Consider the following 94,213-nt stretch of genomic DNA (forward strand, 5'->3'; position numbering starts at 1 on the left):
ATGAAAATCGCGATGAGCGGCACTCCAGTCGAAAACCGCCTCATGGAATTCTGGACCATCATGGACTTCGCGAACCGCGGGTTCTTCCCGAGCGCCGCCGAATTCCGCGAAAAGTTCGAGACGCCCATCCAGAAAATGGGCAACGAGAAGGTGGCGGAAACCTTCCGCAAGATTACGGCACCCTTCATGCTGCGCCGCCTCAAGACCGACAAGAGCATCATCAGCGACTTGCCCGACAAGATTATCCAGGACGAATACGCCGAACTCACCAAGCCGCAGGCCGCACTGTACCAGAAGACGCTCGAGCACTTTATGCAGGAACTCGAGATGGAACAGGCGATGAGCGAGAAGGCGAACGACGCGCACGCGCTATTCAAGCGCAAGGGAATCATCTTGCAGATGATTCTCGCCTTGAAGCAGATTTGCAACCACCCCGCGACATTTCTGAAGGGATTAGACGAAAGACGAAAGACGAAAGACGAAAGGGACAATGCCGAAAATCGTCATCCTGACGACCATCGGGAGGAAAGATCCAGGGACACAACTCCCCCGCCAATGAGTTCCGGCAAGTTGCAGATGCTCCTCGACCTGCTCACCTCCATCCAGGAACAGGGCGAAAAGACGCTCATATTCACGCAGTTCGCCGAAATGGGATTCCTGCTCGAAAAGACCATCACCGAGGAACTCGGGCTCCGCACGCACTTCTACCACGGCGGATGCTCGCAGACGCAGCGCACCTCCATGATCGAGGACTTCCAGAAGAATCCCAAATGCAAGGTGCTCATCCTCTCGCTCAAGGCGGGCGGAACGGGCCTCAACCTCACCGCCGCATCGCAGGTCATCCATTACGACTTGTGGTGGAACCCCGCCATCGAAGCGCAGGCCACCGACCGCGCCTTCCGTATCGGGCAGACGCGCAACGTGCAGGTCCACAGGTTCATTACCAAGGGAACGTTCGAAGAAAAAATCAACGCACTTCTAGAAACCAAGAAGTCCATCGCCAACATGACCGTGAGCGCGGGCGAAACCTGGCTCGCCGACATGGACGACAAGCAACTCGGCGAAGTCTTCGGACTCGACAATACGATTGTGTAGAAAATCGGGAAGCGCCTCGCGGGCCTTATTCGGCCCAGTGGTTCCCGTTGTAATTCTTGGCGGTGTCGGCATCCATGCCGATTTGGCGCACAAGGTCTTCCATGCTGGCGAACTTCTGCTCCGGGCGCAAGTAAGCAAGCAAGTCCAGCGCCAGGTGCTCGCCGTAAATGTCTTCGTTAAAATCCAGCAGGTAGGCTTCGATAGCGAGATGATGCGCTCCCGGAGCCGATGGTTGCGTGCCGATATTCACCACGGCGCGGAAAATGCGTTCTTCGCCGGGATTTCCATGGGCAGCACCGCCGAGACGCGCCGAAGCCACGTAAACGCCGACCTTGGGCAGGAACTTGTACTGTTCCACCTGCAAGTTCGCCGTCGGGAACCCGATGGTATGCCCCAAGCGCTTACCGACAACCACCTTCCCCGAAAGGCGATAAGGCCGTCCCAAATAGGTCTGGGCACGGGCCACGTCGCCGTTCAGGAGCGCGTTGCGCACGGCAGAAGAACTTACGCGTTCCCCCTTGTGCAACACTATGGAAAGCATCTGCGTAGAAAGTTCCGGGAATGCCTTCGTAATCGTCTCGTAGTTGCCCTTGCCGCCGGCACCGAAACAATGGTCATGTCCAAAGAACATGGAGCATACGCCACGCTTTTCGATAAGCTCCTGACGCACAAAAACATCGAAGGGCAGCTTAGCCATCTCTTTCGTAAACGGCAACACCAGAAATTCGAGGCCCAGGCTTTCGATAAATTCCCGCTTTTCTTCGGTAGTCGTCAGCAACAGCGGATCGCCCACTTCGCGCAACACGTAATTGGAATGCGGTTCAAAGCTGATTACGGTCGGAACGAGGCCGTTCACCTCGGCGACAGCCTTTAGCGTACGGAAAAGTGCCTGATGGCCCAGATGGCAACCGTCGAAGTTGCCCATTGTCACCGCACGTTTCACTTGCATAGATTCTCCCGCCATCAGTCATCCTCGCCCAAGAAAAATTTCGGCAAAAGACGGCCCGGTTCGTAACGGCATACGCTCAAGACATTTCCAGAAGCGTCGGCAGCAAAAACCAGTTTCTCGCCATCGGCACTGCGGCCTTGCTGTTCGGTGGCGCCCTCTACCGGCGTATGCCAGGGAATCCAGTTTCCCTTGCGGATAACGGCAATCTGGGATTCGTCGAGTTTCACCACAGGAAAGTCGAGCACCTTGTCTACAGGCACCAGGTTGTCTTTCGTCAGGGACTCTCCCCGCACCGCATTCTCGACGCTGACACCGCCGATACGGAGACGGCGAATCTGCGAAACACATCCACAAGTACCGAGAGCGCGGCCAATATCGCGGCCCAAGGCGCGCACGTACGTCCCCTTAGAACAGACACACTCCAGGTCGAACGTCGCAAAGCTCTTGCCGGTAGCACCGTCGGTCACGCCGCCCTCGCCCACAATCCGGAGCGAAGCGATATGGATGCGGCGGGGTTTCAGTTCTATTTCCTTGCCCCTTTCGGCCCAGTCCGAAGCACGGCGGCCATCGATCTTTACGGCACAATACCTGGGCGGAATCTGGTCGACATCGCCCGTGAACTGCGGGAGGACTGTTTCTAGGGCGGCGCGGTTTATTGGATGACAGCAGGCATCTTGCTCCACCACATCCCCGTCCCATTCGAGCGTATCGGTCTCGTAGCCAAGATGCAGGCGGAACGCATAGCACTTTTCCTTGGATTCCACGTACGGCAAAAGGCGCGTTGCACGGCCCAAGGCGGCAATAATGAGTCCGGAAGCACGCAAGTCCAGCGTTCCCGCGTGCCCGACACGTTTAGTGCAAAAGACCCTTTTCAAAGGGAAAAGGGCCTTGAAGGAAGTATCTCCTGCAACTTTGTCCAGAAGGATGAAGCCCGAAAGAGCCAACTAGAGATCCCCTTTCTGCTTCAATTCTGCAAGAATGCTCTCGATGTGCATGGCGTGCTCCAGGTTTTCGTCCAGAGTAAACTTCAATTCCGGAACCTTGAAAATCTTGAGCGATTTTCCCAGGACGCCACGGATAAAGCCGGCCGAATTGTTCAAACCGATAATGGTATCGCGCTTTTCCTTGTCGGAACCCATCACGGAAACCAGCGCCTTTGCATAGCTCAGGTCGTCCGTGATGTCCACACGCGTAATGCTCGCGAGCGTGCTCACGCGAGGATCCTTCAAGCCCTTCTGAATAAGCTTTCCAATTTCCTCGCGGAACTGTTCGCCCAATCTGTCGGTCCTACGGCTCATTAGGCATCCTTCTTTTCGGCAGCCTTCTTAGCCTTTTCTTCGGCTTCTTCGCGGGCAACGTCTTCCAAGGTACGAGCCACCTTCACTTCCTTGAAGAAGATCAGGCTGTCGCCTTCCTTGATATCGTCGTAACCCTTGAGGCCGATACCGCACTCGAAACCGCGGGCGACGGACTTGACGTCGTCCTTCATGCGCTTCAAGGACTGCACCGCAGTCGCACCGAGTTCGACGCCGTTGCGGTAAACACGCACGAGGCTCGTGCGGTCCACTTCGCCATCGGTAACCATACAGCCGGCGATGAGGCCAACCTTCGGCACCTTGAACACCTGGCGGATTTCGGCTTCGCCCTTGATTTCTTCGCGCAACACCGGCTTGAGCAAGCCTTCCACCGCATTCTTGATATCTTCGATACAGTCATAGATAACGCGGTAGTTGCGGATTTCGATACCTTCTTTCTGGGCCATTTCGCGGACAGAAAGCGACGGCATCAAATGGAACGAAATGATAATTGCCTGGGCAGTAGTGGCAAACAGGATATCGGAATCGGTAATGGCGCCCACACCCTTGCGGATGATGTTCACCTTCACTTCCCTGTTGGTCAACTTTTCGAGAGAGGCGGCAAGAGCTTCTGCAGAACCACCCACGTCGGCCTTGACGATAAGGTTGAGTTCCGAAAGCTTTCCGTCCTTCTTCTCGTTGAACTTGTTTTCGAGCGTAATGGTGCTACGGGCGCGGAGGTCGCGTTCGCGGGCAGCCATGCGGCGCTTGCTCGCGATTTCACGGGCCGTCTTTTCGTCGGCAACAACGACGAGGTCGTCACCGGCCTGCGGCGTACCGTCGAAGCCCAGAACCTGGCAAGGCGTAGAAGGCGGAGCGGCCTTCATCTGTTCGCCGCGTTCATTGAACATGGCACGAACCTTACCGGCATAGATACCGCAAACGAACGGGTCACCCACATGGAGCGTACCATTCTGCACAAGAATCGTCGCCATGGAACCCTTACCGATATCCAGCTTGGATTCAACAACGGCACCGTGGGCGCGAGCATCGGGGTTCGCCTTGAGTTCCTGCACTTCGGCTTCGAGGGCGAGAATTTCCAGGAGCTGGTCCATGCCCTGGCCCGAACGGGCGGACACTTCCACGCAGCTCGTCTGGCCGCCCCACTGTTCCACTTCGACACCGCGTTCAGCGAGCTGGGCACGGATCTTGTCGGGGTTGGCCGTGGGCAAGTCAATCTTGGTAATGGCGACAACCATCGGAACGTTCTCGCGCTTGGCGAGTTCGATGGATTCCACCGTCTGGGGCATCACCATGGAGTCGGCGGCCACGACCAGCACGATAACGTCTGTCACCTGGGAACCGCGAGCACGCATGGCGCTGAACGCCTCGTGACCCGGAGTATCCAGGAACGTCACCTTGCCCTGCGGCGTCGTGACTTCGTAAGCACCGATGTGCTGGGTAATGCCACCCGATTCACCAGAAACCACGTGGGTCTTGCGAATCCAGTCAAGGAGAGAAGTCTTACCGTGGTCCACGTGGCCCATGACGGTAACCACCGGATGACGCGGCTGGAGGTTTTCCTTGGATTCTTCTTCGACGCCAAGCGCGACTTCTTCGTATTCTTCCATCAACTGCGCTTCGTAACCGAACTCGTCGGCAAGAATCTGGATCGTTTCGAAATCCAGGCGCGCGTTGATCGTGACCATCATGCCCATTTCCATGCACTTCGCGATAACACGGGCAGGCATCTGGTCCATAAGGCCGGCAAGTTCACCCACCGTGATGAAGTCAGAAGTCTTCAAAACCTTCTTTTCTTCGCCGGAAGCGTTTTCGCTGTGGTCCTTATGATAAGTTTTCTTGACCGGTTTCTTGGAAAGGTCTGCCATCACGCGGGAAACGTTCTGGCGAATCATTTCCTGCTGCTGTTCCTTCTGGTTTTCCATGCGGTCGCGGCCATTGTTGCCATGGCGGTTCTTGTCGTTACCGTGACGGCTATTCTGGCCCTTGTTGTTGCCATGATTGCCTTGGCCGCCCATCGAGGCCGCGCCCTGGCTGGCATTGAAAGCTTCTTGCATGGAACCGCTGGAGAATCCACCTCCGCGTCCGGTGTAGCCACCGTGGCTGCTGCTTGCGCCACCCTGGCCCGGCCTGCGGTTACCATTGCGGTTGTCCGGGCCGTTGTTGCCGCGGGGGCCAAACGAACCGGTATAGCCCTGGGCATTGCCCGGGCCACGAGTCCCCGGACGGCGATTGGTGTTGCGGCCGCCCTGCTGTTGCTGCTGGGACTTGGCGATACGCGCCAAGATAGCGGCATCGGGCTTGAACACCTGAGCCTTCATGGGAGGCTGCTTCAATTCCGTATCGGCCGTCATCATCGTCGGATGCGGTGCCGGAGCCGCAGGCTTCGGGACCGGCTTCGGATCCGTCTTGGGAGCCGGAGCGGGAGCGGGCGCAGGAGTCTCGGCAGGAGCTGCCGGGGCCGCCGGTACAGGCTTGGCGACGGTTTCTGCGGGCACTTCCGGAGTCTTTTCGACCGGAGCCTCGACCGGCTTCACGGAAGCCGGTTCTGCGGCCTTGGCGACGGTAGCCTCGGGGGCTGCCGGAGCGGCCTCAACTGGAGCGGCGGCCGCGGCAGACTTTGCAGACGCCTTGGCAGACGTCTTCACGGTAGCCTTCGTAGCGGGCTTCGCCTCGTCGGTCTTCTTCGCAGAAGACCTCTTCAGGCTCACCTTCACGCCGTTCTTCGTTGTCGTCAGGGAAGCCGTCTTCTTCTTTTCCGAAGGAGCTTCACCCGATTCAGACGCAGTCGTTTTCTTGAGGTTCTTGGAGCGGGCTTCCATCTTGGCTTTTTCCGCAGCGACAGCTTCTTCAATCTTTTCGAATTCCGCCGCGTTCACCTTGGAAACCTGAGTCAACACCTTCACGCCGTTATCGCGAAGGAGTTTCATCACGAAGTCACTCTTGACCCCATGTTCCTTGGCCCAGTCTATCGGTTTAATCTGTTCTAAATTACTCATTAACTAGCCTGTTTTAGTTTCCTTGAAATTTTTAAGCCTCGCTAGATTCGCCCTCTTCTGCTGCGGGAGTATTGAAGAGGCTTTCGACCTTGCGCACGGCGCTGCGGTGCAGTTCCTGCGGACGGGGAGCGAGGACCTGAGCCTTGGCTTCGTCATCCTTTTCGGACCATTCCTTTTCACCGAAGACATCGAGGTTGCGGCCCACCAACTGGGCAGCGAGCTTCACGTTCTGGCCATTCTTGCCAATAGCCTGGGCAAGATTTTCGTCGTTGATCACGACAACCGTGCGGTCGGTACCCGGAACTTCGGCCAGCTTGACAACATTGGCCGGAGAAAGGGCACGGGTGATGAACACGTCGAGGTCCGGATTCCAGTGGACGATGTCGATACGTTCGTTGCCGAGTTCGCGCACAATCGTCTGCACGCGGGCACCCTTCATGCCAACGCAAGCGCCAACCGGGTCGATCTTTTCGTCGCGGGAGTACACGGCAATCTTGGCGCGGTATCCCGGTTCGCGGGCAACGCCCTTGATTTCGACGGTGTTCTCGTAAATTTCCGGAACTTCCTGGCGGAAGAGTTCCTTGAGGAAGTCGCCGCTGGCGCGAGACAGGATCACCTGGGCACCGCTCTTCACGGATTCTTCGACGCGGGCGATAACAGCCTTCACGGACTGTCCCTGCACCAAGCGTTCGTGGCCAATCTGTTCACGCGGCGGAATCACGGCTTCGGTCTGCTTGCCGAGCGAGACAATCACGTTGCGGCCTTCGAGACGGAGCACTTCGCCGCTAATCATGGTGCCGATACGGCCACGGTAGGTGTCCATCACCTTCTGACGTTCGGCATCGCGAATCTGCTGGGTCAAAAGCTGCTTGGCAGTCTGGATGGCCTGGCGACCAAAGGCTTCGGTCGGCACTTCCATTTCGAGAACGTCACCGGCCTGGGCATCTTCGTTGAACTCGCGAGCCTCGTCGACCAGCATGTAGCCTTCGTCGAGCTGTTCCACTTCGTCGGCAGTCATGGACGGGTCGTAGTCCGGGAAATCATCGACAACTTCTACGCGAAGGAATACGTGCACCTTGTCGTCTTCATCAATTTCCACTTCGATCTTCTTGTCGATGTGCAAATACTTGCGGGCAGCAGAAATCAGCGCCTGCTTCAGGGCTCCGAGGATTACGGAATCATCCATATTCTTGGCCTCGACCACAGCCTTGAGTGCATCGAGCAATTTAATCTTAGGTTCGTTCTGTTTAGCCATTTTTGACCTTCCTATTATATTTGTACATCCACCTTGGCAACCAGCACCTCGGCACGGGGAACCACCACGTTCCCGGCGTTGCCCTTCAGCGCAAGCGTCAAACTTTCTTCATCCGCATCTACAAGTTTACCGGTAAGCGGTTTTCCCGTGCACCTTGTGACACGGACGAAGCGCCCCTTGTTGCGAATAAAATCTGCGACCGACTTCAAGGGGCGGTCAAGCCCGGGAGAAGAAACCTCCAACGTGTAAGCCCCGTCTATCACCTCCGGATCCAGGTCCAGTGCATCGGAAAGATGGCGGCTCACATTCGTGCAATCATCGATAGTCACGCCTTCGGGCTTGTCGATAAACAGCCTCAAGGTCTTGCGCTTGCCAGCACGGAACATATCCGATTCCACCAGGGAAACACCATTGGCTTCGCAAGCATCGGCAATGAGCTTTTCCAGTTTTGCGTTGGTTACCAAATAAACCTCTATAATAAAATAGCCATCCGCTAACGGAAGCATTCTAGCCTAAAGACTTAGCTCATAGCGAGAACTCTTCCACGGACAGTCTAAAACCGCGTACAAATAGAGAAATTTTACGGGAAAAATTCAACCCCCCGAAAGGGCGTCTCAGCGCTTTTGAGCCCTATTTCCCGAGAGAATCCAGTCATTCAGGCCGAGAAGCGTATCGGCCAGGGACTTGAGCGAGTCCCGGACAGCGGCATAGCCGGATTTTTCGCCTTCCTGCGCCCCCGAAACGAGGTCGTGATCCTCCCCGATATCGTCAAGGAACCGGTAGAGATGCGTCGCAGAATTGTCCGACGCGTTTCCGAGAATCCGGTAGTCACCCACGGCAAGCGCCACGCGCCCCGAATGCGCTCCGACAGCAAACGAAACCGGCTCCCGGCGCAAGAGGTCGTGTCCCAAGAAAGAGTTCGGCGCACGGATTCCTGCCAGAGCAAGAACCGTCGGAGCAATATCGCTCTGGCTAGCCGCCTCGAAACGGTCATGTACCAGGGTAGTATCCTCCGCCATGCCGGGGCCGTCTATCACAAAGGGAATCCAGGTCACGTTGGAATACGCCTCGCTGCCGATAGCAGAAACGCCGTGTTCCCCTTGCGGGAACCCGTGATCGCCCAGGACAATCACGTAGGTATCCTTGAACCAATCCTCCCCCGACAGGGACCTCAGGAACCGCCCCATCTGGGCATCGGCCCAATGCATGGTATAGCGCATGCGGTCCGCCTGGGGGAGCGCCTTGGCGGAATCCGGCATTCCCGGAACCAGGTTGAACGGATAATGGTTGCTGCGCGTAATCATCGCCGCGAGGAACGGCTTGCCGTCACGGGATGCAGACGGAGCCAGCGTATCGCGGATAAACTCCGCCGTCACGTCGAAGAACGTGGAATCGTCTTCATAAGCACGGTCGTAGTGCGTGCGGTCGTACCACTTCTGGAACCATACAGACAAATTATCCCACGCCGGGTCGGCCGCCGCAAAGAAATGCGCCGCGTAACCGCTATCCCTCAAGATAGACGCGAAACTCGGAATATCGGCATAGGCCAGTTCCGACGCAGTAGACTTGTGTCGATGCGGCGGAAAACCGAAATGGCTAGAAAGCACCCCGCCGACCGTAGGTACGCCGCTCACATAAAAACGGTGCCAGGCGATACCCGAACGGGCAAGAGAATCCAACACGGGAGTCGCCGTCGGGCGCTTGTCCCCGGGATTCAGGAATCCCACATCCATGCCCCGCTGCGATTCCAGGAATATCACGATGAAGTTCGGGCGCGCTTCCATAACAGCACCCGCGGTCGAATCTTCCACATCCCTGGGAACGCGGTACATCGGGAATTCGTCATCCGGATAATCGTACAGTTCCGCACCAGGGCCCTCGATTTGCGCCCACACGCGACGCGAAGCCTTTGTCGCCGCCGAGACGAACGCCGGGTCGACCTTGGCGCCGCCGGTCATAATCCCGTTCAGATCCTTCATGACAATTTCCACCACCGGCTGCAATTTGCGCATGCGGTTCGTCCCTTTCCAGATAACGTTCAGGAACAGTTCCGAAAATCCGAAAAAGGCGACACAGCCAATAAGCCAGGCCCTCAACAGCGAAACGCGGACGCCACGACGCTCAAACGCCCTGTAGATTACGCGATAGAGGAACAGCGCCAGCGGCACGATCCCGAGCAGGAGGACCCACTGCAAATAAGGAATGGACAAATCCGAAGCCACGTAATCGGGCAGAATGGAAAGCGAAGACGCGTCCTTGTAAGTATCGAGCAGGGAAATGGAAAAATGCGTTCCCAAAAAACGCTGAAATTCATGGTCAAGCAGCGTAAACGGGAGAATAACGGACTGCAGAACGCAGAAAACCGGCACTACCGCACGGCGCCACCTCGACGATGCCGGCAAGAAAATGGCGAGCAGCAAGAACGGGAGCGCCATTTCGGCAATCCAGATAAAATCGATGCAAAGCGCATGGAAAATGTACCAGTCGGGTTTCGCCACGAACGGGATTCCATAGGGATTGTTCCTGAAAAGCAGCACAAAACGGAGTAGCCCCTGCACAGCCCAAAAGGCCAGTACAGCCGCAATGACGCGGAAAGCGGCCTGCAAACGTATTTGACGTGATTCATTCACTTCCATGCCATAAAAAATAGTTATCTTGTGGTTCACTATGGCATACGTACTCCTTATTTTGGCAAGCATTATCGGAATCGCGGTTTCAGTATTTTACCTGCGCAAGAACATCATACGCATCAAGGAGAAAAACAAGAACGAGCCCAAGGCCTACAAGCGCGGGCTCAACTATGCCTTGACTTTTGTCTGGTACGGTTACCTGCTGGTATTCTTCGTAGGGCTTACCGTCAACAACATTATTTTTTAGAAGCCAGCCAGCGTTCGTACAGGAACAGCGCAATCAGGTTCTTGCCGTCGATAAACTTGTGGGCGGCTTCCTCGTAGGGTAGCACCTGCGTACGGATCCATTCGTTCTCGTCGACATACGTCTGGTTCTTGCCGTCCATGGCCTCCAGTTGTTCCCTCGTCACGTCGCGTTCAATCGCATAAAGACGGATGCGTTCGTCCAGGATTCCACAGCTGCCGGCAAAACCGGGAGTCGATCCCTTCCACCAGAAATCGGTCAGGTCGATCAATTCCGAATCGTCGGCATGGATTTGCGCTTCTTCTTCGAGTTCCGAAAGCGCGACCTTGCGGTAATCCCCGCTCCAGTCCAGGATTCCCGCAGGAATCTCGAGCGAAGCCTGTTCCGAAATAGCCAAGCGCGGCTGGCGCACCAGCAGCAGGTACTTCTGGCCTTCGCAGCGGAGCACCACCAAGACGCCAACGGCATTCCCGCGCACCAGGACTATTCCATGAACCGGGCGGCCATCCGGGAGGGTCGCAGTCGCCTTCAACTTGATAAAGAGCGGCACGTGTTTCTTGTCAAAGAAGTTTACCGATTCAAAATGGACTTTCGTGACAACGAACTTTTCCCTGGACGCTTCCAGCCAGTCCTTGAAAATCTTGCATTCGACGATAAGCGAATAATCTTCCTCAGCAATCTCTGCGGCAAAGGAATATTCAATTTTTTCTTCCATAGGTCAACCTGACTACTTTTTCTTGACGACCGTGGCGGACTTCCAGATATCGTACAAACTATCCACGTCTACCGTATCTGCCACATAGCGGTTGCGGCCTATATCGTAGAAATAGAGATCCTTCGTTGTCGAAGGGCCGCAGAATGTCTCGGATTTCTCCGGAATGTAAAGTTCACGGATAACGGAGAAATCGTTCCCTATCAAGAAGTTGCCCTTATTGAAGTAATTGACAGCACCGCATTCCGGGATTTCTTCAACATAGTAGGTACTTGTGTACCAGATGGTATCGGGACGTTGCCGCACATCGCCCAGGCTGTTGGAGTCGTTTTCCCAGCGGCCGCTGTGGCAATATATCTGATCGGAATCCGCACAGGCCAAATGGACCGGGACCAGGTTCGTATCGTTGAGCCTCCACGACGAAGGGTATAACGTATCGGCAACGACGGAATCGCACAAGTCGATACGCAGCGCACAGTTGGATTTCATGGTGCGCCACATAAACACCTGCGGGTGAATGGAATCGAGAATGCGGAGTATCGACGGGGAATTCTTGGTACGGAGCGGGAACGAATGCACGGAATCGAAAAGCGAGTCGATATAGAACGAAAGCGTATCGAGTTCCATCTCCCCCCTACGCACGATAATCGTATCCAGCACCTTGTCGCTATCGTTCTTTACGCGGATGGTAGAAATTCCGTTCAGTTCATCCTTGTCCGGCAGGAATCTCAAGACAGTATCGGGGCGGTACAGCGGTGCGGCACAATCTTCGCCCGTGACATGGAGATTAAAATACGGTTTCAATATGAGGACCGAATCTTCCCTGTATTCGACCACGCCGATTTTCTTCAAGGCGCAATTGGAAAAGGACCAGATGCTGTCCATATGCACGAACAGCGTATCGCCGACCAGGTGGATCAAGTCCCCGCTATCCAGCGTCGAAGCCTTGAAAAAGCCCTTGCCATCGAATTCGTCTCCGGACAATGTCAAGTCAAGAGGACCGTCGTCATCTTGAGTGCAAGCCCAAAAGGCCAACGTCATCGCAAAAATCAAAAGGGCGTTTTTCAACAGGCGCATGGTTAAATTCCTACTCGCTGCCTAAATCTAGCAATTTCGGCACTGTCGGCCAGATGGGCAGACCTGTAGAAATCGGCCCAACGCACAAACAGGCCATTGCGGCGAACCGTCAAGAAAAACTCGGCACTGTCCTTGGGCGGAAGCCGCCCCACCACGGAATTCAAGTCGACCGTATCGCCGACCGAAGGCCCCGACGAAAGTCCGGATATTTTGGACACGATGTTGTTGCCATGATCGATCAGCACGTAGGTTCCCAGGGAATCCTTGCCGACAGTAAAGACGACACCCGGCAAAACGGGATGCACGGGAGCTTCGCCCGGGCCGATAAAGGCGTCTTCGGCGATGAGGCGGTCCTGCCCTTCGAAGTCAAAGTCCTCCGAAATGGGAATGTTCATCCAGTCCAGAGGCAGGCTCGGGCACAGTCCCGGGAACTTGCAGCCCGTCTCGGCATCTATCCATGCGAATGTCGAATCTTCGAGCATGATATTGAAGTATGTATAAACTAACAAATCTTCGCGAAGCACCAGCAGGGCGTTGTCATAGTCGTTTTTCTTTGCCACCCAATGGAGCTTTTCTACCGGGGATTTCTTTATGGACGCCAGATAGCGCAAGAACGCGTTCGGCAACAGCGGCATGGAATCGCTTACAATCCAGGAACACTGCACCATGTCGTCCTTGAGAGCAAAAGCCTTGCCGCCGGAATTCCGGCAGCGGTCTTCCCAGGAAAGCACTACCATGGCCTGGTCGTTGTCGAGCAGCGGGAGCATGTCGACCAGCTTGTTTATCAAGCCGAACCTAAATGCCAGGAACACCGCCAACAGCAAAAGCAAAAGCCGGAACACGGGAATGTTCCGGCGTCTTGACTTATACTTTTTTTTGCACCGATATTCCGAGAACTCGACAGCCATTCTACAACTATCGCATCAGGAAATAGGCGATCAACCCGCCGATTACCACCAGGATGACGATGATGGCAAGCACGGTCGTCCCCGAAGACTTTTCTTCGTCGAACGGCATGGCCATGCCCTGTTTCGCCAGTTTCTTTTCGTCCTTGGTAATCGCGTTGAAACTCTTCGTGAAACGGCGCTGGTGTCCCGTCTTGCGTTCGTTACGGGGAGCTTCGTCGAGCGAGAAGCTAGACGAAGAACGAACATTCTGCGAAGCCACCGGAGCCGACGAAGAATCGTCACCGGAAGAAGCCCCTTCCTGTTCAGCAGGAGCCTGGCTATGCAAGGAGAACGACATCAATTCCGCTTCGAAAGCGAATACCTTGAGCTTACGATCGAGCCCGGCCTTTTTCAAGCCGTCGGCGATAGTCGGGCTGTTGCTGAGAAGAGCAAGCATGCCGCCCTTGGCGGACAATTCGTGCTGGAACTGCAAGAAGGCGTTATACGCGTCGCTATACACGAAATCCAGGCCCATCAAGTCCACGGCGACAAACTTGTCGTCGGGGTGAGCGTCAATCAGGGCGCGCGCATCCAACTTGAACTGTTCCGCATCGAAAGCCCCTATCGGGTTCAGGGGCGCGGACAACAAGTCAAAGACACCAACTTCGCGATAATTCTTCAGATCTGACATACGTTAAAAATATAGCCTAAAATTCTAAAAAAATGACGGAAATCACATAAAAAAGCAACTTTTAATGAAAAAGTAGCTATTCCTCCCAGTACAAACCGCCCGCAGAAGGCGTTTCAAGCACCTCGCTGTCTTCGGTTGCGGCCGGCTTCTGCTGTTCCGATTCCGGGCGCGACGCCTCTGGAGCAGGGGCCTTTTCCTCGGGAGCGGACTCCACGACCTCATCGGGTTCCTCGGCAAGCAGGGCCTTCGAAGCGTCCGCAGGAGTCAGGTGGCCCTCGGACGGCTTGTCGTGGCCAAACAGGTACGGGCTCACGCTGACGCTCACCCTGTGTACTGGCGAGAATACCGGATGCGATTCAAACGCGTAGTCGACCTCGAGGAAGTTCGCAATGACGATTCCGGCACCCGCAGTCACACTCTGGAATGTCGTAAAACTGCTCAGACCTGCACGCAGGGACAGACCGAAATCGAACTCGAACTCGATTCCACCGCGACCGCCGGACAGCCAGTCAAACGGATCTTCCCAGATTCTTTCGCCGCCGTTTTCGTCGGTATCGTAATCGAGATCGCGGGCCTCGCGGTGGAACACGCCGGCACTCTGCCAGTAGGCATTGAACATGCCGTACAGGTACTTCACGGGGATGCCGTAACTTGCTGCCAAGTAGAATTCCGGTGACGAATATTCAAACTCCCCGGACTCCCATGTCGTGGCCGAAGAAGTCCAGCCCTTGAGGAGACCGGACACATAGAACTGGTCCACTACGCGGTAGCGCGCACCCAGGTCGCTGCGAAAACCAACGCCCGTCTGGTCCATGTCGCGGTAGAGCCCATGGAAAGACACGCCGAAGTCCAGCCTGTTAAAGAACTTTCTACCCCACGACACCGAAAGCACGTAGTCGGCAATGGCCAGGGTGTTGTAGCTCGAACCCAGCGGGACATCCTCGCCTTCGCGTATATAGGGAATATCTTCGGCACCGAAACGGGAAAGCGCCACGCCCAGGCCGCCACCCATGCTCAAGGGAATCGCGACGGAAGCGAAATCATACTGGGTATCTTCGTAATAGGCGGTATGGGAAAAATTCACCCACGTATAGTCCACGTTTGCCAACTGCTGCGGATTGGAAATGAGCCCCAGGTAGTCCCCGTCCACGGCGATAGACGTGGAACCGAGAGCGGCGGAACGGGCTCCCGGCTCTATATCGAGCGTCGCATTCGCATAGGCGACACGGTCGGCGGCAAGCGAAAGGCCCGAGGCCAGCGCAATAGCCACAGCAATTTTTTTACGCATTGACATTTTCTTGCACCCAAGATAGATTATTTTTTAAACTACAAAATTCGCACGCTACACAAATGTCACTTTCCGATTATATCCAGCAGTTCCTGACATACCTCGCCACCCAGCGCAGGTACTCCCCCAGGACTGTCGACACCTACAGCAAGTCCCTGGACAAGTTCCTCGCCAGCACCGGCGAAGGGGTAGAGCTTTCCGCCTTTTCGGAGATGTCCATCAAGGCGTTCGTCTGGGACCTCAAGATGGAGCAGAAACTCGCGCCCACGAGCATCTGCGAGCACCTTGCCGCATTAAAAAGCTTCGGAAAGTTCATGGTGCGGAGCAAGATTCTCGAAAAGAACCCGGCCGAGAACGTCCCCATGCCCAAGCGCCCCAAGCGCCTGGTGAACGTACTCGGGCAAAAAGACCTGGCCGAAGAAAAATTCCCCGAACTGCCCCCCGACGCCAAACTCCCGCAGGTACGCGCCCGCATATTGCTCGAGCTCATCTACGGGTCGGGGCTGCGCATCTCGGAATGCCAGACGCTCACGTGGGACCGCATCGACACGGGCGCAAGGCTCGTGCGCGTGCTCGGCAAGGGCAACAAGGAGAGAATCGTGCCCATTACCGAAGCGTTCATCGAACGCATCGCGAACTTCAAGCAGATGGAGGCGGAAGCGGGCCACCTCCCCACCGCGGCAGGCTACGTATTCCTGAGCGACGACGGCAAGCCGTTCGGACTGCGCACGCTCCGCAACGACATCCACGACCTATTGCGCGAAATCGGATGGGAAGGTAAAGCGAGCCCGCACGTGCTGCGCCACAGCTTCGCCACGCACCTGTTGGAAAACGGCGCCGAAATCATGAGCGTAAAAGAGATGCTCGGACACTCGAACATCTCCACCACCCAGGTCTATACCCATGTAAATGCGGAACGTTTAAGGGCGGCCTTCAAGAAGACTCACCCGCGGGCTTAGGCACAACTAATTATTCAAGCCATGGCAGCATTGTCCAACAGGACATTCATATAAGTCTGGTACGGGATGCCAGCTGCAGCGGCCTTACGCTTCAGCGCATCCACGGTCTTCACCTTCAGCCTTATAGAATACATCTTCTTTTCTTCTTTTGATTCCGCAATAGCCCGTTTAATACGGGCAATGGATTCTTCCAAAGTCTCCGTTTCATGGCCACCGGAGATTATCTCCGGATCCCTTGTACTCGTATCCTTTTCGAGTTTCTCAATAACCGCCTTGGGGTAGATATCATCTACCAGCTTGAAACCTTTGGGCAACCTAGATTTCCTTTGCATCTTGCACCTCGTCTTCATGAGCCCTCCTTACGGTTATCAATGTCGTCAAATCGTCCGTAACAATTATTGTCCAATACTGATTGTCGACTTCAGCAGTAATTTTTGACACACCATCTTTCCCTGAGGGGTCGCGTCTCAGATTCTTTTCCCGAAGAAACCTTCCGAGCATCTCTACGGTAAAGCCTCTTTCACGCATCCTCTCAAAAGCGTGTTTTGTAATATTCATCTATTACCCTCTTCAATATAAAAAATGTATATACATATGTCAATACACATTACAATACAAGGATTTTCAAAGACGAATTACAAACTGCAAATAGCATGCCAAAAAGAAAAAAAGCGAATTCAAAGAGAATTCGCTACAATTTGAATGAAAAATGTCTAGACAGTCCATTTAATTGGACACTTATTGGACAGGTTGAAATTGAAGGGAATTCTATTTTTACATTCAATCCAACGAGGGCAAAAACATTAGTTCTGTCTCTAGATGGCGGTGGGGCAACAGTTTCTTTTTCCGAAGACGCACCCGCGGGCTTAGAGTTCCATAATGCAGCGGACCGGGATAAGGGGCGATTCATTCACGCCATCTATGTTGAAGGTCAATGCTCCCATTACGTTGTAAGAAGAATTCGACCAATCCAATATCGTTACCATATACATGCCGTTCATGGAGCCCAACCACATATCGAACGACTCAGAACTGAAGCCCAACTGCGGTTCTACACGACCGAAATTATCTGTAGTTTTTCCCCAATGGAAAGAGCCTGTCGGTTTTGCTGAAAAGCCGTAAGCATTTATGCCCGGCAAGTCTCCCTTCCATTCCGTCGAGCGCAGGTAAACGGCGGCATTTGCCGACCCCCCAACGTTCTCTATAAGTTCAGAAAAATCGTTCTCGGTAGGCAATCTCCAGCCGTCGGGGCAAGCAGTCCGGGATTCTTCATAAGTATAGTACCGGCCATTCTCCGAGCAGTTTTCATCGTCATCCCAGGAGCACTTACCCAGGCTGTCGTTTCCGTAATTCAGGTTCTCCGCCATCCACCTTGTATTTCCGATATAGGCGTACTTGTAATATTTTCCGTCACGCGAATCCTTGAACTTTCCGGTAACCACGTCCTTATCTTTCACGCAGCGGACATAGGCTTTCCAATCGGCAAGTCCTCCGTTAAAGAGGGTGTGATTCGCATTCGTTTCCAAAACAATCCTCGTCGTCGAATTTGTCCTAGCATAATCCACATCGGCAAGCCAGACATAGCCCAAGAATCCATTCTGTACAGCCTCTCCAGGAACAAACGAAAGACCGAATATATCGTTCCCCGCACTCAAGGAATCATCCCAGCCAGCCTTCGACTTCAACGCAATTCCTTGCTTGCTTAAGCCAAGCTTTTCTTCAATCCTGTTATACAGCGACAGGAACTCGCTCATCGCCGGCACGTGCCAGCCAGCGGGGCAGACTCCCCGATGATTCCTGATTGGAACCACCTTGTGGGCACTCGGAATAGAATCCTTGTACCCTTCGCTGATGTTCATCGCAGCCGTCCAGGTATAGAGTCGGCCTAAAACATCGCAGCTTTCAGCCTTCTCGAATGGACACGACGTTTGGGATTTCAAATTTATAGCCAGCGCACTGTCTGTAGTGTTTCCCGAGAAGTTCAGGTTCTCTGCCATCCAGGTCATCGCACTGTCGCCCGCACCGATAGTCACAATCCTGTAGACATGGCCGTCGCGCTCGTCCGTCATGGTCTGGTACTCGATGTCCGGATTCTTGAAACTGTCCTTCGTGTAAGATTCTAGAGAGAATTCCTTCACGGACACCGAACTGCTGGATTTTGAATCACTGGATTCGGCTGAAGAGCTATTAGGTTTGCCAGAGGAACTGCTGCTTTCGGCATCGCCCTTGGAAGAACTGCTCGCCTGCACCGAAGAAGACAAATTGGCGGAACTACTCGACTTGTCGTCGCTTGAACTTGAAGAGTTCCGAATATTATCACTGGAAGAACTGTCCGGATTTTCGGACGAAGACGAAATTTCCGAATCCGGGTCATCGGCAGTCGGCTTTACGGAAGAGGAATCACCCCCGCACGCCGCAAAAAGCGCGACCATCCCCATTAGGGTAAAATACTTACAAACACGCAGCGCATTCTCATACGCAAACATCTTCATTATCCTCCTTAATATATTTCAAGCGCGGCACAGCCGCGGCCTTGCCCAAACTAGAAGAAGCTTCCCTTGATGCCGACGGCGATAGTCCACTGCTGGCCAAAGTCGTCCCAGTCGGGAGCGTTCCATTCCTTCATCGGCTTTTCGCTGTATTCGTCGTCCGGGTCCGCTCCGCCCGACTTGTCGTGAATCGGCAGCGAGAACGCGACAAACACAGGGATGTCCGTATTCGAGAATTCAAGGCCGTACACGAGGGACGCCGACCATGCCTGATGATCGGGATCCGGTTTCGGGTCATACTCGTTCACCTTTTCCGAAGCAATCCAGGCGACACCCAGCGGCGCCGAGAACGTAAGCCCGAAGGAGTGGACGAATCCGGGAATGCCGCGATAGCCGTAAGCGACGGATGCACCGACAGACGGAGGCGTAAACGCGCCCAAATCGTTTTCGCCATAGGGCTTGAAACGGTATTCGAAACGATCGCCCTTGTGCTCGATATTTTTCCAATAGGAATCGTTGAACTCATTCTCGCCCGAAATCAGGTGCATCGCGAACGGGTGCGTATACGTCAGCCCGTAGAGCCAGATTCCCTTGTCCGTATCGCGGCTGTAGTCCCAGCCGAGTGTAAGCGAGTAGAGGCCCGAACCCTTCTGGAAACTGCTCGGCAAGAATTCCTGGTTCGCATCGGTTCCGCGCTTGATATCGTACTGGCCCGTAGGAATAGTGAGGCTTGCCGAAAGCGAAGCCGCACCGCCGCTACCAATAGTCTTGCTGAAGTCGAAGCTGACATCGCCGAGGCCACCCGTACTGCGGTCCGTCGGACTCTGGTTGGTACGGTACTGCACTTCGCCCTGGTGCGAAACGAACGGCACAGAGACCCCGAACTTGGTCGACCAGGTCGGCTTGATAGAGAAATGCGGAGTCATCGTAAGTGCAGAGAAGTTCTGCCCCACATTGTACTTCGTGAAAACTTCGGCTTCCAGATAACCGCCCGAAACGCCCTGGCCAATCCACTTGATACCATCGCCGGAGCCACCGCCGGAACCGCCGGCACCGCAACCACCAATGGACTGCCACGGAGTCGCCGGTTCCACGGGAGATTCAAAGCCCATAAAGAACGAGATAGCCGCCACGGCAGCAAGGGCACAACATTCTGTAAAGAGTCTTCTTTTCATGTCATGCCTCACGGGAGTTTAAGCAGATATGCAGGGTTAGTGCCAGTCGCGAGGAACTTGCCGTCCGGAGACCTGCCGCCAGTCATGGGAACCGGTGCGATTTCACGCATGTCGTCGACCCATTCAAAAGCGAGGTCGCTCGGGGCGTCAGCCGCCAAGCGGATTTCGCGCATCACAGTACGGCCCACGGAACCATCCTGGGCGCTCTCTTCCATTAGGTCGGCCTTGTTGAGCATCTGCGAGCCAGTGAATTCCGCCCACAGAACAAACAGGCGTCCATTAAATTCGAACCAGTGCGGCTGAGCCGGATCAGATACCATGCCCGCCACGCGTTCAATCTTGACCGGGGTCGAATTGTCCGAGAGTTCCTGGATATAGGCCTCCCAAACCGACTCGCCGTCTTTCATGTTGTACACGACAAAGTTCCCGTCCGGCGAAATGAGCGGACTGTCGATACTCCACTTGCTACGTCCCGACGGCTTCTTCAGCTTTTTCGCATTTTTAACACCGCCGTCCGCATAATCGACAAAAACGATTTCATCCTTGTCCGAAACATAGGTCAGGCGGACCTTGTCCGTACCGAAGAATCCCTTCACCGTCGTGTCCGAAGCGGCGGAGTCCGGCCTGGCGGAAGGATCCACCCACAGGTGCGGGGTCGCCGTCTCGGTAATGCCCTTATCGTAGAACCAGAACTTTTTCTTGTCGGCCATTCGCACCGCGAAAATCCCGTAATCCAGGATATCGTTCTCCCCTTCGGCCCTCTTGCCGCGCAGAGAAACGATAAATCCGCCGTGCGTACTCCATTCCGGATCCTGGAACTGGACTTCCCCCTTGTCCTTGTCGATCATCAGGTACCACTTCACATCGCCCGCCGTATCGCTTACAGTAAGGCGGTCGTGCTGGATTCTCGTTGTCGTCGTGTAGATGGAATCCGGGGCGTTCACCGCCATCGTTCCCTTGAAGTTCAGCCAGAGCATCGATGCCGGATAATTTTCCACGTCGTTGCTCACCGACGGGTTGCACGTCTGGTTGGTGGAGTTGACATGGAACATCTTTCCAATCTTGGAAGTCTGGCCGGACACAGCCGATTCGCCAGATTCCTCGGCCTCGAATGGCTCCGGGGAATAGCAGGCCGACAACAGAGCGACTAGGCCTAGGTACAGAAAGGTCTTTTTCATATATCGTTACAATTCCACTTTGACTTTTTCGCGCATGGCCATGACCTGCGCCTTGGCTTCTTCCACAGAATTGCGGCGGGCAAGCAGCACGCCCAGACGGCGGTGGCCCTTGAGTTCGGGCTTGCCGAACAGGCGGAGCGCCGTATCCGGTTCGGCCAAGACTTCTTCGAGGCCGCCAAACTTCATGTGGTCGGAGTTGCCGTCCACCACGATAGCCTTCGAGGCGCTCGGGCCGTGGAACGCGATGTTCGGGATGGGCAGGCCGAGAATCGCGCGGGCATGCAATGCGAATTCAGAGAGATCCTGCGAAATCAAAGTCACCATGCCGGTATCGTGCGGGCGCGGAGAGACTTCGCTGAACAGCACCTGGTCCTTGCACACGAACAGTTCCACGCCGAAGATGCCGCGGCCACCGAGGGCGTCGGTAATCTTTTTTGCGATGTCCTTCGCCTGTTCCAGGAGTTCGGGTTTCATCGGCTGGGGCTGCCAAGATTCCTGGTAGTCGCCGCCCACCTGATGGTGACCCACCGGTTCAAGGAAGCTGGTACCGCCCACATGGCGCACCGTGAGGAGTGTAATCTCGTAATCGAACGGCACAAAGCCTTCCACAATCACGCGGCTGGCATGACCGGTACGGCCCTCGTGCTGGGAAATGTCCCACGACTTCTGGATGTCGGCTTCCGTCTTGATGACGCTCTGGCCGTGGCCCGAAGAACTCATCACCGGCTTCACCACGCAGGGGATGCCGATTTCCTTGACTGCCTTCTGGAAATCCTCGAAGTTGTCGGCAAAGCGGTACGGGCTCGTCTTGAGGCCCAGCTCTTCGGCGGCGAGGCGGCGGATGCCCTCGCGGTTCATCGTGAGCTTGGTGGCCTTCGCGGTCGGGATGACGTTGAAACCTTCCTTCTCGAGTTCCACGAGCGTGTCGGTCGCAATCGCCTCGACTTCCGGCACGATGTAGTCGGGCTTCTCCAGTTCAATCACGCGGCGCAGTTCGGCCCCGTCGAGCATGTTGATCACGTGACTCCTGTGGGCCACCTGCATGCCGGGCGCATTGGCATAACGGTCCACAGCAATCACTTCGACTCCGAGACGCATCATCTCGATGATGACTTCCTTGCCGAGTTCGCCAGCTCCGCAAAACAGCACCTTGGTGGCGCTAGAACTTAGAGGGGTACCGATTTCTGCCATATTAAACTCCTTGGTTTTACAGGAATAATATAGTTATAATCCTATCAATTATAGCTACCGATGCTCATGATATTGAATTTACCGGTGGTACCGCCAGCCTTCTGAATCATGATGATTACCGTAGCAAGCGTCTTCGCGGCTTCATCGCCAGTTTCCTTGCCCTTGGTTCCCCACTCGCCCCAGCCGGCCCGTCTAAACCGGGACCAGGCAAAGCAGACTTCGTCGCCAGTCTCTGACCTCGGGAGAGTAACATACGGAAGATCATAACCGTAAAGAGGTTCACCCGTACTGAGTTCCAACGTGGCTTCGACATCGTTAGTATAAGAAATGCAGAGGCCACCCCAAGCAGAAGCGTCCGCCACATCGGGATCTGCAAAGGGATCCCCAGACAAGTTCTTCACACCGGCGACATTGAAAGCAACGCCGACAAACGGATGATAGTCCAACGTACCGACATCAAGTTCAAATTTACCACAGACTCCATCGCACGCATCGATTACCGGATCGAGTTCATCCAGGAAACCAACGTCAATCTTAGCAGGCCATGTAATGGTAGACAAACCTCCTTCAACATGATCGTCAAAGAAATACCAATAACCGGAAGTTTCCGTACCGTTATCAAGGCCCGTGTCCACCCAATAATCACTAGCACCCCCTTTCCAATAGAAAAGAGTGCCACTGCGATGTGTCGGCAGAGTGTCTATGGATGACGAAGAACTCTTGTCTTCAGAAGAAGAACTCCTTACCTTGAATGAGGAACTCATTTCCCGATTCGGATTTGCGGGCGTCCACGAATCATCGTCACTGCAAGCAAGGAACAGCGTACATGCGCATGCCACAGAAGCGGTCAAACCCAGTTTCAGAAGATTCATTTGGATACTCAGGGTTTTCTATCAATAGTAACTGCTGACACTTATGATATTGAAAGACCCGGTGGTGCTGTCAGCCGCCTGAATCTTGAAACGAATCGTAGCAAGGGTCGTCGCAATCGAGTCACCAGAAATCTTGCCCGTGCCCCAACCGGCCTGTTTAAATTGAGCCCAAGAATTGCAGACCTCGTTGGCAGTAGTCGATTTCGGAAGCGATGCAAACGGAATATCGTAAGCGACAAGGGCACTATCCTTTTTCTCGCCCATGCTGAGTTCCAATACGGGAGGCACATCAGAAGTGTAGGTAATACAGATGCCTCTCCAAGCAGAAACGTCCGCCACGTCGGCATCTTTAAGAGGATCGCCCAAAGCACTCTTCATGCCGGCCACATTGAAAGCAACTCCGACAAACGGTTTGTATACCAGCGAACCGATATCAAGTTTAAATGTACCACAGACACCTCCGCACGCATCGATTACCGGGTCTAAAGCATCTTCGGAATATTCATTGCCGAGTGCAACAGGCCATATTATGGTAGACAAGCCTCCATCAACATGGTCGTCAAAGGGAAACCAATACCCGGAAGTTTCCGTACCGTTATCGAGGCCCGTATCCACCCAATATTCACCAGCAGGTCCATCCCAACGGAAATAAGATTTACCATAGTATGTCGGCGGAGTGATATAGGACGACGAACTGGACACAGTCGGCGGCATTACGAAAGAAGAACTGGACAAAATCGGCAGGAATACGGATGACGAACTGGACGAAGCCGGTTCAACCTGTCCACCATCAGCCTTCCACGCATTGTCTTCGCAAGTATAGACAGCCTTTTCCTTTTTCACGAAGGCCACCACGCCTTCACGCTTGGCAGAACAGACAACAAGATCTTCAAACACATCGACTACAATGACATCCCCATCTTCCGAAGACGAAGATACTGACGATGAAGATTTTTCTGCGAGCGAAGATTTTTCCGAAGACAAAAAGTCTTCTGACGACGAAGATTTCTTGGAATCCTCGTCTATTTTCGATATCGTCTTATCCGTATCGCCAGACAGCGTAGGGTTGAATTCCGTTTCGCCACCGCAACCAGCAAGTATAGCGGTCAAGGCCAAGGGAAAACAAATTTTCTTCATGATCATTCGGAACCCCCATTTTTGAATATCATCTAAAGTAATATATACAAATTTTAGACAAAAACGGTCCTGATTTTACTCAGGGCCGTTTATTATAACCTTTAAAACCGCGATTGCAGATTCTTATGATTAATATATGCTGCTGATGCTGATGATATTGAAGAGACCAGCAGTTCCATCTGCTGCCTGGATCTTGAACTTCACAGAAGCAAGGGATGCCCCAGCTTCGAAGCCCGAAACCTTACCCTTGCCCCAGCCAGCCTGTTTGAATCCAGACCATGCAGTGCAGACCTGGTTCGGAGAAGCGGACTTCGGGAGAGCGACGAACGGGTTATCGTAACCGATAGAAGCGTCCGCTGCGTCACCAAGACCGAGTTCGAGGCTAGCAGCAACATCGACCGTATAGGTGATGCAGAGGCCACCCCAAGCAGAAGCGTCAGCAGGAGTTGCGGCGCCACCAGTAGCGGTAGCAGTACCAGCAACATTGAAGAAGACTCCAACGAACGGCTTATAGGTCAAAGTACCGGCATTGAGGGAGAACGAACCGCAAACTCCACCGCAGTATTCGATAACAGGGTCCATGGCGTCCTCGGAATACTCATTTCCAAGCGGAACAGGCCATTCTATGGCAGACAAGCCTCCATCGAGATCATCACCAAAAGTAACCCAGTAACCGGACGTTTCTGTACCATTGTCAAGCCCCGTATATACAAAGTACTCACCCGAGTTCCCTTCCCAGCACATGAGTTTCCCTTCACAAGACTCCCCCGGAACTATGTACGGTGCAGCGGAGGAACTGGAGAACCGCACGGTGGAAGAACTGGAGAACCGCACGGTGTAGGAACTAGACCAGCCCGACACGACAGAAGAGCTAGAGAAACCCGGCATAACCACAGAAGAAGAACTGTACAGGATAGGTATAGTCATAGACGATGACGATTTAAACATGGCTGCCAAGATGGAGTCCGCCACATGCTGCGCCATCGTATCCACCGGATTGATTACTTCGGAAATCGAGCCTGCAACCCGCCAGGCATCGCCATCGCACGTATACATGGCCTTATCTTCTTTCACGAAGGCGACCATGCCTTCGCGCTTGGCAGAACAGACAAGAAGATCTGCAAATTCATCAACAATAACGACATCCTCGTCGTCCAAAAACGAAGACTTCGCTGAAGACGAAGACTCTTCTGACGATGAAGAATTCCTGGATCTCGAGGAACTGGAGTCATCTTCACCACCAAAATCGTCATCGGATTTCGATATCGTATTTTTCGAGTCCGAATCACCCGATTTCGTAGGATTGAATTCAGTTTCAGAACTGCAAGCCGCAAGGAGGGCGGCCACAGCAAGGGATAAAGCAGATTTCTTCAAAGTCATCCTACACCTCTTTTGAAATGTTATTTTCTTAATATATATTTATTTCAAGTTCATACAAAGTGACGGCCGTCACAAGGCAACGGCTAGAACTTCATGTCGACCGGGTTGAAATTGAACTTGACGCCAGATCGAATCCAGCCGTCAATCCCGTCGTCGCCGCGGACGTGGCCGAGATTTTCGTAAATGCGGGCACCACCGCCCAGGTAGAAACCGAACCAATAGGTCATCTGCATCTTGTAGAGCACGTCCAGCAGGTACTGCGCCTCTTCAACACCCGAAGGGGACTTGTCTCCACCCTCGAGCGCGACGTTATAATCCGTGTACATTTCCTTGTCGCCCTGACGCAGCCAGGCAAGCGTTACAGAAAGCGAATGCACCCTGTTGCTCCAGCCGAAATCGAACCACATATCGAGGGCGTCGGCTCCACGGCGATACCCGATAGGATAATCCACGAAATAGGCGTCGGCGTAATTCGGGTCATCCTGCTCGCGGTAGTTGCTGCGATAATTTCGGCGGCTCGTGTACTTGAGCAGAGGCAACTTGCTATTGTTTGCCACGGGGTCGGTGCGCACCACATCCAGACGCCACGAGAACTTTCCGAACCTGGCCGTCTGCAATTCGTGATAATAGCCCACAAGGTAATTGATGACGGAACGGCTCGTCCCCTTGTCGTCATCTTCGCCCACCGGGCTATTGATGTCTTCCATGTTCACCTGAGTATAGAAGCGGGCCCCGTTAGAGGTCTTGTAGCCAAATTCGGCAGACGTCGCCGCCGACGTGTAGCCGGTCGCGTAGTTGTCGTGCCAATAAATAAAGGGACTCATCGAGCGGAACTCGGGAGCCTTGCCGCCAATCATACTCTGTTCGGCCACATAAACCCAGAACTTGTCCGTTTCGACACCGAGGCGGTGGAACATGAACGTCTTGATATTGTCGGTATAGGTACGGTTGCGCTGATTCGCCACCTGTTTCGAAGGTTCCGTACATTTCTGGGCATAGGCTTCCGTGCCTTCGGGCGGGCATCCCGTATCGGGATCCACGTCATCACCGTACAGCCAGGCGTTCAGGGAGCTGAACAAGAAATCGTAGCGGAAGATTCCGGGAGTAAACTTCCAGTGCACGCCGTCATGGTACGGGGCTCCCCCTACCAAGATGTCGTTTTTCGAAACCATCAGGTCGTCTACCGCGAAGCGGCCGAACTGGACAAAGCCAACCGGGTTTATCCATTTGGCATAGGCATTGTTCGGGACATTGATGTCGAGCTCGCTCGGGTCGTACGTAAAGTTGCTATGCAAGTCGTCCTGGTACCAGGCCTCGATATCGCGGCGAAGCGGGGCTTCCAGGAGCACGTGAAAACTCTTGTAACCGGCGCGGAAGCTGAGCGTAAAGAACGGATCCAAATAATCTTCGTAGCTGCGGGCGTTTTCGAGCGGAATCTGCAAGCCACGCCAGTTTCTTCCATACCAGTCCGCGGTATCGGCGGCAAAAGTCGCCGCGGTAGGCCCGCCATTCAGGCCGACATTGAAATCCGTACCTATCTGGAAATAGCCATTCCTACCCGATGCCGGAAATTCCGAATCGGTCGCCCAGCCTACCGAAAAAGCCAGAAGGCCGCAAAGGCCTAAAAGCATGCCGCGAACGTTCATATACCAGACAATATAAAAAAGAAAAGGGGATTCTTTCGCCTTCATATAGACGACAGCGCAAAAACCGCGGATAAAAGGAATATCCCCGCTTGTGCGGGGATATTTTTGGGAAAAAAACAGAGAAGAGTCGCCCAGGCAGGGAGACCCGGGCGACTCCCTTGTGTTGTGGTGAGCACGCATTCGCGCGCTCGTTGTGTGTGTTATTGTTTGACTTTCAAATTAGAACAGGTCGTTGTCGCCCATGCGGAGGTAAGCCGGCACGTCGTAGTCGACCCCGTTCGTCTTGAGAGAGTTCTCGGGGTACTTCAGATTACGCGGTTCCTGCTGGACAGCGGCCATGGACGGGTCCGTCATGGGCAAGTGCTGAAGAGTCGGAATTTCGTTGGTGCCAGTAGAAAGGATGTCCATGTCCGCGATAGAAGAGACTTCTTCCGTTTCACGCAAGGAAGCGGAGGTAGTGATAATCTCTTCTTCAACCGCAGCCTGTGCATTGAACTTGCTGGAAGCATAGCCCTGTTCTTCGGGCATCACGTTCATCGGCACCGTACGGGCTTCCGGGGCAACCGAAGGCATCGCAATAGTGCGGTGAGCCAGAGCCGCAAAGTTGAATTCCGTCGGACGCGGCGTTGCAGCTACGGGCTGGGGTGCCGGAGCTGCAGGAGCAGCGGGAGCGGCGGGAGCGGCAGCAGCCGTTGCAGGAGCGCCCAGGGTATTCACGAGGTCACTGGCCTTTGCAGGCTGAGCCGGAGCCGTAAAAGAGCCGGCAGAGAACATCGGGGCAACTTCGGGCTTCACGGAGCCTCCGCAACCGGTAGCGATAATAGTAATGCAGACCTTGTCGCCGAGTTCCGGGAGCAAGATATCGCCCATGATGATGTTCGGGTCGTTCTTGTCGCTGACGGCTTCGTGGATGTGTTCCATGGCCTCGTTGTATTCGAGCATGGAGAAATTTTCGCCATGAGAGACGTTCACGAGCACGCCGGTCGCACCGTCGACATTGATGTCTTCGAGAAGCGGAGAAGAAAGGGCCATGTCGGTAGCACGAATTCCACGGTTTTCGCCTTCGGCGATACCGGTTCCCATAAGGGCACTACCGCCGTTCGTCATGACGGTACGGATATCGGCAAAGTCAACATGGATAAGGCCATGGCGGAACATGATGTCGCAGATGCTGCGTACGGCATTGCCGAGGATTTCATCCGTCAGCCTGAAAGCGCCATCGAGCGTAAGGTTCTTGTCCGTCGACTGGACGACGTTCATCAACTTCTCGTTGTCCACCACGATCATGGTATCGACAGAAGAACGGAGGGACAGGATGCCGTCGGCAGCAAGAGTGCTACGGCGCTTGCCTTCGAACTTGAACGGCTTGGTCACGACGGCCACGGTCAAGATTCCCATTTCGCGGGCAATCGTACCGACAACCGGAGCGGCACCCGTTCCAGTTCCACCGCCCATACCGGCGGTAATGAAAATCATGTCGGCGCCCTTCATGGCGTCCTTGATTTCCTCGATGTTTTCTTCGGCGGCCCTCTTACCCACATCCGGCTTCATGCCGGCGCCAAGGCTCTTGGTCGTCTTTTGACCAATAGCGATCTTGTGATCGGCCTTGCTCAATTCAAGAGCCTTCGCATCGGTATTCACGGCGTAGTATTCCACGCCTTCGATGTTCATGCCGACCATGCGGTTCACGGTATTGCCGCCGGCACCGCCGACGCCGAACACCTTGACCTTAGCGTTGTTGATAGAAGAGTCATCCATCATGATATGGGATGTCCCGTTGGTTTCGAATTCACTCATAGTTTTTCTCCCTGATGATTGTGAGTGGTTGTTGTTAGAAATAAGTCTTGATGAAATCCATGAACCGCTGAAAACCTTTTTTCACCGATACAGAGATTTGTTTTCCTGTTTCACGCTTCCTGTTTTCGCGTTGCTTGCGCGCCGCGTAGTGCAAGAGGCCTATTCCGGTCGCATACGACGGATTGCGGAAAGCTTCCTGGATGCCGCTCGTGCCCTTGGGGCGCCCGATACGTACCGGCTTGCCGAACACCTTGTCGGCAAGTTCGTCGATACCTTCGAGAGCGCAACATCCTCCCGTAAGCACGATACCGCCATTGAGAAGCGAATCCATCTTGTGCTTTTCGAGGTCGGCCTTGAGAATCTTGAAAATTTCTACCATGCGGGCGCTGATGACCTTGGCCAGCAGCTTGCGGGAGCACTGGATCATGCCGCGATCGCCGACACCCGGCACCGGGAACGTTTCGTCTTCGATCAGGTTGCTGATCTTGCACGTGCCGTACTTCTTCTTGATTTCTTCGGCCTTCGAAAGCGATATGGGGACCTGCAGACACTTGGTGATATCGCTGGTAATCGTATTTCCAGCCAAATCCACCGAAGCCGTATAACGGACCGATTCGCCCACGAACACAGCCACATCGGCCGAGCCGGCACCGATATCGATAAGGGCGACACCCAGTTCGCGTTCGTCGTCGGTCAACACGGCATAGGCGGCTGCAAGAGGTTCCAGCACAAAATCCATCACGTGGAGCCCGGCGCTTTTCACGCACTTATCCAGATTCTGAATGGCGTTCGGTCGAGAGGTGACAACCTGAACATCCACACCGAGGCGACGGCCGTTGAGACCTTTCGGGTTACGTATTCCCGACTGGTCGTCCAAGGTATATTCGCCCGGGAACACATGGATAATCTGTCCGGCAGATTCCGGAATCGTACTTGCCTGGTTCTTGACGCTCTCGATATCCTGGCTGCGAACTTCGCCTGTCGGGAGCGTGATGAGACCCTTGTAATTGAGCGAGTTCACATGCTTGCCGGCAATGCCCACGTACACGTCGTGGACATCGACGGAAGCGAGCGATTCCAGCTGGCGGGCAGCCTTCTGGAGGTTTTCCACCACGGAATCCATCTCGTCTGCATTGGTCAGCGGCAGGTCACCGCATTCCAGCACACGGACAGAGTCTTCGGCGACCGCGCCCATGAACAGATTGATTTTCGAGGCCCCGATGTCGAGACCGAAAATCAGGTCTTCTTTTCTTATCTCATTTTGTCTGTTTTCATCCATTGACACACCTCTTGTCAAAATTCCTTACATAGGCAAAGCCTGCGTAACGCAAATCCACTTCTCCGGCGCACCGCATGTCTTGCGGGAATCCGGCTTTTACAGATTCATAAAGAACGAACATGGAATTCCCCCATCCGTTTTCCGGGAAAAGCACCCTGTGCCCCACATCCCTGAAATACACTTCGAAAGCCCTGTCTTCTTCGCTCCACGACACCTGCGAAACCTTGTCGTAAAGTTTCTTGTCGCCGGTACGCATCGCATACAGGAACAGGGAAATCGGCTTGACCTTCTCTATGGAGCCCATATCGATTACCGGCAAATGGAAGGCCGTAGTCATGGAAAGCGGAAGCACCATCCCGCGTTCCGAATAGACCGTCGCCTTGCCCCCGTCAAATGCAGAGACTATCGGCGAAGCTTCTTTCAGCTTGATATCCAGCGAAGACGGGAAATATTTCTTGACCGACACGGAATGAATCAGGGGCATCTGGAGAAGGGCCGCCTCCACGGAATCGACGTTGAGTTCCGACATGAGCATGCCCGGCTCCACCTGGGCGTTCTGCACCACGTCTTCCCAAGAAAGCATGCGGTTTCCTTCGATGTCGATATACTGCAAGTGACGCAATTCCATGGGATTGAATCGCTGCAGATAGAAGCGGTAATTCCATGCGGAAAACGCGATGGCAATCAAGACAGCGCAAAGAATCCAGCCGCGACGGCGGAACCAGCGGAACGTGCCGCCGATACCGCGCTTCACCTTCTGTGCGCGCGCCTGTTTACGCTTTTCCTCGTTATAGCCGATTCTACGGCCGAGGAATGTCGTCTTGGTCCCGGTCAAATGCATTCCTCCAATATGCGGGTTCCGAGTTTATACACATTGCCAGCCCCCATCAGCACGACCACATCGCCCTGGCGGAGTTCCTCTTTCAGGATAGGCAGCAAATTCATCTGGTCACCCACGAAACGGGCGTTCCTGTGGCCGCGATCGCTCGCGCTATTGGCCACGAGAGCACCGGTAACACCTTCTATCGGGCGTTCACGGGCCGGATACACGTCGGTCACCAAAAGCACGTCGCAGTTCGCAAAGGCCATGCCGAAAGCTTCGTGCTGGTCACGCGTACGCGAGAAAAGGTGCGGCTGGAAGGCAACCACGATTCTCTTGTCCGGGAATGCTTCGCGGAAGCCGAGAAGAGTCGCCGTCGCTTCGGTCGGATGGTGGGCATAGTCATCGAACACCATCACGCCGTTCTTTTCGCCGATGAATTCAAAGCGGCGGGTAACGCCCTCGAATTCGGCACATGCCTTGCGGGCCACATCCGGAGAAATGCCCTCTTCCATGGCAAGCGCCACGGCGGCGGTGGCATTCAGTACGTTATGGCGGCCGGGAATCTTGAGACGGAATTCGCCAAGAGATTCGCCGTCGTTCAAAATTTCGAATACGGGATAGCCCTTTTCGAAGCGCAGGTTCTCGACGCGGTACTTGGCCTGACGGCTAAAGCCGTAGGTAATTACCGGCTTACGGACGCGGGAAAGAATCGACTGCACGTTCGCATCGTCAAGGCAGAGAATCGCCTGGCCGTAAAACGGAATCTTGTTTACGAACTGCACGAACGCGTCCTTGATTTCTTCGATGTTCTCGTAAGTATCCAGGTGGTCGGCATCGATATTGGTCACGATAGCCGAAGACGGCATCATCGAAAGGAAACTGCGGTCGAACTCGTCGCTTTCGGCAATCAGGTAATCGCCGCGGCCCACCTTGGCGCCGCTGCCCTTGCCCTTCACCACACCGCCCACGATAATGGTCGGGTCAAGGCCGGCTTCTTCCCAAATCTGCCCGACAATGGAAGTGGTGGTCGTCTTGCCATGAGTACCGCAAATGGCGAGCGTGTACTTAAGACGCATCAGTTCGCCAAGCATTTCGGCACGGCGGATTACGGGAATGCGGCGATTTCGCGCTTCTACAAGTTCCGGGTTGTCGTACGGAATAGCAGAAGAATATACAACGAGGTCGGCATTCTCTACGTTCTTTGCCTCGTGTTTCGAATCTACACGGATACCCAAGTTCTTGAGATAATCGATAACCTGACCCTCGCCCATGTCGGAGCCGGTCACCTCGAAACCGTTTTCGTGCAGCACTTCGGCAATACCGGACATACCGGCACCACCGATGCCCACAAAGTGAAGACGACGAACACGCTTGCAATCGTTAATCTGCATTATACGCTTTCCTTTTCCATGATGGCTTTCGCAATCTGGTCGGCAGCATCGGGCATACCGATACCCTTTGCCGCAGCAGCCATCTTTTTCAACTTCGCTTCATCGAACAGCAGGGATTCCACCTTGTTCCACAGGTCGTTCGGGTCGCTGTCCAGTTCTACCAGGCATGCACCCGCCCTTTCGACCACGCGGGCATTATGTTCCTGGTGGTTGGCCGTGGCATGCGGATACGGTAGCAAAATCGAGGGCTTGCCGAATGCGAGAATTTCAGCGAGCGCCGAGGCGCCGGCACGGCTGATAATCAGGTCGGCATAGTTCATATAGGCATAGATGTCGTCCAGAAAGCCACGCACGGAGACGTTGGGCATATTTCCCAAACGGCCCTGGATAGAATCGACATTCTTGACGCCCACCTGCCATACAACAGACACGTCGGAACGGGAAGTGATTTCCTTGATACTCTCTTCAATCTTCACGTTGATGCCATTCGCACCCTGGGAACCGCCGACAATGAACACGGCCTTTTTGCCTTCGGCAAATTCGGCCGGGCGCTTGAGGCTATCGGCCTTCGGGAGTTCGCGCACCGGGTTTCCAAAGACGCTTGTCTTGTCCTTCGGGAAGAACGAAGCGGCTTCGTCGCTCGTCACGAAAATCTTTTTCGCGTAGCGGGAGCCGAACTTGTTCGCTACACCGGCCACCGCATTCTGTTCCTGGAGGTAAACGGGTATGCCGAGCCTTCCTGCCGCCATGACAATCGGGAGCGACACATAACCGCCCGTAGCGACAACCACGTCCGGGTTCACCTTCTTCACGACGCTCTTGGCGCGGACAAGCGACTTGGACAGTTTGAAGGGAAGCGCCAAATTCTTGAGGAACGGACCGCGATGCAGGGGTTCTGCCGTAATGTATTCGTACGGCCAGTTCTTGGCCACCAGGCGTTCTTCCATGGAATCCTTACGGCCGGCGAACGTAATGTCCGTCACGCCCATCTTCTTGAGGCTTTCGGCAATGGCTACTGCCGGGAAAATGTGGCCACCGGTGCCACCGCATACAAAAAGGAACTTTTTCATTCTTCGGTCCTCACAAAATCAAATCCACTAAACGTACGGGCTGCGGAACTTTCGCACCCGCTCATATATGGTTCGACAATCTTCTTCCCGGTACCCGACTTGGAAATATTCAGGAGTATTCCAACGAAGAGTCCGGAGAAAATCAGGTTCGTCCCGCCAAAGCTCAAGAAGGGCAACGGCTGGCCCGTTGTCGGGAAAAGGCCGGTGCAGACGCAGACATGCACCAAGAAATTCAAGAACAGCGACGTCGTCAACGCAACCGCCATGTACTTCCCGAAACGCGTAGAAGAATGGCGAGCAATTTCGAACCCTTGGTAGAAAAGGCATCCAAAAAGGGCCAGGATGAGGAACGTACCGACAAAGCCCATCTCTTCGCCGATGACCGCATACACGACATCCTTGTGGGCCTCGGGCAAATACCCCAGCTTCTGCATGCCCATGCCGATTCCAGTGCCGAAAACACCGCCATTGCCGAGAGCTTCCAGGGCCCTTTCGCCCTGCATGGCCGAAATCTGGTTCGCATTCGGGTCAAAGAAGGCCGCGATGCGCTTTGACGTATGGGACTTTATCAAAAGCACAATTACACCCAGCAGGGCTCCGCCACCGAGAACAGGCATCAGGTACTTGAGTCTCGCCCCGGCGACCAGGAGGACAACGAAAGTTATTCCGGCAAACAGGATCAACATGGAGAAGTTCGGCTGCAGCGCCAGCAAGAGCGCCGAGATGGCGAACGGGACCCCGGGCTGCACGACGCTGCACTTCAAGGTCCTTATTTCTGTTCCGGCTTCGGACAGCTTTGTCGCCACCATAGTGATGAGGCCAAGTTTCAGGATTTCGGAAGGCTGGATGCCCCAAATCCAGCGGCTCGCGCCCTTCACGTCGCCACCGGCGACAATGGCAGCAAGCGTCAGCACGCAACCGATAATGAAAATCACGCGGGCGCCCTTTTTCCAAACGGCGTAATCCACCTTCGACGCGACAAACATGGCAGCCAAGGCCACCACCACCTTCCAGCAATGAGCCTTCAGGTAGTGTTCCGGAGTGAGTCCAAGCTTAAGCGCATGCGTTGTCGAGGCGGTGTAGACAACTACACAACCCAGGCACATCAACACGAGTGTCGACAGCATAAGCAGCTTGTTCACGCCATATGTCTTGACAGAATCGTTCATCTACCTCTATGCCCTAAAAACAGGGGTCAACTTAACCAAAGCATCTACGATGCGTTCCATTTTCATCCCGCGGCTACCCTTGACCAACAGGACATCGCCTTCGGCCACGGTTCCCTGCAAGAATTCGATAATTTCGTCTACAGAATCAAAGTGGAACACAGCCTTCATCCCATGCGAACGGGCGCCCTTGACATAGTTGCGGGCATCCTTGCCCACCGTCAGGAGCAGGTCAAAACCGTTTTCGGGAACGGCGGCGCCAATCTGCGAATGAAGATTCGCGCTGTCCTTACCGAGTTCCAGCATATCGCCCAGAATGGCGATGCGCTTGCCCGTGGCCTTCATGTTCCCGATAGTCTGCAGAGCCATCTTCGTAGAAGACGGGTTCGCATTGTAGCAGTCAGAAACAATCTTGAAGCCGTTGGCCTTCTTGAATTCCATGCGCATGTTCGTCGCACGGTAGTTCATGAGGGCCTTCGCAATGTTCGTCATCGAAATTCCGAAAGTCTTGCCCACGGCAATGGCGGCCAGGGCGTCGTAAAGGTTGTGCGTTCCCGGGACATTCAAGACGATATGCGTACGGCCGATATAGAAATCGGCGCAGGAATCATCGTTCCACACGAGCTTTTCGGGGCGGACAACGCCACGGCCGATACCGAACGTGAGCACCTTGACATTGCGGGTCGACTTCACCTTGCAAAGACGGGAATCGTCGGCATTCAAAATCAGCACGCCGCCCTTCTTGAGCCCATCGCGGATAGTAATCTTTTCGCGGAACACTCCGTCCAGATCGCCAAGGCGTTCCAGGTGGCTGGCGCCGATATTGGTAATCACGGCGACATCCGGCTCCGTCGCCAAGGAAAGCGGGCGGATTTCGTCGGGACCGCTCGTACCCATTTCCACGACAGCGGCTTCGTGCGAATGCTTCAGCTGGAACAGCGTCATCGGGACGCCGATATGGTTGTTGAAGTTACCCTGCGTAGCATGGGTGCTGAACTTCATGGAAAGGACAGCCTTCGTCATTTCCTTCGTGGTGGTCTTGCCGTTGCTTCCGGTAATCGCGACCTTCTTCAGCTTGAAGCGGCGCTGATATGCCTTGGCGAGCTTGAGCAGCGCTTTCGTAGTATCGTCTACGGGCGCATACATGGTAAAAGTGTTCTGTTCAACGGCTTCCTGATTTACAACGCTCATCAGCGCACCATCCTTTTCCATTTGGTTGACAAACTGGTGGGCGTCAAACTTCACGCCCTTTATAGGCCAGAACACCACGCCCTTGGCCTTTTCTCTTGAATCCATGCAAATAACAGCCTTGCGCTTGAGCGTACGTGCCGGGACGCCCACGGCGGACGTCTCCAGGCTCTCGAGCATTTCGGCGATTGTCATGTCTAATTTCAGCATTTCTCCATTGCCTTCACCGCTTCTTCGCGGTCGTCAAAATGATGTTTCGTCTTGCCGACGATCTGGTAATCTTCGTGGCCCTTGCCGGCAATCACCAGCCAGTCCCCATCCTCGAGTGCAGCGCAAGCCTTCGCGATGGCTTCGGCACGGTCTTCGATTACCTCGAACTTTTTCGAAGTCATCCCGGCACGGACATCGTTGATGATATCCGTCGGATTTTCGGTACGCGGATTATCGGACGTGAGCCAGGCCTTGTCGGCAATCTGCTCCACGGCATGGCCCATGATGGGGCGCTTCGTCTTGTCGCGGTCGCCACCGCAGCCGAACACGCACGAAAGCGTACCGCGGCAAAGGCTGCGGGCCGTATGCAAAACGCGTTCCAGGGCATCGGGCGTATGGGCGTAATCGACAATCACATGCTTGCCGTTCTTGCTCCAGACCTTTTCGAAGCGGCCCGGCACGCGGACGCTAGCCAAGGCGGCGCGCATGGAAAGTTCCGGAATGCCGACAGCGTTTGCCCAGGCAAGCACCAGCAACACGTTATCCACGTTAAAATCGCCACAGAGGGGCGTTTCGAATTTTTCCGTCGCAATCATCGGGAGCAAGATTTCGAGGCCGTCCTCGGAGCTAACGATGTCGCCTTCCGGCTTCACGAAAGCCTTCGCCTTGCCCAGGCGAGACACGGCCACCTTCTTGCAAGAAATCCCGTCGTACAGCTTTTCGCCATAGGCGTCGTCGATATTGATTACGGCGACACCGTCTTCGGCGAGGTATTTCGTAAACAGGAGCTTTTTCGCCTCGAAATAGTTTTCCATCGTCTTGTGGTAATCGAGGTGGTCCTGCGTCAAGTTGCTGAACAGGCCGCTCCTGAAACGGATGCCCGCCACGCGGCCCTGATGCAACGAATGGCTAGAAGCTTCCATCACCAGGTCGGTGCAGCCCGCGGCTACGGCCTTCGCGGCAAAGGCGAACAAATCCAGAAGACCCGGAGTCGTGAGGGTCGCCTGCACGGAGCTCTCGCCAATCTTGTTCTTGATGGTACCGAGAAGCGCCGTCTTCTTGCCGGCGGATTCGAGCATCGCATTCATCAGGAACGCACTCGTCGTCTTGCCGTTCGTCCCGGTAACCGCATGGCAACGGATTTTTGCAAACGGATCCTTGTAGAAAATCTTTGCCGCTTCGAGGCGCGCCACCTTCACGTCGGCCACCTGAATCCACTTGGAAGCCAGGCCTTCCGGGGCAGGGACCTCTCCCACCACGGCGACAGCGCCCGCCGCGATTGCGTTCTTGGCAAAGTCCTCGTAGCCGTCGGACGGTATCGAGAAGAAAAGATTCCCCGGCTTTACCCTGCGAGAATCATCGCAAAGTCCCGTCACAGCGAGTTTCTGCATCAGTCCTTCCGAAATCATCAACCTCTCTCCTTAAGCGTCAGCTTGCAAGTCATTCCCTTGCGGATAGCCTCATCGGCTCTCGGGGTCTGCGACGCTACACGGCCCTTGCCTTCATACTCCACGTTCATGCGGATGCTTCCCATAACTTCGAGAGCATCCTTCAGCGAAAGTCCCTTCAAGTTCGGCATTTTCGTCGCCACCGTCACGCCGAGCGTCAACACGGTACCGACAGAATCCATCATGTCCGACCGCTGCGAAATCACGCGGTCCCCTTCGCCGTCGAACGAAATCGCACAACCCTTGTCGGCAGCAATCTTTTCTGCAGCCGCCATCGTCATGCCCATAAAGTCGATATCGCACGGGGAGTTCGGGCTGACCTGCGCCAGGTTGTGGCTCACCGGAGAAAGCGACGGATGGTAATAGATGCCTTCCATGATACGGCGGAATATCGGGCCCGCCGTAAGGCCACCCACGTGCTTGCTCTGCGGATCATCCACCAGCACGAGGCACACGTAGCGGGAATCTTCGACCGGGGCAAGGCCGATAAACGAAGCCACCTGGTGGTCGCGATCGTATTTGCCCGTTTCCTGGTTGTACTTCTCGGCCGTTCCGGTCTTGCCGCCGAACACGACATCCGTAAGCTTCTTGGAGGCCACCCTCTTCGCCGTACCGCTGTTCACCACGCGGTTCAGCATCGAACGGATCTTGGCCGCAGTCTGTTCGCTTACCACACGGCGCACTTCCACCGGCTCCCGCTTCTCGACCAGGTTGCCGTTCGCGTCGCGCCATTCCTTCACGATCAGCGGTTCCATCAGCTTGCCGCCATTGGCGATAGCCGCATACGCCATCACCATCTGGATAGGCGTCACCATCACCGCATGGCCAAAGCCCATCGTCTTGAGGTCACTTCCGCTGTTTTCGGCAAGGGAATGCGGATCTTTCAGCGCACCGGATTCTTCACCGTAGAACGAGTCAGACGTTTTCATGCCGAATCCGAAATGGCTGGCCGTCTGGTAAAGTTTCTGCGCACCCACTTCCGAAGCAATCTTCGCAAACACGATATTGGACGACTGCACCATCGCCTCGCTCATGTTCATGTCGCCGTATTCGTGCGTATCGCAAATCGGATTCGTCCTCGAGTTCCATTTCCAGCACTTGCCTTCGTTCGGGAACACGCGATTCGTATCGACCGCGCCGCTTTCGAGGGCCGCAGCGGCGGTAATCACCTTGAACGTGGAACCCGGTTCGTAAGCCATAGCCACAATTTCGTTCTTGGACATGCGTCCGATTCCCTGCGTCTTGGAATTCGGATCGAACGTCGGGTAGCTCGCCATAGCCAGGATTTCGCCCGTATACGGATCGACGACAACCGCACTCGCGCTCTTCGCGCTAAATTCGATGACGCCGTCCTTCAGGGACTTTTCCACGATTTCCTGCATGTTCTTGTCAATCGTGAGCACCAGGTTCTTGCCCGGTTCCGCCTCGGCCACATTTTCGCTGCGGCTGTAAATTTCACGATGGCGCACGTCTTGCACGCTCACGCGGAACCCCTCCACGCCCGTGAGGCGGGAATCGAACACGCGTTCGATACCCATGTTGCCGTGACCATTGAAATCGAGCTTTCCGACAATCTGGCTCGCCAGCTTGCCCTGCAAGAAAATGCGGCTGTAATCGAGTACCTTGTTTGCCGTATCGCGCAGGTTGTCGGCAAGGACGACCCCGTTGCGGTCCATAATCTGGCCACGTTCGGCATAGACGTTCCTGGAACGGACGACCATGTCCTTGGTCTTGGACTGGTACGTCTTCTGGTTCAATACCTGGATGCTGAATGTCTGGAGCATGAGAACGCCGACGATACTCATGACAATCCACTTGATAAAGGCAAGAGGCTCCAGCCTGAACTTATTCATTCCGCCCCCCTTGCAACATCACCTTGACGGGGACCGTATTCAAATCCAGTTCGGCCTGTTCGGCAAATTCACTCAAGTTTTCCAGAGAAGAAAGTTGGTTAATCTTGAGTTCGAGCAGAAGGGCGTCGCGCTGCAAGAAGGTAACCTCTTGCGCAAGCTTGTGCTGCGTTTCGAACAAGCTATTCAGGCGGTTCTGCAGATAAAGCGGCAGCATAAAGAACATGACCATGAGCAGGAGCACGACAAAGACAATCTTGATGATTGACCGGTTGCTGGTGGGTACACGTAATTTCTCGGTAGCGCTCATACTCTCTCGTATACCCTCAGTTTCGCAGAGCGCGCCCTGCTGTTCTTCGCAATTTCTTCGTCCGAAGGCAGAATCGGCTTGCGGTTCACCTTCTTAAGGCGCTGGTGATTGCCGCCGCACGTGCATACCGGCATATGGTCCGGGCAAATGCATGCCTTCTCGAATTCGGCAGCCGTCTGCTTGACGCAGCGGTCTTCCACCGAATGGTAGCTCATGACAACCAGGCGGCCACCCACCTTGAGGCAGTCTACAGCGGCACGCATGCTGTCTTCAATTTCTTTCAGTTCGCCGTTCACTTCCATGCGGACCGCCTGGAACACGCGAGCGAGGAGCCCGTTTATTTCGCGGCGTTTGTCGGGGAACACCGCTTCTACAGCGGCCTGCACGTCAGACGGCAAAATTTCGCGGCCTTCTTCTTTTATAGCGGCAGCCATTTCGACCAAGCGGGTCGCCAACTTGAAGGCGCGATCCATGTCCGCGTTCTTGCGGAGCGCTTCGGCCAGGTCATCGGCACTAACCGACATGAGCCACTGCTGTGCAGAAACGCCTTCGCGACGGTCCATGCGCAAGTCCAGCGGGTTGTTGCCGACAAAGGTAAAGCCGCGGGAACGGTCATCTACCTGGTGGCTGCTGATGCCAAGATCGTAAAGGATTCCGTCCAAAGTAGCGGGGGCGATTTCATTTTTCAGTTCACCGAAACGCACCGGATGGACAATGAACTTTGGCTTGGTTCCGGCCAGGCGTCTCGTTGCGTAGGCGACAGCTTCTTCGTCGCGGTCAAACGCATGGAGCGTTCCCGATTCACTTAATTTGTTTGCAATCGCACAGGAATGTCCGCCACCGCCCAGGGTGCAATCGGCGTAGGTCCCGTCCGCCTTGATATTCAAGCCATCAAGGCATTCGGCAAGCATTACCGGATCGTGATAGAAGGCTAGGGCATCAACGGTCGACATCAAGACCCTCCGTCGAGCCAATCTTGTAGAACATATCGTCGAACGACTTCAGATCCTCTTCGGACTTCTTGCTGTACTTAGCATTGTAGCGTTCGGGGTTCCACAATTCCAGAGACCTCCCACGGCCGGCGGCATATATCACCTCGGTCGTAAGGCCCGCATGCTCCAATAATTCCCTGGGGAGCAAGATACGGTTCTGGCCATCCATTTCAACAGGAGTGGCATCAAGTTGGTTCCGGAATATTTCGGCTTTCTGGCGGTCTTTAAACGCGTCGATTTCGGCCATGAATTTTTCGAATTCCGATAGGACATACAACCGGAGGGTGTGGTTCGGGCCACAGGTGACCACAAACTCGCCCCCTTCGGTAGGCCCGAGCTGGCGGCGGAATTCCCTGGGGAAGGAAGACCTTCCCTTTCCGTCGATAGCCGTCTGGGCTTTACCTATGAAAAACGATAGACTCATTTTTTCCTTTTTGACACAACTTGCCACAACACTTATAACACGTGGTAAATCTACCTACTTTTACCCACTTTTGCAATAGAAGACATCGAAAAAACTTACAAAATCATACCAGAGGTGCCGGTCCAACCTCACTTTACTGCACAAAAGTGCATTTGTCGCAACGAGAGTCGACTTGTATTTTTTCTTTCTTGCCTATGCGGCAAAGAATTTTTTGACTATCTTGACCTTGTTTTTTACGAAGGCCAACCCTATAATGAGAATTTTCCGCCAGCTCACCATCATCTTTGCCATCTGCGTCGCGGGAGAAATCCTCCACCGCATCGTAGGCATCCCCCTTCCCGGGAACATCATCGGCATGGTATTGCTCCTGATCCTTCTCTGCACGAAGCTCGTCAAGCCGCAGCAGATCGCCGAGGTATCGAACTTTTTCCTTTCGCACCTGGCATTTTTCTTTCTCCCGCCGAGCATCGCCATCATGGCTGTCGGCGACGATATCCTGGGCCGCTGGCCGCTACTGCTTTTCTTGTGCATCTCGTTCACGCTCGTAACGATCGCCTTCACCGGATGGGCGACGCAATTCCTTATCCGGAGACAGGAACGCAGGGAATCCCGGGGGAGCGAACCATGAACGCCATTATAAACTCCCCGCTGTTCGGGATACTCCTTTCGCTCGCCGCATTCGAAATCGGCACCGTCATCAGCAAGAAATGGAGGCATACCCTGCTGAACCCGCTGCTAATCGCCAACGTGCTTATCGTCGGGTTCCTGCTCACCACCGGAATCAGCCTCGAAAGCTACAACGTGGGCGGCAACTATATCGCCGTAATGCTCTCACCCGCGACCGTCGTACTCGCCATCCCGCTGTACAGGCAGATTTCCAGCCTGAAAAAATACTGGAAGCCCATTCTCGCCGGCATCCTTACCGGGAGCCTCACCTCCATCGCATGTGTTCTCTTTTTCGGCAAGCTCCTGAACCTCGGCGACACGCTCACGCGTTCGCTATTGCCAAAATCCATCACCATCCCCATGGGCAGCGTCGTTTCTGAACAGATTGGCGGGATCCCCTCCGTCACCATCATCGCCATCACGATTACGGGAATTACGGGAGCCGTCGCGGCCCCCGCCATCTGCAAGCTTTGCCGCATCAAGCACAGCGTGGCCCAGGGCGTCGCCATCGGCACGGCAAGCCACGCGCTCGGCACTTCCAGGGCCATGGAAATCGGCGAAGTCCAGGGCGCCATGAGCAGCCTTTCCATAGGTCTCGCCGGACTTTTCACCGCCATCGTGGCACCGATTATCCTTTCGGCACTATAACAGAAAAGGCGGACCGCAAGGGCCCGCCTTCAACATCAACAAAAACCAGTCCTAGCTTTCGCTGTCCTTCACGCAACGCAGCGCACAGGAATACACCTTGGAGTAGCTCTTTACCGTCCATGAATCCGATCCCCTCGTGAAGACGATCGCATAGGCCGCGGAAGAGCTGTACTGGCTAGCCGAACAGAAATACGTCGCCAAGTTCCTATCGTAATACGACGAGGACTGCTTTTCGCCAATCGGAAGAGCATCGAATCCGAGGCTGTTCGTCGGGGCGCCAAAGTTATAACTGCCATAGAAGCTGAACGGCCAGATATCGACAGCCTTCAACGGGAGCGTCGATTTTCCTGCCGCAGTATAGAGGTCAGCCCATTCCGTAGAATCCGGCACATGCCATCCGGAGGGGCAAGCGCCCTGGCGCGGCTTGGCAAGCGTGTCCGCAGGAACAGAACTGCTGTTATAAGAAGACACCAGGTTCATGGCCGCGGCCCACTTGTACTGGCGTCCGCCAACGGCGCAAGTAGAATCAGAACCGACGCCACAAGACGTGCCGAACTGCAAATTGGGCATGCTTACGGAATCCGCGTAATTCAGGTTCTGCGCCATCCAGGTCTTGCCGCCGATGGTCACGGTCCTATAGCTATTGTTATCACGGGTATCCTTGAGGGTTCCGTACGTCACGGCCGGATTGCTCCAATCCGTCTTCTTTGTCACGCTGATAGAATCCTGGGTCCACTTACCGTCAGCGCAAATGAACGTGTAGCCCTTGAACTTGTAGGATTTCCCTTCGCGAGCCTTGGTACAGGCATAGAGCATGCAGACTTCCTGTTCCTGGGCACTGCGCCAGCCGTCATCGTACACATAGAGTTTCAGTGCAGATTCCCTATACAGGCACATGGGTCCCAGGTCATCGTAGTAGTCGCTCCAGCTATCGTAAGAGAAGCGGCCTTCCTTAAAATCGCCGTCAGCAGCAGTACCGAGATCCATCGTATCGATCATGGCCGTAGTCGGTTCATACCATCTTTCGTAATCGCCGTCGCAGTAGTAGTAACCATAATCAGAGGCGTTGTAGTAATCCACCACTCCGTTCGTATCGAAGACAATCTCGTTATCGCGCTTTTCCGTGCACTTTCCAAAGACGGCATCGAGAATGCTCATCGAAGAAGAGCTGTACGAAGAAGACGAGTAACCGCTAGACGAAGAGCCGGTCGAAGAAGAAGACTTAAGCCAGAGCTTGTACTCCGTCCAGTTTCCGTCGGAACAGATAACCCTCTCGTCCATCGAGGACAAGTATACGATAGCGCCGACAACGGAAGGCAAGCAGGCGGGCAGGGCACTCATGGAGCGCACCGTATCCGGAAGTGTCTGCAAGGCGTATTCAACCCACTTTCCTCTGCGGCCATCGCAGATGAGGTCCATCTTCATGGCCCTCACGTGCACCATGTATTCGTCACGGGTGCTGGAGCAGGTCGTCAAGTCCGCATATTTGGACACCGTATCCTTGGCATTACGAGCCTTCTTTGTGCGCTCGACCTCGGTTTTCCAGGTGAAGTAGCTGATCCATTTTTCTCCGTAGCAGACCATGCGCTTGTTGTCTTCAGAAAGGTAGACAATCAAGCCTTCCTTTTCGGGAGTGCAATTGATGGAATCCAGGTCGGCAGACGTCCTTGCGTATTCGTCGATTTCATCTTCTTCTGCAGAAGAGGCGTCATCGCTGCCGCAGGCCACCAGGGAGAGTACCGCAAAGAGAGGTACGAACAACAAAGCAAAGAAATTCTTTTTCATCATGACCTCCTATTACTCGCCGTCTTCTTCAGCACTGCTGAGGTTTACTTCTTCGCTGCTAGACAGGACTACGCTGCTGGAGCTAGGCACAATGCTCTCGGAACTCGGAGGCGGCACGTTGCTGGAACTTTCGACAACCGAGGAGCTCGAAGCGGGAACCACGGCGGTACCGCGGTTCTTTACGCAGCGAACCGAGCAGTAGTCGCTCTTGTAATGGTAATCCCTAGACAAGCCCGAAGAGCTGTATGTCATCTCGTAAACATAGTTCCTGGACGCATTGTACTGGGAAGACGTGCAGAACACAGAATGGTAGCCGCCATCTTCCATATCTTCGTCACCGGCAGGCAGCGCCGTAAATCCAGAAAGGTTTGTCGCCGAGGCCGCATGCCAGGCACCTTCCGCCATAAGGTCGACAGCCTTCGGGACAGTCGTCACGAGGGAACGCCATTCCGCCGTATCCGGGACATGCCAGCCAGAGGGGCATATGCCCGCGCTGTCAAGATCACTCTTAAGATTCGACTGGAAGTTCGACACGATGTTCATCGCCGAAGTCCACGTATAGAAGCGGCCGCCCTTCTCGCAGTTCTCGGGCTTTCCGGCATAGCAGAAATTGCCAAACTGCAGGTTGGGGAAATTCGTGGAATCCGCAAAGTTCAAATTCTCAGCCATCCAGACACGGTCGCCGATAGTCACCGTCTTGTAGGTCTTTCCATCGCGGGTATCCGTCAAGGATCCGTAGGCGACATCGTGACTGAAGTAATCCGTCGTTTCCTGAGCATAGAAAAGAATCTCGCTCCAAGAAGAGCCGTTGCACTTGTATACCACGCCCTTCAACTTGTTCGTTGCACCGTTGTTTATAGGAATGCAAGCCTTATTGAAGCAGATATCCATGGCAGACGCTTTTTTCCAGTTGCCCTGCGTAAACACATAAGTGTAGGTGTTGCCCTTGTTGAAAGGAGCTTCGCAGGCTTCATCAATCGACGTAGAACGGTCTTCGACCCAGATACCGCGCTTGAAGGCACCTTCGGTTGTATCCGTCGGGAATCCCCTGGTATCCAGGTAAGTTTCCGTCGTAGACAGCCACAGGCCGGAACGGCATTCGTAAATATCGGTAGATGCCACCCTGATAACGCGGGCAGAATCCTTAGCAAGGGTTCCCTCCTTGGATGCATCGCAAACGCCAAGGACCGTATCACGGAGAACGTTACCCGAGTCATAGACCCTGGCCGAAGAACTCGAAGAACGCTTGCTGGAACTAGACCAGGTATTGTTCTCGATCCAGGTTTCGTCTTCGCAAACCAGGACAACGGCGTCTTCCTTGACAAAGACGGAATCGCCTTCGCGCGACGAATTGCACGGCAGCGAAGACAGCTTGGAGTACGTGGCTACCGTATCCATCGAAGAAGCCTTGGAACTGCTGGAGGTCTTCTTGGGAGTGAACTCGACCCAGTCGTAGTCGTAGCACTTCATGTAAGAGTTGAGCGACGCGACAAAGACAATCTGTCCCTCGTAACTGTAGGAACAGGTGCCGAGCATCGAGAGCGAGGGAATCGTATCGTCCGCTTCGGCATAGATATTCAACTTCCCGTGATTCGACAAGCCGCTGCCGTCGTCCGGTGCGATAAATTCGGACCAGAAACCATTCGTGCAGGTCAGGTACATCTGTTCGCTGGCCAAGTAAACGGAATCACCGTCTTTCGACTTAATGCACTGCGGAAGGTCGTTGACCGTTTCGAACATCAAATACTTGCCGGTCGGGTCCATATCTTCGTCGCTAGAGGTACTATCCCCACAGCCGATGAACCAACCCGTCAACAAAGACACTGTAGCTATTGCGAATAAGCGCATTCCTTTCATCGCGCCCTCCTTTTAGGTACAAATTATAGAAAAAAACAGCCTTTTGCAAAAAAAAGAAAACAAAAAAAGTTGTCAAGGTCTACAACATCGCGCTTTTCGCGGGCTTATAGCAAAATTATAAGCTTTTGTCCTGCAAGGATTTCCCCACCAGGACCGTAGAAATGACACTTTCGCCGTCGGGAATAGCGCAAAGCTTCTTTATATCATCATGATACACATAATGTTCCGCACGCGCATTCTTGTTCAGGAGTCTAGCCGCGATATCCAGGGACTCCCCGAGGAACCCTGCGTTCAGGTTCAGATAGCGGTAAGCGCGTTCGCCCAGCAGGTTGCACGCCTCGTTCAGGTCCGCCGTAAAGATTACCGCAAATGCGGTATTCTGCGCCTGTTCAGGTACGGCAAAGCACTTCACGAACTTCTTGATGCTCAGCTCCCCCGCCTGCATGTAAAGCGACTTGCGCACAGGCACGTAACGGTAGGCTCCCGGATATACAAACATGGCGTCGAACACGACCACCCAGACTTTGAGTAGGCCCGCCCCGAAAGCGTTGAACTGGGCCATTTCCATCCAGCGGAGGATCGACGAGAAAACGTCCAGGTCCATCGTGACCGGGAGGAACAGGGGGAGCGAGTCCGGACGCGGTCTCAGGAACCACATCTCGCGGTAAAAATAATCGTTCGGGAACTTGGCCGGCGCCAGCGGAAATTCCTCGCCGGGCAAGGCCTTTGTCGCTACGCGCCGGACCTTGATGCACTTGGTGGCGTCGTTGATGCATTCTCCGCGATTCTGTAGCATGAACCTCGCGGCATAGCGTGAACCGGGGTCCATGGTCTCGTTCCTGTTGGAATACGCGAACTCGCCCAGGCCTTCGTCTACCGAATAGAACGCGACTGAGCTGTTTTCAGGGAACACCGCCACCGCGGCGAGCGGGACCTCCGTACCGCCAAGCCCAAGCGCTACCGCCACGACATCGTCTACAAAAGCGCCAAGAGGGAACACCTTCTTCCCCTTCGACTTTGCATACAACATAGTATTCGCGCAGGCGGCACCGACATCCATTTCTACCTGCCGGTAAGCCGCTTCCCTAAAGCGCCAGACGGCGCGGTCCATCAGGCCCGCATATAGATAAAGTTCTTCGGCCTTGGAAACAAAATCCTTCTCGGGGAAGGCATCTACGATAGCGGCCATTTTCTGCCTGGTCCCGATACACACGAGTTCCTGCGATTCCTGGTCCAGGTAGTACACGCCATCGGGAACGTTCCCGTTACGGATAAGCGCATAGACCGCGACCGAACGCAAGCCGTCGGCAAAAGACGGCGCATGGATAGGGCTCTTGGAATCGCTCAGGGGGTAACGCTTGGCCCCGTCGTACCTCTTGTCGGCAAGGGGCATGGCCTCCCAATGCAGCGCTATCGGATCACCGACACCCCGGGGAGCGTAGCGAGTCGATTCGTGGTATGTCTCGGAATAGAACTGCACCCGGAAAAAATAATAAGTTTCTTACGGATGCTTGGAAAATTGTGCAAATACGGCGCATTTTTGGCTTTTTTCCAATACACTGGATACACTTTCGTCTATTTTTCGCTTTGCAAAAGGATCTCCAGCACACAATTCTTCCTATTATTATATAGATTAAACGCGAACATGTAAAACGAGGTAGTTATGCGCTCCATCCAAAAATTTTCACTCGTCGCCACGTCGGCGCTCACCGCATTCCTTATCGCTTGCGGCGGTTCCTCTACGGACTCCACCGAAGAAGTGCAGCCCCAGCAGGTAGCCGAGCCTGACACCGGCACGGTCGAACCGCCTGCATTGCCCGACACAGGCGCGGCTCCGGCATTCACGATTCCCGAAGAAGCCGCAGAAATCACTCCGGCAACAACGATTCCCGCCGAAGAAGGCAAGGGCATCCTCCTCGACGACATGGAAGACGGCAACAACGAAATCTTGCTGGGCGGCACCTTCTGGTACACCTATGACGACAAAGACAATGACGGTGCATCCATCATCCTGACACCGATCAACGACGAAGGCTACCCCAAGGCAAGGCGTTCCGACAACGGCACCAACTACACCTGGGCCGTTTACTACAAGTTGGACAAGGGCGACTACCAGTACGATCCCTATGTAGGCTGGGGTTTCGAGCTCCCGGACTCCATCGACTACAGCCGTTTTGGCGGAATCACCTACTGGTACAAGGGTGGCGCCCATGAAGTCCATGTCGAAGTCAGCGACGTCACGGACTACGACGTCCACCTCGCAAAGTTCCCTGTAGCTCGCGCCTGGACCAAGGCGACCGTACGCTTCAAGGATCTTGAGCAGGGCGGCTGGGGCAAGGAAGTCGAGTTCAACGCCAAGAACATCATCAAGATCAGCTTCCAGGCGAAGGGCGACGGCAAGCAGGACTCCGTGCTTATCGACAACGTTTACCTACAGGATTCCAGCGAAGTAGCAAAAGATTCCGCCGACATGAAAATCAACGACCCCGTGATTCCCGTCGACACTATTGGTGACATCACCATCACCAATCCGCTCCAGGAAAAGGCGATGAAGTACCTGAACAAGGGCATCAATATCACCAACTGGCTCGAAGAGAACGGCACCGTGTTCAAGGGCGAATTCAAGTTCGACGAAGCCGACGTGAAGCTCATGGCCGAAAACGGAATCAAGTCGTTGCGCCTGCCCATCGACCTCGACCAGTATACCACGAACCGCAACAAGTTTGTCGACGACACCACCGGTACGATCGAGCTCGAATTTGACGACGAGAACCTCTTTACCGTACTCGACTCCTTCGTAGAATGGACCGGACGCTACGGCATGTCCATCGTGATCGACTACCACGAATACGACAATAGCTACAACACGATCAGCGCAAAGAAGCCCGGTTACACAAAGATGATGGCGACCGTCTGGAAACATGTCGCAGCCCATTTCGCGGCAAACGAACGCGAGGACATCTTCTACGAACTCCTGAACGAACCTGACATGACCAATGGCAAGGTCACCACCGCCAACTGGCGCAAAGCCGCAAAGGAAGACATCGACTCCATCCGTACCGTCGACAAGAAGCACACCGTCATCTTCGGTGACGCCAAGTGGTACGACATCAAGCTCCTCGCCAACGGAAGCCCGCTCGACGATGACAACGTCATCTACGCCGTGCACACCTACGACCCGTTCGTATTCACGCACCAGGGTGCCGACTGGGCCGACACGAAGACAATCAAGAACCTGATGTTCCCCTACGACAAGGAAAAGTGGTCCGAATACAGCGCCGACTTCGGCGTAAAAAAGAACACCGTAGCCTGGGTCGCCACGGGAGTCAAGGACTACTACAAGAACGGTAACAAGGAAGCCATCTTAAGCGTGGTGCTACCCGCAAAAAAATGGGCAGTAAAGAACAACGTCCCGGTAATCATCAACGAATTCGGTGCCTACAGGAACAAGTCCGACGCCCAGTCCGTACTCAACTACCTCACGGCACTCCGCGAAATCAGCGATACGCTCCAGATTCCGCTCCAGCACTGGGGCTACACCGGCGGCTTCGCCCTGTTCGAATCCGAAGGCGCGAGCCCGAAGGGCACCAAGCTCATCGAAGGCGTAAAAGAAGCCTACGGCCTGGAATAACCGATATTTTTATCACTCCTACTGAAACAGCCCCAGTTGAACGACTGGGGCTGTTTCCATTGATTTGCACCCCCTGTTTTGTGGGCGCGAAGTATCAAATTTCCTAAATTAACGTTATAATGTTCTTTAACGCGACACGAATACTGACCTGCGCCGCGGCGTTCCTTGCAGGAACCGCCGCCGCTGCCGGCTTTTACGGTAACCAGAGCGACATCAAGTGGAAAACCGCAGGTACCGAACATTTCCAGTTTATCTACCCGCAGGAATATTCCGGACACGCGGCCACCGTCTCGGCCTACGCCGAAGCCGTCTACGATTCCGTAGTGAGCCGCTACCGCATCGACCTGCCCGGACGCGTGAACGCGACCCTAAACAACGCCCTGTACAGCAACGGCAGCGCCGTCCCCAGCGAAAACGCAGTGAACCTCTGGCTCACCAACTGGGATTTCAAGGTGAGAAGCAGCCATGGCTGGCTTTCTGACGTGGTGACGCACGAATTCAGCCACCTGGTAAGCATCGAGAACGGCAGCAAGTTCATGCCGAACCTTTACGGCCTCCAGCTCAGCTATACCGACTACTACAACGAGCGCACCACCAGCGACTTCATGAGTTTCCTCCCGTTCACGTTGCAGCCCCTGTGGATTGCCGAAGGTACCGCGCAGTACGAGTCGAGCCGCATGGGATTCGACGCCTGGGACAGCCACCGCGACATGCTCCTGCGCGTCGCCGCCGTCAACGATACGCTGCTCCCCCTCGAGTACATGCACGACTTTGCCGACAACTCCCTGTTTGCGGAACTCGGTCCCTACACGCAGGGATTCTCGCTCGTGCGCTACATCGCCAAACATTACGGCGACGACGCCGTACCGAAGATCTGGTCCGAACTTTCGCGCCTGCACCGGGCGACACTCGATGCGGCTCTCAAGAAAGTCCTCGGCATAGGCGAAAAGGAACTCTACGAAGCCTGGAAAAAAGAAATTACCGACGCCTACAAGGCCCAGGTCGATTCGCTCGGAACTCTCGTCGAAGGCACGAAGATGACCAAGGACGCCTTCTGGCAGGACTTCCCCGTCGTCGCGGGCAAGAACCTCTACGGCGTATCGAATTTCGGCGGGCCGTGGTTTGACGGTTCCGTCTTCAAGATGCCGCTTGGCGAGACAAAAGATAGCGCCGGCGTCAAGGATTCCACAGAAGTCATCGACGGCGTAGAAATCGGCGAGATTTCCATCGAGACAGACGATACCGATTCGACCATCGACATCGGGGACTATGCCAAGTCCGGCTTCCGCGTCAAGAAGCCCTGGTTCGACAAGGGTATCGACGTGTACGACGCCCCGGAAAAAGGCCCGATCCTCGCCTACGTGAGTTTCCAGAACCGCGACAAGGACGGGCACGCCCACTTCGACATCGCGGTGAGCGACACGAACAAGAACAAGCTTTCGCTGACATACCTCGCCGACGCCGTTTACCCCGCATTCAGCCCCAAGGGGAACGAAGTCGCCTTCGCCCGTCGTGAGCCGTTCAGCACGCGGTTCGTACTGAGCAAGGTGCCGTTCAATGCCGACTTCAGCGAATACACTGCCGAAGACCCGATAGACATCTTTGTGCCCGACCCACAATACAAGTACTATAACATCTACAGCCCCAAGTTCAGCCCCAACGGCAACCGCATCGCATTCGGATTCTTCGATGACGTCCACCGCGGCATCGCCGTGATTGACGCCGACGGCAAGAACATGAAAGTCGTGAGCACCGAAGGTTTCGACGAACGCGACGTGAACTGGATTGACGACAGCAAGATCGTATTCGCCAGCAACAGGAACGGCATCTTCAACCTGTTCGAGAAAGACCTGACGACCGGCACCGAACGCCCCCTCACGAATGTCGTGGGCGGCGCCTTCACGCCGGCACTCGCTGGCGACACGCTCTACTTTACGCAGTACGACAAGGACGGGTTCTCGCTCTACAAGATGCCCTACGGGGAACTCCCGATGGTAAGCGACACCGCCATCACCGTGACCGAGCGCGACAGCACGATTCAGGTCGCGGATACGGTATGGAATTGCCTGGACGGGAACGATTCTCCAGATTCCGGCTCCCTTCGACTTCGCTCAGGGCAGGCTCTGGCCGGAGTGACGCAGGACTCGACAGCCGGTATGACGCAGGATTCCTGCACAAAAACTCCGACCGTCACCATGCGCGATTCAGTCATCAAAATTGCCGACACCGTCCGCACAGTATCGCAAAAGCCCGCCCCTGGCGAAATCGTGCTGAAGGGCACGCTCCCGCCCAAAATCAAAAAGCATATCGAACTGGCTGACCGCGAATTCGCCGGTGCCGAAAAAGACTACAAGCCCATTCCCAACGTCGCCATGTTCATCCCGATGCTCAGTTTCAACGAAAACGCCCCGGACTTGACCGTTTTCGGCGAAGGCGAAGTGAAGGCAAAAGCCGGGCTAGCGGTAATTCTCAGCGACCCGCTCAAAAAGAACGTCGTGCAGCTCGGGCTCCTGTTGGAACTCGGCAAGGGCATCGACTACATCAATTCCGACGGCCTGAATCCCGAACTGGAAAAGGAATTCTTCGCCGCCTGGCAAAACACGAGCACGCCTATCGACCTGGCGCTCATGTACAGCTACGCCAACTACACTAGCAAGGACACCGTCCGCTACGAAGACGTCCGTGCCCACAACGGCGACAGCCTCGGCATCAGCCACTACTCCACGGCGCTGCAGTCTATCGTCGGCATGGCCGGCTACAGCATCTTCAAGTCTATCGACACGTTGCAGGTGGCGCTCGGATACGACTGGGCGAACTTCAACCTCTACGAAGACAACTTCGACTGGACCTACCACAAGAGAATCAGCGCGCTCGCGCTGTTCGGCCTATACGGCGACCACGAAGGCGAAGAAGGTTCCGGAATCAGCGGCCAGGGCAACGGAGCGGTCGTTTCTTACCAGTACTCGAACAGCGACCTCTACCGTCCGGGAACCTTCTCCGAAAGCTTCTACGTGACCGAAAGCGGTTCGATCAAGCCCAAGTACAGGAACTTCAATATCAACGAAATCGGTCTGAATCTCTACGGGAGCATTCAGAGCCCGCTTACCGGGGCAAGGCTTGCCGCCGGCGCAAAACTCAGCGGCGTAATCGCCTGGAATACCGACGCCGCCGAAGACACGCTGGACTCCTACTACTACAACCCCGTATTCCTGGAAGGCTACCCCTACCTGCGCAGCTCCGAAAGCTACACGTTGGCCGGGACAAAGACCGCCGTCGCGGAACTTCACTACCTGTTCCCCATTTTCGAGGACTGGCGCAAGAGCGTCTGGATTTTCTCCACGCGCGACCTGTATATCGACATCTTCGCGCAGGCGGGCGCCGCCTGGAACGACAAGTGGTTCGACATGGACAAGTTCAAGGACCACGATTTCTGGGACCGCTCCGTGGGCATGAGCCTCCGCATGGCCAACAAGGTATTCTACGGCACGCCGTTTGACATCTCGTTCACGCTCGCCCGCGGGCTAAGCCGCATCGGCGAAGACAGCAACCTGCATGGCGGAAGAAAGCTCAACCCGATAGACCTGCCCCTCGTGCCGAAGGACTTCGCCCCGACCAAGATCAAGTTCGCGATCGGGATGGGGTTCACGAATTCGTGGCAATAAACGGATTATTTTCTTTTCGGGCGGTCGGCTTCGCCGGGCAGCAACTGGCCCGGGCTAGAGCGCTCCCCGTCCTTGCCCGTAAAGTTCGGATTGAACTGCTTGATCTTGTTCTTCTTGACTTCGCCCTGGACTTCGATCAGGTGGGTTTCCCATTCCTGCAGGGCATTGTCCAGGTCGGCACGGGCATTCAACATGAGTTCGCGCAGTTGCAGCAGTTCCTGCATCTGTTCGCGCTTCATCATCCACAGCTCTTCTTCTTCGGGCATGCGTTCGATGTTGAAAAGCAAGTTGAGGTACTTGTCCTCGGCTTCCTTGTACGCCTTGTACATCTCGGTATAAATCATGTGACGGTCGTCCACCATCGTCTGCTGCGGAGACGGGTGCGACGTGCAACCCGCAAAAAGCGCGGACGCCACGGCAAACGGCAATATTCTGGACAATGCTACCATGAAACTATTCCGCCGGTTCCTCGTACTTGACTTTCAGGTTGTACAGGCGCTCGTTGGTCACGTGGCTCGTGAACTTCACGGTATCCTTCGTCACCGGATGCACCATGGTATGCGTCCCGACCTTCACTTCGCGTTCCTGGCAGGGGACGCCCGTGGCGTAGTCGATCATCACCTCGAACTGCGTTTCGTATTCCGCCTTGTGCCCGGCGGTATAGGCCTTGTACTTTTCGGGGATGATATTGCTATTCACGTGCTGTTCCCAGATATAGTAGGGGAAGCTTTCCGTCTCGTGCAGGTATACGATGTAGTCTAGGCAGCGGCGATGGTCGCGGTTCTCGAAACCCTTCGTGACCACGGAATCGATCTTGATAAGTGCAAAGTTCAGGCGTCCCTGCTCTTCAAGCATCTTCGTGATGTTCGCCTTCACGGGAACCGTGCCCGTAAGCAGGTGGTCCATTTCCCAGCGGTGCTTTTCCAGGCGCTTGAGATGCGGCTTGTAGTCCGGATTCTGGAGCTGCTTGCGCCATTTTTCGGGCATAGGAATATGGACTAGCAAGGAATCGTACCCGTCATCGATGCCTTCCAGACTTACCACGTTGCGGTCCAGCGCCTTCGTGGTGACATCCTTGATGCGCCAGGCCAGTTCCGACGGCATGAAGTTCTTGAGGTAGCCGCGGGACTTGTCGATCTTGTATTCGCGTTTCACGACAACCGTGTCGCCCGACGAAGAATAGTGCAAGTCGGCATACGTGCCCGTGATGGTTCCCATCTGTTCTTCGCCCTTCATGTCGATGGTCGCAAAGTAACTTTCGGCATAGAGTTCTATGTCGACAGGCTCTGTCAGAGCGTAATTCATCGTGACTTCGGATTCACCACATGCGGAAAGGACAAACGCGGCAGCGCAGGCCACTCCCAAAAATCTCTTTACCATTATCGATATTCCTATAATGCAGGATCAAAACGTTATTTCTTCACAAGGGTAATCTGCTTTGCGGCAAGCACCTTCCCTGCGGCAGAAATCTCGATGACCACCGTGCCGGGCTCCTTGTGCCTCGTAAGTTCGCGGGCCGTCATGAACTCGCTGTGCTTGGTACGGCCCTGGAGCGTGTAGGAGCTCATCTTGTCGGAAACCCGGGCTTCGTGGTTCCAGATTTCCCCGCCCTTCTTCTCGAGAGTGCCTTCGTAGAAGGTAATCCTCAGCGAGTTGAAGTCGAATCCGGTTCCATAGCGGAACTGGATATAGAGCGGGTCCCCCATGTTGAACTCGGTGGAGGTGTCCGCCACGATTTGCAAAGCGGGATTCCACTCCCTTCCGCAAACCACGACGGGGTCTTCGGTTCGGCAGCCGACCAGCATGGAGCCGACCACCAACAGAATTGCCAGAATAGCATGTCTAGAAGTTTTTTTCATTTTTCCCATCCTTATTATTAAAACCAGAAGCGCAAGCCAACTCTGAAATAGAAATCGGGGAGTTCCCATTCCGTATCGTTGTCATCGTGATGGTCGTCGGCATCCCACCATAGATAGTGGAATTCGCCCACCGGATTCAATTCCAGGAAAAGCTGCAACGGCACCACGGGGAATTCCCACTGGTAGCCGCCAGTCACGCCTAAGCGTAAAGCGAAGCCACCGGCATCCCAGTCGTTGCCGATATCTTCGTCCCACCAGCCGATACCGCCTACGGGGCCGCCATAGAACCCCATACGTCCGATATTGTCCGGGACCATGCCCAGATAGTAATTCCAATAGTAGCCGAAATAGGCTCCGAGCGAATTATCGCCGCTGCTGAAATAAAGGTGTCCGTAAATATCTATAACGACATCGGCACCCATACGCATCTGGAAATCCAGGCCGGCATGCTCACCGGGGTTGCCCGCCTGCAACCAGCCACCGATGCCCATGTTCTTTTCGGCAGCCGCGCTTCCCGCGAAAGCCGACGCGACAAGACAGAATGTCGCAATCACCAAAACTTTAATTCTCATTCCCATATGCATCAAATTAGCAAAAACGCCTGTAAAATGCCGTAAACATCGCAAAAAAATCAGCGGCTTAGCACGAGAAGCATCTCCAAATGGGGCGTTTGAGGATAAAACGCAAATCCTTCGGCCTTGCCTATCGTAAATCCCGACGCGGCAAGCTTCGCATAGTCGCGGGCGAGCGTCACCGGGTCGCACGAGACGTAAATCAGGCGGTTCACGGAACTGGCCGCGATAGCGTCCAGGACTTCTTTCGGGAGGCCGGTGCGCGGGGGGTCGACGATGAGCGTCGCAGGCACATCCACCACGTTCTGGGCAAGCCACTGCTCGGCAGGGGCGGAGACGTTCTGTACGGAGGTCCCGCGCGCGTCGGCCGGGCGGTTCGCGGAGAGGTTGACCTCTGCGTGCCTGAGGCATCCTTCGTCGCGTTCCACGGTCGTGACGCGCTTGAATTTTTCTCGCAGCAGGGCGGCAAAAAAGCCTACACCGCTAAAGAGGTCTATGAGCCATTCGTCGCTAGCCTTTCCAGAAGCGATGCCCTCGTCAACCGCATTGCACACGGACTGTACGAGTTCGGGGAGCAGCGAAAGGTTGCTCTGGAAAAACACGGAGGCGTCGGTCTCGATCTTTTTGCCGCCAATATCCACCGCACCCTGCGCGTACTTTTCAAAATCCTCCGCAGGCATTCCCGCATAATAGAAAGACACCTTGCCCGTCCCGTCGTCAAAAACGTTCACATCGATTTCGCGCGGAAAACGTTTCCGCTTGTCCGTAAAGATTTCTCGCGCGGGGCCCTGCAAAAAAGCGTTCAACGCCGGCGTCAACACCGGACATTCCTTGAAAAACGCGATGCGATTGCTCTCCTGCTCGCGGAAACCGAACCGCACGATTTCCCTGTCGCCTGCACGGTCCCTCGAGACCACGACACGGGCACGGTTACGGTAGCCCCAGGGATTTCCGGTACGAATGCAAAAACTGTCCGGCAGGTCCGTATGGGCCAAACGCCTGAAATTCTCGCGTTCCACGTGCTCGATAAACTCAGCCTGCTTCTCGGAAGCGAGATGTTGCAGGCTGCATCCGCCACACCTGCCGTACAGGGGGCAACGGGGCTGTGCGCGGTATTCACTGGCGTCAAGGATTTCCATGGCAACGCCTCGCGCAAAATCTTTTTTTGACAACGTAATCTCGACGCGGCAACGTTCTCCCGGAAGAGCCCCCTTCACAAAGCACACGCGGCCATCGGGCAGGCGCGCCATGCCCTCGCCGCCCTGCACCATCTTCTCGATGAGCACCTCGGACTCCTCGCGGGGTTTCCTTGATTTTGCGTAATTGCGAGCCATGAGCAACAAGATAGAATTTTCTCGCCATGCATTCCATCGTCAAAAACACGCCTGTCATCCCGCTCACAGGCCCTGACAGGCATTTTTAAATGTATTTTTCTATATTTCGGGCTCCTAAATGTCGACTATCCTTTTGCCAGAAACCCTTTCGGCAGCCAACAGCAAGGTGCTGCTGCAGAACTGCAAGAAGCAGCTCTGCACGGGAGCGCTTACCCTGGACGGATCGCAACTCAAGACCATGGACTACAGCGCCGACGCCTTTTTCGCGCTGCTCGCCGAGCTCGCCGAGAAAACGGGAAACAGGCTCACGCTTTCGCACTTCAACGAAGACATCAAGGCGCACCTGAAGTCTCTCCGCAAAATGGACCCGCCCGACCGCCCCGTAAAGGGCACGAACAACGTTCTCGAAATGCTCGGCGGCCTCGGTTTCTCGTTCATCAAGGAATTCGTCGAAGTCCTCATCCTGCTATTCATGTCCATCTACTGGACCGTATTCGGGCCGTTCGACAAGGGCAAAATCCATTTTGGCGGAGTCACCAAGCAGATGTTCAAATCGGGCAGCGAAGCCATGGGAATCTGCTTCTTGTTCGTGGGACTCATTTGCCTTACGATGGCTTTGCAGAGTTCGGTGATGCTCAACGCCGTCGGTGGCGGTTCGTACCTCGCGTCCGGTCTCGGATTCCTCATCTTCGCCGAAATCGGCCCGCTTCTCACGACCATCATCCTCGCCGGCCGTTCCGGCAGCGCCATGGCGGCCGAAATCGCGAACATGAGCGTCTGCGAAGAAGTCAAGGCCATCAAGTCCATGGCCATCCCGCCCGTGCAGTACCTGGTCGTCCCGCGCTTCATCGCACTGAGCATCACGACTCCCATCCTCTCGTTCTGCTCGTCCATCGTCGGAAGCCTTGCCGGATTCCTCATCGCGTATTTCTTCTGCGACATTTCCTTTTCCAACTACATGATGGGCATCCGCGACGGCATCGCCCCCATCACGTTCCTCAAGAGCAGCGTCAAGGCGCTCGTGTTCGGCTGGATTGTAACGCTCATCGCCTGCAACAAGGGCCTCAACGCCCACGGCGGCGCCGAAGCCGTCGGCAAGGCGACTACCGCGAGCGTCGTTTCGGCCATCTGTTCCATCGTCATCGCGGACACGCTGTTCGCCTTCATATTCTACTAGGGGTAGCCATGGAAGAAATCCTGAAAGTAGATCACCTGAAGGCCAGTTACGGCAACGAGACCATCCTCAAGGACATCTCGTTCGGCGTAAAGAAGGGCGAAATCCGCATGGTGCTCGGAAGTTCCGGCTGCGGCAAGTCCACGCTCTTGAACAATATCCTCAAGTTCATCAAGTCGGACTCGGGAACCATCACCTACTTCAGCAAGCAGTTCGGCCCCAAGGACGGGCTCGACAGCGAGACCCGCATGCGCACGGGCGTACTCTTCCAGAGCGGGGCGCTTATCGCCGACTTGACAGTCGCCGAGAACGCGATGTTGCCCTTGAAGCGCAGCATGCCCTACATGCCCAAGAGCCAGATGGAAGCGATTGTTGCAGACCGCCTGGAGAAAGTGCACCTGCTGCACGCCTTCCACAAGTACCCCGGCGAGATTTCCGGCGGCATGAAAAAGCGCGCCGCCCTCGCCCGCGCCATCGCGCTCAAGCCCGAACTGCTCTTTTGCGACGAGCCTTCTACAGGTCTCGACCCGGTGACGGCACGCTCGCTCGACGAGCTGCTCCTGGAACTGCGCGACACGCTCGGAGTCTCGATGGTCATCGTGAGCCACGAACTCGAAAGCATCAAGATTATCTGCGACCGCTTCGTGTACCTGAAAGAAGGCTATGTCCTGATGGACGGGACGCTCCAGGAAGGCATGGAGTCCGACGACCCGACGCTCAAGCACTTTTTCAGCCGGCAATGCCCCAAGGAAACGTATTCCACCGGCTTCTACAATTTTGAATTTATTGATTGAGTTGGAGATACAATGGAAACCACCCGATCCGAAAGAATTAAACTTGGCGCCTTCATGCTGTTCTGCGGCATCATGGTTTGCGTGTTCCTCGGTTACGTGCTCAAGCGTTACCTGAGCGAACAGTACGACAACTACTACACCATCTTCGATACCTCGGTCAACGGGCTCTTTGTCGATGCCAAGGTCAAGCTGAACGGCATTGACGTGGGTAGCGTAACGCAGATTACCATCCACGAAGAAAACCTGAACGAGGTCGTGGTCGCCTTCAAAGTCCACCACGGCACCCCCATCAAGCAGGGCACGCGCGCCGGCATGACGGCGGGTATGAACCTCACCGGCGAAAAACAGGTAATCCTTTCGGGCGGCACCTTCTCGGAACCCAACGTTCCCGAAGGCGGTTTCGTGCCGGCAGAAAAATCCAGCTTTGACCAGATTGCGAACCAGGCGAGCAACATTGCGGGCCACGTAGATTCAGTCCTCGTCAACCTGAACATGATCCTTTCGACCGAAAACGCCGAGAACCTGAGCAAGGCCATCAAGAATTTCGAAGCCATGACGGCCAACCTGAAGCGCGTCACTCAGGACATGTCGAAACCCATCGAGAACATTTCCAAGTCGGCGGAGTCCATGCACAAGGTGATGACGGAAATCGAAGACGCGAAGATTGCCGCCAAGGCCAGCGAAGACCTGGATATCGTCAAGGAAAAGCTCGAAGCCATCGACACGAAGAGCCTGAACGACAACCTCACCGAAGCCATGGCGTCGATCAACCAGCTTTCCAAGCGGCTCGACCAGATGGTCTACAAGAACCAGGACCAGGTGGGCGAAGCCGTCATAGAACTCAACAACGTACTCGAGAATCTCGAAGAGTTCAGCCAGAAAATCAAGAACAATCCGTCCGCGATTATTCGCGAGCCCGCCAAGAAGCGCCGCTAACAGGAGGAACCATGCTCAACAAGATTTTTTCCAGGATTGCCACCGTATCGCTGTTACTCGCCGCGCTAACCCTGACGGCCTGCTTCGGCGGCTCCACGTCTGAGCCGACCCGCTACTACACCGTTGCCGTCGAAAACATCGTCATGCCGAGCGCCGAACCCGCAGGCAAGGTTCAGATACGCAAATTCACCATCGACCCCGCCTACCAGCGCACCAATATCGTATACCGCGAATCCGCATACGATTTCATGTTCTACGACCTAGACCTCTGGGCAAGCCGCCCCGAGCACATGATTATGCAGGTCGTGGGCGAATACGTGGCCAAGAGCAACATCTTCGAATCGGTCGAAATCAAGGGGAACTCTATTCCCAGCCTCGAAATTTCCGGGAACATCTCGGCCATCGAAGAAGTCGACGAAGGCTCCTCGCAATACGCGCATCTCGCCATGGAAATTACACTGCGCAAGCCGGACAGCGAATCCGCCCTGTTCGAAAAACGCTACGACGGCAAGGAGCCCATGGACAAGCGCGAGCCCCGCTTCATGGCAGAGGCCACATCCAAGCTTTTGGGCAAGTTCATGGAAGACGCCCTGGATAATTTCGCGAAAGTAAATACAAAATAACAGAACGCCTGTTAAAAAAAAGATAAATTAGGATCAAGGAATGAGGTATATTCATGGATTACACGCATAGAGAAGATCTTCCCGAGTTGGCAAAGGCCTACTTATTCAATGTCCAGTTCGTCTTTGACAATATCCCAGCCAGCAAAGAAGAAAAGTTCAAGGAACTGGCATCGACTCTTTCCTTGCGCGTCCGCAAAATCAAGTTCCTGAAAGAAGATACCAGCGATGTATTTACCGTGGTCGAGATTTCCTTCGACGAATTCGAGGACTATCTCATCACGACCTGCATCAAGAACGAATACTTGAGCAATTTCCGCATGAATATCGTCCACTACTCGACAAAGATGCAGCCCGTATACGAAGAGAAATTCTTCGACTGCAAGGCCGCCTATGTCGAGGAATTCTGCTACGACAAGTTCGACTCCAGCCAGGAGCGCCTGGTAAAGACAATCGGCTTCAAGTGCAAGCGTTCCAAGTAAGGCCGAAATCGGCCCTGTACATCAAGCAGAGCGCTTGACGACGGGAACGCTAGCCAACAATTTTTTCGTGTAATCGTGTTGCGGACGGATAAGGATCTCGTCCGCATTTCCGCATTCGACAACCTTCCCAAAATACATCACCAGGACATCGTCGCTGATGGCGCGCACGACCTGCATGTCGTGGCTGATAAAGATGATGCTCAATCCAAGATCGTTGCGCAAGTCGTCCAGCAGGTGCAGAATCTGCGCCTGCACCGAGACATCGAGAGCGCTCGTCACTTCGTCGCAAAGCAGGACCTTCGGACTGACCATCAGGCTCCGGGCAATGCAAAGGCGTTGCCGCTGGCCCCCCGAGAACTCGTGGGGAAACTTTTGGAGCGCCCCCGCCGGAATGGACACGCGCTCCAAAAGTTCGCGCGCGCGTTTTTCGGCATCTGCAAACGAGACGCCGCGCGCCACCAGCGGCGCCGTAAGAATTTCCGTGACAGTCTGTCGCGGGTTAAGACTGCTGAACGGGTCCTGGAACACCATCTGCACCAAGTCGCATACCCTGGAAGTTCCCGCCATGCGGTCTTTCACCTTGTTCCCAAACAGCTTAAATTCGCCCGAGGCCATGGGAACAAGCCCGACCAGGGACTTCACCAGAGTGGACTTGCCGCATCCGGACTCGCCCACAATACTCAAAATCTTCCCTTGCGACAGCGTGAACGACACGTTGTCGACCGCGGTAAAGTAGTCCTTCACCTTGCCGAAGACACCTCCCCGGACAGGGAACTTTACCGATAGACCCTTTACCTCGATAGCCGGTACGGAACTAGGCATCAGCCTCGCCTTCCAGGCTCGCCAGGGCTTCCTGGACGTTCTTTTCGGTATCGACAAGAATCTGTCTGCATTTTTTCAACAAATTCGTCGCTTCCTGAACCTGGCCGGACAATTCGTCTATGCCCAGTTCGGAATTGTCAATCCGTTCCAAAATGGCTTCCAGACGGTCCATTGCGTTTTTATATTCAAAATTTTCGCTACTCATGTTACAGAATATAGTTACATTTTATTTTGATGGATTTGCGAAACCAACATAGTGGTTCCTGTTTCCGCAAAGCCAGGGTTTTCGCCCTGGCGCTATTTGCCGTACTGTCCGCAGGCTGCCTGGACATTCCCGATTCGCCGAACCAGTCGCGCGAAATCGAGAGCATATCCGTCTATATCCTGCAAAAAGATATCAAGGATTCCACCGTACTCCGCGTCCACCCGAACGATTCCGCCACGCTCAAGGTCAACGTGTTCCCGAGGCAGTACAAGGACGAGCTCACCTTTGAATGGCTATATGACTCGCGCGTAATCGGCCATGAGAGCGAATACGACATCGCGCCCTCCTCGCCCGCCAACAAGATTCCCAACAGCCTGCGCATCTCGGACCCGCTGGGCAGCCAGCAGACCATTCCCCTAGACATCGTCGTCAATACGGTTCCGCGCATGGATTCCATTGTAGAACCCCTCGACGGCGACACGCTATACGGCAACAAGAATTCGTCATTCCTTTTTAAATGGCAGGCAACGGACATCGACGTCATCAACGGCTCCGACAAACTGGCCTTCACGCTGGTCATCGACAGCACCCGTTACAGTCTCGGCCCGATAAACAGCGTCCGCCAATCCGGATTCCAGCCCGGCAAGCATACCATCTACGTCGTCGTCAGGGATTCGTACGGAGACAAGGACTCCCTAGCCCCCCAGAGTTTCTACGTGCAGGACACCCTCGGAGGCAAACTATGAAAATATGGCTCGCCATCTTCTCCGTTTCTGTCCTGGCGTTCATCATCGCCTGTTCCAACGGCGACGACGCCCTTTTCGATACGGACGACAGCAAGGACATTTCCATTTCGGCCAAGATGACCGTCAACCTGGATTCCATCCATCTGCAGACCAAGTCCGACACGATCCGCACTACGGATACGATGACTTTCATTGCCGAAATCATGCCGTCCAGGTCCATCCGCATGCAAAGGTATTACTGGACATTGGATGGCGAGACCTGGGCTTACGAATTCAGTTTCCGCAACAGCATTCCCGAACCGGGCCACCATGTGGTCGCGCTGGTCCTTATCGACTTTTTCGGGGACACCCTGACAGATACGCTAAACGTTTGGGTCGGCAATCCGCCTTTCCTGAACGAGAAATCCATCATCCCGCAGCCGGAAACACAGGGAATTCCTCCGGAAGAAGGCGTATCGTTCTCATGGAGCGCATACGACCCCGACTCCCTCTACGGCCTACATTACCGTTTCAGGCTGACCAGCCGCAGTCGCGAAACCCTGCTCGACACCGTCCTGGACAACCCCTACCTCACTTACAGGTTGCCGCTGTCTCCCCTGGAAACCTATTACTGGGAAGTTGAAGCCTACAACGAAATCGGGATGGCTTCGCCGACAAGCATCACCGGGAAATTCTACACCAAGGGTGTCGAAGAAGAATCCGGCATCAACGGGAACATCGAAATTTCCGGCAACAGGAATTCGTCCGAACAAGTCAATGTCGTAATCCAGTTCCAGGATTCCACAGGAAAAATCGCCGCCACGGATACCGTGATCGGATACACGGCCAACAAGCTGAGCTATACGGCCAAGCCACTCAAGGCCGGCTCATACAAGGTCATAGCGAGCATCCCGGACTACCCGGACTACAAGCCCGACACGATCACCGTCCAATTGCGGCCCTCCGAGATCTACACTATCGAGGAGCAGTACCTCATCGACATGACCGCACCCATAGTCAAGTCTGCCGGAGCCGGCTCCGACACGCTTGATTTTGCCGATACACTGAAGTTCTGCATCAAGGATTACGGCAGCCAATTTGAAAGCATCAGCCTGCGCGCCTTCCTGGAAGATTCCCCGCTTGACACCGACGTCATCAAGATCACAGAGGACTCGATGGCCATTTTCTTGCCCAGTTCGGCAAAATCCATCGGCATGCGGTTGCTCGTTATTTCGGCAACCGATCCCAGCGGCAACAAGGTAGACAAGACATTCTATATCAAGCCCACTTTATACTGGTTCGAATGCAACAACGACACGACCCTTTATACGAACGACATTCTCGAGCTGTATATCCGCGACACGAACCCGTACGGGTTTGAACCGGATTCATTCTATTTCGACATCATCAAGAACAACCCGGTCATTGCCATCAGCGCCGAGAAGTCTATCTCGCTTAAGGTGATGTACACCACCTTCCCCGATTCCGTCAATCATGTCCGCACAGGACTCCGCTACAAAAACGGGCTAGTCCAGTGGAGGAATTGGACGGTCAACCGCATTTTTGCGACAAGGAGTAAAAATGAATAAGCTCCTTGCCATATTCGTTCCCGCCATCGCCCTTTTCTTTGCCAGCTGTGGAGACGACGCGCTGTTCAACGAGAACCTGCAACCTACCGTCAGCCAGCAGATCTACGTCGTACCCGACCGTTTTGTCGGCGAACCGTACACTTTCGGGTTCCAGACGGCGCCCATCTACCTCGAAGTGGACCAGGTCGTAAAATTTTGGGCCACCTATATCGTGAACGACAGCTACCTGAATACCGACTACTACGACGACTACATCTCCGAAAAAATCTGGGACATAAACGGCGAATACTTCAACCTCAATTTCTTCCGCTACTCTTTCTCGGAACCGGGACACAAGGTTGTCACGCTCAGGTCGGTAGATTACTTAAAAGACACAATTACCGAGCACCTCGACGTGTACGTGAACACGCCCATCTCGGCAAAGCTCGTCTACCCCGAAGACGGGTTCAACCTTGTCGACCCCGATTCAAAGGACGGCATCGACCTCGTGTGGAACATTTCCGGAGTCGACGACTGGGAAACATCTTCTTGCGACCTCTACGCCTCGTACAGCAAGGAAAACTTCTGGGAACGCGGAGCCTTCGCCAAAGGATCCTGCGACGACGAAATCCATATCAACGGCCCGCTATTCGACGACCTCCCCGAAGATTCCTCGGCGACCGTCTACTGGGCCGTCATCGCCAGCAACAGGGCGCAGGGCACGTTCTTCGAGAAGGACACCTCCCCCATCTACCATTTCTCCACCAAGTTCAGGAATTCCGATTCCGCAAAACTGATCTTGCCCATAACGCACGAAAACCTCTGGAGCAGCGATTCTCTCGAAACAGAAATCTTCCTGGTCTCCGCGGGCGGCGACACCATCGCCACATACTACAGCTACACGATAGACTCCACCATCGTCATGAAGGTCCTGCCGCAATCCGGCTTGCGCATTTACGCCAACGAAAAATCCAAGCCGGAATACTCGGCCAAGCCCATCAGCGTGGACATCATGGCGGCAACGCGGTACTATATCGACACGCTCACCTTCATGGATACCGTTCCCCCGTTCGTCACGCCCGCAGCGACCGAATTCGATTCTACGGAACAGATTACCTTCTTTGCCCTCGACCAAGGATCGGGAGTCAACGGGCGCCATGTCACCGTGACCGTTTCCGATGACACGCTTTCATCCAGCTACCTGGAACAGAAAATCACTTTCAGCTGCCCAAAATTTTTCAACGTCATCTACGTGAGCGTTTCCGCCCAGGATAACGCGAGAAATACTTCGGCCAAGGTGTACTGGAAATTGCAAAAGAACGGGGCGACCGTTCGCATAGACGGCCCCTACAGCAAGTCAGGAGGGAACTAGCCATGCGTATTTCCGCCATTGCGCTCTTCCTGACCGTTTTGTTCTGCAGCCCACTATTCGCGCAGGATTCCACCAGCGTGGCAGAACCCGTCACGAAATACCTGCATATTTCGACCAACCCTTCGTATGCCGACGCCTACGTAAACAACACTGCACCGAACCATGCGAAGGAACCCGACTACAAGCTTCCCGGTTTCATCCCGGTTCCCGCCGGCGAGCCGAACATCATCGTATCCTTATTCCGTCCGGAATATGCGGACACCACCATCAACGTCACGTTGTCGAAAAAGGACACGTCTTTCCTGATTGTATCCTTACGCCCGACGCACGACGAGAAAATTACCGACAGGCAATATGGCGAACTGGCGCACCGCAGCCGCAAGAAAGTCGGACACAACCTGTTACTCGCCTCCATCGCACCCTTTGTCGTCAGCGGCGTTGCCGCGGCCGTATCGTACTACAACATCGAGCGCGCCAACGACAAGAAAGACGATATCGACAAGGCGCTCATCCGCGACAGCGAATATTACCAGAAGACCTACGACAAGTTCAGTGACTACAGGGACAACGCCCGAAAGGCCAAAAAGCTGATGAACATGAGTCTGATTCTGGGCGGCATCGTTTTTTCCACCGGCATAATACTTTCTTTCTAGGTACGTTATGAAAAAGTTCATTGCCATACTAGTTATCTCGCTCGCGGCGCTAGCCTTCTCCCAGGAGAAGCAAGGCATCACGGCCAACGTCGAGCTCGTTTCGGGAACCAAGCAGCGGGCCCAGTTCCTGGGAATCGACAAGGACACCGTGCAGCTTGGCGGGTACATCAAGAACCAGTTTACCGTCGTCCGCATTCCCAGGGAAAAGTTCAAGAGCATCCTGGACGAGCAGGGCAACGACCTCCTCGCCGGTGCAGCAAAAGATTCCGCGGCCGTCGCGCCGGATTCTTCCGTCGCCGCAACCGATTCCGCGACTACCGTAGCCGATTCCGCCAACACGGCATCTACCGACAGTTCCGCAACCGAAGAAAACATCCCGAACATCCAGCTTGCCTCCACGAACGTACTCGTGGCATTCGAAAGCAATTCCGGCGACCCGTCCCTGCCCACGCAGATGACGGCTCTCGTCGCACGCCTCCTGTTTGAATCCGGCGAGCAGGTCCATGTTTTCCGCAGGGACGAATTCCCCAATTGCAATGACGACATCTGCATTCAGAAAACTCTCGCCAAGGTCGGCGCCAAGACTATCTACTCCGGCAAGATTTCCAACGGAACAAACGCCGACAGCATTTCGCTGGAGCTTTCACGAATCATCTTCGAAGAGAACCTTCCCGAAATACGCACGGCCAAGATGAACATGTCGAGGAGCACTGTACTGGGCGACGCCATCAAGGACAACCGCATGCAAAAGCTGCTCCTTGAAACGAAAGGCGTTGTCGCCGAAAAAACCGCTTCCACCATCGGTTACATCCTCGTCGATACCGACCCCGAAGGAGCCATGGTATCCCGTTCGGAGAAAGACGCTATCTGCAAGTCCCCGTGTACATTCGCAGTCACCGACACCGGCCGCATCGAAGTCAACGCTTACTGGGACGTGGACGCCCAGCTGTGGGGAGCCCATACCGCGGTCCGCCCGATTCCCGGCGACACGGCGAAGATCGCGCTGCGCCTCAAACCAATTTCGCCAGAGATCCAGGTCATCAGCACTCCGGCAGACGCAGAGATTTTCCCCGGGAAAGACCCGATTACCAAGCATAGCAAGTCCATCGGCACGACTCCGAACAAGTTCTTCTTGAACGAGCCCGGCCTCGCGAACATCACGCTCCGCCGTATCGGCTACAAGGATACCGTCGTATCGTTCTACGTCGCCCCCGTGAGTGAAATCCACTTGAACGTAGAGATGGAAAAACTCACCGACTACGACGAGATTGCCAAGCAGCAGGACTGGCTGCACGAAAGAAAGATGACCCGTATCGGGCATGCGCTCATGGCAAGCGCCATCGCGCCCATCATCGTCAGTACCATTTTCATCTACCTGGGCAACAGGGATTACGACGACGCCAAGGACATCAAGAACGACCTCGAAAAGCCCGGTTCCGTAAACGGAGCCAACTACAAAAACAAGGTCAGCGAAAACAAGGACCTCGTAGACAAGGGCGACAAAAAAATGGCCATAGCGGCCTCGCTGGCCGGAGCCGGCGTCGTGTTGTTTGGCGTAGGCCTGTTTTTCACCTTCTAGCCCCGGTAGAACCCCCGAAAACGCCCTAAAATCACGTTATTTTACTTCTTTCCCGCCCTTTCTTTGTAAAGAAAAACTAAATTTTGACCGATGCGTAGACTTATAATCTCTTTTTTGCTTCTCTCAGTCGTCGCCATGGCCGCCGACTTTGAGCGTTCCAATTGGCGAATGCAGCTGTATTTGCAGGCTGAACCTGCAGTTCTCGTTTTTGAAGACTCTGACCCCCAGTTCCTGGTTAAGAAGGATATTGAAGAGGAAATATTCACCGTTCCCCTCTCTTTTGGTTTCTTGTGGAGCCCGCTGATTACGCCCGCATGGAAGGCCGACATCCCGTTCACCCTTTGGCTCGGTCTTGAAGTCAATACGTTCCTCATGAATTTCAACGCCGCCGGTTTCGGCGAGGTTCTCGCAGACGACTACTACACGTTCGAAGGCATGAACGGCGAAAAGAAAGAAGCCTCTTCCCAGAGCCTGAGTTTCCGTTCCTACGCTCCGTCCGTGCTCGGCGGTTTCACCTTCAATATCGGTGGCGATTTCGACCTGCGCGTCCTGGGTGGCTACGGCTTCCAGTTCTTCACCTTCACGAACGACAACAACGGGTCCCAGCGCGACGTCACGACTTACAGCCCCACGGCTTTTGTTTCTGGAGCCCTGGAATACCGCATCACGGAAGTCTTCCAGGACGTGGACCTCAAGGTCGGCATCAACGTCCGCAAGGAATTCCTGCCCTACGAAGACATCAAGGCCTCCAAGGAATCCAAGGTTACGAACGACGAGTTCCCGCCGGCCTACTCCGGTATCAAGTTCGACAAGATTTCTTACAAGTATCCCGTACGCGTCGGTATTGAATTCAGTCTGGACTTCGGCCGCGAAAGCCGCCGCGACCGCCGCATGCGCTTCAAGCTGCATGACCGCGACGACGTGCTCCGCAAGAACAGCGAAGTCAAGGACACCCTTTCTGACTGGGACTGCATGGCCATCGAGCGCGACTACCGTTTCTTCCTCGACGAAGACGGAGAACTCCCCGACATGACTGGCGCCTACACCCGTTCCCAGTTCAACGACGTTCTTGAAAGCTTCCTCGCCTTCTGCCATCCGGCAGACCTCGCTACAAAGGAACAGCTCTACTCGACATTGGATAGCGGCAAGGTCCAGTTGAAGGAATACCAGGTTCGCCAGGAAGATTCCCGCTTCGACCAGGTCATGGCGTCCAACGATCCGGAAATGCTGGAAATGTACCTCGAGTACTATCCTGATTCCCCGCGCCGCGGCGAAGTCGAAGCCAAACTCAAGAACCTGAGCGAATACCACAAGTTCCGCGAGATTCAGGCACAGAACACCTTCAAGGCCTACCTGACCTATTTGAACGACAACCCGGACGGTGCGTTCCGTGACGAAGCGGAAGCAGGCATCTTCGAACTCGTGAAGGCCGGCAACCGCATGAAGGACTACGAAATTTACCTGAAGCGCTTCCCCAACGGCAAGTACGTCGCAGAAGCCCAGGCCGCCATCAAGGCCGCCAACAACGATGCTCCTTCCGCTATCGAATACCAGGCTCCCGAATACACCGAACCGGAACAGGCGGAAGAGGGAGAACCGGAAGAGGAAGTCAGCCCGAAGAAGAAGGGCAAGTCGGCCAAGGCAAAGAAGTCGGCGAAGAAAGCCGCCAAGAAGAAAGGCAAAAAGAAATAACAACCGTTAAACGCCGCCATCCATGACGGCGTTATTCTTATACCCATGAAATCTTTCAGAGTCATCTTTCCCTTATTGTTCCTAGCCAGCTTTGCGTTCGCCGGAGATTCCGAAAGTTCCGGAAGCATCTACACCCAAATTATCGACTGGTACAACAGCAACCTCAACTACTGGACCATCGCACTGCTGATGGCGGTCGAGAGCTCGTTCATCCCGTTCCCGTCCGAGCTCGTCATCCCGCCGGCGGCATACCAGGCCATGCAGCCCGGTTCGGACCTGAACATCGTCCTGATCGTATGCGCAGGCAGCGCCGGCGCGCTTGCCGGTGCGTTCATCAACTACTACCTCGCACGTTTCCTCGGCAGGCCGATCATCTACAAGTTTGCAGACAGCCGCCTGGGCCACTTCTTGCTGCTCGACATTTCGAAAGTCCAGAAGGCCGAAGACTACTTCCGTGAACATGGCGCGGTATCGACCTTCGTAGGCAGGCTCATCACGGTCATCCGCCAGCTGATTTCCATTCCGGCGGGCCTATCCAAGATGAAGATTCTTCCGTTTACTTTGTACACATTCCTCGGTGCGACAATCTGGAACTGCGTCCTCGCCTTCTTGGGCTATCTCGCCCACGGGCAGAAGGACCTCATCGAGAAGTACAATTCAGAACTCGCCATAGCCTTGCTTGCTGCAGGCGCGCTGTTCATCGGCTACATGGTGTGGAACGCGGTAAAGCCGCGAAAAAAGCAGAACTAAAATTCGCAGTTCTTGACACAGCGGTTGTTTTCAAAAGTCGCTTCCATAACTTTTACGCCCTTGTTGAAGCGGCGGTAAATCCCGTGCCGTACACCGCGTACGAACGTCATTTCTTCTTTTAATGCGCCCAGGTCATCGTACACTTGGGCCTTGCCGTGAATCTGGCCGTTCTCGTAAGGGAGCTTGCGGCGAACCAGCCCGCGTTCATCCCATTCCTCGCTCATGCCGTCCAGGACGCCGTTCTTGTAGACTTCCTGTGACTGCTTCTTGCCATTATCGAAATAGGTTGTACTGGCGCCATTCTCTATTCCGTCCTTGTAACCGACGGTCTGCCAGAGTTTGCCGTTCTCGTAATAGCTTTTGAACAGTCCATCCAGCTTGCCAGCCTTGTAGGGAGCCTCGATAGCGACCTTCCCGTTCGGGTGGTACGTCGTGGACATACCTTCGCGGACATCCGTACCTTTCTGGACCGTGTAGACGCGGGAAAGCGTCCCGTCATCGAATTCGGTACGGATTGTATCCAGCAGCGCCGCCTGCGGGGCCGCGGTTGCGACCGTTACAACGGAACAGCACGCAAATAGCACTGAAAAAAACTTTTTCATCGCTTACAAATGTAGCTTTATCACCAAAGATTATGTATTTTGTGGTGCGTCATGCGTATTACTTTTTTAAATCCGCCGTTTCACCCGATGTTCAGCCGTGAGTCGCGTAGTCCTTGCGTGACCAAGTCTTCTACTCTCTATTGGCCCATGTTCCTGAGCTATGCCGCCGGCACTGTCGAAGCCGACGGGAACGAGATTCAGCTCATCGACAGCCCCGCCATGGAGCTGAACCTCGAGCAGACGCTCGAAGGCATCAAGAAGTTTGACCCGGCACTCGTCGTCTGCAGCACGAGCACGCCGAGCATCTTGAACGACCTCAAGGTAGTGCATGCCATCAAGGAGACGCTCCCGAACACGAAGATCGCCATCATGGGTACGCACGCGACAGCCGAACCGCTCGAGTCCATGGAGATGGAACCGAGCCTCGACTTCGTGATTATCGGCGAGGCGGACTACACCGCGAGGAATCTCGCGCGCTACCTGCGCGGCGACATCAAGGACATTGCAAGCATCGCCGGTCTTGCCTTCCGCAAGGCGGACGGCAAGGTCGACTTCCAGCCCGAAGGCCCGAAGATCGAGAACCTCGACGAGCTCCCGTGGGTGTCGAAAGTTTACCGCAAGCACCTGTACAGCTGCTACAAGAAGTATTTCTACGGTGCGAACCTCAACCCGCTGATCGTGATCCTCTCGGGTCGTGGTTGCCCGAACCGCTGCAGCTACTGCGTGATTCCGCAGACGCTCAACGGTCACAAGTTCCGCCGCCGCAGCCCCAAGGACGTGGTCGACGAACTGCAGTACATCAAGGAAAACTTTGAAGACCTCGGCGAAGTGTTCTTCGAAGACGACACGTTTACCGCAAGCCACGAGCACGTGAAGGAAATCTGCAACCTGATTCTCGAACGCGGCCTCAAGATTACGTGGAGCTGCAACGCCCGCGCCGATGTCCCGCTCGATCTCTTGAAGCTCATGAAGAAGGCTGGCGGCCGCGAGATGTGTGTCGGGTTTGAAAGCGCCTCCCCCGTGGTTCTTGAGAACATCCACAAGGGCGTGAAGAACACCGACAAGGCAATCGAGTTCACGAAGAACGCCCGCAAGGCAGGCCTCCTGGTGCACGGCTGCTTCATGGTCGGCAACCCGGGCGACACTCCGGAAACGCTCCGCATGACGCTTGACTACGCCAAGAAGTTGAACCCGAACACCGCGCAGTTCTACCCCATCATGGCGTACCCCGGCACCGAAGCCTACAAGGAAGCCCTCGAGAGCGGCGCATTACAGACAAAGGATTACAACCAGTGGCTCGACAAGGACGGGTTCCACCGCACCACCATCCAGCGCGGCGAACTCACCAGCCAGGCACTCGTGGACTTCTGCGACAAGGCCCGCCGTGAATTCTACCTGCGCCCGAGCTACATCCTGCGTCAGGGAATCATGGCCATCAAGAATCCGCGCGAACGCTACCGCGTATTCCGTGGATTCGGCACGCTCGTGAAGCATCTGTTCCGCAAGCACGGGCAATTGGCCCCTGTAGCGCGCCAGGCCCCAACTAATAAGACGTAGAGGGAAACCCGAGGTTTCCCTCTAGACTCCCTTCCTCAGCAGCCGTATCAGGGAAACCCAAGGTTTCCCTCCAGCCCAAGGTTTTCCTCTATTTTAAAATGTGACCAGCAGGTTCATGCCGGGGCCAAGTGTCGCCACGTTGAACGTGGGCGTCAAGAAGAAATTGGTCGCCAGTCCCGAGTCCTTGCGTCTGTTCTTGTACAGTTCATAGGCTCGTTCGAATTCCTTTCTTTTGCGCTTGTGACCAAGATCCCTGCCAACGGCATAGATGTTATAGATTAGAACAGAACCCCCGCTAGCAATCAGCGGCACGCCAATGATAGTCGCCAGGGCCTTTTCAATATCGTCCGACGTCTCTACAGAAAGTCCAATTACACCCAGCGTGACTATTCCTCCACCGACAAGGATTCCAAAGAGATTTTCAGCAACGCTTTCTTGAGAAAATTCGGTCTTGATCCTGTCAATAAAATGGGCATTGTAGGCATAGGACGGATCCAGGGCGAGTTGTTCTGCCACAAGGGAATCGATGGCAAACGACGACATGGAGGTATCGTTTGCCGAAGAGGCTTGAGGAGCTTTCCGGTACTCCCTATAAAGCCCGTAAATATCCTCGTAATATTTTCGCCTCTGGGCATGCATCCTGCTTTTCCCTATTCCGCTGATATTGGAAAAAAGAAAATACGATCCTACGACAGCGCAAGGTATTCCCGGAATCCAGAACCCTTCGTCGCCCGTCGCCACCAGCAAGCCACCCACTGCAGTAAGCGCCGTTCCCAAGACGATTCCAAAAACATTCGACGCAATACCTTCCTGGCTACGTTCCGATTCGACAAGGTCCTCGTAATAGAGATTGTATGCATGCACTGTATCCATGGCAAGGCGTTGCGCTACTAGAGTATCCATGTGCGTCTGGGCAAGGCCAGACGCAACGAGTACAAGCATAATTGCAAAAAACTTCTTTAACATGTTCATCCCATATCAGGTTCTGCTAAAATATACCTTAATTACCGCAGTAAAAGGGATGCTTTTTTTTTCGCTTTATTATACAGTTTGTATAATAAAATCTAGTGGCGACCCATGTAGATGGCCAGGTAATCGATAACACCGGAATCAGTGCCCTTTACGGGAATGTAGCGCAAGTTGTTCTGTGCGTCTACAATAATGGCAAGCCCTGCGATATAGTTGATCCAGTGATAATCCTCGTAGTACTTGAGCGCCACCTTGCCTTCGGAACCGAACACGGCCAAGGGCATCACGAAAATATCGTGCGACACCATGATACTCACGCGCTTCCACCTGGGCAAGTTCTTGAGAATCACGGACTGCATGAACTCCTCCGCGCGCGGCTCGAGTTCGTAGAGGGCGTCCGGGTACGGCTCGCCGTAGGCCCAATGACTCATGAGTTCCACGGAGCCTCCCTTCATACCGAGATTTGTTCCGTACTGAGCGAGTTCGTCGGCCGATATTTTCAGGAACCAGTTGCCCGTGATGTCGTAGTTCGTGATGAGCTTCGGGAGGGTAGCTTCGCCGCGGCCCTTCGATATATTGTTCGCGGTCTCGTTCGTGCGCACGAATCCCGAGGTGATGTAGCTGAACTCCTCGTCGCTCTTGAGCGTCTTGCCCAAATCTTGCGCCATCTTCACTCCGTTCGCGGTAAGTTCCGTCTCCATAGCCACATCGTCTTCGCGTTCGGAATGACGGATGATGAATACCGCCTTTTCGGTAGGCGAAAGGCTCTTGTAGACATCAGCGACAGTAGCGAACCCATCCTGATCGAGAGAGACGCTTTGCACGCTCGTCTCCGAAGAAGACGAAAAAGACAGCTCCGCCGAAGAGGACTGCTCCGCCGCAAAAGATTCCGGCAAGTCATGTGCCGAAACCAAGGAACTCGATTCGGGCGTGACGGACGATTGCCCGTGCGATTGATGGGCAATTGAAGAAACCGGAAGGGCCGAAGACGACGATGCCGCCACCGACCCTTCCGGAGAATCCTGCTCAGACGCCCCCCCAAATGAACCCCAGGAGTCGGGAGCATTCGGAGCAGATGAGCTCGATTCAATATTCGAGGATTCCGACGAAGAAACGGCCACCTCGGAATCACCGCCCGAGACGGAATTCGAATCACCGCACGAGACTAACACAGCGGACATCGCAATGCACACTACAACGGAAAAGGAGATAAACCGTGTGTGCACTACGACCCCCACTGGTAATCGCCAGCTTCGTACACCGGGTTTTCGCCGTTGAAGCCGCGCGGGCGCTTAATCTTGTCGTCGAATACGGTCTTGTTGAAGATGCGGAAGTCACCGCGTTCGTAGCTCTGGAACGAGATATGGCAGAAAATGGGCCCTGCCGGCATGTACTCGCTGTAGCTCATGGTGCGTTCGCCCGCAGTGTAGAGGTAATTGAAATACTTGCCATTCAGAACAATGTGCAAACCTATATTGCCAACAGTGAACCAGCGCCCCTTCGCGAGGATATTCTCGTGATGCGTGTCGTCGTAGTCCATCACCACGAATTCCGCGTCGCCGCTCTTGTCGAGGTGGAAACGGTACTTGTGGTTACCTCCACAGCAGCGTCCGTCAAAGAACCAGGTGTAGCCGCTCGCCGCCGCAATGCGCGGGTCGCGCACGCTCGTATCGGGATGCGCCAGCTGCTCGTCGGTCACGAGGCGCTCGGGTTCCACTGCGGCAATCAGCTGTTCAAGCGTTTTCGGATTGCTTACGGAGGTGAGCGTCACCTTGTTTTTCGCCTCGCTCATGGAGCGGCGATATAGGCGGTACGGAATGCCGTCGTCGCTGATCATGGTCATTTCGTCTTGGCTGAATATGTAGTAGGCGTATGTCTTGGTGCTTGTTTTGGTAACGACATTGAAGCTGCGGTTGTTGAGCGTGTACCACTGTCCCGATACGTTCGGGAATCCCGAAACGGCCGCATTGCCATCGTCGGCAATCACTACGGTGTAGTCGTCACTGATCCAGGCTTCGTCCGCGGCGGTAATCAGGCGGCAGTCGCGGTTCTTGTCGCCCTCGCAGGCGGCTGCAGAAGGATTCGCCGCTTCGCAGGGGCTCACCATGCCTGGCGGGAGCTTAGTGGACATTCCGATACGGAATCCCATGTCTGCCGCACCATCACGGCTACGGATAGCCCTACGGCTCACACGCGCAAATTCTGCCGGTTCCCCATAACTGCCACCACGGCGGGTCTTGTTGCCACTACCGGTAAGCTGTACCGGGTTCACTTTATCGCCCGAAGTATAGCCCACAAGCCAGTCGTAAACCCATTCCCAGGAATTGCCGCTCATGTCGTAGAGCCCGAGCTTGTTGGGCTTCTTGGTCGCAACGTCGTGCGCCTTGCCCCCGCTATTCTCGGAATACCAGGCCACGTCATCGACCGTATTGCTACCGGAAAACTTGAAATTGTCCGCAACGCCATCTTTTCCGCCGCGCGCCGCGAATTCCCATTCGGCATCGGTCAGCAAACGGTACTGGTGTCCTGTCACCTGGCCCAATTTACAGGCAAAATTATTCGCATCGAACCAGCTCACGCCAATTTTCGGAGCCTTGTCCGATTCCCAGGCGTTTTTCTTGCCGCCCATCACCGCGTTCCACTGCGCGATAGTGACCTCGGTGGGCGCGATATAATACGCATCGACCGTCACCTTATGCGATGGCGTCTCGTAAATCTTGTCCTGTTCGGCGCAGTTGTCGCAGCCCCGCGTGTAAGTGCCACCCGGCACATATACCATGTTGAATACGGCATTATTCACCGTATCCGAAAAATCTGCAGGGGCTACATACTCGAATTCAATCGCGCTTGAAGATGTGACAGAAGACGTTACTGAAGACGAAATAGAGGATGTTGCGGAAGAAGCATTGGACTGCGCCGCAGAGGACGCGGCGGAAGACGCAACGGAAGTCGCGGCAGACGATGTCGCGGAAGACCCTGTCAAGGACGAAGAAGTTCCATAGGCACCGTCCGACGAATCTGTTTCAACGCGCTCACTTGATGAACCTGTTTCGAACAGTTCACCTGAAGACACGTCGGCGACTTTAGAATCCTCCGAACAACTCCAAACCAACCCAGCGGTCAACACCGCTAAAACACCCGAGGAAGGCTTATACATAGGCACCTCCGGTGAACAAAACCATAACCCATTTAAATATACGTTCAACCCATTGGGTCAAAACGTATATTTTCTTTTACTGTGGACAAATATGTCCACACGCTATTTTTTCACGAACATCTTGTTCACCGTGCGTCCCTGCACCTTCTGGCGCACGATATAGAGTCCTTGCGGCAAGCCCTGCGTAGAAAGCCCCATAAAATGCCCCTTCATGTCATAGACGCCCACAGTGACCGCATTTCCGTGCAGGCGAAGCGTCTCGACAAGCCATGTAGTACCCGTATCGCCCGACGGACTGTACTTGTCCCAACCGGGCATGTCGTCGATGGTGATGACGCGCGCATCTTCCATGTTGCTCTTCCACACGCTGTTTGCGGTCTGACCCGGCCACTTGCCGCCCCACGTGCTGTACCAGGGCATCCACCAGCTCCATACGGCCTCGTCGGTATGCATGTTGTTTACGTCGGGAATGGGGCCGTTTTCGGTAAGCGCCACGATCTTCTTGGCGCCCGTCGCCGTCTTGTACTTTTCGAAGGAGCCCGAATTGCTGGAATGGTCGTTGTCGTTGTTGTAGATGTCGATCGAAATCACGTCGTAGTATTCTGCACCCGGATCCCAGTCGGTCACGACCTTGCTTTCGGGATTGTACACCCAGACCAAGTTCCTCACGCCCTTCTCCTTGACCATGCGGTCAAAGACCAGGCGGTAAAGCGCCGCGAATTCTTTGCCCGAATTGATGCTCCACCAGAACCAGAGGCCACCGGCTTCGTGCAGGGGGCGGAAAATGGCCGCAACACCCGCTTCTTGCAGTTCTAGGAAGTATTCGGCGATATGGTCGATATCGGCAATGATTCCCTTGTAGGCGGCACTCTGCATATCCCATTCGGTAGTACCGCTCTTGAACGCGGTCTTGAAATCGAAATCGGTGTATTCGTTGGTGCCCGCAGCAGACTGGATATAGAAGGCGTCCTTTTGGTCCAGCGGGTCTTTCCAGTGCCACGAGAATGCGGGTATGCCGCCCTGTTTCCACAAGTCCTTTGCAAGCGAAATTCCCTTCTCCGTGTATTCCGTGTACCAGGATTCGCTGGCCTTCGGGCCTGTCGCGAACAAGAAATCGACGCCCACGAGTGCCGGGTACTTGCCGCCACGCGTGTAGATGTCCTTCACGTCGTCGTGGGTCTTGAAATCGGCATCCTTCGTGTAATTGGTCATATCGCCAGTCATGATACCGCTAATCGTCTTCTTGCCGAAGTTCTCGGCGAGGAAACTGTAGAGCTTGACCGCGCTTTCGGTCGCGTTCGGCGTAACGGGCTTTGCGCTCAGCGTGAAAGCCGCAGACTGGTAGGGGGAAACGTCGATATAGTCGACGCTGATCCAGCCCCAGTATTTTTCGAGGGTGATACTGTTCGCACCCGCCTTGAGCGTAACGACGGTCGAGACGTCACCCCATCCATCCGTGACGTTGAAATCGACCGTCGCGGCAGTCGTGCCGTTAACCTTGACGTAGTTCGACTTGAAATCGCCCGCCTTGTAATGGATGGTCACCTGGTACTTGCCCGCCGTTTCGGCAATGACATTTTCGAAGGCGATGTTGCCCTCCCTCATGTCGGCATAGCCCGTACCCGAGACACCCGAACCGTTGACAATTTGGGCACCATCGGTAAGCGTTGCGGACTCGGCTTCGTACTTGGCGGCAAACGTCACCGAGGCAAGTGCAAGTCCGAAAAAAGCGATTCTCTTTGCGATATTCATTGTATCTCCTGATTTTCCATGAATATACCCATTTTTTGGGGAAAAGGCGTAAAAACCACCATCAGGTGTGGACAAAAATGTCAACACAACCGCAAAAATTCGGGCACACGGCAGGCCAAATCGATGTTTATTTATAAAAAGAAATGTATTTTTAAATGCAGGTTTGCCCATGTTTGCAAGGAACAAGATTAACATCTACGACTACTCCGACTACCGTAAGTTCCTGTCGGATTTTTACGAACTGGAGAAGTCGCTCGATCCGACTTTCAGTTACCGCGTGTTCGCCGCGGCGGTCGACATGGACGCAAGCCTCCTCCTGAAAATCTTGCAGGGCAAGCGCCACGTTTCCTCAAAGAACATCGGGACCTTCGTACAGTTCTTCCGCTACAAGGAAGGCAAGGCGGAATATTTCCGCGAGATGGTCGCCTACGCGAAAGCGAAAAATGACGAAGAAGTCCGTAAGCATTTCGAAGCGCTCCAGAAGATGCGTCCGTCGAGTTGCCGAGAACTGGACGAGGCTCGATACCGCTATTTCCAGCAATGGTTCTACCCGATGATCCGCTCCGCGCTGGACGTATTCGACTACCACAGCCCGGAACACGCCGCCGCTCTCGGGGAGAGCTGCATTCCGAAGCTCACCGCAAACCAGGTGGAAAACGCAGTGGAAGCGTTGTTGCAGCTGGGGCTTGCACACCAGAGAAAAGACGGCCGAATTGTCCCGACAGATGCACACCTGAAGACACAGGAGCACTGGCTGAGCGCTTCCATCAGCGATTACCAGAAGAGCATCGCCGATTTGGCGCACCGCTCGATTGCCGAGACCCCGAAGGAGGAGCGCGACATCAGCACGCTCACCATGGCGCTCGACTCCTCGCAGGTCCAGAAAATCCGCGACATCCTCGCAGACGCGCGCAGGTCCATCGTAAAAGTGGCAAATTCGATGCCCTCCCAGATTTGCGACAGCGTTTATCAACTAAATTTCCAATTGTTCCCGATGATGAAGAAAAGGGATTGATGATGGTTCGTATTTTCGCATTGATGTTTTTCGCCGCCTTTTTCTGGGCATGTTCCGAATCGCATTCGGACAGTGCCGGAGCCACGAGCGAAACCACGAACGGGATCGCGTTTACCGTAGTGGACGCTTCCCGCACGCCGGTACCCCGTGCGCGCCTCACGCTGTATGCCAAGGGCTCGCTTGCCGTATTGGGCAGCGCAGAAGCCGACACCGCAGGCATCGCCCAATTCGCGATTTCCGCCGACACCCTCGCCAACGATGTATTCGTCGAAGGCATCGCGGGCGAAGATTCCTCGCTGATGACCTGGACACCGCTTGACACCGCACAGACAGAAATCCCGCTCTACGCTTCGGCAAGCCTCACGGTGCGCACGGGCGCTGCGGAAGCCGACTACGCCGCACTCTTTGACGCACTCGCACTCGACTCCACGCCCTACGCGGCTCTCCGCAGCGGGGGCGAATACACGTTCGCCCATGTACCGGCAGGTATGTTCAACGTTGTCGCAGGCGATTCGTTTATTGCGACCGTCACGCTCGACACAGGCTCCACCGCAGACACGCTGTTCCGCATTCCCGACATCACGCAGGAATTCGCATTCGAGGACTTTGACGATGGAGACAGCTTGAACAACCTAGCAAAAGTCCATCCGAATTTCGGTTGGTATTTTGCCGCTGTCGGCAAAGCGAAATTCATCATCCCGGATTCCGTTTCCGGTTTCGGCGGTACGCTTGAAGACGCAACAGACAAGGACGGCAAGCAGGGAAAATTCATCTCGCTCAAGTTCGACCTTTCCGATACGGGCTACGTCATGCTCGGTACGCACCTCGGGCATGACACGGCACATTACGACTTGTCGCGCCTCACCGCCATTCGAATGAAGGTCCGCGGCGACGGAAAATTCTTCGTAGCGCTGGAGCATTACAAGGAAATCGGCGACAACACGTTCCGCAAGGCCCTATGGAAAACCGAAGCCAGCGAAAACTGGCGCGAAATTGTATTCCGTCCCGGCGAGGAAACCCTGCGGGATGAAAGTTACCAGGTTCACTTCAGCGATATCGCAACCGAGATAGGATTCTTCTCCATCTTCATCAGGAGCGGAACCTACCTGCAAATCGACGATATCGTATTTGAAGGAATCGACGCAATTCCCTAGAAAGATTACTTCGCGGCGGCCTTCGGGGCTGCGGCAAAAGCCTTGCCGAGCTTTTCGAGGGCTTCGTCCACTTCAGCAGCCGACACATTCAGCGGTGGCAACATACGCAGCACGTTGCCCTTGGCGCTAAGCACCATAAGCTTTTCGGCCCTAGCGGCGGCGATGATGTTACCCACCGGCATGGATTCGTCAAGCGCGACACCGAGAATCAGGCCTTCGCCGCGGATTTCCTTGGCGAAGTCATACTTCTCGACGAGAGCCTTGAGGCCCGCCTTGATCTGGGCAGAACGTTCGGCCACGTTCTTGAGGAGTCCTGGAATCTGCTTCACGACAGCAAGACCTGCGGCGCATGCAATCGGGTTACCGCCGAATGTGGTACCGTGGTCACCGGCCTTGAGCTGGTCGGCAATCTTCTGACGCAGGAGAACCGCACCGAGCGGAAGACCGCCACCGATGCCCTTCGCCAAAGAAACGAGGTCCGGATTCAGGCCGTACTTTTCGAAACCGCAGAAGGTTCCGAGCCTGCCCACGCCCGCCTGCACTTCGTCGACGATGACGAGGCAGCCGAATTCCTTCTGCAGGCTATTGATGGTTTCGACCATCTCCTTCGAAAGCGTCATCACGCCGCCTTCGGCCGCGAGGCTTTCGAGCATGATGGCACAAGTGTCCTTGTTGACTTCGGCCTTCAAGGCAGCGCAGTCATTCCAAGTCACATGCACGAAGTCGCCCGGCATGGAGCCGAAGCCTTCCCTGATAGCCGGCTGGCCTGTCGCAGAAAGCGCGGCGTATGTCCTGCCGTGGAAGCTGTTCACGAAGGTAATGATTTTCTGCCGGTTCTTTTCGCCCTTCCGGTCGAAGTACTTACGTGCAAACTTGATGCAGCCTTCGTTGGCTTCGGTACCCGAGTTGCAGAAGAAGGCCTTGTCGAACTTGGTGATTTCCAACAGGGCCTTGCCCAGTTCGATCTGCGGGTAGTTCGGGTAGAGGTTGCTGATGTGGTTGAAGTGGTTCATCTGTTCCACCACAGCATCCTTGATGGCCTGGTTCTGGTGACCGAGCGCGTTCACGGCGATACCCGCCACGAAGTCCAGGTACTTGTTGCCCTGGTCGTCATAGAGGTAAGAGCCTTCGCCCTTCACGAAGTTGATGTCTGCCTTGCCGTAGAGCGGCGCGATAATTTGTTTGTCCTGTTCGAACAGGTTAGCGCAAGATTGTGCCATAGTTTAAATCTCCATTAATTTGTTTACCAAAGTGTTCCGCGTCCTTCCAACCCACGATGTGGATACTCTTGAGTCCTCGTCGGATCGACTTGAAACTCTCGCGGACTTTGGGAATCATACCGCCGGAGATGACGCCAGCCTCGATCAGCTTTTCGGCGTCCGCCTCACTCAGTTCGGGAATCACGTTCTTGTTTTCGTCCATCACGCCCGGCACGTCGCTCACCAACACGAACTGGTCGGCTTCGAGCGCCACAGCCAGTTCAGAAGCGGCGGTGTCGGCGTTCACGTTCCAGCTCACACCGTTACCGTTAGCGTCGGGACCAATCGAAATCGGGCTCACTACGGGAACAAACCCCGCACCCCAGAGCGCGGTCACAATGCCCGGGTTCACCTTCTTGATTTCGCCCACCAGGCCAAGGTCCACCTTGCCCTGCTTCTTTTCGACCTGGAACAGGTTCGCGTCTACGCCCGAAATACCGACGGCGCCACAGCCGTTGTTCAGGAGCATGCGCACAAGCTTCTTGTTCACGTGGCCAGAGAGGGTCATCTCGACCATCTTCATAATGCCGGGAGTCGTCACTCGCAGGCCATCAATGAATGTCGGTTGTTCCTTGAGCAAGGCGATATTCTCGTTAATATCCTTGCCACCGCCGTGAACCACGGCCACCTGACAGCCACTACCGGGAAGTGTAGAGACTGCCGACACAAAATCAGCGAGCTTGGCTTCGTCGATTGCCAGGCTGCCACCAATTTTTACAACCACTTTTTTCATCTTTTGCGATGTCCTCTCGGGGGGTTATCGTGTGACGTTAAATTTACGCCCACAAATTTAGAAAAACTACTTTCGCAGGCAATGTTTTTATTATATTATAGCCATAATTCAACCATACAAAAGAGGTAATTATATGGCAATCACGAAAGTTTGGCTGGACGAATCCAGCGATGAATGCGTTTCTTGCGGCGCCTGCGAAGCTACTTGCGACGCAGTGTTCTCCGTTCCGGAAAAGATGCAGGTGAAGGAAGGCGTTGATTTCTCCGCTTACGAAAGCGAAATCAAGGACGCTGCTGACTCCTGCCCGGCCGGCGTTATCAAGTACGAGTAATGCGTAAGGCGAGAGTCGCAGAAAAATGCTTGCATTTTTCTATGACCGAGCCGAAGCATAGACGCCGTAGTGAAACGTAGGCGTCCGTAATGCACAAGGCGAGTGTCGCAAGAACGAACTCGTTCGTTCTTATGACCGAGCCGAAGCATAGACGCTACCCAATAACAATTAAGCCCCGTCATTGACGGGGCCATTTCTTTTTCCAAGCTCTAGGTTCAGCCAACTAAGCTCTATTTTGCAAGCTTCTGGTATTCCGCCTTGATCGATTCGGCACTGCGTGCGAAGAAGTCGATAGTCACTTCGTCCAGCACACCGTTCCAGGTATCGCTCGCGAACTCGGTTCCGCCAATGCGGAAAGGTACAGGTTCAGACACCGGCGAAGGAACAAAGGCAATACCGACCGGGCTGCTGACAAGCTCCCCGTTCACGTAGAAGAACAGCTTGCCGTCCTGATACACGAGAGAAAGGAATGTCCAGGTATCGACAGGAAGAACTCCTCCGTATTCCGTATCGGCCTTGGCAAGCCAGGCATACCCAGTCGACAGGTCCAGCCCATTGCTGACCACGGTAAGCGCCCTACCCACCGATGGATCGTATTGCATCTGGATCCTGGAAGTCGAATCACTCCAGTAAGAGCGCTGCGCAAAAAGCACCTGGTACGCGACCGGATATCCCCCACCCTGGTAAACTCCGGGCTGCAAAGCGTCGTTCTGGTATCCGCCCGTCGGGAATCCGCCCGTTTGGTAGCCCACGGTCTGGGGAGCCGGCTCAGTAGATCCCTTCCAATTGGTCCACAGCGAAATCGTAAAGTCTCCAGCGCTAGGATCGATATCCTTCAGCTCGACGAACTGGCCCTGGGCAAGCAGGATTCCCTGGCCCGAAACGCCATCCACATAGTTCACGCTGGTCGCCACGGTATTGTCGTTATTGTAGACAGCCGCATCACCGTCCATGTGCAAGCGAATCGAATTCGTATCCGCCGGTTCGACTACAGCCGTATCCTTCGTGGTATCGACAGGAGTCTCTTCCGGGAGCCTGATGCCTTCGGGAACAAACACGTTGATACCGCCAAACGAGTTGCCGGTATAGTAGCGGGCATCCCCGATAGTGAGCCAGCGGCGGTCGGCATTCCACATTTCCAGGGCAGGGATAGTCAAGGACTTTTCCGTACCCGTGGTAGTGAAATCCAGACGCGCCTGCGGAGCCTCGTCTTCGACATAAACGAGCGAGATATCTCCAGGAGGCAAGCTGTTGAACTCGAAGGAGCCGTCATTTTGCAGCGGGACCTTCGCATAATTACCAACAACTCGCATAAAGCCGCCAGTCTTGCCGTTCACGCTGCTGGTCAGGTTCTTGCGGCTGCCGATAGCAATGGACTGGTTCTGCGAATTGGCGGACACCTTGGCATAGCCGCATTCGTTGTCATGCGAAGCAAACAGAACAAACGAGGCTCCACTATCCACCATGATTTCGAACTTTCCGTTCGCATCTGTGCTCGTCACGACCGAGTCCACAATGGAAGTCTGTTCCCAGCTATCATAGTAGGCGACCACTCGGGCAGACTCAACCTTCGCACCGTTCTGGTCAACAACGACACCCGTATAGGCCAAGGAATTTCCGATATCGGTAACACCGCCAGCGACATCCTTCGTAGAGCTGTCGCTACAGGCAATAAAACCGGCAGAAAGCGCCGCAGAGACAAACGCAGTTGTTTTCTTACTCACAAACTTCATTTTTCTGCCTCCTTCTCCATTTTCTTACTCATGGGGAAAGCAACAAGCATCATTTCGTAAACACGTTCAACATTCAAGTCATTCGCTGCACGCGCAATGATTTTCTTGCGAGCTTCTTCCAGTATTTCCACCGCATAATCATACGACTTTTCGCTCATGGCAAGCGTCGTGAATGCGGCAAAGCGTTCATTTTTCGGTTTCGATTCTACCGCACCAATGGCATGTTGCATGTACTCGCGGCGAATCTGGCGCAAGGCGATGGGGGCGACCTCCGTCGCATCCAGCATCTGGGACGTTTCTTCGTAGCGGTTCTCGTCCACCTTGCGGATAAGGCCCCAGGCTTCGAGATTCTTCACGGCGTCACGGGCTTCTTCGGTAGTAATCTGCGGATCGATAGTCCTTGCGAGAACGGTAAAGTCCCCATTCCAGTTGCTGTTGACCGCAGCCTCGCGGACTACAGGATAATACCACTTGGCAAAATATTCCTGTTCCCTGTTGGAAATATGCGTAAACTCAATCTGCTTGCGAATCTGGACAATCTGTTCCCAGGCATTTTCGCGTTCATCTACCTGGTGAGCCTGATTGTATTGGACAAGGGCTTCAAAATACGCCTTCTGCAGCGGTTCGAACTCCATGGCCTTCGCTATTTTCTCGATAGACTTCGGCGTCAAGTTGAAACGTCCGCGAATGACGTTCAAACAGTACGAAGAAGAACTAAAACCAGCCTTGGCTGCAAAGAAGCGGTGCGAAAAGACCGCACGCATCTTTTTCTGTTCTTCAAAATAGTCCTGCAAGAACTTTCTGAAGTCATCGTAATCAAACAGATGTTCAACCGCTATACACATGCCCTTAAAATAAATAATTTTTACACAGCACGCAATAGGGCCGCGAAATTTTTACACATCTAGGCCCCTCTAAAGAGGTGTTTTCGTCGTTTTTTTGACGAAAATCACTCTCTGTAGGCACATAATATTATATCGAGGAAATCTTTACACAACGGGCATTTCCCTTTTCCGTGCAATAACGTTACCGCAACAGCCCATCCGCGGAGTAATTACTATTATTATAGCGGGTTTGAACTTTGGAGACAAAACGATGAAAAAAATCGTCTTTTTGCTTGCCGCCTTGATTGCGGCAAGTTTCGCGCAGGATCCTAACCTGCATATCTACCTCGCCTACGGGCAATCCAACATGTCTGGACAAGCGACCGTCACCGACAAGGACCGCGTGCAGGACCCGCGCTTCCTCGTGTTGCGCGCGGCAAAACATTCGAACCAGACGGTGGGCGAATTCTACCCGGCGGCACCTCCGATGGGACATAGCCAGTCCAAGGTGGGCATCGCCGATATCTTCGGGCGCACCATGGTCGCGAACCTCCCGGATAGCATCAAGGTGGCGGTGGCAAACATCGCGATTGGCGGACAGAGCATTGACCTGTTCGACAAGGACCGCAACAAGACATACGTTCAAAACGCGAAGAACAAGGGCGACACTTGGTGGATCCAGTACCTGGACGAATACGGCGGCGACGTGTACAAGCGCATTGTGGAGATGGGCAAGATCGCAAAGCAGAAAGGCGTCATCAAGGGATTCCTTTTCCACCAGGGAGAGGCGGACTACCAGATGAACGACTGGCCGAGCCGCGTGAAGAAGGTGTATGACGACCTGATTGCCGAACTGGAACTCGACCCCGAACAGACACCGATATTGATTGGCGAGCTGGCCCCCACGGGCGACCTCGGCTGGCGTAACGACGCCGTGAAGCAGGCTGCCGACCTGATTCCGAACGGACACCTGATTTCGGCACAGGGCTGCCCCGCATTGAAGGAAGCGAGCTACACGTTGCACTTTACGCGCGAAGGCTACGAGACGTTCGGCAAGCGCTACGCCGAGACGATGCTCGAGATTCTCAAGACGCAAACACCGCCGCCCGACACGACGACGCAGAATCCGGAGGACACGACCACCACCGATACGACCGTCACCGACACGACCGCGCAAGACACGATTCTCGCCATCGGGAGGTTGCCGGGCGTGAATGCCGTGGGGAATTCCGCACCGAAGCTTTACTTCGATGCTAAGGAGCAAGCGCTGTTCATACGCACCGAGAAGAACGGAGTGGTGCGGCGCTACCGCGTGACCGGGCGCCAGTAACAAGGACTGGAAATGAAAGACGCGGGTGCTTGGCGCCCGCGTCTTTTTTTGTTTAATGTTTTAGCGTAATCCCGTGAGCAACAAAGCCCTCGGGTGTTAACCGAGGGCGGTTGCGAGAGTGAGCGCCAGCCCTGTGCTTGTTTTACAGAGTCTAGCGCGAACGGTCTTATTTAGCGTGGCGCTACTTCGTAGCGCAATCCTGAGCGCCTCGGTCATAGGAGCAAGTTATTGGATGCCTTCGGCATCGGTCTGCTTCGGCTCCGAAATGTCGAAAAACAAGTTTTCCTCCATTCCGTCCCTCGCAGACCCTTGCTCCTGCGACTCTCGGCTTATTTGGCTTTTTTCATAATCTGTTTCAGCATCGAGTTCAGCTTGCCGACTTGGACAGGCGCGGCGGGTTTCTTGGGAGCGAAGCCCGGACGTTCCTTGCCCGCAATCTTGTTCTTGAGATCGGCGAGCGTGGCGTGGCCCTGGATGCCGCCCTGCGGGCGGGCATTGCCGCGATTGTTATCGCGGCCGCGGCCACCGAAGTTTCCGCGGTTTCCGCCGACACGCTGGCCACGAGGGCCACTGGCGCCTGCACCGGCAACGCCGTCGGTAGATTCCTGCTTCATGGAGAGGCTGATACGCTTCTGGTTCGCGTCCACCGCGACCACGCGCACCTTCACCACGTCGCCCACCGTCAAAACCTCCTTCGCGTCGGTCACGTACTTGTCGCTAATTTCGGAGATGTGAACGAGGCCGTCCTGGTGCACGCCGATATCCACGAACGCACCGAAGTTCGCGACGTTGGTGACCACGCCTTCCATCCAGCTGCCTGTAACGAGGTCGTTGATGGTCTTGATGCGGTCGTCGAATTTCGCGTAACGGAATTCCTTGCGCGGGTCGCGGCTCGGTTTCTGGAGTTCCTTCATGATGTCTTCGAGAGTGGCCTTACCGACTTCGTCGGAGAGGAACTCGTCGACCTTGATAGCCTTCACCGCTTCGGCATTGCCCACGATTTCCTTCACGGGAACACCGACCTTCTCGGCCATTTTCTCGACAAGCGCGTAGTTTTCGGGATGGACCGCGGAATCGTCGAGTGGGTTCTCGGCACCCGGAATGCGCATGAAGCCCGCAGCCTGCTCAAAGGCCTTCGGACCGAAGCCCTTCACCTTCTTCAGGTCTTCACGGCTTGCAAACGCACCGTTGTCTTCGCGGTACTTCACGATAGATTCGGAGAGCGTGTTGCTGAGGCCCGCCACATGGGAGAGGAGCGGAGCAGAAGCGCTGTTCACGTCCACGCCCACCATATTCACGCAGCTTTCCACCACTTCGTCCAGACGCTTCTTGAGTTCGCGCTGGTTCACGTCGTGCTGGTACTGTCCAACACCGATAGACTGCGGGTCCACCTTCACGAGTTCGGCCAGCGGGTCCTGCAGACGACGGCCAATCGAAATCGCGCCACGGGTGGTCACGTCTTCCTTCGGGAATTCCTGGATGGCGATCATGCTTGCGCTGTAAACAGAGGCGCCGGCTTCCGAAACGATGACACGCGGCGGAACCTTGCCCTTGAACTTCAAAGCCATCTCGCCACAGAAGGCGTCGGTCTCGCGGCTCGCGGTACCGTTACCGATGGCAATCAAATCTATCTTGTACTTGTCGATAAGCTGCATCAGGTACACTGCCGCACCAGCCTTGTCGTTGTGCGGTTCGTGCGGTTTGATGATGCCGTGGTCGAGGAACTTGCCGTTCTCGTCGAGCACAGCCACCTTGCAGCCGGTACGGAAACCCGGGTCGAGCGCAAGCACGGACTTGTGGCCCGCGGGGGCGGCAAGCAGAACGTCTTGCAGGTTCTTGCTGAACACCTTGAACGCTTCCTCTTCGGCGGCGTCCTTCAACAGCAGGCGCACTTCGCTTTCCATGCTCGGCTGCAGCAGGCGTTCCCAGGCGTCCTGGCACATGTCTTCGAGGTAGGGCTTCCACACGGAGTCGCCCTTGATAATCTGGGTCTTGAGGTAGCCGACCATTTCGTCGGTTGGAACTTCGATGGAAAGTCGCAGCACCTTCTCCTTTTCGCCACGGCGGAGCGCAAGCATGCGGTGGCTCGGAATCTTGCTGACCGGCTCGCTGAAGTCGTAGTAGTCCTTGAACTTCGTCTCCTGCTTCTCGAAATCCTTCTTGACCTTGGAAACCATCACGCCGGTCTTTTCCATCTTGGCACGGAGGTACTGGCGGAATTCGGTATTGTCAGCCACTTCTTCGGCCAAAATATCGGCAGCTCCCTTGAGGGCGGCCTTCGGGTCGGCAAGGCCCTTCTCCTCGGAGAGGTAGATACGGGCGATTTCTTCGGCGGTGTTGCCGGTATTTTCCTGAGCCCACATCAGGCGGGCCAGCGGTTCAAGACCGAGTTCCTTGGCGATGGTCGCGCGGGTGCGCTTCTTGGGCTTGTACGGGGCGTAAATGTCTTCAAGGAGAGTCTTGTCCTTGCAGGCCTCGATCTGCGCCTTCAGTTCCGGAGTCAGCTTTCCCTGTTCCTCGATGCTCTTGAGGATGGTTTCCTTGCGGTCCGTAAGTTCTTGCAGGTAATCGCGGCGGTGGCTGATGTCGCGAAGTTCAATTTCGTTCAGCGTACCCGTCTGGTCCTTGCGGTAGCGGGCGATGAAGGGCACCGTGCCCCCCTGGTCCATGAGTTCGAGCGCCTTTGCCACGCGCCACACTTCGAGGTTCAGTTCTTCGGCGATAACTGCAGAAAAATCCATTTGATAATCCTACTTGTAGATTCCGTTTCCGGTTTTTAGGGTCATGAATGCCCTGGGTTTACACAGCCGCACGGCCGTTACCGTACGCACCCCCATTCGGGGGTCTTCCGAATATAGCAAAACATTTTTTCAATTTTTTGACATAATGCTATTTTTAGGCCAATGGAATCAAAAAGAATTGAATACATCGATGTAGCCAAGTTTATCGCCATCGTGCTAGTGATGTTCACTCACGGATACAAGGAAGGGACTCTTGTCGCTTTCGCTTTTTCGTTTCATCTGCCCCTATTCTACTTTTTGAACGGGATGACCCTGAAAATGGGCAACCAGACATTCGGGGAATTCCTGTCGAAAAAACTCCGCCGGTACATCCTCCCGATGCTCGGCCTGGGAATCCTGTGCGTACTGAGCGAAGCCCTCGCCTACACGCTCCTCGACGTTACGCTCCCCAACCACTATTTCATCATCGGGCTGTCTCGCGTCATAAACCAGGCCAGGGCCTTTACCATCTGGTTCCTGCCGGCACTATTCTTTACCGACATCCTCCTGTTCGGTTTCTACAAGCTCTTCCATGACAGGCTAATCCCGATGGGTCTCGCCAGCCTTGCCTGCCTCGCCCTGGGAATCGCGTTCAACACATATTATAATGTGGCGCTGGTCTGGAACTTCGATGCCGCGCTGTTCGGCATTATCTATACCTATTCCGGCTACGTATTCCGCCACAAGAAGCTCTCCGCCGTCTACGGGTTCCTCACCAGGTCGCGTTTGCCCGCCCTGCTGGTGGGCATTGCGCTGATGGCCGTCACCTATATATTAAGTACCTACAACTACAGGACGAATTCCGCGCACCTCGAAATGTTCCTGCGCATCTACAATGCCTATTATATAACACTACCCTGCGCGCTTGTCGGCTCTATCGGATTCACGCTCCTCTGCAGGGCATTCTCCAATCCGGTCTTCGCAAGGCCCGTCGAGATGAACCTCGTCCTGCTCGCCCTCCACCAGGGCTGCACATTCCCCATTTTCAAGTACGTAATCGCCAATGAATGGTTCCAAGAAGCCTCCTTGCTCCCCGCAAACGACATAAAGCTTTTCGCCTTCACCACCGTAATGACTCTCTTCTCGTTGGCGGTACTCGTACCGGTCCATCTCTTGATAAAGTTCTCGCCGTTTGCGCCGATTATCAACCAGCCGGTTCCCGCATTCTACCGCAGGCCGTTACGCCGCCCGTAGATTTCCGGGGACTTGCCCCAGAAGCGCCGGTGCGTAAATCCGTACCAGAGACAAGGGTTTTCGCGAACTTGCCGCCCGAGCCAGGCGTTATAGGCATCCATCACCGACTCGCGTTCGATTTCGACGGCATGCAAGACCTTCTCCGCATCTTCGCGTTCTTCGAGCCAGCAGACAAAAACGGGCGTTCCGGGACGGTGCTTCAGTAAAAATCCAGGCAGCGGGTTGTTGTAGACGGGTTTCTGCAGGAATTCCCCGTCGATGGCGCTCGGGATGCGACTGTCCTGGTCGGCAAGCAGGCAAAAAAGCTGCCCTGAATCCAGCAGCCGCAAAAATTCACGCGGAGTGCGGGCGTCGACGGAATAACGGCGACCACCGACGGCTCGGATACGGCCTTCCAAAATGCGGTTGAGCCATGAAGGTTTCACGGGAATATAGCTCGCCACAAGCGGGATACCCAGGCAGCAGAGCCAAGGGCCAATCGCCTCGTAATTGCCGTAGTGGGCAGTCAAAAAGATTCCGCCGCTCCGCATTTTCTTGAGCACCGAAGCCGAACCTTCCGCAATATCGAAATTCCAGCCGTCAATGCAGCACGGATAAGCCGAAAAGTCTGCTGGCAGGCGCTTGAACGTAACGAAACGGAACAGGAGTTCCCCTACATGGCGGGTCAAGTTACGGAGAATTTCCCGATAGAGCTTCCCGGCACGGACAGCATCCGTTTCGATACCAGCATGACACAGGTTCGCAAACACCGTATTCCGTTTCCATGCGGCAAGACGAAGCGCCCCGTAAGCGGTACGGGCAAAAACAGCGGCGCAAATTCTGCGTAAAAAGGACATCACAGGCACAATATACCATTTTTTGCTACTATTATATATACTATGAGTGAAAACTGCCTTTTCTGCAAAATCATCAAGGGAGAAATCCCTTCCAAGAAAATCTACGAAGACGACGACGTGTTCGCCTTCTACGACATCGCCCCGCAGGCGCCCGTGCACTTCCTCGTGGTGCCGAAACGCCACATTTCCACCATCATGGACATGAAGCCCGAAGATTGCGAGCTCGTGGGCAAGATGCTCTACCGCGCACAGCTCATCGCCAAGGACCTCGGCCTCGAAGAGGGCGGCGCGCGATTCGTGTTCAACTGCAAGGCCGACGCCGGACAGACCGTGTTCCACATCCACCTGCACGTCGTGGGCGGACAAGCCATGGGCTGGCCCCCGTTCCCAGCGAAATAGACGAAAGAACGGGCCTTCGGCCCTATAGACGAAAGACGATAGATATACCTGTCCAAAATTCTTCATAAAATTGCTTGGTATATCAACAAATACAATTCTTTCGTCTATCGTCTACCAGCGAAGCGATCTTTCGTCTATGATTAAAACCCGCGCCATAGTCCTGCACCGCTACGCCTACAGCGATTCCAGCTGGATAGCGAAGGCGCTTACCGAGGAATGCGGCATCGTATCCTTCATCGTGAAGGGTGGTAAGCGCAAGGAGTCCCCGTTCAAGGGGGCGCTCGACCCGCTCGCCCTGAGCGAAGTCATATTCCGCCAGAACCCGAATGCAGAACTGCAGTTCATCAGGGAAGCGACACTCCTTGACTGGCGAAAGAACATGCGCGAAGACTTGCTGAGCCTCGCCAAGGCCCAGGTCATGGCAGAGATTATCTTGCGATACGCCCCGGCGGGAGTTCCCCTCGAATCGGAATTCGCATCGCTCGAGCGCGCGACAGACGAATTCGAACACGCGAAAGATCTTCCCAAGTCCAATATTTTTGTCAACTGGCTCATGGAAACATGCGACATGTGGGGTTACAACCTCAATCTCGGTACCTGTTCCCGTTGCGGAAAGTCCCTTGACGCTCCCGCGGCGGATTTTTTCCCGGAAACAGGAGCCCTCGTGTGCCAGGAATGCCTCGGTACCGGTACGCCACGTGCCCGCGCCGAAACTGTCCAGGGTTTTTGGAAATTGTTGAGCAACAACGAAATAGAAAACCCGCAGTTCGCAGAAAACGCCATCCTCGCCTACTTGCGACACCATATCGGATTTCTGAAAGATATAAAGTCCATCCAGTTCCTGAACGATACCAGAAAGCTATATTTGTAGACACCATATTATATAGGGAGATGCAAAAATGTTGACCCCAGAAGAGATCAAGGCCAGAAAAAGTTCTGGCGAAAAAATTTCCATGATAACAGCCTACGATTTCGCCTTCGCCCAGATGGCCGAAGCGGCAGGAATCGACCAGATTCTCGTAGGCGACAGCCTTGCGAACACGATGCTCGGCTACAAGAGCACTCGCGAAATCGGCATGGAAGAGATGCTCATTTTCGTCGCGGCAGTATGTCGAGGCGCGCCGAATACGCACGTCGTGGCAGACATGCCCTACAGAAGCGACAAGGATCCACAAACGGCATATGATAACGCAAAGAGATTCATGGACTTAGGTGCGTCAAGCGTCAAGCTCGAAGGAACGCCCGAAGGCGTCATCGAGTTTCTCCGCAGCAAGGACATTCCCGTGTGTGCCCACCTGGGACTTTTGCCGCAGACCGCAGAGAACTTCAAGCAGAAAGGCAAAACCGAAGAAGAAGCTGCCGCCATCGAGGCCGCGGCGAAGTTCGTCGACAGCCTCGGATGCTTCGAAATGGTGCTGGAACATATCCCCGAAGAACTCGGAACGAAGATCACTCGCGAGGTATCGGCGGCGACAATCGGCATCGGCGGCGGAAAATTTACAAACGGACAGGTTCTCGTGATGCACGACGCATTGGGCATGCATCCGAGAAAAATTCCTCCCTTCGCGACCAAGTTTGTCGACATGTACTCCCTTGGCGTCAAGGGAATCAGCGACTACATCGCTTCGGTAAAACGTCCCGTTTAAAACATTGAGTATCACAAAGATAGGATTGAAAAAAGTTCAGCATTACGCTGGACTTTTTTTCTTTCTCCGACGAAAATTTTTCGTTCCGAAACGACAAAATTACATACAAATTAACTAACGTTTTTTGGAGATCCCATAATGTCATTTTTTTGCTTTGTCAATAGTCTTAAGAAAAAAAAATGAAAAAATTTAAAAAAAGTGTTGATTATTTGTGAAAATAAAGTTATTTTATAGTCATCAAACAACAAACCCTCAAAAAAAGGAAAAAAAACAATGGCTACAACAAAGAAACCCGCTGCTAAGAAACCCGCTGCCAAGAAGGTCGCCGCCAAGAAGCCGGCCGCCAAGAAGGTCGCTGCTAAGAAGCCGGCCGCCAAGAAGCCCGCTGCTAAGAAGCCGGCTGCCAAGAAGCCCGCTGCTAAGAAGCCGGCCGCCAAG

83 protein-coding genes are annotated in these 94,213 nt (G+C 54.7%); 28 read left to right on the forward strand and 55 right to left on the reverse strand.

Features of this window, described 5'->3' with window-relative positions:
* Nucleotides 1–1,095: DEAD/DEAH box helicase (locus B3M32_RS04860; RefSeq protein ID WP_290743941.1), on the forward strand; the 1,095-nt coding region annotated here is incomplete at its 5' end.
* 25 nt (nt 1,096–1,120) lie between these two features.
* On the opposite strand, the gene ribF is transcribed toward B3M32_RS04860, so the two are convergent.
* The 7 genes from ribF to B3M32_RS04895 all read right to left on the reverse strand — a co-directional run bounded on the left by ribF (nt 1,121) and on the right by B3M32_RS04895 (nt 10,250).
* Nucleotides 1,121–2,044 carry a riboflavin biosynthesis protein RibF gene (gene ribF, locus B3M32_RS04865; protein WP_290743942.1) on the reverse strand — a complete coding sequence of 308 codons (924 nt, stop codon included), beginning with the start codon at nt 2,042–2,044 and terminating at the stop codon, nt 1,121–1,123.
* A 14-nt stretch (nt 2,045–2,058) separates the two neighbouring features.
* Entirely contained in the window at nt 2,059–2,988 is a 930-nt protein-coding gene (truB, locus tag B3M32_RS04870) for a tRNA pseudouridine(55) synthase TruB (RefSeq protein ID WP_290743943.1), read from the reverse strand.
* A complete protein-coding gene (rbfA, locus tag B3M32_RS04875; RefSeq protein ID WP_290743944.1) occupies nt 2,989–3,342 on the reverse strand; it encodes a 30S ribosome-binding factor RbfA in 354 nt (117 codons plus the stop codon).
* Complete coding sequence (gene infB, locus B3M32_RS04880) at nt 3,342–6,359, reverse strand: translation initiation factor IF-2 (protein ID WP_290743945.1); 3,018 nt, start codon at nt 6,357–6,359, stop codon at nt 3,342–3,344. The genes rbfA and infB overlap by 1 nt, the downstream gene beginning before the upstream one ends.
* A gap of 31 nt (nt 6,360–6,390) precedes the next feature.
* On the reverse strand, nt 6,391–7,614 hold the full coding sequence (nusA, locus tag B3M32_RS04885; protein WP_290743947.1) for a transcription termination factor NusA: 1,224 nt from the start codon (nt 7,612–7,614) through the stop codon (nt 6,391–6,393).
* Nucleotides 7,615–7,628: 14 nt separating this feature from the next.
* Nucleotides 7,629–8,078 (reverse strand): ribosome maturation factor RimP, encoded by a 450-nt coding sequence (gene rimP / locus B3M32_RS04890; protein ID WP_290743948.1) that lies wholly within the window; start codon nt 8,076–8,078, stop codon nt 7,629–7,631.
* A 150-nt stretch (nt 8,079–8,228) separates the two neighbouring features.
* A complete protein-coding gene (locus tag B3M32_RS04895; RefSeq protein WP_290743949.1) occupies nt 8,229–10,250 on the reverse strand; it encodes an LTA synthase family protein in 2,022 nt (673 codons plus the stop codon).
* Between the two features lie 31 nt (nt 10,251–10,281).
* Here B3M32_RS04895 and B3M32_RS04900 point away from each other — a divergent pair, with 31 nt between their 5' ends.
* Nucleotides 10,282–10,491, forward strand: coding sequence for a hypothetical protein (locus B3M32_RS04900; RefSeq protein WP_290743950.1), 210 nt, complete (start codon nt 10,282–10,284; stop codon nt 10,489–10,491).
* Here the strand turns inward: B3M32_RS04900 and B3M32_RS04905 are convergent.
* From B3M32_RS04905 to B3M32_RS04925, 5 genes are all read right to left on the reverse strand, one after another.
* A complete protein-coding gene (locus tag B3M32_RS04905) occupies nt 10,481–11,203 on the reverse strand; it encodes an NUDIX domain-containing protein (RefSeq protein ID WP_290743951.1) in 723 nt (240 codons plus the stop codon). The two genes, B3M32_RS04900 and B3M32_RS04905, sit on opposite strands and share 11 nt — an antisense overlap.
* A 12-nt stretch (nt 11,204–11,215) precedes the next feature.
* Nucleotides 11,216–12,277 (reverse strand): hypothetical protein, encoded by a 1,062-nt coding sequence (locus B3M32_RS04910; RefSeq protein WP_290743953.1) that lies wholly within the window; start codon nt 12,275–12,277, stop codon nt 11,216–11,218.
* A 2-nt stretch (nt 12,278–12,279) separates the two neighbouring features.
* Entirely contained in the window at nt 12,280–13,119 is an 840-nt protein-coding gene (locus B3M32_RS04915; protein WP_290743954.1) for a M23 family metallopeptidase, read from the reverse strand.
* Nucleotides 13,120–13,192: 73 nt separating this feature from the next.
* On the reverse strand, nt 13,193–13,855 hold the full coding sequence (locus B3M32_RS04920) for an STAS domain-containing protein (RefSeq protein ID WP_290743955.1): 663 nt from the start codon (nt 13,853–13,855) through the stop codon (nt 13,193–13,195).
* Nucleotides 13,856–13,931: 76 nt separating this feature from the next.
* Nucleotides 13,932–15,143, reverse strand: a complete 1,212-nt coding sequence (locus B3M32_RS04925; RefSeq protein ID WP_290743956.1) for a hypothetical protein — start codon at nt 15,141–15,143, stop codon at nt 13,932–13,934.
* Nucleotides 15,144–15,205: 62 nt separating this feature from the next.
* Here B3M32_RS04925 and B3M32_RS04930 point away from each other — a divergent pair, with 62 nt between their 5' ends.
* Nucleotides 15,206–16,102, forward strand: a complete 897-nt coding sequence (locus B3M32_RS04930) for a tyrosine-type recombinase/integrase (protein ID WP_290743957.1) — start codon at nt 15,206–15,208, stop codon at nt 16,100–16,102.
* Between the two features lie 14 nt (nt 16,103–16,116).
* On the opposite strand, the gene B3M32_RS04935 is transcribed toward B3M32_RS04930, so the two are convergent.
* The 22 genes from B3M32_RS04935 to B3M32_RS05040 all read right to left on the reverse strand — a co-directional run bounded on the left by B3M32_RS04935 (nt 16,117) and on the right by B3M32_RS05040 (nt 41,118).
* Nucleotides 16,117–16,434 (reverse strand): CopG family antitoxin, encoded by a 318-nt coding sequence (locus B3M32_RS04935; protein WP_290743958.1) that lies wholly within the window; start codon nt 16,432–16,434, stop codon nt 16,117–16,119.
* Complete coding sequence (locus tag B3M32_RS04940) at nt 16,418–16,660, reverse strand: hypothetical protein (protein WP_290743959.1); 243 nt, start codon at nt 16,658–16,660, stop codon at nt 16,418–16,420. The genes B3M32_RS04935 and B3M32_RS04940 overlap by 17 nt, the downstream gene beginning before the upstream one ends.
* 308 nt (nt 16,661–16,968) lie before the next feature.
* The gene (locus B3M32_RS04945) at nt 16,969–18,594 is read right to left on the reverse strand and encodes an FISUMP domain-containing protein (RefSeq protein WP_290743960.1); all 1,626 of its coding nucleotides are present in this window, start codon (nt 18,592–18,594) and stop codon (nt 16,969–16,971) included.
* Between the two features lie 50 nt (nt 18,595–18,644).
* Nucleotides 18,645–19,766 carry a hypothetical protein gene (locus B3M32_RS04950; protein ID WP_290743961.1) on the reverse strand — a complete coding sequence of 374 codons (1,122 nt, stop codon included), beginning with the start codon at nt 19,764–19,766 and terminating at the stop codon, nt 18,645–18,647.
* An 8-nt stretch (nt 19,767–19,774) separates the two neighbouring features.
* On the reverse strand, nt 19,775–20,944 hold the full coding sequence (locus tag B3M32_RS04955) for a hypothetical protein (protein WP_290743962.1): 1,170 nt from the start codon (nt 20,942–20,944) through the stop codon (nt 19,775–19,777).
* A gap of 6 nt (nt 20,945–20,950) precedes the next feature.
* The gene (purT, locus tag B3M32_RS04960; protein ID WP_290743963.1) at nt 20,951–22,135 is read right to left on the reverse strand and encodes a formate-dependent phosphoribosylglycinamide formyltransferase; all 1,185 of its coding nucleotides are present in this window, start codon (nt 22,133–22,135) and stop codon (nt 20,951–20,953) included.
* A 44-nt stretch (nt 22,136–22,179) separates the two neighbouring features.
* Nucleotides 22,180–23,007 (reverse strand): hypothetical protein, encoded by an 828-nt coding sequence (locus tag B3M32_RS04965; protein WP_290743964.1) that lies wholly within the window; start codon nt 23,005–23,007, stop codon nt 22,180–22,182.
* Between the two features lie 21 nt (nt 23,008–23,028).
* Nucleotides 23,029–24,144, reverse strand: coding sequence for a hypothetical protein (locus B3M32_RS04970; RefSeq protein WP_290743965.1), 1,116 nt, complete (start codon nt 24,142–24,144; stop codon nt 23,029–23,031).
* Nucleotides 24,145–24,273: 129 nt separating this feature from the next.
* Complete coding sequence (locus tag B3M32_RS04975; RefSeq protein WP_290743966.1) at nt 24,274–25,524, reverse strand: hypothetical protein; 1,251 nt, start codon at nt 25,522–25,524, stop codon at nt 24,274–24,276.
* Between the two features lie 83 nt (nt 25,525–25,607).
* A complete protein-coding gene (locus B3M32_RS04980) occupies nt 25,608–27,170 on the reverse strand; it encodes a hypothetical protein (RefSeq protein ID WP_290743967.1) in 1,563 nt (520 codons plus the stop codon).
* Nucleotides 27,171–27,389: 219 nt separating this feature from the next.
* Nucleotides 27,390–28,967, reverse strand: a complete 1,578-nt coding sequence (gene ftsZ, locus B3M32_RS04985; RefSeq protein ID WP_290743968.1) for a cell division protein FtsZ — start codon at nt 28,965–28,967, stop codon at nt 27,390–27,392.
* A 34-nt stretch (nt 28,968–29,001) separates the two neighbouring features.
* Complete coding sequence (gene ftsA, locus B3M32_RS04990) at nt 29,002–30,246, reverse strand: cell division protein FtsA (RefSeq protein ID WP_290743970.1); 1,245 nt, start codon at nt 30,244–30,246, stop codon at nt 29,002–29,004.
* Nucleotides 30,239–31,087, reverse strand: coding sequence for a cell division protein FtsQ/DivIB (locus B3M32_RS04995; protein ID WP_290743971.1), 849 nt, complete (start codon nt 31,085–31,087; stop codon nt 30,239–30,241). The genes ftsA and B3M32_RS04995 overlap by 8 nt, the downstream gene beginning before the upstream one ends.
* Complete coding sequence (gene murC, locus B3M32_RS05000) at nt 31,078–32,460, reverse strand: UDP-N-acetylmuramate--L-alanine ligase (RefSeq protein ID WP_290743972.1); 1,383 nt, start codon at nt 32,458–32,460, stop codon at nt 31,078–31,080. Before murC ends, B3M32_RS04995 begins: the two co-directional genes overlap by 10 nt.
* Nucleotides 32,460–33,530 (reverse strand): undecaprenyldiphospho-muramoylpentapeptide beta-N-acetylglucosaminyltransferase, encoded by a 1,071-nt coding sequence (murG, locus tag B3M32_RS05005; RefSeq protein ID WP_290743973.1) that lies wholly within the window; start codon nt 33,528–33,530, stop codon nt 32,460–32,462. The genes murC and murG overlap by 1 nt, the downstream gene beginning before the upstream one ends.
* Nucleotides 33,527–34,699: a peptidoglycan glycosyltransferase FtsW gene (locus B3M32_RS05010; RefSeq protein ID WP_290743974.1), complete on the reverse strand. Its 1,173-nt coding sequence runs from the start codon at nt 34,697–34,699 to the stop codon at nt 33,527–33,529. Before B3M32_RS05010 ends, murG begins: the two co-directional genes overlap by 4 nt.
* A 6-nt stretch (nt 34,700–34,705) precedes the next feature.
* Nucleotides 34,706–36,094 (reverse strand): UDP-N-acetylmuramoyl-tripeptide--D-alanyl-D-alanine ligase, encoded by a 1,389-nt coding sequence (locus B3M32_RS05015; protein ID WP_290743975.1) that lies wholly within the window; start codon nt 36,092–36,094, stop codon nt 34,706–34,708.
* Nucleotides 36,088–37,503 (reverse strand): UDP-N-acetylmuramoyl-L-alanyl-D-glutamate--2,6-diaminopimelate ligase, encoded by a 1,416-nt coding sequence (locus B3M32_RS05020; RefSeq protein WP_290743976.1) that lies wholly within the window; start codon nt 37,501–37,503, stop codon nt 36,088–36,090. The genes B3M32_RS05015 and B3M32_RS05020 overlap by 7 nt, the downstream gene beginning before the upstream one ends.
* Complete coding sequence (locus B3M32_RS05025) at nt 37,503–39,395, reverse strand: penicillin-binding transpeptidase domain-containing protein (protein ID WP_290743978.1); 1,893 nt, start codon at nt 39,393–39,395, stop codon at nt 37,503–37,505. The genes B3M32_RS05020 and B3M32_RS05025 overlap by 1 nt, the downstream gene beginning before the upstream one ends.
* Complete coding sequence (locus tag B3M32_RS05030) at nt 39,388–39,702, reverse strand: hypothetical protein (protein WP_290743979.1); 315 nt, start codon at nt 39,700–39,702, stop codon at nt 39,388–39,390. The genes B3M32_RS05025 and B3M32_RS05030 overlap by 8 nt, the downstream gene beginning before the upstream one ends.
* On the reverse strand, nt 39,699–40,655 hold the full coding sequence (gene rsmH / locus B3M32_RS05035; RefSeq protein WP_290743980.1) for a 16S rRNA (cytosine(1402)-N(4))-methyltransferase RsmH: 957 nt from the start codon (nt 40,653–40,655) through the stop codon (nt 39,699–39,701). The genes B3M32_RS05030 and rsmH overlap by 4 nt, the downstream gene beginning before the upstream one ends.
* Nucleotides 40,642–41,118, reverse strand: a complete 477-nt coding sequence (locus B3M32_RS05040) for a division/cell wall cluster transcriptional repressor MraZ (protein ID WP_290743981.1) — start codon at nt 41,116–41,118, stop codon at nt 40,642–40,644. Before B3M32_RS05040 ends, rsmH begins: the two co-directional genes overlap by 14 nt.
* 253 nt (nt 41,119–41,371) lie before the next feature.
* Here B3M32_RS05040 and B3M32_RS05045 point away from each other — a divergent pair, with 253 nt between their 5' ends.
* Nucleotides 41,372–41,746, forward strand: a complete 375-nt coding sequence (locus B3M32_RS05045) for a CidA/LrgA family protein (RefSeq protein WP_290743982.1) — start codon at nt 41,372–41,374, stop codon at nt 41,744–41,746.
* Entirely contained in the window at nt 41,743–42,432 is a 690-nt protein-coding gene (locus B3M32_RS05050; RefSeq protein WP_290743983.1) for an LrgB family protein, read from the forward strand. Before B3M32_RS05045 ends, B3M32_RS05050 begins: the two co-directional genes overlap by 4 nt.
* Before the next feature lie 51 nt (nt 42,433–42,483).
* Here B3M32_RS05050 and B3M32_RS05055 read toward each other — a convergent pair whose 3' ends face one another.
* The 3 genes from B3M32_RS05055 to B3M32_RS05065 all read right to left on the reverse strand — a co-directional run bounded on the left by B3M32_RS05055 (nt 42,484) and on the right by B3M32_RS05065 (nt 47,554).
* Nucleotides 42,484–44,217: an FISUMP domain-containing protein gene (locus B3M32_RS05055; protein ID WP_290743984.1), complete on the reverse strand. Its 1,734-nt coding sequence runs from the start codon at nt 44,215–44,217 to the stop codon at nt 42,484–42,486.
* 12 nt (nt 44,218–44,229) lie between these two features.
* Nucleotides 44,230–46,074 (reverse strand): FISUMP domain-containing protein, encoded by a 1,845-nt coding sequence (locus B3M32_RS05060; RefSeq protein ID WP_290743985.1) that lies wholly within the window; start codon nt 46,072–46,074, stop codon nt 44,230–44,232.
* Between the two features lie 115 nt (nt 46,075–46,189).
* Nucleotides 46,190–47,554, reverse strand: a complete 1,365-nt coding sequence (locus tag B3M32_RS05065) for a nitroreductase family protein (RefSeq protein ID WP_290743986.1) — start codon at nt 47,552–47,554, stop codon at nt 46,190–46,192.
* 183 nt (nt 47,555–47,737) lie between these two features.
* Here B3M32_RS05065 and B3M32_RS05070 point away from each other — a divergent pair, with 183 nt between their 5' ends.
* On the forward strand, nt 47,738–49,705 hold the full coding sequence (locus tag B3M32_RS05070) for a cellulase family glycosylhydrolase (protein ID WP_290743987.1): 1,968 nt from the start codon (nt 47,738–47,740) through the stop codon (nt 49,703–49,705).
* A gap of 119 nt (nt 49,706–49,824) precedes the next feature.
* The gene (locus tag B3M32_RS05075; protein WP_290743988.1) at nt 49,825–53,367 is read left to right on the forward strand and encodes a hypothetical protein; all 3,543 of its coding nucleotides are present in this window, start codon (nt 49,825–49,827) and stop codon (nt 53,365–53,367) included.
* 5 nt (nt 53,368–53,372) lie between these two features.
* Here the strand turns inward: B3M32_RS05075 and B3M32_RS05080 are convergent, their stop codons facing one another.
* Genes B3M32_RS05080 through B3M32_RS05100 form a run of 5 tightly spaced genes read right to left on the reverse strand, consistent with a single transcriptional unit; the run spans nt 53,373 to nt 57,132 of the window.
* The gene (locus B3M32_RS05080) at nt 53,373–53,816 is read right to left on the reverse strand and encodes a hypothetical protein (RefSeq protein WP_290743989.1); all 444 of its coding nucleotides are present in this window, start codon (nt 53,814–53,816) and stop codon (nt 53,373–53,375) included.
* A 4-nt stretch (nt 53,817–53,820) separates the two neighbouring features.
* Nucleotides 53,821–54,747 carry a hypothetical protein gene (locus tag B3M32_RS05085; RefSeq protein WP_290743990.1) on the reverse strand — a complete coding sequence of 309 codons (927 nt, stop codon included), beginning with the start codon at nt 54,745–54,747 and terminating at the stop codon, nt 53,821–53,823.
* A 32-nt stretch (nt 54,748–54,779) separates the two neighbouring features.
* Nucleotides 54,780–55,226, reverse strand: a complete 447-nt coding sequence (locus B3M32_RS05090) for a hypothetical protein (RefSeq protein ID WP_290743991.1) — start codon at nt 55,224–55,226, stop codon at nt 54,780–54,782.
* 17 nt (nt 55,227–55,243) lie between these two features.
* Entirely contained in the window at nt 55,244–55,804 is a 561-nt protein-coding gene (locus B3M32_RS05095) for a hypothetical protein (protein WP_290743992.1), read from the reverse strand.
* Between the two features lie 53 nt (nt 55,805–55,857).
* Nucleotides 55,858–57,132 carry a class I SAM-dependent RNA methyltransferase gene (locus tag B3M32_RS05100; protein WP_290743993.1) on the reverse strand — a complete coding sequence of 425 codons (1,275 nt, stop codon included), beginning with the start codon at nt 57,130–57,132 and terminating at the stop codon, nt 55,858–55,860.
* A 118-nt stretch (nt 57,133–57,250) separates the two neighbouring features.
* On the opposite strand from B3M32_RS05100, the gene B3M32_RS05105 reads away from it, so the two are divergent.
* From B3M32_RS05105 to B3M32_RS05125, 5 genes are read left to right on the forward strand one after another with little or no spacing between them, the layout of a single operon-like run.
* Nucleotides 57,251–58,309: an MlaE family ABC transporter permease gene (locus tag B3M32_RS05105; RefSeq protein ID WP_290743994.1), complete on the forward strand. Its 1,059-nt coding sequence runs from the start codon at nt 57,251–57,253 to the stop codon at nt 58,307–58,309.
* 8 nt (nt 58,310–58,317) lie between these two features.
* Nucleotides 58,318–59,100 carry an ABC transporter ATP-binding protein gene (locus tag B3M32_RS05110; protein WP_290743995.1) on the forward strand — a complete coding sequence of 261 codons (783 nt, stop codon included), beginning with the start codon at nt 58,318–58,320 and terminating at the stop codon, nt 59,098–59,100.
* Nucleotides 59,101–59,112: 12 nt separating this feature from the next.
* Nucleotides 59,113–60,036 carry an MlaD family protein gene (locus tag B3M32_RS05115; RefSeq protein ID WP_290743997.1) on the forward strand — a complete coding sequence of 308 codons (924 nt, stop codon included), beginning with the start codon at nt 59,113–59,115 and terminating at the stop codon, nt 60,034–60,036.
* Between the two features lie 11 nt (nt 60,037–60,047).
* Nucleotides 60,048–60,659, forward strand: coding sequence for an ABC-type transport auxiliary lipoprotein family protein (locus B3M32_RS05120; protein WP_290743998.1), 612 nt, complete (start codon nt 60,048–60,050; stop codon nt 60,657–60,659).
* A gap of 53 nt (nt 60,660–60,712) precedes the next feature.
* Nucleotides 60,713–61,138 (forward strand): hypothetical protein, encoded by a 426-nt coding sequence (locus tag B3M32_RS05125; protein ID WP_290743999.1) that lies wholly within the window; start codon nt 60,713–60,715, stop codon nt 61,136–61,138.
* Nucleotides 61,139–61,159: 21 nt separating this feature from the next.
* On the opposite strand, the gene B3M32_RS05130 is transcribed toward B3M32_RS05125, so the two are convergent.
* Both B3M32_RS05130 and xseB read right to left on the reverse strand, forming a co-directional pair.
* Nucleotides 61,160–61,960, reverse strand: a complete 801-nt coding sequence (locus tag B3M32_RS05130) for an ATP-binding cassette domain-containing protein (RefSeq protein WP_290744000.1) — start codon at nt 61,958–61,960, stop codon at nt 61,160–61,162.
* Complete coding sequence (gene xseB / locus B3M32_RS05135; RefSeq protein ID WP_290744001.1) at nt 61,953–62,165, reverse strand: exodeoxyribonuclease VII small subunit; 213 nt, start codon at nt 62,163–62,165, stop codon at nt 61,953–61,955. The genes B3M32_RS05130 and xseB overlap by 8 nt, the downstream gene beginning before the upstream one ends.
* A 29-nt stretch (nt 62,166–62,194) precedes the next feature.
* Between xseB and B3M32_RS05140 the strand changes: the two genes are divergently transcribed.
* From B3M32_RS05140 to B3M32_RS05170, 7 genes are all read left to right on the forward strand, one after another.
* Complete coding sequence (locus B3M32_RS05140; protein WP_290744002.1) at nt 62,195–62,911, forward strand: hypothetical protein; 717 nt, start codon at nt 62,195–62,197, stop codon at nt 62,909–62,911.
* On the forward strand, nt 62,908–64,479 hold the full coding sequence (locus tag B3M32_RS05145) for a hypothetical protein (protein ID WP_290744004.1): 1,572 nt from the start codon (nt 62,908–62,910) through the stop codon (nt 64,477–64,479). The genes B3M32_RS05140 and B3M32_RS05145 overlap by 4 nt, the downstream gene beginning before the upstream one ends.
* Complete coding sequence (locus B3M32_RS05150) at nt 64,472–65,830, forward strand: hypothetical protein (RefSeq protein WP_290744005.1); 1,359 nt, start codon at nt 64,472–64,474, stop codon at nt 65,828–65,830. The genes B3M32_RS05145 and B3M32_RS05150 overlap by 8 nt, the downstream gene beginning before the upstream one ends.
* Nucleotides 65,831–65,832: 2 nt before the next feature.
* Entirely contained in the window at nt 65,833–66,483 is a 651-nt protein-coding gene (locus B3M32_RS05155) for a hypothetical protein (protein ID WP_290744006.1), read from the forward strand.
* A 7-nt stretch (nt 66,484–66,490) separates the two neighbouring features.
* Entirely contained in the window at nt 66,491–68,062 is a 1,572-nt protein-coding gene (locus B3M32_RS05160; RefSeq protein ID WP_290744007.1) for a hypothetical protein, read from the forward strand.
* Nucleotides 68,063–68,152: 90 nt separating this feature from the next.
* Nucleotides 68,153–69,754 carry a hypothetical protein gene (locus B3M32_RS05165; RefSeq protein WP_290744008.1) on the forward strand — a complete coding sequence of 534 codons (1,602 nt, stop codon included), beginning with the start codon at nt 68,153–68,155 and terminating at the stop codon, nt 69,752–69,754.
* 45 nt (nt 69,755–69,799) lie between these two features.
* Nucleotides 69,800–70,504, forward strand: coding sequence for a DedA family protein (locus tag B3M32_RS05170; protein ID WP_290744009.1), 705 nt, complete (start codon nt 69,800–69,802; stop codon nt 70,502–70,504).
* On the opposite strand, the gene B3M32_RS05175 is transcribed toward B3M32_RS05170, so the two are convergent.
* The gene (locus B3M32_RS05175) at nt 70,501–71,106 is read right to left on the reverse strand and encodes a toxin-antitoxin system YwqK family antitoxin (RefSeq protein ID WP_290744011.1); all 606 of its coding nucleotides are present in this window, start codon (nt 71,104–71,106) and stop codon (nt 70,501–70,503) included. The two genes, B3M32_RS05170 and B3M32_RS05175, sit on opposite strands and share 4 nt — an antisense overlap.
* A gap of 51 nt (nt 71,107–71,157) precedes the next feature.
* Here B3M32_RS05175 and B3M32_RS05180 point away from each other — a divergent pair, with 51 nt between their 5' ends.
* Nucleotides 71,158–72,663 (forward strand): B12-binding domain-containing radical SAM protein, encoded by a 1,506-nt coding sequence (locus B3M32_RS05180; protein WP_290744012.1) that lies wholly within the window; start codon nt 71,158–71,160, stop codon nt 72,661–72,663.
* Between the two features lie 93 nt (nt 72,664–72,756).
* Here B3M32_RS05180 and B3M32_RS05185 read toward each other — a convergent pair whose 3' ends face one another.
* From B3M32_RS05185 to B3M32_RS05200, 4 genes are all read right to left on the reverse strand, one after another.
* Nucleotides 72,757–73,605, reverse strand: coding sequence for a hypothetical protein (locus B3M32_RS05185; RefSeq protein WP_290744013.1), 849 nt, complete (start codon nt 73,603–73,605; stop codon nt 72,757–72,759).
* Nucleotides 73,606–73,727: 122 nt separating this feature from the next.
* Complete coding sequence (locus B3M32_RS05190; protein WP_290744014.1) at nt 73,728–74,813, reverse strand: histidine phosphatase family protein; 1,086 nt, start codon at nt 74,811–74,813, stop codon at nt 73,728–73,730.
* Nucleotides 74,814–74,857: 44 nt separating this feature from the next.
* Nucleotides 74,858–76,705, reverse strand: coding sequence for a formylglycine-generating enzyme family protein (locus B3M32_RS05195; protein ID WP_290744015.1), 1,848 nt, complete (start codon nt 76,703–76,705; stop codon nt 74,858–74,860).
* A gap of 186 nt (nt 76,706–76,891) precedes the next feature.
* Nucleotides 76,892–78,541: a glycosyl hydrolase gene (locus B3M32_RS05200; protein ID WP_290744017.1), complete on the reverse strand. Its 1,650-nt coding sequence runs from the start codon at nt 78,539–78,541 to the stop codon at nt 76,892–76,894.
* A 169-nt stretch (nt 78,542–78,710) separates the two neighbouring features.
* On the opposite strand from B3M32_RS05200, the gene B3M32_RS05205 reads away from it, so the two are divergent.
* The gene (locus B3M32_RS05205) at nt 78,711–79,556 is read left to right on the forward strand and encodes a TIGR02147 family protein (protein ID WP_290744046.1); all 846 of its coding nucleotides are present in this window, start codon (nt 78,711–78,713) and stop codon (nt 79,554–79,556) included.
* A complete protein-coding gene (locus B3M32_RS05210; RefSeq protein WP_290744018.1) occupies nt 79,556–80,710 on the forward strand; it encodes a CIA30 family protein in 1,155 nt (384 codons plus the stop codon). Before B3M32_RS05205 ends, B3M32_RS05210 begins: the two co-directional genes overlap by 1 nt.
* Nucleotides 80,711–80,715: 5 nt before the next feature.
* Here the strand turns inward: B3M32_RS05210 and B3M32_RS05215 are convergent, their stop codons facing one another.
* Together B3M32_RS05215 and argB are read right to left on the reverse strand one after the other, a co-directional pair.
* Nucleotides 80,716–81,930 carry an aspartate aminotransferase family protein gene (locus B3M32_RS05215; RefSeq protein WP_290744019.1) on the reverse strand — a complete coding sequence of 405 codons (1,215 nt, stop codon included), beginning with the start codon at nt 81,928–81,930 and terminating at the stop codon, nt 80,716–80,718.
* Entirely contained in the window at nt 81,911–82,702 is a 792-nt protein-coding gene (gene argB / locus B3M32_RS05220) for an acetylglutamate kinase (RefSeq protein WP_073115270.1), read from the reverse strand. The genes B3M32_RS05215 and argB overlap by 20 nt, the downstream gene beginning before the upstream one ends.
* Before the next feature lie 133 nt (nt 82,703–82,835).
* Here argB and B3M32_RS05225 point away from each other — a divergent pair, with 133 nt between their 5' ends.
* Nucleotides 82,836–83,033 carry a ferredoxin gene (locus B3M32_RS05225; RefSeq protein ID WP_088636941.1) on the forward strand — a complete coding sequence of 66 codons (198 nt, stop codon included), beginning with the start codon at nt 82,836–82,838 and terminating at the stop codon, nt 83,031–83,033.
* 230 nt (nt 83,034–83,263) lie between these two features.
* On the opposite strand, the gene B3M32_RS05230 is transcribed toward B3M32_RS05225, so the two are convergent.
* Nucleotides 83,264–84,766 carry a LamG-like jellyroll fold domain-containing protein gene (locus B3M32_RS05230; RefSeq protein WP_290744020.1) on the reverse strand — a complete coding sequence of 501 codons (1,503 nt, stop codon included), beginning with the start codon at nt 84,764–84,766 and terminating at the stop codon, nt 83,264–83,266.
* Nucleotides 84,763–85,611: a TIGR02147 family protein gene (locus tag B3M32_RS05235; RefSeq protein ID WP_290744022.1), complete on the reverse strand. Its 849-nt coding sequence runs from the start codon at nt 85,609–85,611 to the stop codon at nt 84,763–84,765. The genes B3M32_RS05230 and B3M32_RS05235 overlap by 4 nt, the downstream gene beginning before the upstream one ends.
* A 250-nt stretch (nt 85,612–85,861) precedes the next feature.
* Between B3M32_RS05235 and B3M32_RS05240 the strand changes: the two genes are divergently transcribed.
* Nucleotides 85,862–86,920: a sialate O-acetylesterase gene (locus B3M32_RS05240; protein ID WP_290744023.1), complete on the forward strand. Its 1,059-nt coding sequence runs from the start codon at nt 85,862–85,864 to the stop codon at nt 86,918–86,920.
* A 329-nt stretch (nt 86,921–87,249) separates the two neighbouring features.
* Here B3M32_RS05240 and B3M32_RS05245 read toward each other — a convergent pair whose 3' ends face one another.
* Nucleotides 87,250–89,661 carry a Tex family protein gene (locus B3M32_RS05245; RefSeq protein WP_290744024.1) on the reverse strand — a complete coding sequence of 804 codons (2,412 nt, stop codon included), beginning with the start codon at nt 89,659–89,661 and terminating at the stop codon, nt 87,250–87,252.
* A gap of 162 nt (nt 89,662–89,823) precedes the next feature.
* Between B3M32_RS05245 and B3M32_RS05250 the strand changes: the two genes are divergently transcribed.
* Nucleotides 89,824–90,894: an acyltransferase family protein gene (locus tag B3M32_RS05250; RefSeq protein ID WP_290744025.1), complete on the forward strand. Its 1,071-nt coding sequence runs from the start codon at nt 89,824–89,826 to the stop codon at nt 90,892–90,894.
* Here B3M32_RS05250 and B3M32_RS05255 read toward each other — a convergent pair.
* On the reverse strand, nt 90,867–91,730 hold the full coding sequence (locus B3M32_RS05255) for a lysophospholipid acyltransferase family protein (RefSeq protein ID WP_290744047.1): 864 nt from the start codon (nt 91,728–91,730) through the stop codon (nt 90,867–90,869). The genes B3M32_RS05250 and B3M32_RS05255 overlap by 28 nt on opposite strands.
* 42 nt (nt 91,731–91,772) lie before the next feature.
* On the opposite strand from B3M32_RS05255, the gene B3M32_RS05260 reads away from it, so the two are divergent.
* The 3 genes from B3M32_RS05260 to panB all read left to right on the forward strand — a co-directional run bounded on the left by B3M32_RS05260 (nt 91,773) and on the right by panB (nt 93,775).
* Nucleotides 91,773–92,129, forward strand: coding sequence for a histidine triad nucleotide-binding protein (locus tag B3M32_RS05260; protein ID WP_072808426.1), 357 nt, complete (start codon nt 91,773–91,775; stop codon nt 92,127–92,129).
* A gap of 136 nt (nt 92,130–92,265) precedes the next feature.
* Nucleotides 92,266–93,000, forward strand: a complete 735-nt coding sequence (gene recO / locus B3M32_RS05265) for a DNA repair protein RecO (protein WP_290744026.1) — start codon at nt 92,266–92,268, stop codon at nt 92,998–93,000.
* A gap of 28 nt (nt 93,001–93,028) precedes the next feature.
* Nucleotides 93,029–93,775, forward strand: coding sequence for a 3-methyl-2-oxobutanoate hydroxymethyltransferase (panB, locus tag B3M32_RS05270; RefSeq protein ID WP_290744027.1), 747 nt, complete (start codon nt 93,029–93,031; stop codon nt 93,773–93,775).
* Nucleotides 93,776–94,213: the final 438 nt, after the last annotated feature.

It is taken from the genome of Fibrobacter sp. UBA4309 (assembly GCF_002395745.1).
In the GTDB taxonomy this organism is placed as follows: domain Bacteria; phylum Fibrobacterota; class Fibrobacteria; order Fibrobacterales; family Fibrobacteraceae; genus Fibrobacter.

Coding starts and splice junctions, on each gene's coding strand:
- ribF (WP_290743942.1), bottom strand. CDS start 2,044: ATGCAAGTGAAACGTGCGGTGACAATGGGCAACTTCGACGGTTGCCAT.
- rbfA (WP_290743944.1), bottom strand. CDS start 3,342: ATGAGCCGTAGGACCGACAGATTGGGCGAACAGTTCCGCGAGGAAATT.
- infB (WP_290743945.1), bottom strand. CDS start 6,359: ATGAGTAATTTAGAACAGATTAAACCGATAGACTGGGCCAAGGAACAT.
- nusA (WP_290743947.1), bottom strand. CDS start 7,614: ATGGCTAAACAGAACGAACCTAAGATTAAATTGCTCGATGCACTCAAG.
- B3M32_RS04895 (WP_290743949.1), bottom strand. CDS start 10,250: ATGGAAGTGAATGAATCACGTCAAATACGTTTGCAGGCCGCTTTCCGC.
- B3M32_RS04900 (WP_290743950.1), top strand. CDS start 10,282: ATGGCATACGTACTCCTTATTTTGGCAAGCATTATCGGAATCGCGGTT.
- B3M32_RS04905 (WP_290743951.1), bottom strand. CDS start 11,203: ATGGAAGAAAAAATTGAATATTCCTTTGCCGCAGAGATTGCTGAGGAA.
- B3M32_RS04910 (WP_290743953.1), bottom strand. CDS start 12,277: ATGCGCCTGTTGAAAAACGCCCTTTTGATTTTTGCGATGACGTTGGCC.
- B3M32_RS04920 (WP_290743955.1), bottom strand. CDS start 13,855: ATGTCAGATCTGAAGAATTATCGCGAAGTTGGTGTCTTTGACTTGTTG.
- B3M32_RS04925 (WP_290743956.1), bottom strand. CDS start 15,143: ATGCGTAAAAAAATTGCTGTGGCTATTGCGCTGGCCTCGGGCCTTTCG.
- B3M32_RS04930 (WP_290743957.1), top strand. CDS start 15,206: ATGTCACTTTCCGATTATATCCAGCAGTTCCTGACATACCTCGCCACC.
- B3M32_RS04935 (WP_290743958.1), bottom strand. CDS start 16,434: ATGCAAAGGAAATCTAGGTTGCCCAAAGGTTTCAAGCTGGTAGATGAT.
- B3M32_RS04940 (WP_290743959.1), bottom strand. CDS start 16,660: ATGAATATTACAAAACACGCTTTTGAGAGGATGCGTGAAAGAGGCTTT.
- B3M32_RS04945 (WP_290743960.1), bottom strand. CDS start 18,594: ATGAAGATGTTTGCGTATGAGAATGCGCTGCGTGTTTGTAAGTATTTT.
- B3M32_RS04950 (WP_290743961.1), bottom strand. CDS start 19,766: ATGAAAAGAAGACTCTTTACAGAATGTTGTGCCCTTGCTGCCGTGGCG.
- B3M32_RS04955 (WP_290743962.1), bottom strand. CDS start 20,944: ATGAAAAAGACCTTTCTGTACCTAGGCCTAGTCGCTCTGTTGTCGGCC.
- purT (WP_290743963.1), bottom strand. CDS start 22,135: ATGGCAGAAATCGGTACCCCTCTAAGTTCTAGCGCCACCAAGGTGCTG.
- B3M32_RS04965 (WP_290743964.1), bottom strand. CDS start 23,007: ATGAATCTTCTGAAACTGGGTTTGACCGCTTCTGTGGCATGCGCATGT.
- B3M32_RS04970 (WP_290743965.1), bottom strand. CDS start 24,144: ATGAAGAAAATTTGTTTTCCCTTGGCCTTGACCGCTATACTTGCTGGT.
- B3M32_RS04975 (WP_290743966.1), bottom strand. CDS start 25,524: ATGACTTTGAAGAAATCTGCTTTATCCCTTGCTGTGGCCGCCCTCCTT.
- B3M32_RS04980 (WP_290743967.1), bottom strand. CDS start 27,170: ATGAACGTTCGCGGCATGCTTTTAGGCCTTTGCGGCCTTCTGGCTTTT.
- ftsZ (WP_290743968.1), bottom strand. CDS start 28,967: ATGAGTGAATTCGAAACCAACGGGACATCCCATATCATGATGGATGAC.
- ftsA (WP_290743970.1), bottom strand. CDS start 30,246: ATGGATGAAAACAGACAAAATGAGATAAGAAAAGAAGACCTGATTTTC.
- B3M32_RS04995 (WP_290743971.1), bottom strand. CDS start 31,087: ATGCATTTGACCGGGACCAAGACGACATTCCTCGGCCGTAGAATCGGC.
- murC (WP_290743972.1), bottom strand. CDS start 32,460: ATGCAGATTAACGATTGCAAGCGTGTTCGTCGTCTTCACTTTGTGGGC.
- murG (WP_290743973.1), bottom strand. CDS start 33,530: ATGAAAAAGTTCCTTTTTGTATGCGGTGGCACCGGTGGCCACATTTTC.
- B3M32_RS05010 (WP_290743974.1), bottom strand. CDS start 34,699: ATGAACGATTCTGTCAAGACATATGGCGTGAACAAGCTGCTTATGCTG.
- B3M32_RS05015 (WP_290743975.1), bottom strand. CDS start 36,094: ATGCTGAAATTAGACATGACAATCGCCGAAATGCTCGAGAGCCTGGAG.
- B3M32_RS05020 (WP_290743976.1), bottom strand. CDS start 37,503: ATGATTTCGGAAGGACTGATGCAGAAACTCGCTGTGACGGGACTTTGC.
- B3M32_RS05025 (WP_290743978.1), bottom strand. CDS start 39,395: ATGAATAAGTTCAGGCTGGAGCCTCTTGCCTTTATCAAGTGGATTGTC.
- B3M32_RS05030 (WP_290743979.1), bottom strand. CDS start 39,702: ATGAGCGCTACCGAGAAATTACGTGTACCCACCAGCAACCGGTCAATC.
- rsmH (WP_290743980.1), bottom strand. CDS start 40,655: ATGTCGACCGTTGATGCCCTAGCCTTCTATCACGATCCGGTAATGCTT.
- B3M32_RS05040 (WP_290743981.1), bottom strand. CDS start 41,118: ATGAGTCTATCGTTTTTCATAGGTAAAGCCCAGACGGCTATCGACGGA.
- B3M32_RS05045 (WP_290743982.1), top strand. CDS start 41,372: ATGAGAATTTTCCGCCAGCTCACCATCATCTTTGCCATCTGCGTCGCG.
- B3M32_RS05050 (WP_290743983.1), top strand. CDS start 41,743: ATGAACGCCATTATAAACTCCCCGCTGTTCGGGATACTCCTTTCGCTC.
- B3M32_RS05055 (WP_290743984.1), bottom strand. CDS start 44,217: ATGAAAAAGAATTTCTTTGCTTTGTTGTTCGTACCTCTCTTTGCGGTA.
- B3M32_RS05060 (WP_290743985.1), bottom strand. CDS start 46,074: ATGAAAGGAATGCGCTTATTCGCAATAGCTACAGTGTCTTTGTTGACG.
- B3M32_RS05070 (WP_290743987.1), top strand. CDS start 47,738: ATGCGCTCCATCCAAAAATTTTCACTCGTCGCCACGTCGGCGCTCACC.
- B3M32_RS05075 (WP_290743988.1), top strand. CDS start 49,825: ATGTTCTTTAACGCGACACGAATACTGACCTGCGCCGCGGCGTTCCTT.
- B3M32_RS05080 (WP_290743989.1), bottom strand. CDS start 53,816: ATGGTAGCATTGTCCAGAATATTGCCGTTTGCCGTGGCGTCCGCGCTT.
- B3M32_RS05085 (WP_290743990.1), bottom strand. CDS start 54,747: ATGGTAAAGAGATTTTTGGGAGTGGCCTGCGCTGCCGCGTTTGTCCTT.
- B3M32_RS05090 (WP_290743991.1), bottom strand. CDS start 55,226: ATGAAAAAAACTTCTAGACATGCTATTCTGGCAATTCTGTTGGTGGTC.
- B3M32_RS05095 (WP_290743992.1), bottom strand. CDS start 55,804: ATGGGAATGAGAATTAAAGTTTTGGTGATTGCGACATTCTGTCTTGTC.
- B3M32_RS05100 (WP_290743993.1), bottom strand. CDS start 57,132: ATGGCTCGCAATTACGCAAAATCAAGGAAACCCCGCGAGGAGTCCGAG.
- B3M32_RS05105 (WP_290743994.1), top strand. CDS start 57,251: ATGTCGACTATCCTTTTGCCAGAAACCCTTTCGGCAGCCAACAGCAAG.
- B3M32_RS05110 (WP_290743995.1), top strand. CDS start 58,318: ATGGAAGAAATCCTGAAAGTAGATCACCTGAAGGCCAGTTACGGCAAC.
- B3M32_RS05115 (WP_290743997.1), top strand. CDS start 59,113: ATGGAAACCACCCGATCCGAAAGAATTAAACTTGGCGCCTTCATGCTG.
- B3M32_RS05120 (WP_290743998.1), top strand. CDS start 60,048: ATGCTCAACAAGATTTTTTCCAGGATTGCCACCGTATCGCTGTTACTC.
- B3M32_RS05125 (WP_290743999.1), top strand. CDS start 60,713: ATGGATTACACGCATAGAGAAGATCTTCCCGAGTTGGCAAAGGCCTAC.
- B3M32_RS05130 (WP_290744000.1), bottom strand. CDS start 61,960: ATGCCTAGTTCCGTACCGGCTATCGAGGTAAAGGGTCTATCGGTAAAG.
- xseB (WP_290744001.1), bottom strand. CDS start 62,165: ATGAGTAGCGAAAATTTTGAATATAAAAACGCAATGGACCGTCTGGAA.
- B3M32_RS05140 (WP_290744002.1), top strand. CDS start 62,195: ATGGATTTGCGAAACCAACATAGTGGTTCCTGTTTCCGCAAAGCCAGG.
- B3M32_RS05145 (WP_290744004.1), top strand. CDS start 62,908: ATGAAAATATGGCTCGCCATCTTCTCCGTTTCTGTCCTGGCGTTCATC.
- B3M32_RS05150 (WP_290744005.1), top strand. CDS start 64,472: ATGAATAAGCTCCTTGCCATATTCGTTCCCGCCATCGCCCTTTTCTTT.
- B3M32_RS05155 (WP_290744006.1), top strand. CDS start 65,833: ATGCGTATTTCCGCCATTGCGCTCTTCCTGACCGTTTTGTTCTGCAGC.
- B3M32_RS05160 (WP_290744007.1), top strand. CDS start 66,491: ATGAAAAAGTTCATTGCCATACTAGTTATCTCGCTCGCGGCGCTAGCC.
- B3M32_RS05165 (WP_290744008.1), top strand. CDS start 68,153: ATGCGTAGACTTATAATCTCTTTTTTGCTTCTCTCAGTCGTCGCCATG.
- B3M32_RS05170 (WP_290744009.1), top strand. CDS start 69,800: ATGAAATCTTTCAGAGTCATCTTTCCCTTATTGTTCCTAGCCAGCTTT.
- B3M32_RS05175 (WP_290744011.1), bottom strand. CDS start 71,106: ATGAAAAAGTTTTTTTCAGTGCTATTTGCGTGCTGTTCCGTTGTAACG.
- B3M32_RS05180 (WP_290744012.1), top strand. CDS start 71,158: ATGCGTATTACTTTTTTAAATCCGCCGTTTCACCCGATGTTCAGCCGT.
- B3M32_RS05185 (WP_290744013.1), bottom strand. CDS start 73,605: ATGCTTGTACTCGTTGCGTCTGGCCTTGCCCAGACGCACATGGATACT.
- B3M32_RS05190 (WP_290744014.1), bottom strand. CDS start 74,813: ATGTCCGCTGTGTTAGTCTCGTGCGGTGATTCGAATTCCGTCTCGGGC.
- B3M32_RS05200 (WP_290744017.1), bottom strand. CDS start 78,541: ATGAATATCGCAAAGAGAATCGCTTTTTTCGGACTTGCACTTGCCTCG.
- B3M32_RS05205 (WP_290744046.1), top strand. CDS start 78,711: ATGTTTGCAAGGAACAAGATTAACATCTACGACTACTCCGACTACCGT.
- B3M32_RS05210 (WP_290744018.1), top strand. CDS start 79,556: ATGATGGTTCGTATTTTCGCATTGATGTTTTTCGCCGCCTTTTTCTGG.
- B3M32_RS05215 (WP_290744019.1), bottom strand. CDS start 81,930: ATGGCACAATCTTGCGCTAACCTGTTCGAACAGGACAAACAAATTATC.
- argB (WP_073115270.1), bottom strand. CDS start 82,702: ATGAAAAAAGTGGTTGTAAAAATTGGTGGCAGCCTGGCAATCGACGAA.
- B3M32_RS05225 (WP_088636941.1), top strand. CDS start 82,836: ATGGCAATCACGAAAGTTTGGCTGGACGAATCCAGCGATGAATGCGTT.
- B3M32_RS05230 (WP_290744020.1), bottom strand. CDS start 84,766: ATGAAGTTTGTGAGTAAGAAAACAACTGCGTTTGTCTCTGCGGCGCTT.
- B3M32_RS05235 (WP_290744022.1), bottom strand. CDS start 85,611: ATGTGTATAGCGGTTGAACATCTGTTTGATTACGATGACTTCAGAAAG.
- B3M32_RS05240 (WP_290744023.1), top strand. CDS start 85,862: ATGAAAAAAATCGTCTTTTTGCTTGCCGCCTTGATTGCGGCAAGTTTC.
- B3M32_RS05245 (WP_290744024.1), bottom strand. CDS start 89,661: ATGGATTTTTCTGCAGTTATCGCCGAAGAACTGAACCTCGAAGTGTGG.
- B3M32_RS05250 (WP_290744025.1), top strand. CDS start 89,824: ATGGAATCAAAAAGAATTGAATACATCGATGTAGCCAAGTTTATCGCC.
- B3M32_RS05255 (WP_290744047.1), bottom strand. CDS start 91,730: ATGTCCTTTTTACGCAGAATTTGCGCCGCTGTTTTTGCCCGTACCGCT.
- B3M32_RS05260 (WP_072808426.1), top strand. CDS start 91,773: ATGAGTGAAAACTGCCTTTTCTGCAAAATCATCAAGGGAGAAATCCCT.
- recO (WP_290744026.1), top strand. CDS start 92,266: ATGATTAAAACCCGCGCCATAGTCCTGCACCGCTACGCCTACAGCGAT.
- panB (WP_290744027.1), top strand. CDS start 93,029: ATGTTGACCCCAGAAGAGATCAAGGCCAGAAAAAGTTCTGGCGAAAAA.